The organism is Oceanimonas pelagia, assembly GCF_030849025.1.
Lineage (GTDB): Bacteria > Pseudomonadota > Gammaproteobacteria > Enterobacterales > Aeromonadaceae > Oceanimonas > Oceanimonas pelagia.
This window is the reverse complement of record NZ_CP118224.1, coordinates 2,503,895-2,590,000: the sequence shown is the minus strand read 5'-3', so window position 1 is coordinate 2,590,000 and position 86,106 is coordinate 2,503,895. Positions and strand designations below refer to the sequence as shown.

The 86,106-nt window shown below is 58.6% G+C and carries 68 protein-coding genes, 5 tRNA genes, 2 rRNA genes and 2 pseudogenes (2 of these 77 only partly in view); 44 read left to right on the top strand and 33 right to left on the bottom strand.

Translation table 11 applies throughout. The features are described from left to right. The 3 genes from PU634_RS12345 to PU634_RS12335 all read left to right on the top strand — a co-directional run. Window positions 1-1,414 (top strand): 23S ribosomal RNA (locus PU634_RS12345); it begins 1,476 nt to the left of the window's first position. An 88-nt stretch (window positions 1,415-1,502) separates the two neighbouring features. Next, a 5S ribosomal RNA gene (gene rrf / locus PU634_RS12340) occupies window positions 1,503-1,617 on the top strand. Between the two features lie 35 nt (window positions 1,618-1,652). Then, window positions 1,653-1,729: transfer RNA gene (locus PU634_RS12335), tRNA-Asp, on the top strand. 216 nt (window positions 1,730-1,945) lie between these two features. Here the strand turns inward: PU634_RS12335 and gcvA are convergent. The 4 genes from gcvA to PU634_RS12315 all read right to left on the bottom strand — a co-directional run bounded on the left by gcvA (window position 1,946) and on the right by PU634_RS12315 (window position 7,326). Continuing rightward, complete coding sequence (gene gcvA / locus PU634_RS12330) at window positions 1,946-2,869, bottom strand: transcriptional regulator GcvA (protein ID WP_306761109.1); 924 nt, start codon at window positions 2,867-2,869, stop codon at window positions 1,946-1,948. A 192-nt stretch (window positions 2,870-3,061) separates the two neighbouring features. Next, window positions 3,062-4,558 (bottom strand): CoA-acylating methylmalonate-semialdehyde dehydrogenase, encoded by a 1,497-nt coding sequence (locus PU634_RS12325; protein WP_306761108.1) that lies wholly within the window; start codon window positions 4,556-4,558, stop codon window positions 3,062-3,064. Window positions 4,559-4,625: 67 nt separating this feature from the next. Continuing rightward, complete coding sequence (locus tag PU634_RS12320; protein ID WP_306761107.1) at window positions 4,626-5,783, bottom strand: iron-containing alcohol dehydrogenase; 1,158 nt, start codon at window positions 5,781-5,783, stop codon at window positions 4,626-4,628. A 25-nt stretch (window positions 5,784-5,808) separates the two neighbouring features. Continuing rightward, entirely contained in the window at window positions 5,809-7,326 is a 1,518-nt protein-coding gene (locus PU634_RS12315; RefSeq protein ID WP_306761106.1) for a BCCT family transporter, read from the bottom strand. A 520-nt stretch (window positions 7,327-7,846) separates the two neighbouring features. Here PU634_RS12315 and PU634_RS12310 point away from each other — a divergent pair. From PU634_RS12310 to PU634_RS12300, 3 genes are all read left to right on the top strand, one after another. Beyond that, window positions 7,847-10,360 carry a CoA transferase gene (locus PU634_RS12310; RefSeq protein WP_306761105.1) on the top strand — a complete coding sequence of 838 codons (2,514 nt, stop codon included), beginning with the start codon at window positions 7,847-7,849 and terminating at the stop codon, window positions 10,358-10,360. 349 nt (window positions 10,361-10,709) lie between these two features. Further along, entirely contained in the window at window positions 10,710-12,059 is a 1,350-nt protein-coding gene (locus PU634_RS12305) for a lyase family protein (RefSeq protein ID WP_306761104.1), read from the top strand. Between the two features lie 150 nt (window positions 12,060-12,209). Next, window positions 12,210-13,715, top strand: a complete 1,506-nt coding sequence (locus PU634_RS12300; protein WP_306761103.1) for an aldehyde dehydrogenase family protein — start codon at window positions 12,210-12,212, stop codon at window positions 13,713-13,715. 118 nt (window positions 13,716-13,833) lie between these two features. Here the strand turns inward: PU634_RS12300 and PU634_RS12295 are convergent, their stop codons facing one another. After that, a complete protein-coding gene (locus PU634_RS12295) occupies window positions 13,834-14,598 on the bottom strand; it encodes an IclR family transcriptional regulator (protein WP_306761102.1) in 765 nt (254 codons plus the stop codon). A 353-nt stretch (window positions 14,599-14,951) separates the two neighbouring features. Here PU634_RS12295 and aldA point away from each other — a divergent pair, with 353 nt between their 5' ends. The 6 genes from aldA to PU634_RS12265 all read left to right on the top strand — a co-directional run bounded on the left by aldA (window position 14,952) and on the right by PU634_RS12265 (window position 23,824). Next, the gene (gene aldA, locus PU634_RS12290; RefSeq protein WP_306761101.1) at window positions 14,952-16,376 is read left to right on the top strand and encodes an aldehyde dehydrogenase; all 1,425 of its coding nucleotides are present in this window, start codon (window positions 14,952-14,954) and stop codon (window positions 16,374-16,376) included. Between the two features lie 125 nt (window positions 16,377-16,501). Then, window positions 16,502-17,680: a mandelate racemase/muconate lactonizing enzyme family protein gene (locus tag PU634_RS12285; protein WP_306761100.1), complete on the top strand. Its 1,179-nt coding sequence runs from the start codon at window positions 16,502-16,504 to the stop codon at window positions 17,678-17,680. 5 nt (window positions 17,681-17,685) lie between these two features. Then, entirely contained in the window at window positions 17,686-19,305 is a 1,620-nt protein-coding gene (locus tag PU634_RS12280; RefSeq protein ID WP_306761099.1) for a GMC family oxidoreductase, read from the top strand. Window positions 19,306-19,326: 21 nt separating this feature from the next. Next, a complete protein-coding gene (locus tag PU634_RS12275) occupies window positions 19,327-20,898 on the top strand; it encodes a BCCT family transporter (RefSeq protein WP_306761098.1) in 1,572 nt (523 codons plus the stop codon). A 237-nt stretch (window positions 20,899-21,135) separates the two neighbouring features. After that, window positions 21,136-22,737, top strand: a complete 1,602-nt coding sequence (locus tag PU634_RS12270) for a BCCT family transporter (RefSeq protein WP_306761097.1) — start codon at window positions 21,136-21,138, stop codon at window positions 22,735-22,737. A 67-nt stretch (window positions 22,738-22,804) separates the two neighbouring features. Beyond that, complete coding sequence (locus tag PU634_RS12265) at window positions 22,805-23,824, top strand: aldo/keto reductase (protein WP_306761096.1); 1,020 nt, start codon at window positions 22,805-22,807, stop codon at window positions 23,822-23,824. A 117-nt stretch (window positions 23,825-23,941) separates the two neighbouring features. Here PU634_RS12265 and PU634_RS12260 read toward each other — a convergent pair whose 3' ends face one another. Further along, entirely contained in the window at window positions 23,942-24,814 is an 873-nt protein-coding gene (locus tag PU634_RS12260; RefSeq protein ID WP_306761095.1) for a LysR substrate-binding domain-containing protein, read from the bottom strand. A 206-nt stretch (window positions 24,815-25,020) separates the two neighbouring features. Then, window positions 25,021-25,429 (bottom strand): annotated as a pseudogene (locus tag PU634_RS12255) (transposase); the annotation flags it as partial. A gap of 20 nt (window positions 25,430-25,449) precedes the next feature. Here PU634_RS12255 and PU634_RS12250 point away from each other — a divergent pair. Beyond that, window positions 25,450-25,884, top strand: coding sequence for a LysR substrate-binding domain-containing protein (locus PU634_RS12250; RefSeq protein WP_306761094.1), 435 nt, complete (start codon window positions 25,450-25,452; stop codon window positions 25,882-25,884). Here PU634_RS12250 and PU634_RS12245 read toward each other — a convergent pair. The 4 genes from PU634_RS12245 to PU634_RS12230 form a co-directional block, all read right to left on the bottom strand. After that, window positions 25,881-26,453 carry a LysR substrate-binding domain-containing protein gene (locus tag PU634_RS12245; protein WP_306763687.1) on the bottom strand — a complete coding sequence of 191 codons (573 nt, stop codon included), beginning with the start codon at window positions 26,451-26,453 and terminating at the stop codon, window positions 25,881-25,883. The two genes, PU634_RS12250 and PU634_RS12245, sit on opposite strands and share 4 nt — an antisense overlap. Window positions 26,454-26,465: 12 nt before the next feature. Then, entirely contained in the window at window positions 26,466-26,720 is a 255-nt protein-coding gene (locus PU634_RS12240; protein WP_306761093.1) for a LysR family transcriptional regulator, read from the bottom strand. Between the two features lie 126 nt (window positions 26,721-26,846). Beyond that, complete coding sequence (locus tag PU634_RS12235) at window positions 26,847-27,575, bottom strand: spermidine synthase (protein ID WP_306761092.1); 729 nt, start codon at window positions 27,573-27,575, stop codon at window positions 26,847-26,849. An 83-nt stretch (window positions 27,576-27,658) separates the two neighbouring features. Continuing rightward, on the bottom strand, window positions 27,659-27,946 hold the full coding sequence (locus PU634_RS12230) for a hypothetical protein (protein WP_306761091.1): 288 nt from the start codon (window positions 27,944-27,946) through the stop codon (window positions 27,659-27,661). Window positions 27,947-28,077: 131 nt separating this feature from the next. On the opposite strand from PU634_RS12230, the gene cobU reads away from it, so the two are divergent. Further along, window positions 28,078-28,629, top strand: a complete 552-nt coding sequence (gene cobU / locus PU634_RS12225) for a bifunctional adenosylcobinamide kinase/adenosylcobinamide-phosphate guanylyltransferase (RefSeq protein WP_306761090.1) — start codon at window positions 28,078-28,080, stop codon at window positions 28,627-28,629. 3 nt (window positions 28,630-28,632) lie between these two features. Here cobU and PU634_RS12220 read toward each other — a convergent pair whose 3' ends face one another. After that, the gene (locus PU634_RS12220) at window positions 28,633-29,181 is read right to left on the bottom strand and encodes a LysM-like peptidoglycan-binding domain-containing protein (RefSeq protein WP_306761089.1); all 549 of its coding nucleotides are present in this window, start codon (window positions 29,179-29,181) and stop codon (window positions 28,633-28,635) included. A gap of 188 nt (window positions 29,182-29,369) precedes the next feature. Between PU634_RS12220 and gltX the strand changes: the two genes are divergently transcribed. From gltX to PU634_RS12190, 6 genes are all read left to right on the top strand, one after another. Continuing rightward, window positions 29,370-30,782 (top strand): glutamate--tRNA ligase, encoded by a 1,413-nt coding sequence (gene gltX / locus PU634_RS12215; RefSeq protein ID WP_306761088.1) that lies wholly within the window; start codon window positions 29,370-29,372, stop codon window positions 30,780-30,782. 219 nt (window positions 30,783-31,001) lie between these two features. Beyond that, window positions 31,002-31,077: transfer RNA gene (locus PU634_RS12210), tRNA-Ala, on the top strand. A 28-nt stretch (window positions 31,078-31,105) separates the two neighbouring features. Continuing rightward, window positions 31,106-31,181: transfer RNA gene (locus tag PU634_RS12205), tRNA-Ala, on the top strand. 38 nt (window positions 31,182-31,219) lie between these two features. Then, a tRNA-Ala gene (locus PU634_RS12200) sits at window positions 31,220-31,295 on the top strand. Between the two features lie 19 nt (window positions 31,296-31,314). After that, a tRNA-Ala gene (locus PU634_RS12195) sits at window positions 31,315-31,390 on the top strand. 100 nt (window positions 31,391-31,490) lie between these two features. Next, window positions 31,491-32,162 carry a DNA-3-methyladenine glycosylase I gene (locus PU634_RS12190; protein ID WP_306761087.1) on the top strand — a complete coding sequence of 224 codons (672 nt, stop codon included), beginning with the start codon at window positions 31,491-31,493 and terminating at the stop codon, window positions 32,160-32,162. Here the strand turns inward: PU634_RS12190 and PU634_RS12185 are convergent. Beyond that, complete coding sequence (locus tag PU634_RS12185) at window positions 32,159-32,755, bottom strand: arylesterase (protein ID WP_306761086.1); 597 nt, start codon at window positions 32,753-32,755, stop codon at window positions 32,159-32,161. The two genes, PU634_RS12190 and PU634_RS12185, sit on opposite strands and share 4 nt — an antisense overlap. Here PU634_RS12185 and PU634_RS12180 point away from each other — a divergent pair. Next, window positions 32,754-33,437, top strand: coding sequence for an ABC transporter ATP-binding protein (locus PU634_RS12180; protein WP_306761085.1), 684 nt, complete (start codon window positions 32,754-32,756; stop codon window positions 33,435-33,437). The two genes, PU634_RS12185 and PU634_RS12180, sit on opposite strands and share 2 nt — an antisense overlap. Further along, on the top strand, window positions 33,430-35,853 hold the full coding sequence (locus tag PU634_RS12175; RefSeq protein ID WP_306761084.1) for an ABC transporter permease: 2,424 nt from the start codon (window positions 33,430-33,432) through the stop codon (window positions 35,851-35,853). Before PU634_RS12180 ends, PU634_RS12175 begins: the two co-directional genes overlap by 8 nt. On the opposite strand, the gene PU634_RS12170 is transcribed toward PU634_RS12175, so the two are convergent. The 3 genes from PU634_RS12170 to yfbV all read right to left on the bottom strand — a co-directional run bounded on the left by PU634_RS12170 (window position 35,850) and on the right by yfbV (window position 38,149). After that, window positions 35,850-36,758: a TIGR01777 family oxidoreductase gene (locus PU634_RS12170; RefSeq protein WP_306761083.1), complete on the bottom strand. Its 909-nt coding sequence runs from the start codon at window positions 36,756-36,758 to the stop codon at window positions 35,850-35,852. The two genes, PU634_RS12175 and PU634_RS12170, sit on opposite strands and share 4 nt — an antisense overlap. Before the next feature lie 152 nt (window positions 36,759-36,910). Then, on the bottom strand, window positions 36,911-37,411 hold the full coding sequence (gene tpx / locus PU634_RS12165; protein ID WP_306761082.1) for a thiol peroxidase: 501 nt from the start codon (window positions 37,409-37,411) through the stop codon (window positions 36,911-36,913). 297 nt (window positions 37,412-37,708) lie between these two features. Beyond that, window positions 37,709-38,149, bottom strand: a complete 441-nt coding sequence (yfbV, locus tag PU634_RS12160) for a terminus macrodomain insulation protein YfbV (RefSeq protein ID WP_306761081.1) — start codon at window positions 38,147-38,149, stop codon at window positions 37,709-37,711. A gap of 276 nt (window positions 38,150-38,425) precedes the next feature. Between yfbV and PU634_RS12155 the strand changes: the two genes are divergently transcribed. Both PU634_RS12155 and pta read left to right on the top strand, forming a co-directional pair. Further along, window positions 38,426-39,640, top strand: a complete 1,215-nt coding sequence (locus PU634_RS12155; RefSeq protein ID WP_306761080.1) for an acetate kinase — start codon at window positions 38,426-38,428, stop codon at window positions 39,638-39,640. After that, window positions 39,637-41,796 carry a phosphate acetyltransferase gene (gene pta / locus PU634_RS12150; protein ID WP_306761079.1) on the top strand — a complete coding sequence of 720 codons (2,160 nt, stop codon included), beginning with the start codon at window positions 39,637-39,639 and terminating at the stop codon, window positions 41,794-41,796. The genes PU634_RS12155 and pta overlap by 4 nt, the downstream gene beginning before the upstream one ends. A gap of 61 nt (window positions 41,797-41,857) precedes the next feature. Here pta and PU634_RS12145 read toward each other — a convergent pair whose 3' ends face one another. Beyond that, window positions 41,858-42,043: a YgaP family membrane protein gene (locus PU634_RS12145; protein WP_306761078.1), complete on the bottom strand. Its 186-nt coding sequence runs from the start codon at window positions 42,041-42,043 to the stop codon at window positions 41,858-41,860. 160 nt (window positions 42,044-42,203) lie between these two features. Between PU634_RS12145 and PU634_RS12140 the strand changes: the two genes are divergently transcribed. The 3 genes from PU634_RS12140 to PU634_RS12130 all read left to right on the top strand — a co-directional run bounded on the left by PU634_RS12140 (window position 42,204) and on the right by PU634_RS12130 (window position 46,563). Next, window positions 42,204-42,965 (top strand): M15 family metallopeptidase, encoded by a 762-nt coding sequence (locus PU634_RS12140; protein ID WP_306761077.1) that lies wholly within the window; start codon window positions 42,204-42,206, stop codon window positions 42,963-42,965. A gap of 493 nt (window positions 42,966-43,458) precedes the next feature. After that, window positions 43,459-44,952 (top strand): alanine/glycine:cation symporter family protein, encoded by a 1,494-nt coding sequence (locus PU634_RS12135; RefSeq protein WP_306761076.1) that lies wholly within the window; start codon window positions 43,459-43,461, stop codon window positions 44,950-44,952. 165 nt (window positions 44,953-45,117) lie between these two features. Beyond that, window positions 45,118-46,563, top strand: coding sequence for an NAD-dependent succinate-semialdehyde dehydrogenase (locus PU634_RS12130; protein WP_306761075.1), 1,446 nt, complete (start codon window positions 45,118-45,120; stop codon window positions 46,561-46,563). Window positions 46,564-46,747: 184 nt separating this feature from the next. Here PU634_RS12130 and PU634_RS17235 read toward each other — a convergent pair whose 3' ends face one another. After that, window positions 46,748-47,449: an Ivy family c-type lysozyme inhibitor gene (locus PU634_RS17235; RefSeq protein ID WP_371319599.1), complete on the bottom strand. Its 702-nt coding sequence runs from the start codon at window positions 47,447-47,449 to the stop codon at window positions 46,748-46,750. 213 nt (window positions 47,450-47,662) lie between these two features. Here PU634_RS17235 and PU634_RS12120 point away from each other — a divergent pair, with 213 nt between their 5' ends. After that, complete coding sequence (locus PU634_RS12120) at window positions 47,663-48,484, top strand: glycine betaine ABC transporter substrate-binding protein (protein WP_306761074.1); 822 nt, start codon at window positions 47,663-47,665, stop codon at window positions 48,482-48,484. Window positions 48,485-48,494: 10 nt separating this feature from the next. Here the strand turns inward: PU634_RS12120 and PU634_RS12115 are convergent, their stop codons facing one another. Then, the gene (locus tag PU634_RS12115; protein ID WP_306761073.1) at window positions 48,495-49,199 is read right to left on the bottom strand and encodes an SDR family oxidoreductase; all 705 of its coding nucleotides are present in this window, start codon (window positions 49,197-49,199) and stop codon (window positions 48,495-48,497) included. 309 nt (window positions 49,200-49,508) lie between these two features. On the opposite strand from PU634_RS12115, the gene PU634_RS12110 reads away from it, so the two are divergent. From PU634_RS12110 to PU634_RS12075, 8 genes are all read left to right on the top strand, one after another. After that, window positions 49,509-50,420, top strand: coding sequence for a LysR family transcriptional regulator (locus PU634_RS12110; RefSeq protein ID WP_306761072.1), 912 nt, complete (start codon window positions 49,509-49,511; stop codon window positions 50,418-50,420). 183 nt (window positions 50,421-50,603) lie between these two features. After that, window positions 50,604-51,482 carry a dihydrodipicolinate synthase family protein gene (locus PU634_RS12105; protein WP_306761071.1) on the top strand — a complete coding sequence of 293 codons (879 nt, stop codon included), beginning with the start codon at window positions 50,604-50,606 and terminating at the stop codon, window positions 51,480-51,482. Between the two features lie 77 nt (window positions 51,483-51,559). After that, window positions 51,560-52,822, top strand: a complete 1,263-nt coding sequence (locus PU634_RS12100) for an NAD(P)/FAD-dependent oxidoreductase (protein WP_306761070.1) — start codon at window positions 51,560-51,562, stop codon at window positions 52,820-52,822. Window positions 52,823-52,838: 16 nt separating this feature from the next. After that, window positions 52,839-54,320 carry an aldehyde dehydrogenase family protein gene (locus PU634_RS12095; protein WP_306761069.1) on the top strand — a complete coding sequence of 494 codons (1,482 nt, stop codon included), beginning with the start codon at window positions 52,839-52,841 and terminating at the stop codon, window positions 54,318-54,320. A 10-nt stretch (window positions 54,321-54,330) separates the two neighbouring features. Further along, complete coding sequence (locus PU634_RS12090; protein ID WP_306761068.1) at window positions 54,331-55,359, top strand: proline racemase family protein; 1,029 nt, start codon at window positions 54,331-54,333, stop codon at window positions 55,357-55,359. Window positions 55,360-55,414: 55 nt separating this feature from the next. Beyond that, window positions 55,415-56,143, top strand: coding sequence for a GntR family transcriptional regulator (locus PU634_RS12085; RefSeq protein WP_306761067.1), 729 nt, complete (start codon window positions 55,415-55,417; stop codon window positions 56,141-56,143). Between the two features lie 553 nt (window positions 56,144-56,696). After that, window positions 56,697-57,914: an NAD(P)/FAD-dependent oxidoreductase gene (locus tag PU634_RS12080; RefSeq protein ID WP_306761066.1), complete on the top strand. Its 1,218-nt coding sequence runs from the start codon at window positions 56,697-56,699 to the stop codon at window positions 57,912-57,914. Window positions 57,915-58,034: 120 nt separating this feature from the next. Beyond that, entirely contained in the window at window positions 58,035-58,805 is a 771-nt protein-coding gene (locus PU634_RS12075; protein ID WP_306761065.1) for an NAD(P)-binding domain-containing protein, read from the top strand. 55 nt (window positions 58,806-58,860) lie between these two features. Here PU634_RS12075 and pdxH read toward each other — a convergent pair whose 3' ends face one another. Both pdxH and PU634_RS12065 read right to left on the bottom strand, forming a co-directional pair. After that, window positions 58,861-59,499 carry a pyridoxamine 5'-phosphate oxidase gene (gene pdxH, locus PU634_RS12070; protein WP_306761064.1) on the bottom strand — a complete coding sequence of 213 codons (639 nt, stop codon included), beginning with the start codon at window positions 59,497-59,499 and terminating at the stop codon, window positions 58,861-58,863. Between the two features lie 115 nt (window positions 59,500-59,614). Next, window positions 59,615-60,217 carry a short chain dehydrogenase gene (locus tag PU634_RS12065; protein WP_306761063.1) on the bottom strand — a complete coding sequence of 201 codons (603 nt, stop codon included), beginning with the start codon at window positions 60,215-60,217 and terminating at the stop codon, window positions 59,615-59,617. A 104-nt stretch (window positions 60,218-60,321) separates the two neighbouring features. On the opposite strand from PU634_RS12065, the gene PU634_RS12060 reads away from it, so the two are divergent. After that, window positions 60,322-61,227: a LysR family transcriptional regulator gene (locus PU634_RS12060; protein WP_306761062.1), complete on the top strand. Its 906-nt coding sequence runs from the start codon at window positions 60,322-60,324 to the stop codon at window positions 61,225-61,227. 13 nt (window positions 61,228-61,240) lie between these two features. On the opposite strand, the gene PU634_RS12055 is transcribed toward PU634_RS12060, so the two are convergent. Continuing rightward, on the bottom strand, window positions 61,241-62,200 hold the full coding sequence (locus PU634_RS12055) for a LysR substrate-binding domain-containing protein (protein WP_306761061.1): 960 nt from the start codon (window positions 62,198-62,200) through the stop codon (window positions 61,241-61,243). 773 nt (window positions 62,201-62,973) lie between these two features. Here PU634_RS12055 and nhaC point away from each other — a divergent pair. Next, window positions 62,974-64,533, top strand: a complete 1,560-nt coding sequence (nhaC, locus tag PU634_RS12050) for a Na+/H+ antiporter NhaC (RefSeq protein ID WP_306761060.1) — start codon at window positions 62,974-62,976, stop codon at window positions 64,531-64,533. A gap of 266 nt (window positions 64,534-64,799) precedes the next feature. Continuing rightward, window positions 64,800-65,456, top strand: coding sequence for a LysE family translocator (locus PU634_RS12045; RefSeq protein WP_306761059.1), 657 nt, complete (start codon window positions 64,800-64,802; stop codon window positions 65,454-65,456). Window positions 65,457-65,613: 157 nt separating this feature from the next. Here PU634_RS12045 and PU634_RS12040 read toward each other — a convergent pair. Then, a pseudogene (locus PU634_RS12040) lies at window positions 65,614-66,377 on the bottom strand (IS5 family transposase); the annotation flags it as partial. A gap of 61 nt (window positions 66,378-66,438) precedes the next feature. Here PU634_RS12040 and PU634_RS12035 point away from each other — a divergent pair. From PU634_RS12035 to PU634_RS12015, 5 genes are all read left to right on the top strand, one after another. Then, complete coding sequence (locus PU634_RS12035) at window positions 66,439-67,407, top strand: IS1595 family transposase (protein ID WP_306761056.1); 969 nt, start codon at window positions 66,439-66,441, stop codon at window positions 67,405-67,407. Window positions 67,408-67,941: 534 nt separating this feature from the next. After that, a complete protein-coding gene (gene aptA, locus PU634_RS12030) occupies window positions 67,942-69,285 on the top strand; it encodes an omega-aminotransferase AptA (protein ID WP_306761058.1) in 1,344 nt (447 codons plus the stop codon). 84 nt (window positions 69,286-69,369) lie between these two features. Further along, on the top strand, window positions 69,370-70,860 hold the full coding sequence (locus PU634_RS12025) for a CoA-acylating methylmalonate-semialdehyde dehydrogenase (RefSeq protein ID WP_306761057.1): 1,491 nt from the start codon (window positions 69,370-69,372) through the stop codon (window positions 70,858-70,860). A gap of 123 nt (window positions 70,861-70,983) precedes the next feature. Then, complete coding sequence (locus tag PU634_RS12020) at window positions 70,984-71,952, top strand: IS1595 family transposase (protein ID WP_306761056.1); 969 nt, start codon at window positions 70,984-70,986, stop codon at window positions 71,950-71,952. Next, a complete protein-coding gene (locus tag PU634_RS12015; protein ID WP_306761055.1) occupies window positions 71,904-72,380 on the top strand; it encodes a TRAP transporter large permease subunit in 477 nt (158 codons plus the stop codon). Before PU634_RS12020 ends, PU634_RS12015 begins: the two co-directional genes overlap by 49 nt. A 154-nt stretch (window positions 72,381-72,534) precedes the next feature. Here the strand turns inward: PU634_RS12015 and PU634_RS12010 are convergent, their stop codons facing one another. The 10 genes from PU634_RS12010 to PU634_RS11965 form a co-directional block, all read right to left on the bottom strand. Beyond that, window positions 72,535-73,827 (bottom strand): lipopolysaccharide biosynthesis protein, encoded by a 1,293-nt coding sequence (locus tag PU634_RS12010; protein ID WP_306761054.1) that lies wholly within the window; start codon window positions 73,825-73,827, stop codon window positions 72,535-72,537. Continuing rightward, entirely contained in the window at window positions 73,820-75,226 is a 1,407-nt protein-coding gene (locus PU634_RS12005; RefSeq protein WP_306761053.1) for a nucleotidyltransferase family protein, read from the bottom strand. The genes PU634_RS12010 and PU634_RS12005 overlap by 8 nt, the downstream gene beginning before the upstream one ends. Before the next feature lie 16 nt (window positions 75,227-75,242). Continuing rightward, window positions 75,243-76,724, bottom strand: a complete 1,482-nt coding sequence (locus PU634_RS12000; RefSeq protein ID WP_306761052.1) for a WecB/TagA/CpsF family glycosyltransferase — start codon at window positions 76,722-76,724, stop codon at window positions 75,243-75,245. A gap of 178 nt (window positions 76,725-76,902) precedes the next feature. Continuing rightward, window positions 76,903-77,934 carry a glycosyltransferase family 2 protein gene (locus PU634_RS11995; RefSeq protein ID WP_306761051.1) on the bottom strand — a complete coding sequence of 344 codons (1,032 nt, stop codon included), beginning with the start codon at window positions 77,932-77,934 and terminating at the stop codon, window positions 76,903-76,905. Window positions 77,935-77,944: 10 nt separating this feature from the next. Further along, window positions 77,945-79,228 carry a hypothetical protein gene (locus PU634_RS11990; RefSeq protein ID WP_306761050.1) on the bottom strand — a complete coding sequence of 428 codons (1,284 nt, stop codon included), beginning with the start codon at window positions 79,226-79,228 and terminating at the stop codon, window positions 77,945-77,947. Beyond that, window positions 79,183-80,598 carry a GumC domain-containing protein gene (locus PU634_RS11985; RefSeq protein WP_306761049.1) on the bottom strand — a complete coding sequence of 472 codons (1,416 nt, stop codon included), beginning with the start codon at window positions 80,596-80,598 and terminating at the stop codon, window positions 79,183-79,185. Before PU634_RS11985 ends, PU634_RS11990 begins: the two co-directional genes overlap by 46 nt. 11 nt (window positions 80,599-80,609) lie before the next feature. Then, window positions 80,610-81,764, bottom strand: a complete 1,155-nt coding sequence (locus PU634_RS11980) for a polysaccharide biosynthesis/export family protein (RefSeq protein ID WP_306761048.1) — start codon at window positions 81,762-81,764, stop codon at window positions 80,610-80,612. A gap of 12 nt (window positions 81,765-81,776) precedes the next feature. Beyond that, entirely contained in the window at window positions 81,777-82,112 is a 336-nt protein-coding gene (locus PU634_RS11975; RefSeq protein WP_306761047.1) for an STAS domain-containing protein, read from the bottom strand. A 165-nt stretch (window positions 82,113-82,277) separates the two neighbouring features. Next, window positions 82,278-83,759 (bottom strand): sigma-54-dependent transcriptional regulator, encoded by a 1,482-nt coding sequence (locus PU634_RS11970; protein WP_306761046.1) that lies wholly within the window; start codon window positions 83,757-83,759, stop codon window positions 82,278-82,280. Then, window positions 83,704-86,106, bottom strand: partial view of a hybrid sensor histidine kinase/response regulator gene (locus PU634_RS11965; RefSeq protein WP_306761045.1) — the 3' portion only. The gene runs 624 nt beyond the window's last position; only the last 2,403 of its 3,027 coding nucleotides appear in the window; its start codon lies beyond the right edge, outside the window — the gene reads right to left on this strand; it ends in the stop codon at window positions 83,704-83,706. The genes PU634_RS11970 and PU634_RS11965 overlap by 56 nt, the downstream gene beginning before the upstream one ends.

Genomic DNA, 86,106 nt, shown 5'->3' with positions numbered 1-86,106 from the left:
GCAAATCCGGAGTCACAACGCTGAGACCCGAGACGAAGGTACTACGGTACCGAAGTCATTGATGCCCTGCTTCCAGGAAAAGCCTCTAAGCTTCAGATGTGTGTGAACCGTACCCCAAACCGACACAGGTGGTCGGGTAGAGAATACCAAGGCGCTTGAGAGAACTCGGGTGAAGGAACTAGGCAAAATAGTACCGTAACTTCGGGAGAAGGTACGCTGGAGCGGGTGAAGTCCTTTACGGATGGAGCCTGAGCCAGTCGCAGTGACCAGGTGGCTGGGACTGTTTATCAAAAACACAGCACTGTGCTAACTCGCAAAGAGGACGTATACGGTGTGACACCTGCCCGGTGCCGGAAGGTTAATTGATGGGGTTAGCCGCAAGGTGAAGCTCTTGATCGAAGCCCCGGTAAACGGCGGCCGTAACTATAACGGTCCTAAGGTAGCGAAATTCCTTGTCGGGTAAGTTCCGACCTGCACGAATGGTGTAACCATGGCCACGCTGTCTCCACCCGAGACTCAGTGAAATTGAAATCGCCGTGAAGATGCGGTGTACCCGCGGCTAGACGGAAAGACCCCGTGAACCTTTACTATAGCTTGGCACTGAACATTGACCCTACATGTGTAGGATAGGTGGGAGGCTGTGAAGCGGTGACGCCAGTTGCCGTGGAGCCGACCTTGAAATACCACCCTTGTATGTTTGATGTTCTAACTTGGTCCCCTAATCGGGGATGAGGACAGTGCCTGGTGGGTAGTTTGACTGGGGCGGTCTCCTCCCAAAGCGTAACGGAGGAGCACGAAGGTTGGCTAAGTACGGTCGGACATCGTACGGTTAGTGCAATGGCATAAGCCAGCTTAACTGCGAGACAGACACGTCGAGCAGGTGCGAAAGCAGGTCATAGTGATCCGGTGGTTCTGAATGGAAGGGCCATCGCTCAACGGATAAAAGGTACTCCGGGGATAACAGGCTGATACCGCCCAAGAGTTCATATCGACGGCGGTGTTTGGCACCTCGATGTCGGCTCATCACATCCTGGGGCTGAAGTCGGTCCCAAGGGTATGGCTGTTCGCCATTTAAAGTGGTACGCGAGCTGGGTTCAGAACGTCGTGAGACAGTTCGGTCCCTATCTGCCGTGGGCGTTGGATGATTGAGAGGGGCTGCTCCTAGTACGAGAGGACCGGAGTGGACGAACCTCTGGTGTTCGGGTTGTCACGCCAGTGGCACTGCCCGGTAGCTAAGTTCGGAATCGATAACCGCTGAAAGCATCTAAGCGGGAAGCGAGCCTCGAGATGAGTCATCCCCAGAGCTTCGAGCTCTCTAAAGGGCCGTCCGAGACCAGGACGTTGATAGGCAGGGTGTGGAAGCGCTGTGAGGCGTGCAGCTAACCTGTACTAATGACCCGTGCGGCTTAACCATACAACACCCAAGAAGTGTGAGAGACTTGCGGTCTCGAGACTACAAACAGCATTCATCAAACAAAGTTTTTTCCGAATTAAGTTTTATGCCTGGCGGCCATAGCGTTGTGGAACCACCTGACTCCATGCCGAACTCAGCAGTGAAACGCAACCGCGCCGATGATAGTGTGGCAGCTGCCATGTGAAAGTAGGTCACTGCCAGGCACCCAATATAGTACTCCTGACTATACAGCTTTTGCGGAGCGGTAGTTCAGTTGGTTAGAATACCGGCCTGTCACGCCGGGGGTCGCGGGTTCGAGTCCCGTCCGCTCCGCCACATTTAAGAAGCCCTTAGCTAGTTGATAGCCAAGGGCTTTTTGCTTTCCTATCCTCAGTAAAACCACACACCCGTATTCTGTCAAATCACCCCTCGTGACCAGAGCGTGACCATTTCGTGACCGCAACCCCATTTTGGCCGGAGGTCAAAGTGGTTTCTCTGTGAAGTTGCTTTTCCGCCTGTTTATACCAATCGGATTGGCTATGACATCTGAACTCAAACTGGGGAGGCTGTAGGGAGAACGCGTTGTTTTCCATTCTCTGCCGCTTCCTCCAGTAACCAGGAGCGAAACGTTTCTGCATGGGGGTGTATATACTGGTTCATGGGGTAAACCAGATGAAAGGCTTCTGATGTTTTCACTTTTTGCTTGAATGGCGCAATCAGGCGGCCGCTGGCCAGCATGCCTTCCACCAGTGAACTTCTTCCCAAAGCAAAACCCAGCCCTTGGGCGGCCATTTCCATGGCCGAGATCAGGGTGTCAAACTGCAATCCGTTGGGGGTGTCGAAGTGACTGTAACCGGTTTTGTTGAGCCAGTAGCCCCAGCCTTCCTCATAACCGATAACATGTAAAAGCGGATAGCGACCCAGTGCCTCAAGAGAGTCAAAGGAGGTTGTTCCTTCAATCAAGGTTGGGCTGCATACCGGAAACAACTCGTCCTGGGTCAATCGATCAGACTTCAGGCCAGGCCAGGTACCTTGTCCATGACGGATCTCCATATCAGCTTCTTTATCTGTTTCTCCCACCCAGATATTACTGGTGAAGCGCAATCCTATTTCGGGATGCCGAACCCTGAAGCGGGCGAGGCGGGGAGCCAGCCAGGAAGTCAGAAAAACTAGGTTAACCCTGAGTGTTAACTGATGCGTGCGGCCCTGGCCAAAAATTTCATCGGTGGCCACTGAGAGTCGCTGAATGGCTTCATGAATGGCCGGTAAATAGGCAAGCCCGGCATCCGTCAGTTCCAGGCCCCGGGGCAGGCGTTTAAAGAGAGGGGCTCCCAGTTGGGACTCCAGTCCCTTGACCTGCTGGCTGACTGCAGCCTGGGTCAGGTTCAGCTCACTGGCTGCATGGGTAAAACTCAGGTGGCGAGCGGCGGCTTCAAAGGAGCGAAGCCAGTTGAGTGGCGGAAGCTGTTTCTTCATGATGTCTTTCCCTGACCACACTTCATTCCGAAGCAATCATGGTTTGCAAAATGTCCTTTCTTTGCGGCGGCGCTGTGCATGCACCTGCAGCGCCAGTCCTCCTATCCTCAGGGTTATAACCATAAAAATAAAGAGCCGCATTTCCCAAAGGAGATGCGGCTCAAATTGTTCAGTAAAACGCTTTTCGAAACGTTACTTCATGGTTGGCATTGAAAACTCGGCTCCTTCACGCACTCCGGCAGAGGGCCAGCGCTGAGTCACCGTTTTGCGCTTGGTATAGAAACGCACGGCATCCGGACCATAGGCGTGCAGATCACCGAACAGGGAGCGCTTCCAGCCGCCAAAGCTGTGATAGGCCACCGGGACCGGCAGGGGGATATTGATGCCTACCATGCCGACTTGGATGTTATCGGAGAAGTAGCGCGCGGCCTCGCCGTCACGAGTGAAAATACAGGTGCCATTGCCGTATTCGTGGGCATCGATAAGATCCATGGCCTCCTGCATGGTACCGACTCTGATCACTTGCAGCACAGGCCCGAAAATTTCTTCTTGGTAGCTGGTCATCTCGGGAGTGACATGATCGATCAGGGTGCCGCCGACAAAAAAGCCGTTTTCATGACCGGGCACATTGGGATGACGTCCGTCCACCACTATGGTGGCTCCCTGCTGCTCGGCGCTGTTGATGTAGCCAACCACCTTTTCCTGGTGCTGGCGGGTAATCACCGGGCCGAAATCATTACCGCTGTCGGTGCAGGGGCCCACCTTCAGTTTCTGCATGGCTTCCTTCATCTTGCCAACCAGCACATCCCCGGCGGCATCGCCCACGGCCACGGCCACCGACAGTGCCATACAGCGCTCCCCGGATGAGCCAAAGGCTGCCCCCAGCAACTGGTTGACCGCATTGTCCATGTCTGCATCCGGCATCACGATAGCGTGGTTCTTGGCACCGCCCAGGGCCTGGCAACGCTTGCCGTTGGCGCTGGCGGTGCGGTAGATATATTCGGCGATGGGGGTGGAGCCGACAAAGCTGACTGCCTTGACCCTGTCGTCGTGCAGCAGGGCATCAACCGCTTCCTTGTCGCCATTAACCACATTCATCACGCCGTCGGGCAGCCCGGCTTCCTGCAGCAGCTGGGCAATATAGAGAGTGGATGACGGATCCCGCTCGGAAGGCTTGAGCACGAAGCAGTTGCCACACACGATGGCCATGGGAAACATCCACAGGGGTACCATTACCGGAAAGTTGAACGGGGTGATCCCCGCTACCACGCCCAGAGGCTGGAACTCACTCCAGGAATCGATATTGGGCCCCACATTCTTGCTGTGCTCTCCTTTGAGCAATTCAGGAGCACCACAGGCATACTCCACGTTCTCTATGCCCCGCTGCAATTCTCCCATGGCATCGTGGGAAATTTTGCCGTGCTCTTCGCCGATCAGCTGGCAAATTTTGTCGGCATGTTGCTCCAGCAATTCCTTGAAGCGGAACATGATACGCGCCCGCTTGAGGGGAGGAGTATTTCGCCAGGCGGGAAAGGCATTTTGCGCTGCGGCTATGGCCTGTTCTACGGTTTTCGCCGAGGCGAGATCAAGCTGTTTACTGATCTCCCCGGTGGCAGGGTTAAACACGTTCTGGCTGCGGGTCTGTTCGGTTACCAGCTGGCCGTTGATCAGATGTCCGATGGTGGTCATATTGTTTTCCTCGTATCCATACATGGCTGTTTTCAATGGTGTTTGAGTGGTTGGTAGTGAATACCGGTTACCAGAGCTGGCGGTAGATCTCGACGATCTCATCAATGCTTGGCACCCTGGGATTATTGTTGGGAGAGCCGGACGCCAGGGCCTGCTCGGCCATGGTGGGCATCAATCCGAAAAAGGCTTCCCGGTCAATGCCGAACCGGGCCGGGGTCGGCACCTGCAGTTCCTGGTTGAGTAATTGCAGTTCCTGCAGCAGTTTGTCATTGGCCTGCTCGTCACTGTCGTGGGCGTTGGCCACGCCCATGGCCCGGGCACAGTCAGCATAACGGGCCGGGGCCGCCGGAATGGAGTAACGGGTAACGCTGGGCAACAGCATGGCATTGGACAGCCCGTGAGGCACATGAAAGGCGGCACCAATGGGCCGGCTCATGCCATGAACCAGTGCCACCGAAGCATTGGAAAATGCCACGCCGGCCAGAGTGGAACCCAGCATCATCGCCTCGCGGGCCTCCTTGTCACTGCCATTGTGGTAGGCCCGGCGCAGGTTGGGGGCCAGCAGGCGCATGGCCGACAGCGCCTGGCTGTCACTGTAGGGATTGGCCTTCTTGCTGACGTAGGCTTCGATGGCGTGAGTCAGGGCATCAATGCCGGTGTCGGCAGTGATTCGCGGTGGCAGACTCAGGGTCAGTTCAAAATCCACCAGGGCCGCCACCGGCATAAAACCGATACCCACACAGAGCATTTTTTCATCGGTTTCTTCATCGGTGATAATGGTAAAGCGGGTCACTTCCGAACCGGTGCCGGCGGTGGTGGGCACCGCGATGATCGGCAGTCCGGCTTCAATGACCATGCGGGGGAACTTATAGTCCCGCATGCTGCCCCCCTGCTTGCCCAGGATGGAAATGGCCTTGGCGCTGTCGATGGGGCTGCCGCCGCCTAGGGCAATGATGCTGTCGTAATCACCGTTACGGATGCTTTCAAGTCCGGCCTGTATCGAAGCGACGGTAGGCTCGGGCACTGTATCGGCAAACACCTGCGAGACGATCTGATGATGGGCCAGGCAGTCCTGTATACGGCCGGCGTACCCCAGCTCCACCATCATGCTGTCGGTGATGATAAGAGGCCGCTTGCAGCCAAGGCTGGCCAGCACAGCAGGAATCTCTTTGCTGGCGCCTGCACCAACCTGCAGAATGCGTGGAAGTATGACCTGTGTTGACATATGGAACTCCAGTGTGACGGAACAATTATTTGGCGGTGAACGCGGTTTCTGCCGGCGCTTTTTCCGTGGCAAACTCTGCACGGAGTGCCTGGCACAGGCCGTAGATGGCCATAATGATCACCACCGAAAAGGGCAGGGCGGCGATAATGGAGGCGGTCTGCAGGGCCTTTAGCCCGCCGGCAAACAGCAACACTGCCGATACCCCGCCAACGGCTGTGCCCCAGAACACCCGGTAGCGCGCCGGAGGGTGTTCGTGTCCCATGGAAATCAGGGTACAGATAACCAGGGTGGCCGAGTCGGCCGAGGTGACGAAATAGGTCACCAGCATGACGGTGCAGATGGCAGCCAGCAGCAGGGTCAGTACCCGGCCCAAATCCAGCAGCTCAATGGTTTTGAACAAGGCCATGGTGATGTCTTCATTGACCGCCGCCGTTACTCCGCCATTGCCGAACAGCTCCATAAACAGGGCCGTATTACCAAACATGGTGATCCAGAAGGCGCCGAGCAGGGTGGGTGCAATCAGTACCCCCAGCACAAATTCCCGAATGGTGCGCCCTCTTGAGATACGGGCGATAAACATGCCGACAAAGGGCGCCCAGGCGATCCACCACCCCCAGTAAAAAATGGTCCACCACCCCTGCCAGGGGTCGGCAGGATCCGGGTTGACCCAGAATCCCAGCTCCACCGCGTGCACCAGGTAGTCGCCCATGTTGGTAAAAAAGGCGCCCAACAGGTAGGCTGTTGGGCCGAAGACAATAAACAGCACCAGGATCAGCACGGTCAGGTGCATGTTCAGTTCACTGAGAATGCGAATGCCCTTGTTGACACCGGTCAACGCCGAAACGGTGGCAATGATTGAAATAATGGCGATCAAAATGGCCTGATTGGTGCTCGATACATCTATGCCGGTCAAGTACTGCAGTCCGGCATTAATCTGCTGTGCTCCCAGTCCCAGAGAGGTAGCGATGCCGAAGACGGTGCCGAACACCGCCAGCAGATCTGCACAATGACCAATGGGGCCATAGATACGCTCGCCGAACAGCGGATAGAGGCTGGAGCGAATGGACAGAGGCAGCCCCCGGCGGTAGGAGAAATAGGCCAGTACCAACCCAATCACCGCAAACAGCCCCCAGCCATGCAACCCCCAGTGAAAAATGGATATGCGCATGGCCACCTGAGCCGCGGCCACCGTCATGTTATCGCTTTCTGCAATAAACGGGTTGCCTTGAAAGTGATAAATGGGTTCGGCAATGCTCCAGAATAAAATCCCTATGCCAATGCCGGCGCCGAATAACATGGAAAACCAGGAGAAATTGCTGAATTCGGGTCTTTCATTTTCCCCACCCAGCCGAATGCTGCCATAACGACTGCATATCAACCAAACGGAAAAAAACAGAGTAAAACTCATCAGGCCAATGTAATACCAGGAGAGCTCAGCCGCTATGAAATCCTTGGCTGACTTATAAATGCTATCTGCATATTCCGGGTTAAGCACAGTGAATAATACAAAGATAATGCTCATCAGGGCAGAACCATACACCATGATTGGATGCCCCGCTGACAGTGATAGACGTCCCTTATCTTTTTTCAAAATGAAGTCCTCTCATTGACTCATCATGGCCAGGCCACCGGCTGTCACGGGTGACAGGCTATGTTACTGAACCCCTTGTTGTACCGTGTAGCCCGTACCTTGCCGGGTTGAAGCGGATTGATTGTTGTAAAAATGTGAAGAGATGGAAAGCAATAAAAAAACAGCCTGAGACCATAAAATATTTATGGGTAGGGGGAGTGTCTGGTGCTGTCTGTTTTTCCGGAATATGGAAGAGCTGCATACCGCGGGCATTGGCATATACATGAAAGAAATGAAGGGCCATGAACCAATAAATAAAATGATGCCTCAGGGTTGCTTTTTATTGCTGGTCTCCGCCTTTTTTCAATCCTAGTATCCCCTTGCCAGTCAGGCACAGAGTATATACGCCATCCCCAATGCCGGCCTCGATATATGGGCTGTATCAAGGCGCCGCTGGGTTTTCGGAAAGCTACATTCAGAAGGATAAATGGTCATGGACAATACAACTCAATTACCTTTATCAGGTGTCCGTGTCGTTGATTTTGGTCAGCAGATTGCCGGTCCGGCGGTTGCCATGATACTGGCCGATCTCGGGGCCACCGTTGTGCATATCGACCCGCCGGCCGGCCCACAATGGGATCACCCGGCCAATGCCATTCTCAACCGTAATAAAAGTTGCCTTCGCCTGGATCTGAAAACACCTTCCGGGCTGGAGCAGGCACTGGCATTGATTGAACAGGCTGATGTGGTTATTGAAAGCTTCCGGCCCGGCGTGATGAAGCGGCTGGGAGTCGACCTTGAGCAATTACGTGCCGAGCGCCCGGAACTGGTGACTCTGTCGCTGCCGGGATTTGCCAGCAATGATCAGCTGCGCCGCGAATGGAAGGCCACCGAAGCCGTGGTGGCTGCCACCTCCGGCGTCTTTACCGATATGGGGTTCAACCGGATTCTCATGGGGCTTAACCCCAGTTTCTCGCCGCTGCCCTTGGGCTCGGCTTACGCCACCAGTCTGGCCGCCAGCTCGGTGGTGATGGCGTTGCTGGCCCGAGAAAAATCCGGTCGTGGGGATGCCATCGAGGTTCCCATCGCCGCCGCGTTGATGGAAGGCCTTTCCTATAACTCCATTGTGATCGAAGGCATGCCGGAACGCTACAAGACCATGCGCGAAGAGGAGATTGAGCGCAGAAGGGCCGCCAACCAGCCCATGGATGTCAGCTACGAGGAGCTGCAGGAATACCTGGATCCTTTCTACCGCACTTACGAATGTGCCGATGGCCGTATGTTTTATGTGGTGTGCCCGTCACACCGTAACCATGCCAGGCGCTGCCTGAAGGTGCTGGGACTGTATGATCAGCTGGTTGCCGATGGTCTGCCGGATGTGGAAGATTTGTACCTGCCTGTCTCCGAATGGAATGGTGAAACCTCCATCGGTGTCTATCCTCTGCCGAGGAAATGGGCCGATCTGATTTCCGCCCGTATGAAGAAAGTATTTCTGACCAAAACCTCAACCGAGTGGGGGCGTATTTTCGGAGAAGGGCAGATCCCCGGCGCGCCCCACAGAACCACACAGGAATGGGTGAACGACGAGCATACCAATGCCGCCGGCCTGATTGTGGAGGTGGACGATCCCGAGTTCGGGCCGATGAAACAGCCCGGACCCGTTGCCTGGCTGGAGGAGTCGGCCGAGCAGGTGTTGTCTCCGCGTCCGAGAAGAAACGTCAGCTTTGAGCAGGCGCTGGCAGAACTGTCTGCGGTCGCTCAGCGGGAGGTCATTACCCGGCCTCAGGGCAAGGAAATCGGTCCCGTCCAGCCAAAAGGCTGGCTGGACGGGTTGAAAGTACTGGATCTGACCAATGTTATCGCTGGCCCACATTCTACTGCGTTTCTGGGACGTTTTGGTGCCGAGGTCATCAAGCTGGATCCGGTGACCCCGCTTTATGATCCGCTGATCGGCACCCTGTTCAGTTTTCAGACCGGCATGGGCAAGAAAAGTGCCCTGGTGGACATCACCACCCCTGAAGGGCGGGAAGTATTTCACCGGTTGGTGCGCTCGGTCGATATGGTGGTGATCAACGCCCCAGAGCGGCAAATGAAACCCCTCGGCCTGGATCATGACAGTTTGCAGGCAATCAACCCTGGTGTGCTGTTTTGCCGTCTGGATTGCCTGGGTGGCCCTCGTCGTGGTCCCAAGACCGACTATATCGGTTACGACGACATCATTCAGGCCAACAGCGGCATCATGAGTCGCTTCGGCGGCCCGGAAACACCGGAAGAGCATGCTCATCTGGGCACCCTGGATGTGAACTGCGGTTTTGCCGGTGGTCTGATCATGGCAGTTGCTTTGTACCACAAGCTAAGAACGGGGGCGATTTCCCGGGCCAGAACTTCGCTGTCGGCCATAACCAACCTGACTCAGATATCTTTTGCCTTTGATTATCAAGGCCGTGCTCCCTTTAATGAGCCATCGGGCCGGGAGGCACTGGGGAATCACGCTCTGTCACATTTTTATCAGGCCGCTGACGGCTGGCTATTCCTCGATGCCACTCCAGCCGAGCTTGATAAATTGGCGAAAATAGAGGGCCTGTCTGGTATCAAAGAAGCGGACAACATGGCAGCCTTTCTGACCGCGGCCTTCAGGACGGCCAGCGCCGATTACTGGGTGGGTGAACTGCACGCGGCCGGCATTGCCGCCGCCAGGCCTCTCAGCATTGAGGAGCTGCGGGAAGCATACAGTCGTACGGCCGACGGCCGAGCAGGTACAGACCTGGGTAGCTATGCCTTTTCGGTCTATGACCATCATCCCAGTGGCCATCGGGTCACCCAGATCGATCATTACTCGATTCGCCCGGCCGAAGCGTCAATCACTGCCCTGAGTCCTACCGAGCAGTTTGGTCATTCCACTCGCACCATATTGACCGAGCTGGGTTACAGTGACGAGCAGATAGATGACATGCTGGCGGCCCGCATTGTCGGTGAAGCCTGGGGGAGGGAATACCTGCCCAGCTAAGGCTTTCTCTGTCATTGAGGCCATTTCCAGAAGGTGGCCTCTTTGAGACCTGCCAGCCGATGGGCATCTGGCTGGCAGGTTTTTATGGTAATTGGCTGATAATCTCGTCAATAACCTGTTGTGGTACAAATTACAGATTAAGGCGTTCATCTGGGGTCTCTTGTCGATCAAAGAACAACAAGCTCAGGATTAGCAAATGCCAAAACCCCTTTACTTCGGTCGCCTGCCTCCCTTGAAGCTGCGGCTTCCATGAGTTTTTCGTATTCCTCTGTGTGAAAGTATCACTGGTGATTGCTCAGGTATTTGGTTCTGATAACTCCCAGCGTTTAGTACAGGGAGAGAGGAATCCATGGCCACAACACAGCGGCAATACCGTATAGAAGAAGATCTGATAGGGGAGCTGAAAGTGCCGGCACAGGCACTGTTCGGGGGGCAAACGCAAAGGGCAATCGACTTGTATCCGCTCAATGGCGAGAAACCCCTGTCGGCCTACCCGGAGCTGCTGCGCGGCTTGCTGCTGGTCAAAAAGCTGGCGGCCCAGACCAACCTCAATACCGGGGAAATCGAGCCTGATATCGGTCAGGCCATCGTTTCGGCGGTGGACCTGCTGCTTGAGGATATACCCACCGACGCGTTTCCGGTGCATGCCTTTCATGGCGGTGGAGGGATCTCCAGCAACATGAACGTAAACGAGGTGGTGGCCAACTTGGCCAACCGCCATGCCTTCGATCGCCCCCTGGGAAGTTACCAGCCGGTGCATCCCAATGATCACGTTAACCTGAACAACTCGACCAGTGATGCCTTGAATACCGCCTGCCACCTGGCGGTGATCGACAAGATGAAGCGACTGGATGGCGAGCTGGCAGCCTTGATCGGTACCTTCGATGAGCAGGGGCAGCAGTGGCAACATGTGCTGAAGATTTCCCGCACCTGCCTGCAGGACGCGGTCGAAATCAGTTTTGCCGATCTCTTTGGCGGCTATTCATCTCAGCTTACACGGCACCGTCAACGACTGGAGACGGATACGTCCGAGCTGTACCGGGTCAACCTGGGGGGAAATATTATCGGGCGCAAGGGGGATTGTTCCGAGGCCTTCTTCAACCGGGTTATCGATGGACTGAACCGCATGACGGGGGAGACACGGTTTGTGCACAGCGACAACCTGTTTGATGCGTCACAGAGTCATGACGATCTTGCCCGGGTGGCGGCCGGACTGGATCAGCTGGCGAGGGCCCTGCTGCGCATTGCCAAGGACTTTCGCCTGATGGCCTCGGGGCCTGAAACCGGGCTTGGTGAAATTCGCCTGCCCGCGGTTCAACCCGGCTCCTCGGCCATGCCGGGCAAGGTCAACCCGACCATTCCGGAATACCTGATCCAGTGCTGCATGCAGGCCTGCGGGCGCTGTTACTCGGTGCAGATGACCCAGGATCATGGTGAGCTCGATTATACCCCCTGGCAGTCGGTGGTGATCAGCAATCTGCTCGACGCTATCTCGGTGCTGACCAGCGGCATGGAGGCCTTTCGGCAGCATTGCCTTGCCGGTATGGAGCCGGATCTGGCGCGTAACGCCCATAACGTTAATACCCTGATTCCCACACTGATTCGGCTTAAGCAGCAACGCGGCTATTCGTTCGCTGCCCGTGTTTACAAGGAAAGCGGCGGTGACCTGGAGCAAATCCGGCGTTACCTGAAGGAATAAGCATCCGGGAAGAAGGATGAGTTTTTTGCACGGCGCCATACCCTAATGTCAATTGTGCTCGAAAAGCCATCCTTCTACTCTCGTCGGCAATCGTTACAGCAAACGTCCTCACAGGATGTAACCATCGTCGCAACAGAAATGGAGTATCAAATGGATTCTGTAAAAAACATTCCCCTGTCCTGGGCCCACGACTGGCTTCAGCAACCCAAGCGGCAGTATATCGATGGCCAGTGGGTAGACGGCGCCGGCCAGGACAAGTGGGTAGTGACCAACCCGGCCAACCGCGAAGCGCTGTGCGAATTCGTGATGGCCGATGCGGAGCAGGTGGAATACGCCGCTCACATTGCCAACCAGCGGCACGAGTCCGGCGCCTGGTCCAAGGTCAGCCGCACCCAGCGGGCGGACATGCTGCGCCAGATTGCCCGGCTGATCCGCGAGCACACCGAAGAGCTGGCGGTGCTTGAGTCTCTGCCCAATGGCAAGCTGTTCGCCGAGTCCATGGCCGACGACATTCCCACCTGCGCCGATATTTTTGAATACTATGCCGGCTGGACCGACAAGTTCTATGGTGAAACCTCGCCGGTAGAAGACGGCTTTCTGAACTACACGCTCAAGGAGCCGATTGGCGTTTGCGCGCTGATCGCTCCCTGGAACTTCCCTCTGTACCAGACCAGCCTCAAGGTGGCGGCGGCACTGGCCATGGGTAATACCGTGATCATCAAGCCGTCGGAATACACGCCGCTGACCACCATCTACCTGATGGAGCTGATCGACAGTGAGCTCGAGTTTCCGGCGGGCGTGATCAACATGCTGCTGACTAACGGCGAGATGGCCAACCAGCTGACCCTGAGCAGCAATGTGCACAAGGTGTCCTTTACCGGCAGCACCGGGGTAGGGCGCAAGATAGTGCAAAACTCCGGCCTGTCCAACCTCAAGGCGGCCACCCTGGAGCTGGGCGGCAAGTCCCCTTGTATCTTCTTTGAAGACACGCCGGATCTGGACGGCGCCATCGATCGGGCCTTTACCGTCATGTTCTCTCACAAGGGTGAAAAGTGCTCGGAGCCGACCCGCTTCCTGATCCACGACAGCATCTATGATCAGGTGCTTGAAAAGCTGATTGCCAAGGCCAATGCGGTGAAGTGCGGCAATCCGTTCGATGAAAATGTCGACCAGGGACCCCAGTGCAACGAGGCCCAGTTCAACAAGATCCTGGAGTACATTGAAATCGGTAAGGGCGAGGCCAAACTGGTGGCCGGCGGCTGTGCCGATACCGAGGGTGACAATGCCAACGGTTACTTCATTCGCCCCACCATCTTCTCCGAGGTGGATCAGAATGCCCGCATCGCTCAGGAAGAGATTTTTGGCCCCGTGCTGTGCTGCACCCGTTTCCACACCACGGAAGAAGCTGTGCAAATGGCCAATGCCACCGCCTACGGCCTGGCGGCCGGCATTTATACCGCAGATGTGTCCCGTGCCCATCGGGTAGCGGAACAAATCGACGCCGGCATGCTGTTTATCAACCGCTACGGCTGCTACGGCCTGGCTGCCCCCTTTGGTGGTTTCCGCCAGAGTGGCTGGGGCAAGGAGATGGCTATTCACTCCCTGTCTTCCTACACCAAGACCAAGGGGGTCTGGGTGTATTACGGCGACGCCTGATAACCGCTTCTGTCTAGCTAACTGGGTTAGCTCGTTTACTCACAGCCGCCGGCCTTCGGGCCGGCGGCTGCCTGTGTCTGTCCGCTGTTCTCCCATCCTGCCGTTTGCTGCTACTGTGTCAGACAAACCGGGATGACAGCTGCCTTGCCGCCTGGATCAGGAACTTGGAATAGTTTCGTGAGTCCTGTGCGCTGAGTGTCGCACCGTCGATGCAGGCGCTGATGGCGGCAACCGGTTCGTTTCTCAGGTTCAGTACCGGCGCGGCAATACAGCTGAGATGGTGCTCTATCTCGCCCTGGCTGACCGCATAGCCGAGTCGGTGGGCCCGGGACAATTCCTCTTCCAGCTCTGCCACTCGATTGTCCGCCAACGGCGCCACGCTTTTCTCGCCTTCCATGTAACTTTTCCTGAAGTTGGCCGACTGCATCGACAAAATGGCCTTGCCGGCGGCCGAGCGGTGCATTGGCATGGTCTGACCGATAAAGAGGTTGAGTGACGCATTAAGCGACGGTTCCACCTTGGACACCACCACCACCTTGTTACCTACCGGTACGGCGAGAAAAATCAGCTTGTGGATCTCGTTCTTGAGGATTTCGGCAATCGGAAAGAAATAGGGGATCAGGCTTTGTTTGTTGTACACGGTCGAGGCGATCTGAAAGATGCGTGAGCCGATGCAGTATGCCTTTTTACGGCTTGGATCCATGGCAATCAACTGATGTCTGAGCAGGGTCTGGGCGATACGGTGGCCGCTGGCCACCGGAATTCCCGTCTGCTCACAGATCTCCGTCAGGGTCAGCGGATAGGAGGCGGCGGCCAGCAGATCCAGGATCAGTACGGAGGCATCGACGGCCGGTGCCTTTGATTTTTCGACGTGTTCGTTCACTTTCTCACTCTCTTTTATATATGGAAAAAACGTTGGGTTTCACGCCGGGGTTGCCACCTTGCTTATCCGCTTCCTTCTGTTAACCCAGCAGAAAGAAAAAATATCAAATACGTAACCTTTTGAAAAAGCGGGTAGTACCAAGCCTTGCGGCCTGACTGCCAGGCTTTCGGTGCGCTTTGCTTGTTCCTCGGCATCACGGATGTCCCTGTTATAACAGGACTTTTATTGCGAGCGGCAGAAACACATCAGTATATTTTCATATTTGGAAATAAAATTCTATATAAGAATTAGATTTGACAGCAGAAAGGCCTGTCCATAGGATTGTTACCAAATTTAACAATGGGCCTTTTTCAATGAGAACCTATAACAACTTCATCTATAACGACTTTGTCGAAAAGGCAGAAGCCACGAAGATCCCGGTTTACAACCCGGCAACAGAAGAAGTCATTGGGCAGGTCAGTGCCGCCAGTGCGGAAGACGCCAAGGAAGCGGTCGAGATTGCGGCGGCAGCCCAGAAAGGCTGGCGCAAGCTGACCAGCATTCAGCGGGGGGATTATCTGCGCAGACTGGCCGATGCCCTGGTAGCGCGCAAGGATGATATCGGCCGTGCACTGGCGCTGGAGTCGGGCAAGGCGCTGGATGAAGCCACCAGCGAGGCCGTGTATGCGGCGGATATTACCCGCTATCACGCCGAGTGGGCGCGCCGGATCGAAGGGGAGATTATTCCCAGCGACAGTCCGTCCGAAAACCTGTTACTGCAGCGCGAGCCCATCGGTGTGGTGGCCTGCCTGATCCCGTTCAATTACCCGGTCTATACCCTGATGCGCAAGATTGCCCCGGCCTTGATCACCGGCAATACCGTGGTGGTGCGCCCGAGTAACAACACGCCCTGTTCGGCGTTTGAAATTGCCCGTGCGGTTCAGGAGGCCGGCCTGCCTCCCGGTGTGGTCAATGTGCTGGCGATGGATCACAGCACTGCCGAAATTGTCTGCACGCACCCCAGGGTTGGCATGATCACCCTGACCGGCAGCGTGGGAGCGGGGCGCAAGGTGCTGGAATACTCCCAGGTCAATATCGCCAAGTCGTCACTGGAGCTGGGCGGCAAGACCCCGGCCATCGTCGAGGCCGATGCCGATCTGGAAAAGGCGGCCAGCCAGATTGTTGCCTCCAAGACCACCCACTGCGGGCAGCTTTGTACCGCGGTCGAGCGGGTCTATGTGCATGAGGCCGTCTATGACCGCTTCGTCGGCTTGCTGCGTGATCTGTTCAAACAACGTGCATTTGGTGATCGTGCGAAAAACCCCGCTTTCATGGGGCCGCTTATCAACGAGAACACGCGCCTCGGTATCCATCAGATGGTACAGCGGGCCATCGATGATGGCGCCACGCTGGAAGTTGGCGGCTATATCCCCGAAGGACAGGGTCATTTCTACCCGCCGACCCTGCTGACCAACTGCCGCCAGGATATGGAAATTGTTCAGGAGGAAATCTTTGGTCCTGTCTTGCCGGTGCTCAAATACCGTGATGCCGAAGAAGCGTTAATGCTGGCCAACGATCATCAGTTCGGTCTGGCCTCGGTGATTTACACCGAGAATTACCGTACGGCCATGATGGTGGCCAACGAGATCGAGGCTGGCGAGATCTATATCAATCGCACGCCGGCTGATCCCTATCAAGGCTATCACGCCGGCTGGAAGCGCTCGGGACTGGGGGGGGACGACGGCAAGCACGGCATGCTCGAGTTTACCCAGACACGACTGGTCGTGCTCAGTTACTAAGTCCCTGCAATGGGCTCCGCAAACCCTGTTGCCCACGAGCCCCAGATAATTTACGAGGTATCCAGATGAAAGTAGCTTCCTGTCAGACTCACGTTGTTGCCGTACCGCCACCCCATGTTGGTGGCATGTACTGGATTTTTGTCACCCTGCGAACCGAGTGCGGCATCGAAGGGGTGGGTGAGGTCTATGCGTCTACCTTTCACCCCAGGGTGATGGTTCCGGCCATCGAGGATGTGTTTGACCGGTATCTGAAGGGTGAAGATCCCCATCATATCGAGCGTTTCTTCCGGCAGGCCTACTCTAGCGGTTTTACCCAACGGCCCGATCTGACCATGATGGGCATTATCAGCGGCCTGGAGATGGCATGCTGGGACATCATCGGCAAGGCGGCAGGCAAGCCGGTATATGAGCTGATCGGAGGGCGGGTACACGACAAGTTGCGCTCCTATACCTACCTGTACCCGGTCAACCGGGCCGGTGACTACGACTACGACAGCGTTGAGCTGGCCGTCGAGTGCGCCCTGGAAAACATGGAGAAGGGCTTTACCGCGCTGAAGTTCGATCCTGCCGGCCCCTATACCGCTTATTCCGGGCATCAGCTCTCGCTGGAAGATATCGACAAGAGCGCAACCTTCTGCCGTCGTATTCGCGAGGCGGTGGGCAACAAATGCGATCTGCTGTTTGGTACTCATGGCCAGATGGTGCCCTCGGCCGCCATTCGACTGGCCAAGCGGCTCGAGCCCTATGATCCGCTCTGGTTCGAGGAGCCGGTACCGCCGGGACAGGCCGAGGCCATGGGAAGGGTGGCGGCCAATACCTCGATTCCGGTGGCGGCAGGTGAACGGTTGACCACCAAGTACGAGTTCCATGATCTGCTGACCCACAAGGCAGCCTCGATCCTGCAGATGAACCTGGGCCGTGTTGGCGGCATTCTGGAAGCGAAGAAGATCGCCGGCATGGCCGAGGCCTTCTATGCCCAGATAGCTCCTCACCTGTACAACGGTCCGGTGGGTGCCGCCGCCAGTATTCAGCTGGCAACCGCGACACCCAACTTCCTGATCCAGGAAAGCATTCGTACCTGGGACGGATTCCATGCCGAGGTGCTGCAGGAGAAGATCGAGTGGCGTGATGGCTACATTATTCCCTCGACCAAACCGGGTCTGGGTGTAGAGCTGAACATGGAGGTGGTCAAGGCTCACTCTCCCTACACCGGCAAGCGCCTGCACCTGCTGATGGATCCCAAGCCCTATGATTACAAGGCGCGCGGCGATGACTGGAAGCGCCAGCCGGATGCCGTGGAGTGATGAGCATGGAGTTCGATTTCATCATTGTCGGGGCCGGTTCGGCCGGCTGTATTCTGGCCAGCCGCCTGAGTGAGTCAGGACAGCATTCGGTGTTGCTGCTGGAAGCCGGAGAAAAGGACGGCTCGCCCTGGTTCAAACTGCCGGTCGGGTTTGCCAAGACCTATTACAACCCACGTTACAACTACATGTATTACAGTGAGGAAGACGCAGGCATGGCGGGGCGAAAGGTGTACGCTCCCCGGGGCAAGGTGCAGGGCGGCTCCGGCTCCATCAATGCGATGATCTATGTGCGCGGTCAGGCCTCGGACTTCGACGACTGGGCGGCGGCCGGCAACGAGGGCTGGAGCTACCGGGAGGTGTTGCCCTACTTCAAGAAGCTGGAGCAACATCCGGCCGGCGACACCGAGTTTCACTCTTCCAGTGGGCCTATCGGCATCACGCCGATGAAAGGACGAACTCACCCGGTCTGCGATTATTATCTGCGGGCAGCCGAGCAGCTGGGCTGGCCGCTGAATGATGATTTCAACGGTGCCGGGGTGGAGGGTGCCGGCATCTATGAAACAAATATTCGCAATGGTCAGCGTGACTCCAGCAATACCGCCTATCTGAAGCCGGCGTTGAGCCGGCCTAATCTCAGCTTGCAGCGGGTAAGCATGGTGCAGCGGGTACTGGTTGACGAACAGCAAAGGGCGACGGGCGTTGAGGTGCTGCACCAGGGACGTGTGCAGCAAATCCGGGCCCGGCGGGAGGTGATCCTGTCGGCCGGCGCAGTGGATTCTCCCAAGCTGCTGCAGTTGTCCGGTATCGGTGATCAGGCAATGCTCACCCGGCATGGTATCGAGGTGCGCAGCCACCTGCCGGCGGTGGGGGAGAACCTGCAGGATCACCTCTGCGTCAGCTATTACTACCGAGCCAATATGAAAACCCTGAACGATACCTTCCGCTCGTTCTGGGGTAAGGCCTGGTCCGGACTCGAATATCTGATCAACCGTTCGGGACCACTGTCGATGAGTGTCAATCAGGCTGGGGGGTTTTTCCGGGGCAGTGATGCCGAGCCGGCGCCCAATATCCAGCTCTACTTCAATCCCATGTCCTACCGGATACCTAAGGATCCCAATGCAAAACTGGAGCCGGAGCCTTATTCCGGTTTCCTGGTGGCGTTCAATGCCTGCCGCCCGACCAGCCGAGGCCGCATTGAACTGGCATCGAGCAACCCGCAGGACGCCGCCTTGATCAGGCCCAATTACCTGTCGACCGACAAGGACGTTAACGAGGTCATCCAGGGCAGTCGCCTGATCCGGACCCTGATGCAGGCGCCCGCGCTGCGGGAGATTACCGCCGAAGAAGTGCTGCCCGGACCGGCGGTCGAGAGTGAGGAGGACATGCTGGCGTACTTTCGCGAGAACGGAGGCTCCATCTATCACCTGTGCGGTTCCTGCGCCATGGGGCCGGATCCCCGAACCGCGGTGGTTGACAGCCGCTTGCGGGTGCACGGGCTCAACGGGCTCAGGGTGATCGATGCCTCGGTTTTCCCCAATATCACCTCGGGCAATACCAACGCTGCCACCATGATGGTGGCGGAAAAGGGCGCCGACATGGTGCTTGCCGATCATGCCGCCTGCTAATCACAAGATGGATGAAGGATTATGACAAACGCGAAAAGAATCAAACCCTTGGTGTTCTGGCCTCCGTTCTTGCTACTGATGGCGGCGGTCGCCATGAGCTTTGCCGATCTGGAGACCTTCCTCGGAGTGACCTCGGCCATCAACGGCTGGATCCTGAACCACTTCTCCTGGTTGTTCAGCCTGGGAACCCTGCTTATGGTCGTGACCTGTGCCTGGGTGTTTTTTTCACCCCTTGGCAAGGTGCGCATTGGCGGTGAAAATGCCACGCCACTGATCAGCCGGTGGCGCTGGTTCTCCATTGCACTCTGTACTACGGTGGCGATCGGTATTCTGTTCTGGGCGACGGCCGAGCCCATGTACCATCTGCACAGTCCGCCCGCGTCGCTCGGCCTGGAGCCCGGATCGGCCGATGCGGCCCAGTTCGCTATTTCGACCATGTTTCTGCATTGGTCCTTTACCCCCTATGCCATCTATACGGTACCGGCATTGATGTTTGCGCTGGCCCACTATAACCTCGGCAAGCCGTTTTCACTGGGCTCCGCGCTCAGCCCGCTGTTCGGTGATCGCATGCTGGGCAAACCGGGTCACCTGATCGATGCGCTGGCGCTCTATGCGCTGGTGGCTGGCATGTCGGCGTCACTCGGTACCGGCGTGCTGACCCTGGCCGGCGGCCTGGACAACATGTTGTCGATCGGCACCGGACCTGTGGTGCTGGGGGCTATCACCCTGTTGATAGTGGTCAGCTTTATCCTGTCGGCGGCCAGTGGCCTGAAGAAGGGGATAGCCATGCTGTCGAGCCTCAATACCCGTATCTTTTTCCTGATCTGCGGTTTCGTGTTCGTGTGTGGCCCGACCACCTGGATACTGTCGATGGGGGTCGAGGGACTGGGAGTGTATTTCGGTAACTTCATCGAAAAGAGTCTGTTTACCGGTGCGGCTTCGGGTGATCAGTGGCCGCAGTGGTGGACCATCTTCTACTGGGCCAACTGGCTGGCCTGGGCGCCCATCACGGCCCTGTTCCTGGGCAAGATTTCCCGGGGATATACGGTCCGCGAGTTCCTGGTGATCAACATGATGTTGCCGGCCCTGTTTGCCTGCGTCTGGATGTCGATTTTCAGTGGTACCGCTCTGAGCATGGACATGAATGGCGATGGCCTGCTCAACAAGGCCCTGCAGGCTACCGGTGCCGAGTCTGTGGTCTATACCATGTTGGATAACCTGCCACTGGCGGGCATTACCGCGGCAGTGTTCATTTTTGTCTCCTTTCTGTCCTATGTGACGGCGGCGGACTCCAACACCGAAGCCATGAGCAACCTGTGTAGCGAAGACAGTGAAGCCAGCCTGTCCGGTGACACCCAGGCCCATGGCGCCAGTTTGAAGCTGAAGCTGATCTGGGGGGGCACCATCGGCTTTGTGGCCTGGGTCATGACCAGTTTTGCCGGGATCGACGGTATCAAGATGATGTCGAATCTGGGGGGCTTGCCGGCACTGCTGATTGTGCTGGGGTGCAACGCCGCCCTGATCCACTGCCTGCTGTCCGGACGCTTCCATAGCCGAGAGCCTGTTCGTCTGGATAATGCCCAGGCAGCCTGATCGCTGAACCTGCCTTATTGCCCGCACCGTGCTGATGCCGGTGCGGGCTTTTTTATTTGTCTCTTCAGCCGGTGATACCCCCATGAACACCATGTTGATTTTGTGTTATGACTTTTCGTCATGGTTGATCGCATTTATGTCATTTTGAAAATTTTCTCTGCTGAAGCATGCTTTCCGGCGATTGGAATCGTTGAAGGAATATTCGCCATATCGGTGAATAACGTTGCAGGGATTTATATGAAAAACATCAGACCCATTACCTTCTGGCCGGCATTTGCCTGCCTTGCCCTGACGGTTATCTACACCATCATCGACAAGCAGAACTTCATTGCCGGTACCTCAACGCTGAATAGCGTGATCATGGCCAACCTCTCCTGGCTGTTTAATCTCAGTGCCTTGTTGATGGTGTTTATCGCCGCCTATGCGTTTTGCTCGCCCATCGGCCGAGTGCGCATTGGCGGCGAAAAGGCCGCTCCCATGCTGACCCCGTTCCGCTGGTTTGCGGTTTCCTTAACCACCGTCATTGCCATGGGTATCCTGTTCTGGTCGGTGGCCGAGCCGGTGCTGCATTACCATGAACCGCCCAAGTATCTGGGAATCACTCCCGAAAGCGCCGAGTCGATGCGGTTTTCCATGTCCACCATCTTCGTGCACTGGACCATTACCCCATACAGCATCTATACCGTGGCTGGCCTGGCCTTTGCGCTGGCGTTTCACAACCTCAAGCTGCCCTTTTCCATCGGCTCCATGCTGCGTCCGCTGCTGGGCCACCGGGTGGATGGCATCGGTGGCCAGGTGATCGATGGGCTGGCGCTGTTCTCCGTGGTGCTGGGCATGTCCGCCACCCTGACTTCCGGCCTGCTGGTGATCGGCGATGGCATGGAGTCGGTACTGGGCATCGAGAAAAGCGTGACCGGATACGCGATCATCGCCATTGTTATTATCGGATCTGCCATCATGTCGGCTGCATCCGGCCTGTATCGCGGCATTCAGACCCTGGCGCGTATCAACACCTGGCTCTACTTCATCGGTGCTTTGTTCATCTTCATTGTGGGCCCGACCGTGTTCATCCTGTCGCTGGGGGTTGAGTCACTCGGGGTTTATCTGTCGGATTTCTTTGCCCGCAATCTGGTGACCGGCGCCTCCGGTAACGACCAGTGGCCGGGTTGGTGGACCGTGGCCTTCTTCGCCAGCTGGTTTGCCTGGGCCCCGCTCAGCTGCCTGTTCCTCGGCAAGATTGCCCGTGGCTACACGGTGCGTCAGTTCATCATCGTCAACCTGTTGCTGCCGTCCCTGTTCGGTTTCCTGTGGTTCAGCATCTTCAGTGGCTCTTCGTTGTATTTCGATACCACCCTGGGCGGCATCATGTATCAGGCCTACCAGGACCATGGCTTTGCCTCGGTGATTTATGTGCTGTTCGATCAGCTGCCCGGCAGCACCCTGCTCAGCGCGCTGTTTATCTTTGCCTGTTTCATCACCTTTATTACCGCGGCCGACTCCAATACCGATGCCATCGGTGGCCTTTGTATCAAGGGCGTGAATGCCGAAAACCTGAAATCGCCCTTGTGGGTCAAGGTCACCTGGGGCTGTGCCATCGCCTTTGTTGCCTGGATCAGTGCGAGTTATATCGGGGTCGATGCCATCAAGATGCTGTTCAACCTGTCGGGCGTACCGGGCATGTTGATTGTGCTGGGAGCGGGCTTTGCCTTTCTGAAACTGGCGCAACGGGTCCAGGTTAACGGCCAGACCGTGGAGCTGAAGCCGAGCGTGCTGGACGAGATGGAAGCCGGTGCCGAAGCCGGGCGTGCAGTACCGCTGGCGGGACTGGGACAGAAATAAACCATTCAACTTTGTAACACATGGAGTCGGGCTGACTCGGCTCCACCATTACCTTTGAGGATTTAACATGCAATACGTAAGACTCGGTCAGTCCGGCCTGAAAGTATCCCGTCTCTGCCTCGGCACCATGAACATGGGCTCCAAGCAGTGGAAACCCTGGATCTTTGACGAAAAGGAAAGTGAGCCCATTATCGCGCACGCCCTGGATATGGGCGTCAACTTCATCGATCTGGCAGACTTTTATTCCACCGGTGCCGGTGAGGAAGTGGTGTGCAACGTGCTGCGCCGCATTGCCCGGCGCGACGAGCTGGTTATCACCACCAAGGTGGGCTACGCCATGAGCGATGACATCAATGCCCGGGGGCACTCGCGCAAGCATATCTTCGATGCCATCGATGCTTCGCTCAAGCGCATGGGCATGGATTATGTCGACATCTACATGCTGCATTATTTCGATACCGAAACCCCGGTGGAAGAAACCATGGGTGCCCTCAACGACATCGTGCTGGCCGGCAAGGCCCGCTATATCGGGGTGTCTACCATGTACACCTGGCAGCTGGCGAAGATCCTGCAGGTGTGTGACAAGAATGGCTGGGCCCGCCCGATCAACATGCAGCTGCAGCTGAACTGTGCCTACCGTGAAGAAGAGCGGGAGATGATTCCCTTCTGCATGGATCAGGGCATTGGCGTGTCGGTCTTCAGTCCGCTGGCCCGGGGCATTCTGACCAGCGATCTGCAGTCCACCCGTAACCAGACCGACTTCTTTACCGCCGAGATGTACAACGATCAGGCCTCCAGGGATATCGCCCACTCCGTGGCCAAGGTGGCCGACGCCCGCGGTTGCTTGCCGGCACAGGTGGCCCAGGCCTGGGTACTGCAGAAGCCGGAAGTGTCCTCCATGCTGGTGGGCGCCGACAGTCCGGCCCAGTTCGACAGTGCCCTGGCGGCCCTTGAAATGACCCTGACGGCAGACGAGCTTTACGAAATCGAGCGTAACTACACGCCCTGCGATCTGATCAACGACTACACCGCCGGCAAGCGCATTGCGCGCAGCCCGCGTCCGGCCCGGGCGCCCTTTATTGACTGAACATCCTCGAGTGTTTCTGTAGTACGTAGTTTTGCTTCAGGTCCCTTTTGCCCCGCTTGCCGGGGCTTTTTTATGGTACCTTGTTGTTGGTGCATGTGTCAGTTGGTCGTGAGGGAGTTAATCCGGGCTGATCTCACGCAGCCACTCGGTAAAGCGAATGACCTTGGCCAGTCCCTGGCGTTCGGCGTTGATATCCAGCCAGTATCCATAGGGGCCACTGACCTCTATGCTGCTGAAGGGCACCAGGGCACCTGATTGCAGCTCTCGGCTGATCATGTGTTTGTCGATAATGGCAAAACCAGCGCCGTTAACGGCGGCATTGGTCACCTGATCCAGGGTGCTGAATTCCATGCCGCGATTGGCATCAACCTGCTCGGTGAGGCCGGCGGCCTGCAGCCAGTTTTGCCACACCGGCAGCCGTTCGCCCTTGTGCAGTATGTGAAGCAGGCTGCCATCGGCTTTTTCCAGGTGTTGTGCCTGCTCGAGCAGTTCCGGCGCACAAACGGCGACGTGCTGCTCCAGCATGATCAGCTCACTGTAATGGCTGGGTCTGGCGGTGCGGCCAAAGCGAATACAGCAGTCAAACAGCTTGCTATCGACGTCACTATTATGAATGGACAGCTCCAACTCGGGGGAGTGCCGGTGCAAGCCGGCCAGGCGGGGAGCCAGCCAGCGGGTGGCAAAAGTGGGAGGCACCAGCAGCGCCAGCTTTTGCCGTTGTTTGGGATCCCGCAGCTCCTGCACTGCGCTTTCCATCAGGTTGAAAGACTGCTCCAGCTTGGCAAGCAGTTGCTTGCCAGACTCGGTCAGTTCCAGGTGGTGATGACGGCGAATGAACAGTGCCACTCCAAGGTAATCTTCCAGTTGCTTGATCTGCCGGCTGACCGCGCTCTGAGTGACATGCAACTGAGTTGCCGCCTGCGTGAAACTCAGGCACTTGCCAGTGGTTTCGAAAACGCGTAATGAGGTCAGTGCCGGTAATGAACGCATAAGGTTGCCCTTGGATAAAGCCACTTGGGAGCGGGAGTATATCTGAGCATACGCGACAGATCGTTTTTCCAGTGTTGATAATTTGCTGCATATCATGCTCCGTAACCAATTGAATAGTCGAACAAGGTGATTGTGTCAGCTGCACTCCTGGGCGTTGTTGATCAAATCAGAGCCGAGAAAGCCTGTTCCTATTGGGCTTGATGCCCTTAACTGACTGGCTGGCGAACGGGCATACCAAGTCCTATGACTCTGTTCATGACCTTAACCCCGGCCAGGATTTCACCGACCTGGCCGTTGTATTTGCGTAGGCTGAGCTTGGGGCTCACCAGCTGTTTGTAACGGGACATCGCCGTTTCTGCGGTAGCCAGAGGCACGTTTCCACTCAGCAAGGTTGCCTGATTTCGGTGCCGTCACGGCGTCGTTTCTCGGATGTCCTTCTTCCCAGTAGCCCGTATTTTTGCGCGGTGGGATGGTCGCTTTGCTGCCTTTTTTGAGCAGGAGTTGATGGCATTCCCGAGTATCATAAGCGCCGTCGCCCGACACCTGATGTAACTGCCGCCGCAACGGGTTGAGTAAGGGCGGCAAGACCTCGTTATCGGCCACATTCTCCAGGCTACCTCGGCGGCGATGACTTAGTGAGTACGGGCATCAACAGCCTTCATTATCTGGTGTTGTTTGAAGAGCAGCATATCTGCATTACGGCCCGCCACTCCAAACGCCTGGAAAAAACATGGACCCTGGAGGAAGTGGCGCGGCTGTCGCAGCTTATCGTGTCACCGTCCCGGGCCAATCTGCGTGGCTCTCATGATGAATGGTTTGCCCTGCAAGGCCTGAAACGCAATATCGTGATGTCGGTACCGAGCTTTTCGGCTGCCCCCGATATCATTGGGGCTACCGACATGATTTCATTTTATCCCTCCAGGTTGTTGCCCAACCCCAAGGTGGCTTCGCTGAAGCTGGATACCCTGACTCCCAAATTTGAAGTGATTGTGGCATGGCACAGCCGAACACGGCACAGCCCTCTGCATATATGGATGATTGAGCGACTAAAGGCGTTGTTCGTCCGTTAACTTTCCTTACAGTCGACCCCTTCGGACTTCAGCTCTTTTTCCAGCCACTCCACAAAGGTGGCTACACGTGCCCACCGCTCCTTATGGGGCGGAATGCTGAGATAGTAACGGGGCAGGGGAGGCAGCTGGGAGTCATCAATGTCGAACGGAATACAGAGCTCGCCGGCGGCCAGCATGCCTTGGGCATTGACCCGGTTGCCCAAGGCCACGCCAAGCCCCTGTGCCGCCGCTTCAAAGGCATGCAGGGAGTAACCCATCGATAAAAACGGCTGATCCTTCACCCAGGGAAAGTCCGCCAGAATGGACTTCCACGAGTTCAGGCGGCGCTCGGTTTCAATCAGTGTCAGCCCGCGCAGGCCTTCTATGTTGTGCAGCTGGTGTTTTTCAACATACTCGGGGCTGGCAAGGGCGACGATCTCGTCGTCAAGCAGCTGGCGTGTCGTGAAATGAGGGTCTGCTTCAAAGCGATACTCGATGGCGATATCGATGCCCTTTTCCTCCGGCTCCAGAATCATGCGATCCAGCAGGTGAACATCGTATTGAGGGCAGGCGGCAAAGAAGCTGGCCAGCCGTGGAATCAGTCACTTGGTGGTTAATGAAGGGGGCGCGGCTATGGTCAGGGTTTCACGGTTTTTCTTCTGCGAGGCAATGGCCGTGGCGCGGCCGATGGCCTGCAGGCTGGGACGAATCTCGGTCAGGTAATCGCGGGCCACCTCGGTCAACAGCAGATTGCGGCCTTTGCGTATAAAAAGGGGGGACTCTAGGGTCGCGGGTTCGAGTCCCGTCCGCTCCGCCATCATTAAAAGCCCTGAGTTAACGCTCAGGGCTTTTTTCATTTCTGCCTTCTCAAATCCGCACGCAGGCACCCTGCCTTCATTACCTTCGAAACCATATCGTGACCTGATATATTCCTGCAGAAAGATACCGGGGCAAGCCCGGCATGACGTTGTGTTAGGCCGGTATCAGTGGCTGGCCAGGCGGCTCAGGTAGGGCTGAAGGGAAAAACCAAGCTGTTTGCTGAGGGACCATTCCTGATCTTTCAGGGCCTTGGCGTTGGTCGTGGCGGCGACGGTGCCGGCGAACACCACCCAGTTACCGCTGCTGGTCAGGCAGGAGCGCACATCAGAAAAGTGCGTGTGCAACAGCCGCATAAAGTCATCGGTCTGGTGGCAATCCCAGCAGTTCAGCACCAGCCAACCACCGGCTTTGAGCTGGCGACGGCAGTTATTGAGAAACCCGACCGAGAACTGCTCACCTTCCGCATCGTCGGCGTTATACAGATCGCTGAAAATCACATCCAGCTTTTTGCCCTGATAATCCCGCATAAAGGCAAAGGCATCGGCTCTATGCAGCTGCATCCTTTTACCCTGAGGCAGCTGAAAGTAACGCTGTGCCGCTTCCATCACCGCGGGGCGCAGCTCCACCACCTGCTGTCTGAGGCCGGCCACACCGGCATGCAGACAGCTGTTCAGGGTGCCAGCACCCAGCCCCAGAGTCAGGGTGTGCTTGGGCGTGTTGAACAACAGCACCAGCAACATGGCTCTCACATATTCCAGCTGGGGCACATGGGGCTCACTCTTGTGCCAGCTGCTCTGGGCATCGGGGCCGCCAAAACTCAGGGTGCGCCTGCCTTCCGACTCCCACACGAGAATCGGGCCGTATTCATCCTGCGCGCTGAAAATTTCCTGCATAGAAAACCATTACCGCCAAACCGGCATTATTTGAAAGAAACAAGCCCCGGCCAAATGACCGGGGCTTGGGTTGTTCGGACCACTCAGTCCAGCAGCGCCTGGGCGATTTGCTGCCACTCTTCTTTGGTAGCACACTTGGGGCGTTTCTTGCCGGCGCGGCCATACCAGTAGTCGGCGTTCCACAGTACCCCTTCCACATGGTGCAGATAGGCGTGCACCCAGGCAGAGGGCTGGTCGCCGTTGTCACGAATGCATTCATGCGCTTCCTCCCACTGACCATTGGCATCCAGCCACAACGCGGTGAGGGCATCGGACAGGCCGGCTGGCGGCTGAGGCTGATTGAGTGAGGCGTGAAAAGCTTTGAAGTTCATGAAATGGCTCCCTGCGAATGCATTGAAAATTTGATGAGGGTCACAGTTTACCACAGCTGCATTTCGATCAGGATGTCGCCAGGATGATGGGTATAATGCGCGGCAAGGCAGACCTATAAAGGGAAACACCGATGAAGGGTATTTCAGTGGCCGAGCCGGGCTTTCACGAACTCGTTCTCGGCGGTGCCCGCTCGGGCAAGAGTCGTCTGGCTGAGCGGCTGGTGACAGCCGACGGTGGGTTGGTCACCTATATTGCCACCGCCACGGCGCAAGACGAGGAAATGACCGAGCGGATACGTCATCATCAAGGCCGGCGTCCACCTTATTGGACCCTGGTGGAAGAGCCTCTGGCACTGGCCAGAGTGCTGCAGGCTCATGCTGCCCCCGGGCATTGTGTGCTGGTGGACTGCCTGACTTTGTGGCTGACCAATCTGCTGTTATGCGAAGACACTCGCCGGCTGGAACGGGAAAAAACAGCGCTGCTGGAGACCCTGCCGTTATTGCCGGGGCGTATTGTTCTGGTCAGCAATGAGGTGGGGCAGGGCATAGTGCCGCTGGGGGAGCTGTCGCGGCGTTTTGTTGATGAGGCCGGCTGGTTGCACCAGGCCCTGGCCGAGGTGTGCGACAGAGTGATCTTTACCATTGCGGGCCTGCCCCAAATTCTGAAAGGCCCGTCATTGTAATTTTTACTGGGTATTCACCATGGTGAATTCCTGGCCCAACCGGCGAAAGGCGTTCAGCACCAGGCCATTATCTCGAATTTCCAGATAATGCAGCCGGCCGTCGGCATTCAGCACCAGGGTCAGTTGCTGGCCGGCCTGCAATCGGCTGAGGGGTTTGTAGGACGGCTCGGCACGCACCAGGGCGATCAGCTCCTGGCCGGGCAACTGCCAGTTGCGGAACAGGGAGGACAGGGTCTCTCCGGGCGCCAGAGTGTGATCGATACGCCGGCCACCGGCAGGCACATCAATCACGCGCTTGTCGGCATCGCTCAGGGGCACCGTCAGGCTGCCGGTCACCGGCGTTTGCGGGGCTGGCGGAGCGGGCTGCCAGCCCAGCAGCAGCAACCAGAGTGGAACTAATACCAGCAGCCCCAACCGGTGCAGGCGGGGCAGTCGTCCGAGCGTGGACAGCGCCTGCCCGAGCCCCCGGCGGGCCGGAAGGGTAAGCTGGTTGATTCGAGTGCCGAGCGACACTCCTTGATGGCCTCTGGCCGCACTTTTTCTTCTGGTCATGGTCCCTCCCTCGCGGCCACAAGTGTATCCAGCCCCCGAGAACTCCACAAGCCGCTGACCCCGCCTTTTTACGGCCGGTTCAGGGGAAGCGACAAGGCGTTTCGTCCGTGCGTCCCGGGTGCTAAAATAGCCACCACTTCACGTCCATGAGGCCTGTTTGGCCCCTTCACTCAACCAAGGCAGACAGAATGACAGTTAAAACACGGTTCGCTCCCAGTCCTACCGGCTTTCTTCATGTTGGCGGTGCCCGCACGGCCCTGTATTCCTGGCTTTACGCCCGCCACCATCAGGGCGAGTTCGTGCTGCGCATTGAAGACACGGATCTGGAGCGTTCCACCCAGGAAGCCATCGACGCCATTCTGGAAGGCATGAACTGGCTGGGCCTGACCTGGGACGAGGGTCCTTACTATCAGACCAAACGCTTTGATCGCTACAACCAGCTTATCGATCAGCTGCTGGCAGAGGGCAAGGCCTATAAATGCTATTGCTCCAGGGAGCGTCTCGACGCCCTGCGTGAAGCGCAGATGGCCGCCGGTGACAAGCCCCGTTACGATGGCATCTGTCGTGACCCCGATAATCATGGCGATGCCGATGCCCCCTATGTGATCCGCTTTAAAAACCCGGACGAGGGCTCTGTGGTGTTCGACGACCACGTGCGCGGCCGCATCGAAATCGCCAACGACCAGCTGGACGACCTGATCATTCGCCGCACCGACGGCGCCCCTACCTACAACTTCTGTGTGGTGGTGGACGACTGGGACATGGGCATTACCCACGTGGTGCGAGGGGAAGATCACATCAACAATACTCCCCGCCAGATCAACATTTACAAGGCCTTGGGGGCGCCGGTGCCGGAGTTTGCCCATGTTTCCATGATCCTGGGCGACGACGGCGCCAAGCTGTCCAAGCGCCACGGTGCGGTCAGCGTGATGCAGTACCGGGACGACGGTTACCTGCCCCAGGCTCTGCTCAACTACCTGGTGCGCCTGGGCTGGTCTCATGGCGATCAGGAGATCTTCAGCCTGGAGGAGATGATCTCCCGGTTTTCCCTGGATGCCATCAGCAAGTCGGCATCGGCCTTTAATACCGACAAACTGCTGTGGCTGAACCAGCACTATATGAAAACCCTGCCCGCCGAGGAAGTGGCCGGTCATCTGGAATGGCACATGCGGGATCAGGGTATCGACTTTGCTCAGGGGCCGGCGCTGGCCGAGGTGATAACCCTCTATGCCGAGCGCTGCAACACCCTGAAGGAGCTGGCGGCCCAGAGTCGTTACCTCTATGAAGACTTCAGCGAGTTCGAGGCCGGTGCCGCCAAAAAGCATCTGCGCCCGGTGGCCGCCGAGCCGCTGGCGCTGGCCCGCACTCGCCTGGCCGAACTGGCCGACTGGCAAGCCGCCGCCATTCACGAGGTGATCAACGCCGTGGCTGCCGAGCTGGAGCTGGGCATGGGCAAGGTGGGCATGCCGCTGCGGGTGGCGGTCACCGGCATTGGTCAGTCACCGGCCATCGACGGCGTCATGGCGCTGCTGGGCAAGGACAAGGTGCTGGCCCGCATCGACATGGCCCTGGCGTTTGTGGCCGAGCGTGCTCAAGGGTAAAACACAGCCGACAGCCATAGGCGGAAAGAAGAGCGGCGTTGCCTTTGGGGGCGCCGTTTTTTTTAATCCCCAATCTTTGGCGGAATGCACACTTTCTAATCCCATTGTTCAAAATTCGTCTGGTTGAACGGTTTTTTTTATTTGGTGGTTGACTCTGCACGGCCCTGTGCCTATTATGCGCCTCGCTCGCAGGGACAAGCTTCCTGCAACGACTTGAGCGGGGCTATAGCTCAGCTGGGAGAGCGCTTGCATGGCATGCAAGAGGTCGGCGGTTCGATCCCGCCTAGCTCCACCAATCAAGTCGAGAGCAGTTTCTGCCAAATGGGGTTATAGCTCAGCTGGGAGAGCGCTTGCATGGCATGCAAGAGGTCCGCGGTTCGATCCCGCGTAGCTCCACCAGGCGGCAGAAACAAACACCAGTAAAACAGCATTGTTTTGGGGCTATAGCTCAGCTGGGAGAGCGCTTGCATGGCATGCAAGAGGTCGGCGGTTCGATCCCGCCTAGCTCCACCAAAACAATCTGACCGAATTTGGGGCTATAGCTCAGCTGGGAGAGCGCTTGCATGGCATGCAAGAGGTCGGCGGTTCGATCCCGCCTAGCTCCACCAAATTTCAGAAAGCCGCAGTCAAGCACTGCGGCTTTTTTCGTTCTGGCCTTTTCCTGTTCCCCTGCGCACAATAAAAACAAACTCGAACGAGACTGTTTTTATGGAGCATTTTGATCATATCTTTGCGCGCGCCTGTGCCCGGCATGGCGGCGAGGCTGCGCTGCGCCGGCTGATCGCCACCCCGCTACTGAGCGCCGGCGAGCTGGCCGCCATTCCCGACGATCGCTGGTTGTCTTCCTTTACCATGAGCCTGTTTCAGTCCGGTTTTGTGTGGAAGGTCATTCGCGACAAATGGCCTAACTTTGAACGGGCCTTCTTCGGCTTTGATCCTCACAAAATGCTGTTGCTGGACGAGCAGCACCTGGAACGGCTCAATCAGGATCCCAGCATAGTGCGCCATGGGAAGAAGATTGCCGCCGTGCCGGTGAATGCTCAAATGGTGCTGGAGCTGGGCCAGCCCCATGGTGGCTTTGGTGCCTTTGTGGCAAGCTGGCCATCGACCGAGGTGGTGGGCCTGTGGCAGCAAATCCGCCAGCACGGAAAATTGCTGGGTGGCAATATTGCGCCTTATGCCCTGCGCCGGCTGGGGGTGGATACCTTTCTCTTTACCGGGGACGTCAGCGCCTACCTTCAGCACCACGGGGTGGTGGATGCGGCACTGGGCAGCCGGAAAGGCATGAGTCAGGCTCAGGCCGCCTTCAATACCTGGCGGGAGCAAAGCGGCCTGAGCCTGAGTGAAATCAGCAAGACCATCGCCTTTTCCATCGGTTAAAGGTAAGGCCTAAGAAACTCGCTTACCTGCTTGGCGATCAGCGGCTGGGCGGCGGCGGTGGGGTGAATGCCGTCGTCCATCATCATGCCCTGCCGGCCAATCAGCGGTGCCACGAAAAACGGCAGCAGCGGCACGTCGTGCTGGGCCGCGAGCCGGCTGAAGACCCCCTCGAACTGCTGCAGGTAGCGCCGGCCGTAGTTGGGTGGCAATTGTATGTCGGTGAGAATGACCCGGGCACCGGCGCTGTTGGCCAGCTCGATCAGCCGCTCGAGGTTGCGTTCAATGTGCCCGGGGGGCAGGCCGCGCAGACCGTCGTTGCCGCCCAGCTCCAGCAGCACCAGGCTGGGACGGTGCCGTTGCAGCAGGGGCGGCAGCCGTTGCAGCCCGCCCTGAGTGGTATCGCCGCTGACGCTGGCGTTGACCACGGTCACCTGCCGGCCTTCCTGCCGCCACTGCTCGGCCAGCAGATGAGGCCAGGCCTCATCTGCGCGCATGCGATAGCCGGCACTCAGGCTGTCGCCCAGAATAAGCAGGGTGTCGGCGAGGGTGACGGGCGACACCAGACAGAGCAGCAACACAAGGATCCGCAGCATGACAACCTCTTCCATTATTCGCGTGGTGGAACTCGCCCACAGGGTCAGCCTGGGCGACGAGCGAATCACCATCCTTCAGGGTGTCAACCTGGAAGTCAAGGCCGGGCAGCGGCTGGCACTGGTCGGGGCCTCGGGATCGGGCAAGTCCACCCTGCTGGGGCTGCTGGCCGGGCTCGATACTGCCAGCCAGGGCGAAATTTATATCGCCGGTCAACCCCTGCATGCTCTGAACGAAGAGCAGCGGGCGGCGCTCAGGGCCCGGCATATCGGCTTTGTGTTCCAGTCCTTTTTGCTGTTGCCCACCCTGACCGCCCTGGAAAACGTCATGCTGCCCGCCGAGCTGAAAGGGGAAACCGGTAACCGGGAGCGGGCCATGCACCTGCTGGAACAGGTGGGGCTGGCCGACAGAGTACGGCATTTTCCCGCCCAGCTTTCCGGCGGCGAGCAGCAGCGGGTGGCCATTGCCCGGGCCTTTATGACAAATCCCGGCATTCTGCTGGCGGACGAGCCCACCGGTAACCTGGATCACCGCACCGGCGGGCGCATTATCGAGCTGCTGTTCGAGCTTAACCGCCAGCACGGCACTACCCTGGTGATCGTGACCCACGATGAATCCCTGGCCGGGCGCTGTGAACGCCGCCTGCTGATGACCGCCGGTCGTCTGGAGGAGCAGCATGGCTAGCCTGGGCTGGGGGCTGATCGGACGGGAAGTGGCCAGCGGGCCGCTCAGGCTGTTTGTGCTGGCGCTGGCACTGTGTGTGGCCAGTATTCTCAGCGTGACCCTGGTGGCGGACCGGCTTAACGCCGCGCTCACGGTGTCGGGACGGGATTACATTGCCGCCGACCGGGTGCTGGCGGGCAGCCGGCCCGCCGAGCCTGGCTGGCTGGCCGAGGCGCAGCGCCGTGGTCTGGCGGTGTCGGTGGGCCAGTCCTTTAACAGCGTGCTGTTTGCCAGCGAGCAATTGCAGCTGGCCAGTATTCGTGCCGTGGACGATGCCTTTCCCTTTTACGGCGAACTGGTGCTGGCGCCGGCGGGAAAAGTGCGGCCGGGCCATATCTGGCTGTCGGCCCGGTTGCTGGCACTGCTGAAGGTGACGCCAGGGGAGGTGGTGGAGCTGGGCAACCTTCGGCTGACCGTGGCCGGCGAACTGGTGAGCGAGCCGGATCAGGGCTTCTCTCCCTTTTTGCTGGCCCCACGGGCGCTCATGCACCTGGATGACGTGGCCGCCACCGGCATTTTTATGGCAGGCAGCCGCAGCCGCTACCGCTATCTGTTCAAGGGCGACGACAAGGCCCTGACGGACTACGCCCGCTGGCTGCAGCCCCGGTTGCAGCAGGGGCAGCGCTGGCGCGGCCCCGATAACGCCGACACCCCGGTGGCCCGCTCCATCACCCGGGCCGAGCAGTTCTTTCGGCTGGCCTCGCTCACCGGCGTGCTGCTGGGCATTCTGGCCATGGCCATTGCCCTGGGCTATTTCTCCCGCCGGGAGCAGGATCGCATCGCCCTGCTCAAGACCCTGGGAGCAGGGCGGCGGCAGTTGCTGGCCTGGTTGGGACGGCTGCTTACCGGGCTGATGCTGCTGGGTGCCCTGCTCGGCGCGGTGGCGGGTTATGGCGTGCATCAGCTGATTTTGCTGGCCCTGGGCGACGCCATGGCGGTACCGCTGCCGCCGCCTTCGCTCAGGCCCTTTGTGGTGGCCGCCGGCCTGGCGCTGCTCACCACCGTGATGCTGTCGGTGGTACCCCTGCTGCGGCTGCTGGAGGTCCCTCCACTCAGGGTGTTGCGCAATGAGGCCGAGGCGCGTATTTCCCCCTGGCTCAGCGCCGGCATTCTGCTGGCGGGCACCGTGGCACTGAGCTGGCTGTTTGCCGGCAGCATGGGACTGGCCGCGGGCCTGTTGCTCGGACTGGTGGCCCTGGTCTTGTTGCTGGGTACCCTGTGCCGGGGCCTGCTGGCGCTGGCCCGCTTGCCCAGAGGCTCGGTGGCGCTCCGGCTGGCCCTGAGCCGGCTGGAGCGGACAAGGCTGGCCACCCTGCTGCAGTTTGGCGGGGTAGCGCTGGCGCTGTTTCTGGCCAGTCTGTTGTGGGTGGTGCGGGGCGAGCTGACCGACGGTTTTCTGGCCCGGTTGCCGGACGATACCCATAACCGGTTTCTGATCAATATCGCCGAGCATGAGCTGACGCCGGTGCGGCAGGTGCTGGCCGATAACGGCCTCGACTCGTCCCGTTTTTACCCCATCGTGCGCGGGCGCCTGGTGCAGGTAAATGAGGTGCCGGTGGCAGAGATCAGCAGCGAGCGGGGAGGCGGCCTGGGCCGTGAGCTCAACCTTACCTGGAGCGCTGAGGCCCCCGAGGGCAACCGCATTATTGATGGCGCATGGTCGGCGGCCGCCGGCGGCGTGTCGGTGGAAAGCGGACTGGCGGAGCGGCTGGGCCTGGTACTCGGAGACAGTCTCACCCTGGATCTGGCCGGGCAAACGGTATCGGCCGAGGTGCGCAGCATTCGCGAGGTGGACTGGGACAGCATGAAACCCAACTTCTATCTGGTGCTGAGCCCGGACGTGCTGGCCGATTATCCGGCGGCCTGGATGGCGAGCTTCTATCTGCCCGAGCAGAAAAGGGCGGTGGAAGTCGAGCTGATCCGCGCCTTTCCCACCATTACCGTGTTTGATGTGGATGCCCTGTTGCAGCAGTTGCGCACCATACTGGCCCAGGTCAGCCAGGCATTGCTGGTGATCATGGCGTTGGTCACCGGTGCCAGCCTGCTGGTACTGCTGGCTCAGGTGGAAGCCACCCTGGAAAGCCGGCGGCGCGAGCTGGTGCTGCTGCGCACCCTGGGGGCGGGCAGCCGGCTGATCCGGGCCTCGCTACGCTGGGAATGGCTGGGAGCGGGCCTGGTGGCCGGCCTGGCGGCGGCGCTGGCGGTGGAGCTGTGTGTGGCGGTGTTGCTGCCCGGGTGGCTGGATCTGCCCTGGCAGCCGCATCCGGGTTTGTGGCTGGCGTTGCCGGCGCTGGGGGCCGGCCTGTTGCTGCTTACCGGCCGTGCCGGCGGCCTGCTCCGTGGCGTCCTGATGAACCGGTTACGGCGGTGGGGTTAACGCCGCCGTGGCGCGCTCAACGTTTCCTTTAACGCCTTGTCGAGGGTGGGGTAGCGAAAGTGAAAGCCGGCCTGCTGCAGCCGCACCGGCATGACCCGCTGGCCGGTAAGCAGCAGATCGGCCATTTCGCCAAACAGCAGCCTCATGGCCCAGGCCGGCACCCGGGCGAAATGGGGCTTGCCCAGGTTGCCCGCCAGGCATTTGCTGAACTGGGCATTGGTGATCGGCTCCGGGGCGGTGGCGTTAAAGGGGCCGCTGCATTCCTCGTGCTCCAGCAAAAACAGGATCAGGTTGACCACGTCTTCAATGTGGATCCACGACATATACTGCCTGCCCGAACCGATGGGGCCGCCGAGGCCAAAGCGGTAGCTCGGCAGCATCTTCACCAGGGCGCCGCCCTCGGCGCCCAGCACCACGCCCAGGCGGATCAGACAGACCCGGGTGCGTTCGGTTTCCGCCCGTTGTGCCAGCTCTTCCCAGCGGGCGCATACCTCGTGGCTGAATTCCGGATGGGGGTGGGTATCTTCGTCCACCAGGGTATCGCCCTGACGGCCATAAAAACCCACCGCCGAGCCGCTGATCATGACCGCCGGCGGGTTGCTGCCGGCACGCAGCTTTTCCACCAGTTGCTCGGTAAGGTGCCAGCGGCTGTGGCAGATACGCTCTTTCTGGGCCGGGCTCCAGCGCTTGTCGGCAATGGGCTCGCCGGCCAGGTTGATCACGGCGTCGAAACGGTCGAGATCGGCCAGTTCGTCGAGGGAGGTGAGGGCTTCAATATCGTGCCCCAGACGTTGATACACCTTATTGGGTGAACGGCTCAGTACCGACACCTGATGGTGCGGACGCAGGTGGCTCATCAGCCGGCTGCCGATAAAGCCGGTTCCTCCGGTAAGCAGTATCTTCATCGCGGGCTCCTTGAATGGCGGGGCCTGAGGGCCCCGCACCAGGCGCAGGTTATCCACATTATCTGTGAGTAAGTCTGTAGATTACCCCACCTTGTCAGGATAGTTGATTGATCTTAATAAAAAAATCAAAGGCGCGCAGGGATCCGGCAGGATCACTTCAGCGCGGCCAGGGCGGCCTCGTAGTTGGGCTCGTTGGTCAGCTCGGCCACCCGCTCAACATGGGTTACCTTGCCGTTTTCGTCGATGCATACCACGGCACGGGCAGACAGGCCGCGCAGGGCACCGTCGCTCAGGGCCACGCCGTAGTCGGCCAGGAACTCGGTGTGACGGAAGGCAGACGCCACCTGCACGTTTTCCAGGCCTTCGGCGGCGCAGAAGCGGCTGCCGGCAAAGGGCAGATCCATGGACACACACAGTACCTGAGTGTTGTCGAGGCCGGCGGCCTTTTCGTTAAAGGTGCGCACGCTGGTGGCGCACACGCCGGTGTCAATGCTGGGGAAGATGTTCAGCAGCACCTTCTTGCCCTTGAAATCGGCCAGCTTGATGTCGCTCAGATCGGCACCGGTCAGGGTGAAATCGGGGGCGGTCTGGCCTGCGGTGGGCAGCTGACCGGAAACGGCGACGGAATTACCCTGAAAAGTTACGGAAGACATTGAGACTCTCCTGATGATTGCGGGTTGTTGGTGATTGTTATCAGTATGAGTGACTAAGGTAGCAGTTTTCCTTTTGGGGAACAGCTTTTATCGTGCCACCAACCGCTTCGTTTGCGTCTTTTTATGCCCCCGGGAAGACGGCGGCAGCATGGACCGCGGTGAATCGGGTGGTCGAGCGGCAAGCCCGCTGCCGGTGCTGCCACCGCAGTGATGGCCGTCGGGCAAAGATCATTGCTCCATACCGAATCCGGTTCAGCGAAACGGATTCCGGCTCAGGGCCGCAATGACGGAGCAGCATCAAAGCTCTCTGATAAAGGACTTGTCCAGTTGCCTGAATGCCGAGTTCAGGGTCTCGCCCAGCTCAAAGTAGCGGGGGCGGGACACCGGTGCCTTGATTTCGCCGCCGGCGGCGGCCACCTTTTCGTGTATCTGTAAATACCATTCCCTCAGCGAGGGCGGCAGCCGCGTGTCGGCGCGCTTGCCCAGCCAGTAGTAGCCCTGCAGCGGCAGGCTGGCCAGAAACAGCACCGACGCCACCACGCTGGGCCAGTAGTGGGGAGCGCCGAACTGAAACTGCAGCAGCAGGCTCAGGGTGATCAGCGCCGGCATGGTTTTGATGCCGAAGCGGGTGGCGGCCATGATGCGGCATTCCGGGAACAGGGAAGCCAGCTGGCGTTCCTGGGGCCAGATGGTCAGGTATTCCTGGCCGCGATGCAGGGTGTGAGTGAAGGGACTCATATGTCCTCCAGGCAATACAGTCTGCCGTAGCTAACTTACAAAATAACGATGCAGGTCAAAAAAATGACCCAAGCTGACTGTTATTTTACCACAGACAAAAGGTTAATATTTCCCACCCTGCTGACCGGCGAACATGACGGTCGCATCATGGACGGTTTCTGGCCAGACTGCCCGTTGGTAAAGTGCCTTTCTCAAGGATAGAGTGAAAGTAGTATTGATTGCCCGCCGGCCTTGGCGGGCAAGCGATTTTTGCAACACCGAAAGAAAGGGTTCCTAATGAGTAATGATCTGGTCCTGGTGCTGAACTGCGGCAGTTCCTCGCTGAAGTTCGCCATTCTGGACGCCGAAAGCGGCAGCGAGAAATTGTCCGGCCTGGCCGAGTGCTTTTATCTTGCCGATGCCCGTATCAAATGGAAACTTAACGGCGAAAAGGATGAAGCCGCACTGGGAGCCGGAGCCGCCCACCAGCAGGCGCTGGACTTTATTGTGGAGCGGCTGCTCAAGCCACACCCCGAGCTGATGCAGGGGCTGGTGGCGGTGGGCCACCGGGTGGTGCACGGCGGCGAGAAGTTTACCCGCTCTGTGCTGATCGATGACGAGGTGATTGCGGGCATTGAAGCCTGTGCCAGCCTGGCACCGCTGCATAACCCGGCGCACCTGGTGGGCATCGCCTCGGCGCAGGCATCGTTTCCGGCCCTGCCGCAGGTGGCGGTGTTCGACACCGCCTTTCACCAGACCATGCCCGAGCAGGCCTACCTGTACGCCATTCCCCATTCCCTGTACCGGGAGCACGGCATTCGCCGTTACGGCATGCACGGCACCAGTCATTATTTCATTACCCAGGAAGCGGCCCGGGTGCTGAACAGGCCGGTTGGCGAGCTCAACATCATCAGTTGCCATCTGGGCAACGGCGCCTCCGTGTGTGCGGTGAAAAATGGCCAGTCGGTAGACACCTCCATGGGCCTGACCCCGCTGGAAGGCCTGGTGATGGGCACCCGTTGTGGTGACATCGATCCCGCCATCGTCTTTCACCTGCACGATGCCCTGGGTTACAGCGTGGAGCGCATCAACACCCTGCTCACCAAGGAGTCGGGCCTGCTGGGTCTGACCGAAACCTCCAGCGACTGCCGCTTTGCCGAAGACAATTACGAAACGCTGCCCGAAGCCAAACGGGCGCTGGATATTTTTGCCTATCGCCTGGCCAAATACATAGCCGGTTATGCCTGCGCCCTGGATGGCCGGCTGGATGCCATCGTGTTCACCGGCGGCATCGGTGAAAACTCCGCCAGGGTACGTGAGCTGACTTTGTCGAAGCTGGCCCTGCTGGGGGTTAAGCTGGATGATGAAGCCAACCTGAGCGCCCGCTTTGGCCAGGCCGGCTGTATCAGCGCGGCCGGCAGTCTGCCGGTGTGGGTACTGCCCACCAACGAAGAGTGGGTGATCGCTCAGGATGCGCTGGCGCTGGCCCAACCACAGGGGGAAAAGCAATGACCAGAACCATTATGCTGATCCCGGTCAGCAGCGGGGTGGGGGCCACTTCGGTGAGCCTGGGCATGGTGCGCGCCATGGAGCGCAACGGCGTGAATGTCAGCTTTTTCAAGCCGGTGTCCCAGCCGCGCACCCGCCGCAAGGTGCAGGATCACTCCACCGCCGTGGTGGCCAACGGCACCAGCCTGACGCCGCCGGAGCCCTTTGCCCTGAGTTATGCCGAGAGCATGATCTCGGCGGGCAACCTGGATGTGCTGCTGGAGGAGATCGTCGCCCGCTTTGAAAAGCACGTTTCCGACAGCGGCGCCGAGGTGGTGGTGGTGGAAGGCCTGATCCCCACCGACAAGCAGCCCTTTGCCACCCGCATCAACTACGACATCGCCAAGGCGCTGGACGCCGACATGGTGTTTATCGCCCAGCCCGGCAGCGACAGCAGCCAATATTTAAAAGAGCGCCTCGAGCTGGCCTGCGCCAATTTCGGCGGTGTGCTCAACAAACGCATTGTGGGCTGCATCATCAACAAGGTGGGGGCGCCGGTGGACGAGCAGGGCAATACCCGTCCCGATCTCACCGAAATGTTCAATCCCGGTTACAAGGGCGAGCACGTCACCGCCAACCTGGAAGTGCTGCAGGTGTTTGGCAAAACCCCGTTGCGCATTCTGGGCTGCATTCCCTGGAACACCCAGCTGGTGGCGCCCCGGGCGGTGGATCTGGCCCGCCATCTCAACGCCACCATCATCAACGAGGGTGCGCTCAACACCCGCCGGCTGCAAAGCGTGACCTTCTGTGCCCGGGCGCTGCATAACATGGTGCAGCACTTCAAGCCCGGCAGCCTGCTGGTGGCCTCGGGCGATCGCTCCGATGTGATTGTCTCGGTGTGCCTGGCGGCGATGAACGGCGTCAAGATCGGCGCCCTGCTGCTCACCGGCAGCTATCATCCCGAGCCCCAGATCATGGACTTGTGCCAGCGCGCCACCGAAACCGGCCTGCCCATTCTGATGGTCAACACCAACACCTGGCAGACTGCGGTCAGCCTGCAGCACTTCAACCTGGAGATCCCGGTGGACGACGCCGGCCGCATCGAGGCGGTGCAGGACTACGTGGCCGGCCATATCGACAAGCACTGGATCGAGTCGCTGTCGGCCAAGTCGGCCCGCAGCCGCCGGCTCAGCCCGCCGGCCTTCCGTTACCAGCTCACCGAGCTGGCCCGCCGCGCCGCCAAGCGCATTGTGCTGCCGGAAGGGGAAGAGCCGCGCACCATCAAGGCCGCCGCCATCTGTGCCGAGCGGGGCATTGCCCGGCCGGTACTGCTGGGCAGCCACGACGAGATCATGCGCATTGCCGCCCAGCAAGGGGTGGTGCTGGATGAAAAGGTCGATATCGTGGATCCGGCCGAGGTGCGCGAAAACTACGTCGAGCGGCTGGTGGAGCTGCGCAAGAGCAAGGGCATTACCGAGGTGGTGGCCCGGGAGCAGTTGCAGGACAACGTGGTGCTGGGCACCATGATGCTGGAGCGGGACGAGGTGGACGGCCTGGTGTCGGGCGCGGTCAACACCACTGCCAATACCATTCGCCCGCCGCTGCAGATCATCAAGACCGCGCCGGGCTGCTCGCTGGTGTCGTCGGTGTTCTTTATGCTGCTGCCGGATCAGGTGCTGGTATACGGCGACTGCGCCATCAACCCGGATCCCACCGCCGAACAGCTGGCGGAGATCGCCATTCAGTCGGCGGAGTCGGCCCGGGCCTTTGGCATTGAGCCCCGCGTTGCGATGATTTCCTATTCCACCGGCACTTCCGGCTCCGGCGCCGACGTGGAGAAGGTGCGCGAGGCCACCCGTCTGGCCCAGGAGAAGCGCCCGGATCTGGTGATCGACGGCCCGCTGCAGTACGACGCCGCCATCATGGAGAACGTGGCCAAGTCCAAGGCACCCAACTCGCCGGTGGCGGGCAAGGCCACCGTGTTCATCTTTCCGGATCTGAACACCGGCAATACCACCTACAAGGCGGTGCAGCGTTCGGCCCAGCTGGTGTCCATCGGCCCCATGCTGCAGGGCATGCGCAAGCCGGTGAATGATCTGTCCCGGGGCGCCCTGGTGGACGACATTGTCTATACCATAGCGCTTACCGCCATTCAGGCCGGCCAGCACGGCAAGGGCTGATCAACAAGGCTCCCGGCACCAGGCCGGGAGCTTTTTCACCTCACTCTTCACCCCTTACTCCTTACCAGCCCAACTCGCTTTTAATCCCCGGCAGCTTGTATCGCGGGCAAAGGCTGACCAAACCGGTGGCCAGGGGAGCACCCAAGCCAGCCCCGGGGAGTTTGCGGCCCCACAAACACAGGGTGAGCAGCACCGGGCCCAGCACAATGCGGCTCAGCCGATCCACGCTGCCAACATTATTTTTCATCCTGGACTCCTTTAATTCAGATAGTGCCAATTAATGGTGTGCCATTGACCGGAAAACCGGCCAGTGAGCGGGAATAATTAAAGGGCTTCGGGTGCGCGGGCTTGCAAAGCGTCCCGCGATTGGCGAGGCTGGAGGCTCCTTTTTGTTCGAGAAAACCGCCATGAACTTTCTTTCCCAGCCTCTGCAAAGCCAGCCCGAGCCTGACTGGGCGCGGTTGCAGGCCCTGCCCATTGCGGATAACGGCGAGCCCCTGGTACCTCTGGGGCTGGTGCCGTCGCCGCTCAGGGTCTATCCCGCCTATTTTCACCTGGGCGTGCCCGGAGCGTTGACCGAGTGCTATGTGCGCCGTTCGGTGCTGAATCGATTGCAGCAGGCGGCGACCCTGCTGCCCGCCGGCATCGAGCTGGTGGTGCTGGACGGCTGGCGCCCGTTTCGGGTGCAGCAATACCTGTTTGAGGCGTTGGTGGATGCCCTCAGGCGCCGGTTTCCCGACGAAGACGACAGCACCCTGCTGACCCGGGCCCGGCGTTTCGTGGCGCCACCCAGTACCGATGAAACCGCCCCCAGCCCACACCTGACCGGTGGTGCCGTGGATGTGTGCCTGTGTGACGGCCGCGGGCAGCTGCTCAACATGGGCACCGCTTTTGACGACATCAGCCCCTGGTCCTATACCGCCGCCTTTGAGGCGGTGGCCAGGCCCGGCGCCGAAGAAGCCGAGATCATCGAAAACCGCCGGCTGCTGCACAGCTGCATGACCCGGGCCGGTTTTACCAACCTGCCCAGTGAATGGTGGCATTACGACTACGGCAACCAGAGCTGGGCCTGGTACAGCCAGCAGCCTCAGGCACTGTTTGGCGTGGCCCAGCAACACGGCCTGGCCGAACGCTGGCGCGCCCAGGTGACCGTATTTGCCGGAGCCTGAGCGCTCCGCATATTTCACTGTGCCGGGCCGCCTTCGGTTGAATAATCACCGGGCGGTTTCGGCATGGAGACAGTTATCTCTCTTTATCCCGCCGTTTTTTCCGCCAAAGAAAATGTGATTCTTGCAGCAAATTTGCACATTGGCCCGGTCATCTGGCCATGACAGTGGCCCGGTTTCGGCAGCCGGGTTGCGCCAGCGCACCTTTGCGGTCTTTGCCAGTGAAAGCGATTAAGTTCTTTAAAAACAATGCCTTCACTGCATTTAACAAGCCGGCGCGGGCCGTTTGGGTATCGTCTGTCATTCATGGGGCAAATGAGTTTGGTTGGTGTGATTAATATTACTGATGGTGTTACCTACTTGTTATAAAGCCAATAGCAGAGTAATTTTCTCGCACTTGCCGCACTCCACACCGAATTGGCGTGTTGGCAGTGAGTGATTTAGGACGATGTGCTGCTTTCAGGTGGCCGTCACCCGTTCAACAAAGGATGTGACCATGAACGAACTGGTTAATGCCATTAACGGCTATATCTGGAGCCTGCCCCTGATCTATCTGTGTCTGGGCGTGGGTCTGTATTTCTCCCTTCGCACCCGCTTTCTGCAAGTCCGCCATATCAAGGAAATGGTACGGCTGATGTTCCAGGGCAACTCGTCCGCCGCCGGGATCAGCTCCTTTCAGGCACTGGCCCTGTCCCTGTCGGGCCGGGTAGGTACCGGTAACATCGCCGGGGTGGCCACCGCCATTACCTTTGGTGGTCCGGGCGCCGTGTTCTGGATGTGGGTAGTGGCCTTCCTGGGGGCGGGTACCGCCTTTGTGGAGTCTGCCCTGGCGCAGATCTACAAGGAAAAGGACGACAACGGCCTGTACCGGGGTGGCCCGGCCTTTTATATCGAGAAGGGCCTGGGCATGAAGTGGTATGCCTGGATCTTCGCCATCTCCACCGTGCTGGCCTGCGGCATGCTGCTGCCCGGCGTACAGGCCAACAGCATTGCCTCCGGCATTGAGAACGCCTTTGGCATTCCCACTACCGTCTCTGCCGCCGGTGTGGTCATTCTGCTCGGTATGATCATTTTTGGGGGCGTCAAGCGTATCGCCCACTTCACCCAGATAGTGGTGCCCTTCATGGCCCTGGGCTACATTCTGGTGGCCTTCGTGATCATCGTGCTCAATATCGGCCAGATCCCTGAGGTGGTCAGCCTGATCGTGGGCAGCGCCTTTGGCATGAAGGCGGGCTTTGGTGCCATTCTCGGCCTGGCCATCGAGTGGGGCGTGAAGCGCGGCATCTATTCCAACGAAGCCGGTCAGGGCACAGGCCCGCACGCCGCTGCCGCCGCCGAGGTATCTCACCCGGCCAAGCAGGGTCTGGTACAGAGCTTCTCGGTTTACATCGACACCCTGTTCGTGTGCTCCGCCACCGCCTTTATGATCATCATTACCGGTGCCTACAACGTGATGGGCAAGGCCGGTGAAGCCATCGTTGAGAAACTGCCCGGCGTGGAAGCCGGCCCCGGTTACACCCAGGCGGCGGTTGAATCCGTGATGCCCGGCTTTGGTGGCGTTTTCGTGGCGGTGGCGCTGTTCTTCTTCGCCTTTACCACCATACTGGCCTACTACTATATCGCCGAAACCAACGTGGCCTACATCAACCGCAAGGTGCACCGTCCCTGGCTGATGTTCGTGCTCAAGCTGGTGCTGATGGCGTCCGTGGTATACGGCTCGGTGAAGACCGCCGGCCTGGCCTGGGGCCTGGGTGATATCGGTGTGGGCCTGATGGCCTGGCTCAATATCGTTGCCATTCTGCTGCTGCAAAAGCCGGCGTTGATTGCCCTGAAAGACTATGAAGCGCAAAAGGCCGAGGGGCTGGACCCCACCTTTGACCCGGTCAAGCTCGGCATCAAAAACGCCGATCACTGGGTAAAGGGCAAGCCGTCCCGGGTGGCGGATGAAGACGGAGCGATAAACTCCGGTGTTCAGGCCGAACGTTCCTGATGTAAGCTGCCGACATTCACAAGGCCGGACTCTGTTCCGGCCTTTTTTCGTTCTGGCTGCAGCCAAAAGCCGACACTGGTCCCAGAGTGGGACGGTGGCTTGGGCCTATACTCGGGCACAGGACCCACACAAGGCGGGCGTACCCGCCACGCAAGGAGAACGAGAATGGACAGCAGCAACGCACTGTGGCAGACCGGCTGGTATTGCAACGGCCAGTGGCAGAACACCGAAGCGCGCTATGAGGTGCTGAACCCGGCCAGTGGCGAGGTGCTGGCGCGAGTGGCCCGCTGTGGCGGCGCCGAAACCGAGCGGGCCATTGCCGCCGCTGCCACCGCCTTTGAACACTGGCGCCACACCACTCCCAAGGAACGCACCGCCGTGCTGCGCCGCTGGAGCGAGCTGATGCTGGCGCACCAGGACGAGCTGGCCGAGCTGATGGTGCTGGAGCAGGGCAAGCCCCTGGCCGAGGCCAAAGGCGAGGTGGCCTACGCCGCCAGCTTTCTGGAATGGTTCGGGGAAGAAGCCAAGCGCGCCTGCGGCGATACCATTCCCAGCCCCAAACGGGAAAACCGGCTGTGGGTGATCAAGCAGCCGGTGGGGGTGGTGGCCGCCATCACCCCCTGGAACTTTCCCATGGCCATGATCACCCGCAAGGTGGGCCCGGCCATTGCCGCCGGCTGCACCGCCGTGGTCAAGGCTTCCAGCGTCACCCCGCTGTGCGCCAACGCCCTGGCGGTGCTGGCGGAGCGGGCCGGGGTGCCGGCGGGGGTGCTCAACCTGGTATCGGGCGACTCCGGCCCTATCGGCGAGGCGCTGATGCAAAACTCAGCCGTGCGCAAGCTGTCGTTCACCGGCTCCACCGGTATCGGCAAGAAGCTCATGGCCCAGGCCGCCGGCACGGTGAAAAAGCTGTCGCTGGAGCTGGGCGGCAACGCGCCCTTTATCGTGTTTGACGATGCCGATCTCGACGCCGCCGTGGCCGGCGCGATGGCGTCCAAGTTCCGCAACACCGGCCAGACCTGCGTGTGCGTCAATCGCTTCTATGTGCAGGACGGCATTTACGATGCGTTTGTGTCCCGGCTGGCCGAGGCCGCCGAAGCGCTCAAGGTGGCGGAAGGCCGGGTGGACGGCGCCCAGCAGGGCCCGTTGATCACCCAGGCGGCGCTCGACAAGGTGGAAGAGCACGTGGCCGATGCCCTGGCCAAAGGTGGCCGGCTGGTGTGCGGCGGAGCCCGTCACGCCCTGGGCGGCACCTTCTACCAGCCCACGGTGATTGCCGATGCCAGTGAAAACATGCTGCTGGCACAGGAGGAAACCTTTGGCCCGGTGGCGGCCTGTTTCCGCTTCAGTGACGAAGGGGAGGCCATTCGGCGGGCCAACGACACTCCCTTTGGCCTGGCCGCCTATTTTTACACGCGGGATCTGAACCGGGTATTCCGGGTCTCGGAAGCCCTGGAGTCGGGCATGGTGGGCGTGAACGAGGGCATTATCTCCAACGAGGTGGCCCCCTTTGGCGGTGTCAAGGAGTCGGGGCTGGGCCGCGAAGGCAGCCAGATTGGCCTGGATGAATTCCTGGAGACCAAGTATGTCAACCTGGGTAATGTAACCTGAATCCTCTGTCCTTGTGTTCGTCGCTCCCGCGAAATATCCCCGCGAAGGCGGGCACGGGAGCCCAGGGCATGCTGCACGACAGAAGACGGGGTTTGCCGTTGTCTGCAGAAAGACTCCGGCTCGCAGGCTGAAGAGGTATCGGGGTAATCCCCGGCAAAAAGGGCCGCATTTGCGGCCCTTTTCGTTACTCGTTCAACATGGCCTCCATGGCCGCTTCCTTTTGCTCCGGTGACAGCGCCTTGGGTTGTTCCGGTTCCTTTTTCGGTTTCGGTGCACTGGCCTGCTGGCTTTCAAGGGCTTTCAGTCTGGCCTGTGCCTGCTGCAACTGGGCACGGGTGGCATTCAGTTCGCTTTGCAGCGGGCTGGCAACCGCCGGTGCCATGTCGGCAGCCGCCGGAGGTGCCAGCAGGGCGCCACCCAGAGGCTGCGCCGGCTGGCGGGCGGATTCGGTCAGCCAGCCCTGCATCGCCTCGGGCCACACTGCCGCCTTGCCGGTGTGTGACTCGGTGAACACCCTGGTCTGATCATCGGCGCTCAGCAGCACCGACATCTGATTGCTGTCGGCGTTCCATACCAAACCGGCCTTGTCGGCGCCGGGTTGCTGGGCCGCGCGGGACACCAGATAAAACAGCGGCCCTTCCTGTTGCAGCTCGCCGGCGGTGCGCAGCAGCGAGACCGTGGTGTCGTAGTGGGGGCCGAGCAGGCTGGTCATGCGGGTTTTGATCACCGGCTGTTCAAACAGGTTGGTGGTATTGGGATCCAGCCCCACCATGGGCTTGAGCAGGGCCCACATCAGCTGACCCGGCCCCATGGCAAGCAGAGGCGCCACACAGGCACTGAGGGTCAGAGAAAGCAGAGCGGCCTTGAACAGAGCAGACAGACGCATTCGAATATTAAATCCAGGCTATTGATAATAATGTTTTTTTACCTGTTCGAGTCCGGCGCCGGGGCGGCAGCAAAGAGCAGGCTGGCGCAAATTAGCACAGCTTGCGGAAAAAAAGATCAACCCCGGTGAAAAATAGTCGAAGGGTTCTGGATGGCATGATTACCGCGCCATTTTTTGGCATGCTGGGCGCCTTGCTCATGAGGGAATTTTCAAATGAAACACAGGCTTTTGTTGATGCTGGCCCTGTTGCTGAGCGCCTGCTCGCCCGCCGAACAGCAGCATATTCGTCTGCTCAGCGGCGACTGGGACAGCGCCCGGATCACCACCGAGCTGGCCCGGCTGGAGCTGGAGCAAGCGGGTTTTGCGGTCACGGTGGAGCAGGTGGCGCCGGGGAAAATCTGGTCAGCCCTGGCCGCCGGTGAGGCCGATGCCAGTCTGGCCGCCTGGCTGCCCGATAGCAGCCGCCACCATGCCGAGCGCTTCTTCGACAAGCTGCACGATCTCGGCCCCAACGGCCCGGTGCTGAAACTGGGGCTGGCGGTACCGGCCTCGGCAGCACTCGGCCGCATCAGCGAGCTGGCCGGCAGTGACTATGGCGGCCATAAAGTGGTGGGCATGATGCCCGGCCACGGCAGCCTGGTGCTCACCGAACAGGCACTGGCTCGCTATCACCTCGATGAATACCAGTTGCTGTCCGGCTCGGGCGAAGCCTACCGTCACCTGGTGAACACCGCCATTGAGCAGCAGTTACCGGTAGTCATCGCCGCTTGGTCGCCCAGCCGAGTGATGCTGCACCCGCAGCTGAAATGGTTGAAGGACGACCAGGGCCACTTTGCCGCCGGCGAGCGGGCCCATACCCTGGTGCGCCGGGGCCTGGAAGACAGCGCCCCCAGGGCCATGGAAGTACTGGGCAGCATTCGCCTTACAGAAGACGAGTTGACCGCCCTGCTGCGACAGGTGGCCGCCGAGCCCGATCTCACCCTGGCGGTCAACCGGTGGCGGGCGGAGCAGACTGAAGCCGAGCCCGTGCAGTAACTTCCGGCACCTAGATCGAGCGGGTCAGTCCGCCGTCAATGCGTATGTTCTGGCCGGTGATATACCCTGCCTTGTTTGAGCAGAGGTAGGCGATCATGGAGGCAAACTCTTCAACCCGGCCGTAACGGCCCATGGGGATTCGGCTGCGCCGCGCGTCGGTTTCCGGCAGGCTGTCGATAAAGCCCGGCAATACATTGTTCATGCGAATGTTGGCACTGGCATAGCGGTCGGCAAACAGTTTGGTAAAGCTGGCCAGACCGGCGCGAAACACGCTTGACGTCGGGAACAGCGGGTCGGGTTCGAACACCGCAAAGGTCGAAATGTTCACGATGCTGCCGCTGCCCTGCTGCTCCATGATGGGGGTCACCAGGCGGGCAGGGCGAATAACATTGAGCAGATAATAATCCACGGCCGCATGCCAGTCTTCATCACTGATGCTCAGTATGTCTCCCTTGGGTCCGTGACCGCCGCTGTTGACCAGTGCATCAACGCGACCCCATTGTTCCATGGTGCGCTCGACCAGGCGCTGCAGATCGTTTACCGACTGGTTGGAACCGGTCATGCCAATGCCCCCCAGCTCCCGGGCCAGGGCTTCTCCCTTGCCGGAAGACGACAATATCGCCACCTTGTAGCCCTCCTGCGCCAGTGCTCGTGCGGCGCCGGCACCCAGCCCGCTGCCGCCTGCGGTAATAATGGCAACTCTGGAATTCGTCATAGGTGATTACCTCCGTGGTGAGCGCTGTGAATGGGCAGTAAAAAAGTCGCGGGCCATGATCGTGGCCCACGGGTTGGCAAAAGGCGTGACTGGCCAGCCAACACTGCTAACGCCCTGTGTACCTGTGGAATGAGATATTCCGCTGTGGTGATTGATTCTGTGCTTGTTATCGGTGGCTCTGTTCAAGCCCGTTTCGTGTTTGCTGTTTCCGTTTCTTGCTGCCTGTATCGCAACGAGTACAGCTTGCGGCAAAACCATTGGTGAGTTAAATCTATATTTACTCAATATTGGTTTAAGAGAAAAGAAACAATGAGCTCAAAAAAACAACTTTCACAGGTGACGGATTTTGATCTTCGCCTGTTGCGTCTGTTCAAGGTGGTGGCCGAGAGTGGCAGTTTTTCCGCGGCTGAAAGCGCCCTGGGCATTACCCGCTCGGCGGTCAGTCTGCAAATGAGTGATCTGGAAAAGCGTCTGGGCATGCGTTTGTGCCAGCGCGGCCGGGCCGGCTTTGCCCTGACCGATGAGGGGCGGGAGGTGTTGCGGGCCGGCGAGGTACTGCTGACCGCGGTCGAAAATTTTCGAGGGGAGGTGAACCAGATCAATAATCAGCTGCGGGGTGAACTCAATATCGGCATCGTCAACAACCTGGTGACCCAGCCACACATGAGCATTACCCGGGCCCTGAAGACGCTGCGTGAGCGCAGTGATGAAATCAGAATCAACATCAGCATGAGTACGCCAGGGGAAATTGAGCGCGGCCTGTTTGACGGGCGCCTGCATGTGGGCGTGGTGCCGCTCAATACGCCACTGTCGGGTCTGGATTACAGCCAGCTCTATGAGGAGCGTTCCAGCCTGTACTGCAGCCACGAACACCCTTTTTTTCATGCCGACAGCGAGCCCGACAATGAGCAGCTCGGGGCCGTGGATGCGGTGGTGCCCAGCTACCGCATGACGGCGGAAGCCATTGGCCTGCACCAGTTGCTCAACTGTACCGCCTCTGCTTCCGACCGGGAGGGAATCGCCTTTTTAATCCTTACCGGCAGCTATATCGGCTGCCTGCCGGATCACTACGCTGCCAACTGGGTGGCCAAGGGGCAGATGAAGGCCCTGTGCCCGCAGCGACTGTTCTTTGACTCCCGACTGGCCATTGTGACCCGCAAGGGGCGGCGTCCCAACCTGCTGCTGGAAGCCTTTCTGAGTACCCTGCAACCGGCCAGCTGAATGCGGACCTGATCACAATCCGGCAACACCCGTCCAGTTGTTTGTTTAAAAAAAGTAACGCACTGGTTGACAACTGCCTTGGCTCAAAATTACGCTGCATGCAGCATTGTATGCAAGTGATTGGGCCGATGGCTCCGTCACCGAAACGACTTACTGAACCTGGTTACAACTGGAGATACTGATATGGAACTCAAAGGAATCCTCCCTGCACTGGTCACCCCTTATGACAAGCACGGTGCCGTCAACCTCGAAGTCCTGGCCGATATTCTGGAGCACCAGCTCAAGGCTGGCGTCAGCGGTTTCGTGCCCATGGGCACTACCGGTGAATACTACGCCCTGACCAACGAGGAGCGTCGTCTGGTAATGAACACGGTACGGGAAGTGGTGGGCGATCGCGGCACCCTGATCACCGGTGCCAACGGCTCCTGCACGCGGGAGGTGATCGAGCAGATCAAGCAGGCCCAGGACTGCGGCTACAGCAACATTCTGCTGGCGCCGCCCTACTATGCTCTGCCCACTCAGGAAGAACTTATTGGTCATTACCAGGCCATTCTGGACACGATTCCCGATATCAATGTGGTGCTATACAACTACCCGGTTCGCACCAATGTGGAAGTGGGCTACAGCGTGCTGGAGGCCTTCAGGGATCATCCGCGGGTGGTGGCAATCAAGGAAAGCAGCGGGGATCTGCTGCGCGCCATCGAAATTGGTGAGAACTACAAGGGCCAGATCCAGCTGTCCTGCGGCTCGGATGATCAGGCGCTGGACTTCTTCCTGTGGGGGGCCACCAGCTGGATCTCCGCACCGGCAAACTGCTTTACCGACAAGGTGTGTGACTTCTACAACAAGGTAAGCACGGGTGACGTCACCGGAGCCCAGGACGTGATGCGAGCCCTGTTCCCGGTAATGGCGCTGATGGAGTCCGGAAAATTCATTCAGAAAGTGAAATACGGCTGCGAGCTGGCCGGTTTTGACGTGGGCCCGGGCCGCATGCCGCTGCAGCCGCTGACCCAGGAAGAAAAGACCGAGTTCCGCAAGGTCTTCGAGGCCTCCATGGGCTGATGGGATGCCCGCGTCACCGGCGCGGGCTCCCGTTTCAGTTCACCTTTCCATTTTGTTTGACCTTGTGAGATCCAGTTATGCAGCCTGAACACACTACCAGGCCGGAAGAGGCCGTTGTTATTGGTGGGGGCATCGTCGGTGTTTGTTGCGCCCTTTATCTGCAGCGGGAAGGCCACCGGGTGACCCTGATCGATCCGGCGGCGCCGGGCGACAGCACGGCCAAGTGGAGTTGCGGGCAGATGGCGGTAAGCGAGGTCATTCCCCTGTCCAAGCCGGGCATACTGAAAAAGATTCCCGGCTGGTTGCTGGATCAGAAGGGGCCGCTGGCCCTGCGGCCTGCCGCCTTGCCCGGCATACTGCCGTGGTTTTTGCGCTTTCTGGCCTGCGCGCGCCACACCAGCATTGTGCAGATAGCCGAGGCGCTTTCTACCCTGACTCACGAGGTTTATGAAGACTATGCGCCCCTGCTGGCCGATTGCGACAACAAGGCGCTGCTGGGGCAAAAACCCATCATCGAAGTATTCGACTCTTCCGCCGGCCTGGCGCAGGAGCGGCCGCACCTGGAGCAGCGCCAGGCCCTCGGCTTTAAACACGAAGAGCTGGATGCCCATGCCATCTCCGATCTGGAGCCGGCCTTGGCTGGCAAATTTAAGCATGGCCTGCTGTTTCCGGACTGGCGTGCAGTCAGCGATACCGAAGGCTTTATTGCGGCACTGACCCAGAGTTTTATCGACAAGGGCGGCGTGCGTATTCGGGATGAAGTTCACCACTTAATCGAGTCGGGCGGTCGCGCGGCCGGGGTCGAGCTGGCCAATGGTAATTGTCTTCCCGCCCATCATGTGGTGGTGGCCGCCGGTAATGGCTCGCGCCGATTCTTTGGCCAGTTGGGAGTAGACATTCCGCTCTTGGGTATCGCCGGCTACCAGGTGGTGTTGCCCGAGCCGGGCGTGGAGATTCGGCATTCGGTGATCTATGCCGACGGTGGTTTCTGCTTTGCCCCCATGACCCGGGGTCTGCAAATCGGCGGCACCATAGAGTTTACCGGTAAAAACGCGGCGCCCAACTTCAAACGGGCCGAGATCATTCGGGACAAGGCCAAGCGCATTCTGCCCCAGCTGAACCTGGAAGGCGCCGAGTTCGGCATTGGTCGCCGGCCTTTCCTGCCCGATACCAAGCCGGTCATTGATCGTTCATCGCGGCTACCCAACGTGATGATGGCCTTTGGTCATGGCCAGCTGGGGCTGACTTTGGGAGCCACCACGGGCCGGCTGATTAGCGATCTGGTGGCGGGTCGGCAGCCGGCCCAGTCGCTGGCGCCCTTCAGTGCCAACCGTTTTTAAACTTCAGGAGCAGCAAATGAAATCGTATCAGCAACTTTATATCAATGGCCAGTGGCAGTCCCCGGTGCAGGGCAGGTTATTCGAGACCGTCGATCCTAGCGATGAGTCGGTGATCGCGCAGGTGGCGGCAGCCACCGCCGAGGACGTGGATGTCGCCGTGCGCGCCGCCCGTCACGCCTTTGACCAAGGCCCCTGGCCCCAGCTCAGTGGCCGTGAACGCGGCGCCGTGTTGCGCCGTATTGCCGACGGTATTCGCGAACGCCAGCAGGCTCTGGCCGAGCTGGAAGTGCGCGATAACGGCAAACCCCTGCCGGAGGCCTTGTGGGACATTGAAGACACCGCCGGCTGCTTTGATTTTTACGCGGATCTGGCCGAGCGCCTCGACGAGCAGCGCGAGCAGCCGGTGGCTCTGGCCGACGAGCGTTTCAGTTCGGTGGCCCGCAAGGAGCCGGTGGGCGTGGCCGGGGCCATCATACCCTGGAACTTTCCCATGCTGATGGCGTCATGGAAAGTGGCGCCGGCCCTGGCGGCGGGATGCTGCATGGTGCTCAAGCCTTCCGAGGTGACGCCGCTCACCGCTCTGGAGCTGGCCGACATCGCCCACCAGGCGGGGCTGCCCGCGGGGGTGCTGAATGTGGTGACCGGCCTTGGCCCTGATGCCGGTGCTCCGCTCAGTGAACACCCCGGCATCGACAAGCTGGCCTTTACCGGCAGCGTGCCCACCGGCAGCCGCATCATGCAGGCGGCGGCCCGGGATATTCGCAATGTCAGTCTGGAGCTCGGCGGCAAATCACCCTTTATCGTGTTTGACGATGCCGATATCGAGGCGGCGGTCGAGTGGATCATGTTCGGTATTTTCTGGAACAAGGGCGAAGTGTGTTCGGCCACCTCGCGGGTGCTGGTGCAGCAGGGGCTGTACGACACCCTGATGAGCCGGCTGCTGGAAGAAACCCGCAAAATCACCATCGGCAACGGCATGCAGGATGGCGTGCTGATGGGGCCGCTGGTCAATCAGGCCCAGTACCAAAAGGTGACCGCGGCCATCGCCAGGGGCACAGAGGAAGGCGCCCGCCTGATTACCGGTGGTCGTCGTCCCGAGCACTGTGATCGCGGCTACTACCTGGAGCCCACCATCTTCGTGGACGTGCCGGTCGAGAGCTCGGTATGGCAGGAAGAAATTTTCGGCCCCGTGGTCTGTATTCGTACCTTCGGTGACGAGGCGGAAGCGGTACAATTGGCAAACGCCTCTCGCTTCGGGCTGGCCGGTGCGGTCATGTCCCGGGATCTGGAACGCTGCGACCGGGTGGCCCGCCAGCTTAGGGCCGGCATTGTCTGGATCAACTGTTCCCAGCCAACCTTTACCGAGGCGCCCTGGGGAGGCTACAAACAGAGTGGCATCGGCCGTGAGCTGGGTGAATGGGGTCTGAACAACTACCTGGAAACCAAGCAGATCACCCGCTTCGACAGTGCCGAGCCCTGGGGCTGGTATATCAAATGAGGTAACGGCCATGCGCTGGAGCAAAACACTGCAGTTGGCAGAAGTGCACTGTGAAGGGGAAATCGGCAAGGTTATCACCGGGGGCGTGATTGGCGTGCCCGGTGCCACCATGCTCGACAAGATGAACTACATCAATGAGGTGGACGACAGCCTGCGCCGGCTGGTGGTGCTGGAGCCTCGCGGCTGCCTGCAGATGTCGGTCAACCTGCTGCTGCCGCCCACCCGCCCCGAGGCGGACGCCGGCTTTATCGTGCTGCAGGCAGACAAGGCCCATCCCATGTCCGGCAGCAACTGCATCTGCGTGGTCACGGCGTTGCTGGAATTGGGCATGATGCCCATGCAGGAGCCGCTGACCACTGTGGTGCTGGACACGCCGGCGGGCCTTGTGACCGCCCGGGCGTCGTGTGAAAATGGCCGCTGCGTCGGCGTCAGCCTGGACATGGTGCCGTCCTTTGTGGAACGACTCGAGGTCAGCATTGATACCGCCGAGTTCGGCACCATCAAGGCGGATATCGCCTTTGGCGGTGTCTATTATGCCCTGATCGATGTGGCACAGACCGGGCTTAGCATCGCGCCGGAGCATGCCCGAGAGCTGGCCACCGCCGGTGTCGCCCTGCGCGAACAGATCAACCGCCAGGTTCGCGTGCAGCATCCTGAGCTGAAGGCCGTGAACGAGGTGGCGTATGTGATGTTTCGTCATCGCCTTGACCAACACACCTGGCAGACCTGCACCACACTGCCGCCTGGCCGGGTGGATCGTTCTCCCTGTGGTACCGGCAGCTCTGCCAATCTGGCCACCTTGAGCGCGCGCGGTCTGGTGAGCACCGGTGATCAACTGGTCTCCCGTTCCACCATTGGCGGCGAATTTCGGGTGGAACTGCTGGGGAACACCGAGGTAGCCGGCAGGCCGGCGGTGTTGCCCAGGGTCACCGGTCGCGCCTGGCTTTATGGCCTGCAGCAGCTGGGCGTCGATCCCGACGATCCCCTGTCGGCGGGCTTTATGCTCAGTGATACCTGGGGACCGGCATTTCCGGGCTGATGTCAAAATACTGAATCTGGGGAGCCTGTGGCTCCCCATTTGATGAGAATGCCGAATGAAGAAAGAAAGCGCGAAGAGTGAGGCTGGCAAAAGCCGCCGTCACGGTGGCCGTTATATCTATGAAACCCTGCGCAAGCAGATACTGACGCTGCAGCTCAAGCCCGGTGCCCCCCTGGACGAAGTTTCTCTTGCCGGTCAGTTTGAGCTTTCCCGCTCCCCGGTGCGTGATGCCCTGGCGCGGCTGGTGACCGAGGGGCTGGTCACCATTCTTCCCAACCGGACTACCATCGTCACGCCGTTCGAGATTGAAGAGTTTCCCAACTATGTGGCGGCATTGGATCTGGTGCAGCGGGCGGTTACCCGGCTGGCGGCGCAGCGGCGCAGTGATGAAGATCTGGCGCGCATTCGCGCGGCCGACGCCGACTACCTGAATGCCATTACCCAGGGAGATTTCCAGGCCATGTCCGAGCTGAACAAGGTCTTTCACATGGAGATCGCCAGGGCGGGTGGCAATCGTTATCTTACCGATTATTACGAGCGGCTGCTGGGCGAAGGCCAGCGCCTGATCCACCTGCATTTTGATCATCTGGTGCAGTCGGCCAGCACCCACAAACTGGGGCGGGATCATGACGACATCATCAATGCCATTGCCGCCCGCGATGCCGAAGCCGCCGATCTGGCGGCCCATGAGCACACCATGCTGTTCCAGCGCCGTTTTCTCGATTACATGCAGCAGAACCTGACTGCGGGTATGTCATTGACCCCTTCTTTTTCCGATGCCTAGTGAGTGGGGCCATAATTTTGCAGTGGCCCTATGTCTCGCTCCAGTAGGTACCGATCAACCAACATACCCATTGTGGTCGCCTCCTTTCATAGCTCGACTATGGTTGCCAGCCAGTGAGCTGTGGGGGGCGATATTACTTGTTAGTGCTGGTTTCCTTAAAATTAAGCACTGAGAAAAACGCGGTCGACTAGGGCTGGAGTAGCCTGCTGACTTGGATCCCGCTATAGCATTATGGGTTAGGTGGCCCAAGAGGCACTCAATTACCATCTCAGGGTCACACACCTTAAATTCAGTGACGATAGATATTCTACTGTCTATAGCAAAAATACTGGTTAGTCATTAGGGCTCATATCAGTTCATATACTCTTAACACCAAAACGGTGTCAGCTTACCGGTTGAGCACTTTGATACGTAGGTATCACGTTGATTTGGTTGTACTAGTCAATTTTTCAGTTTGTACATTAAGCTGGGTGCAGATCAAACCATCGCGGTAATGTCAGACACGAACAAAGCGCCAAACCCGTAATTGAGATTCATTGGATGAGGTTCAATAATGAAGATTTATGATATAGAGACAGTTCCCTCCCGCAAAAAATATGATGTAGCCATCATTGGCGGTGCCAACATGGGGTCTGCCGTTGCCAGCTTTCTGGCTCTCAATAAAGACTTCAGCGGCAGCGTGCTGGTCATCGAGAAGGACATGACGTTCCAGTTTGCCTCTACTGGTGCTAGCAATGATTGCATGCGTCAGCAGTTTGCTAACGATATCAATATATTGATTGCTCAGTTCGGAGCTAAATACGTTAAGAACTTCCGTGAGTTCATGGGTGGCGACCCTGAAGTACCTAACCTGACGATCAGAAACTTCGGATATCTTTATTTGTCCGATAACGATGACTTTACCGAGGTCCTCAAGCGCGATCAGCAGACTCAATCTCGCCTGGGAGCAGGCACTCAGATGGTGACACCAGAGCAAATCGCCGAGGCTTACCCGTTCTACAAGCTGGACGACATTGTTGCCGGTAGCCTCAACGTTGTAGATGAAGGTTACTGGGATGCGCCGACCATGCTCAAATGGCAGATCCGCAAAGCCAAAGAGCACGGGGTCGAGTACGTACAAAACGAAGTCATTGGTCTGGATATGGCCGAGAACAAGGTTGTTGGTGTACGTCTGAAGTCTGGCGAAAGCATTACTGTGGGTAAACTGGTAAACGCTGCTGGTCCACGTGCTCGCGTTATATCCAACATGGCCGGTATTGAAGTTCCGATCGAGCCGCGCCGCCGCTACACCTTTACCTTCAAGGCCAAAAAGCCGCTGGACCGTGACCTGCCGCTGACCATAGATCCAACTGGGGTACATTTTCGTCAGGAAGGCGACAACTATCTAGTGGGCTGCCCTCCAATGATCGGCGATCCCGCTGTTGACTTCGATGACTTTGGCTTTGAAGACGGCATTTGGGAGAAAAAGCTGGCTCCAATCTTGGCTAATCGTATTCCGGCTTTTGCCGATATCGAAATTATTGATGCCTGGGTTGGTCACTACGAGTTCAACACTTGGGATTGCAACGCAATTGTTGGTGCGCACTCCAAAATTAAGAACTTCTATTTTGTAAACGGATTCTCAGGTCATGGTACTCAACAGGCTCCGTCCATGGGGTTAGGGCTGAGCGAACTGATCACCTACGGGGAGTACCGTACACTGGATCTGTCACCATTCTCCTATTCCCGTTTAGAGCGTGGGGAGCGGCTGATCGAACGCGCTGTCATCTAAGGCTTGCACTTTTGTGCATCCCCTTTTTATTGCGGTTTTTGCACCTTTATTTATCAATCGGGCACTCCTTACGAGTGCCCGCTCTTTATTACGTTAAACAAGTCTAAGGAGCCACAGTTAATGAAAATAGGCTTTATCGGTACGGGAGCGCTCTCCGAGGCAATGATAAGAGGGATCTGCGCCAGTGAGTTACCTGCTAGGCAGATCTGGATAACACCAAGAAATCGTCTGCGCTCTGCAAGCTTAGAAAAAGAGTTCGAGCAGGTCATAGTTGGCGACCATAATCAAACTGTGGTAGACAATAGCGATTTGCTATTCATCACAATCACACCTGACCAGGCTGAGTCGGTGTTAAGAGCATTACACTTCCGCGATGGTCAGATAGTGGTAAACTGCGTTTCCACACTAACATTTACCTCTGCCCTCGATCTGATCGATGCTAATGTCCAGTTATATAAAGCGATTCCGCTTCCTCCCATCGCATACCATCTGGGACCAATAGCGTTTGCACCACGCAATGAGGACCTGCGCCGATTCTTTAATGAGATGGGAACAGCCGTCGAGCTTCGGGATGAGCATCAATTACGAATAGTGGCACCGGTTACCGCACAGATTGCTTCTTTTTACGCTATTCAGGCCACTGCCGAGCAGTGGTTGCAAAACAAAGGTATTGACCCTGAGCAAGCTCGAAGGTATGTCAACACAATGTACCACGCACTGGCAACCCTGGCGATACAGTCCGGGGTGGACTCCCTGTCATCACTGTCAAATGCGGCCGCAACGGCGGGTGGTCTGAACGAGCAGGTGCTAACACAGCTGACTGAGTGTGGCTGGCTTGAAGACTACAGCACATCGCTTGATATGATCTGGACGCGTCTGAACCAGAAATAATAGGGCCTCATGATTTTGAGTTAAACCGAGATGAGACCCGTATGAGAGCCTTATGTTATGGATTGAAGCGGCCAAGCTGCCAGCCGTCTTCGCTTTGGCGATAGATAAAACGTTCGTTAATATGATCCGTACCGGTTTGCCAGAATTCAAAACTTTCCGGCAGTAAACGATAACCACCCCAGAAAGGCGGCAAAGAAACCTCTCCCCTGCCAAAATTTGCTCTCAGCTCACTCATTTTCGCCTCCAAAACGCCTCGTTTGCTGACCGGAGAAGGTTGATCTGATAACCAGGCGGCGAGCTGGTTCTGTTTTGTTCTGGAAGCAAAATACTTGATGATTTCCAGTTTCCCAAGTGGCTGTACGATACCAACGACATGAACCTGGCGTTCCAGCATATGCCAGGGCAGCAATATACTGGCATTCTGGTTAGTGGCAAGATGCTCAGCCTTACGACTGCCAAGACTGGTGAAAAAAACCAGCCCCTGTTCGTCAAATTGTCGCATCATGACCATGCGCTGATAAGGAATACCACGACTGTCTACCGTTGATAAGCTAATGGCATTAGGGTAGCGGATACCCGAATCCTTTGCCTGCTGCAGCCAATGGGCAAGCTGTTGAAAAGGGTTTGGATGCAGATCACTCAGGGTGAGGCCTCCCTGAAGTATCCGCTGTCGGTGAAGTTCCAACTCTGACATTATGGTATCCGTCAAAGATAAGAAGGCGGGCAGTCAAGTACCGCCTGAACGGGATTGATGATTGACGCTCCCGGCCAGTTAATGCAGATACCCGGGAGCATTAGCAAATCAGGTATTACAATACGATGCGAAATGTCTGGCCATTCTGCAGCCCTTCAACGCTCTTGGCATAACCCAGAGCCGCACGAGCAGCTGGCACTGGACAATGTCCACGGAAAAATGCTCCATAGGTCCCCATTGCTTCTTCGATAACACCTGGGCTGACTACATTGATTCGCTGACCACGCGGCATTTCGATTGCTGCTGCCATTACAAAACCGCTGATTGCGTTGGCGACCATGGAAGCTGAACTACCCATTGGGATCGGATCGTGGTCGGTAACCCCCGTGCTCAGGGTAAAAGAGCCGTTGTCATTGATATATTCCCGACCGATCAATACTAGATTCACTTGACCCATCAACTTATCTTTCAAACCGAACTCGTAATCTTCGTAGGTCATTTCCACAAACGGCTTCCATGTAGTATGACCGGCACAGCAAATAACAGCGTCGAAGTTGCCAGCTTGCTCAAATGCCGAACGGATGGACTTGGGGTCGGTGATGTCCATTATCAGATCACCGGAGCTTCGCCCAGCGGTGATCACCTCGTGCCTCTGTTTCAACTCTGCTGCTACTGCTTTACCTATATGGCCGGTGGCTCCAATTAGAATGATACGCATTGTTATAGCTCCTGTTACTCATTTGATATGGTTATAATGCTAATATATACATCGCCATGTGATTAGTGCCTTTTTTATGAACGCATTGTTAGGGATATAAAACAATGAGACATCTGGTAGAGGAAATGACAACGTTTGCAGTGGTCGTACAGGCAGGTAGCATTACCGGAGCCGCAAAGGTGCTTAAACGCTCCAAAGCCTATGTCAGTTTGCAGGTCTCCAGGCTGGAGGACTCAATAGGACTACAGCTCCTTTACAGAACAACTAGGCGTATCGAACTGACCGAAGCGGGCCGTGCATACGTCGATTTTTGTACCCAGCTGCTTGATATCACTACAGAAGCATCCAAAGCAGTCGATGTACTCAAAGGAGAAATGAGTGGAATAATCCGACTGTCAGTTCCTGTCTCTTTCGGTCATGTTTTTCTTAGTGAAATCATCTCAGCTTTTCAAGCTAAGTATTCAAGTATTCAGGTACAGTTAGAGTTGCACAACGGTATTCGTGACCTTAAAGTCGAGGGACTGGATATGGCAATACGAATTTCCAGTCAGTTAGATGACGACCTAGTGGCAATCAGGATCGGCGAGTTGAGTACTCCCATTTTTGGATCGCCGAGCTACTTTGCTCAGTATGGCCGCCCAGGTAAGATAGACGACTTAGTTAACCATATAGCTATTTTGCATAGCCGGGTGGATGCTACAGGGAGCTGGCCTTTCTCGGTTAATTCAGGTTTGAAACGGTTCCATGTGCCATGGAGAATGTCGATTGATCATTACCCGCTTATCAGAGAGGCAGCACTTTCTGGAAAAGGCCTAGCGCGATTACCTACCTATTTAGTGGAAAAAGACGTGTGTGAAGGGCGTTTGGACTCGGTGCTGAATGAATTTATCTCCCCTGCTCAACCGATATATCTAGTATACAATTACCAAGGAATGCTCCCACTCAAGAATCGTCGCTTCATCGAGTTTGTAAAGGCTTGGTTCTCTGAAAGAGCTACTGCGAATGGTTAACGCTACCGGATTGTCATACTTGGAGGCTTTCTGGATGAAGAGGATGTTTTTCTTCTGATGAAAATGAGCTTGCCTCTGCGAGTAGCCAGTCAATCAATATATCACAGGGTGATTCCGGCAACACAGGGGCAGCTGTAATAATGTAGAAGCCAATGTCAGAATTAAGACCATATTGATTACCGAGCAAATTAACTAGTACACCAGATCTCAATGCCACTTCGACAAATACCAAAGGTACAAGCGCTACGCCCATCCCTTGAATGGCGGCTTCAATTGCATGACTGGTCTGTGAAAATACTGGTCCGGAAGGCTTCACACCGGAAATACCATATATTTCAAGCCATTTTTTCCAACGATTATGGCTGTCAGAAATCAAAGGCAGCCGTGCCAACTCTTCTGGTCTAGATACAGCCTTATACTCCACCAACCCGGGGGAACATACTGGTATTAAATTTCCGGGTAACAGGAACTGAGCCACTCCTTCTGCAAAAGGAGGGGCTCCCCAACGAATAGTCATATCGACACTGCCTTTCCCTCGCAGTGGCCGGATGGCTTCCGACGCGTCGATCATGACGGAAGTAGAAGGATTAGATCCTGCAAATCCAGGCAAACGAGGTATCAGCCAATGACTGGCAAAGGTTGGCGTCGTACTGACGGTTAAACGGTCTGCATCTTCGGTCGAACCCTGCTCAAGCAATGCCCGGGTCGCTTCGTCGATGATGTCTAAGGCAAAACGCAAGCGGTTGATGTATTCACGAGCTTCTCGAGTAGGAGTTACCCCCCGCGGTAAGCGCTCAAAGAGCGAACACCCCAACTCTTCTTCTAACATTCGCACCTGCTGTGCAACAGCCCCCTGGGTTAACGACATCTCATCGGCTGCCGCTCGAAAACTCCCCAGCCTTGCTATCGCCTCAAGAGCTATGAGGTTATTAAGTGTTGGCAATAGCCCACCACGTGTCCCCCAACGTTTCATTACAACCTCACAACCCCTACTATTTCAAGTTCCAAGCTTCTCCTAGGCTGGATATTAATCTGCATCACAGCTTAGCACACAACACACAATGAATGCATTAATGTGCACATCTTAATTTTTGATCATATCAATTGTCAACATGATTTTTACAATCATCGGGGACGCCTGAAGAGCTGAAACTATAGATTAGACCTGTACGACCAGGGGACTAAAGGCGCTCCGAGGAGCCAAGGAAGGGACTCAATCAAACAATCAAAAGGAAACAATAAAAACCTTAACTATTAATAACTTAAACATAAAAGTGTTTGTTGCGTTGGTGTGGGCTCAATTTTTTCTCATAGTACATACCATAGTCCAGGATGGATGAGGGGATTAAAGCGATAGCCCCCACTCAACAACTGGTATGGACAACCCTAGCAAGCAAAGAGCGAAGTCTCTGGATCTACATAGCACATTATCCACATAATTTGTTTTGCATTTTACAAACTAAACATAAGTAAATTCATATTTAACTCACCTATTAATCTGCTGCAATATCGGACAAATCTTGAGTGTCATAGCTGATTACCCTCTTATGATTCAGAGGTCATGGTAATGGTTTCTGTTTTTAGTCAGAGATGTACTTAAAGATAAAACTCTATGACTAGTGCAGGAGTAGTTCTGGCTGCAGCATGAGGGAGTAGAGTGAAAGTTGGTGCCACCCATGCACTACCCTAGAGACTATTTGTATCGTTTTAAATGACATCACTTACCCAAGGTGTAACCGAAGGTTCATGGGAAAGAAAATTCAGGATGAAGATAAAATGAAGGAAACAACCATGACTGAAGAGCTTGATAAAAAAACCTCTTACCCAGATAAAATAGAGAAACCATCACTTTTTTTCGCCTTAGCCCCTATAGTACTGACAATTATTTTAGTTGCAATGCAGGTTTTCTATTACGATGATGTGTCACCACATATTCCATTAGCAATAGGTGTAGTTATAACAGCACTTTTTGGATGGTATAGGGGGTATAAATGGAAAGATATGCAGGAAGGCATGTTTAATGTTATACATGTTGGTCTTCCTGCAATTTTCATTATCTATATAATTGGCATGATCATTGGTGTTTGGATTCAGTCAGGCACAGTGCCACTCATGATTTATTATGGACTTCAGGTACTAGATCCAAGTTTGTTTTTGTTCAGTGCATGCTTACTATGTTCTGTTGTATCAGTAACAACAGGCACCTCATGGGGGACAACTGGTACAATGGGGTTAGCGCTAATTGGAATTGGGGAGGGCCTAGGTGTTCCTTCATATATGACTGCGGGTGCCGTAGTTTCTGGAGCATTCTTTGGAGATAAAATATCTCCCTTGTCCGACACTACTAACCTATCACCAGCAGTTGTTGGAAGTGATTTATTTACTCATATAAAAAATATGATTCCAGTTACTTTGCCAGCAATGGTTATTGCACTTGGAGTCTATCTTTATGTAGGAATGTCATTCGGTGACGGAGTTATTGAGCAGACAAAACTCGATATCACCATGCAATCACTTGAGTCTCAATTCTCTTTATCACCTCTACTATTAATACCTGCGATTATAGTTACCATACTGGCTGTAATGAAAATGCCTGCAATACCAGGACTTTTTACCGGGGTAATAATTGGTGCGGCCTGTGCTATGATTTTTCAAGGTGTTACCGTTCACGAAGTTTTTAACGCAATGCTGAATGGTTACAAAAGTAACACTGGTGTGGCCGAGGTAGACTCACTGCTCTCAAAGGGTGGGGTCATGTCGATGAACTGGACTATCACCTTGATATTAATTGCATTCTCTTTCGGCGGAATTCTTGAATCAACCCGTTGTTTAGAGACTATTCTTGACAGAATTATGCAGTTTGCTAAAACACAAGCCAAGACAATGCTGTCTGGACTGGCATCCGTGTTTGGCGTTCATGTAGTTACAGGTGATGTATTTATTGCCATGGCTCTACCCGGTCGTATGTTAGCTCCAGCCTTTCGAGGTAAAGGCATTCATGTGACAGCCCTTTCTCGCTCAATGGAAGATGCTGGAACATTAACTGCCCCTTTGATACCTTGGAGCTCTGGTGCTGTCTTTGTCACTGGCGCTCTTGGTGTGGCAACACTTGACTACTTGCCATGGGCTATCGCTTGCTGGTGCTCACTGTTTATCGATGTTATTTATTCGGTAACCGGAATGTTTATTCCTAAAGCAACCGAAGAGGATTATCTTCAATGGCAGGAACGTGATGAGGCTATCCTGATTGATGGTGTTTTAACTTCAGGCTCACAAATTAACAAAAGTGTATTGCCACAAGCTTAACCATGAAAAAGTACCGATGAGTGCCCTGTCTCATCGGTACAATACGCAACCTTTTATTAAAGGTGAGGGTGTTACCTTTAGTGTTGTTTGCTGAGAGTGACATGTATACACAACGATCATATCGAAGCGAATTTACTAAAAAACATCTTTTGTGCACTATATACAAAAAAATCTACAAGCCTTACCTCTGCTCTATCCATAAACCGGTAATGGTAATATTGAAAATTTCTCGATTTCACGCTTTAAGAATATAAGAGGAACTGCAGTTGACATTAATAGATGCTTTTCTTTTTTTACCCATAGCTCAGCTAATATCTTTAACGCCTGGTCCCAATAACTTTTTATCTATGCGTATTGGTGTTCAGTCAGGGATGATGGCTGCTGTAGTATCTGCGACAGGGAGAGTGGTAGGCTTTGGTTTTCTTATCCTGCTCACAGCTATGGGGCTAGGCGCAATGCTTGCTTCGTCCTACATTGCCTTCACTATAATTAAGTGGCTAGGTGCTGCTTACCTTGTTTACCTGGGTTTTAAAGCCTGGAATTCTCGTACTGTCGGTCAAAGTGAAAGCCCTGTCTATGATAATGCAAAAACAAATTGTAAGCGATCACTAACTCTATCTGAATATGCAGCCCTAGCGAAACAAGATTTTCTCATTGCCATCAGTAATCCCAAAGCTATTCTGCTTTTTTCTTCTGTTTTTCCTCAGTTCATAGATCCAACCACGCTGGTGAATAATCAATTCATGGTGCTTGGTACTCTTTATCTCATGACAGAGTATAGTGCCGCAGCTATGTATGCATTGTTTGGGATGAGCATAGTCCGGTTTGTTAAGACATCAAGAGGAGTTATGCATATCAATAGAGCAACAGGTGGGATGTTTATCTGTGCTGGTGTACTGTTAGCCAGCTCGAGTAATAGTTGAACAAGGCTTTCGAGCTTTCTGTCGAGCTCGAGTGCTCTCACTGGTATAGTACTCGGCTTTTAATGTCTTGTTCAGCTTGGTAGTTGAGTCTGTTCGGTAACGGCGCTGTTGATCAAATCAGAGCTGGGACAGCCTGTCCCTTCTGGGCTTGATACTCTTAACTGACCGGCTGGCGAACAGGCATACCGAGCCCGATGACTTTGTTCATAACCTTCACGCTGGCTAAAATTTCGTCGACTTGACTGTTGTATTTACGCAGGCTGAGCTGGGAGCTCACCAGCTGTTTGTAACGGGACATCGCCGTATCTGCCAGCGGCCACTAATGGTCGCCAGATGTGATTTTCCATTCGTGCTGATACTCTGATTTCAGTACTGTGATGACGTCGTTTCTCGGATGGCCTTCTCCCCAATAGCCCGCATTCTTGCGGGGCGGGATGGTCGCTTTACTGCCTTTCCTGATCAACAGTTGCTGGCATTCCCTAGTATCGTAAGCGCCATCGCCCGAGACCTGATGTAACCGGCACCGAAGCGGGTTGAGCAAGGTGGGTAAGACCTCGCTATCCGCCACGTTTTCCAGGCTGACCTCAGCGGCGATGACCTCATGGCTATGGGCATCTACAGCAAGGTGCAACTTGCGCCAGACCCGCCGTTTATCCTTGCCATGTTTGCGCTGTTTCCACTTGCCTCACCAAACGCCTTCAGCCCGGTGGCATCAATAACCAGGTGAGTGACAGCCTCTTTGCTGGGCAATCGGTATTTCACGTTTACCGTTTGTGCGCGCTTGCTGATGTTGCTGTATCCCGGTGAGGTCAGCAGGACGTCAATCAGCTGAAAAACGGAATTGATAAATCCTTCCAGTGCCCGTAACGGCAAGCCGAAGAAGGCCTTGAGCATGAGTGCCGTTTCAATAGCGCTATCGGCTATGTTTGAGTTAATCGTTGAAAGCTATACTTGAATTAGTCACCTCCAAGGAGGCTGAACGATGAAAAGTACAGATTTCGCCCAACTCAAATGCCACCTGACTGAACTCCAGCCCCGGCAGCGCCATGAGCTGCTGATGTTGCTTCAGCAACCAGACTCCTTTCCAGAGCTCATTGCCTGGCTAGAAGAGCTGACCGCTTCGCATCCAACGTGTCCGCATTGCCATGATGATACTCCCTATAAGTGGGGAAGCATGAACAGCAGGCAGCGTTATCGTTGCCGGGCTTGCAAGAAGACGTTCACTTCTTTGACCGGGACACCACTTTCCCGGCTCAGAATGGCTGAGCGCTGGTTGGCGTACGCAGAGCGAATGATGGCCTCGATGACCCTTCGCAACGCTGCCAAACAGTGCCAGATAAATCTGGGAACCTCATTCCGGTGGCGACACCGCTTCCTGCAACTGGTTGATTATCTTAAATCTTCTGAGCTCGGTGGCATCATCGAAGCCGACGAAACCATGATACGTGAGTCCTTCAAAGGTAAACGGAAACTCAGCCAGAGAAAGCCTCACCGCCGTGGTAACGATAAGAAAAACGTCAAATGGGTCAAAGTGATGGTGCTGCGCGACCGCAACCACAACGAAGCTGATTTTGTCATGAAACGCTTTACGCTCCGAAAGCTGGAGCGTTGTTTGCTCCCGCGATTACAACCTGGCGCTGTGCTCTGTAGCGATGGACACCTGAACTACGAAGCGTTGGCAGCCAAACATTATTTGCTTCACAAACCGGTTAACAGCAGTGCCGGCCAGCGGGTACGGGAAGAGATATTCCATATCCAGGGTGTGAATGCTTATCACAGCCGACTAAAGCAATGGATGATGCGTTTTCACGGTGTCGCCACCAAGTACCTTCACCGTTATCTTGGTTGGTTCAGGTGGTTTGAGCAGACCAGGAAGTCTGATGCTCAACCCATTGATTTTATATGGCAGTGCGCGATCCAGCCGCGTTTTCAACAATTAAAGCGAACATAGCCCCCAACAGCTTGAATCCGGTGGCATCGATGTCCAGTGAGTGATGCAACCTTTGCTGGGCAAGCGGTTTTGACGCTTACAGCCAGATCTCAGTGGCAGATGCTGGTTTATCCGGGCGTACTTAGCAGTACATGTATCAGCTGAAAAGTGGAATTGATAAACCTTTTTTTTCTCGTAGCGACAAGCCAAGGAAGGCCTTAAGCATCAGTGCCGTTAATGGCGTTATCCCTGTATTGGAAAACGCGCCCCGGCGCTGATGAAAATGTTATTGTTCGATGGTTTGTTCATAGTTCAGCAGGTCGGTGAATCGTGATTAACCAAAGCCATGTTGAACTGTCGACAGTAGATGATGTTGTACTGTGCTTCATCCATCTGTCTACTCTTTTTGGGATACGGATAGAATTCTAGCCTGAAGAGGTTTAAGTTGAGTTTTCATTTACCTTTTGTTGATTAAGTTTGTATTTAACTTTATTAACACCAGCGACACAATCATTCCATCAGCGGTTACCCCTCAACAGCAGGATGGGATGGAATATGTCTAAACAGGATTACTTGCAGCGCGCCGGTCTGAGCTCCGAACAGCTCGATGCCTACTGGATGCCTTACACCGGCAATCGTCAGTTCAAACAGGATCCGCGCATCATCGTGGGTGCCGAGGGCAGTTACTACCGGGACGTGGACGGCCGTCGTATTTTTGATGGCCTCTCCGGCCTGTGGACCTGTGGCGCGGGTCATAACCGCCCCGAAATTGCCGAGGCGGTGTCCCGTCAACTGCGTGAGCTGGACTATGCCCCGGCCTTTCAATACGGCCACCCCAAGGCCTTTGAACTGGCCCACCGCCTGCGTGAGTTGACCCCTGACGGCCTGGATCACGCGTTTTTCACCGGCTCCGGCTCCGAGAGCGCCGACACCGCCCTGAAAATAGCCCGGGCTTACTGGCGCAAGAAGGGCAAGGCCAGCAAGACCCGCTTGATCGGCCGCGCCAAGGGCTATCACGGTGTGAACTTCGGCGGCATTAGCCTGGGTGGTATTGGCGCCAACCGGGTGCTGTTTGGCCAGGGCATCGACGCCGATCACCTGCCTCATACCCTGCTGACGGAAAACGCCTTTACTCGGGGCATGCCCCAGACTGGTGCCGACAAGGCCGACGAGCTGCTGGAGCTGATTGCCCTGCACGATGCCTCCAACATTGCCGCCGTGATCGTCGAGCCGCTGGCCGGCTCCGCTGGCGTGATTCCGCCGCCGGTGGGTTACCTGAAACGGCTGCGCGAGATCTGCGATCAGCACGACATCCTGCTGATCTTCGACGAGGTGATCACCGGCTTTGGCCGCATGGGATCTATGACCGGTGCCGAGGAATTCGGCGTGGTGCCCGACATCATGAACGTGGCCAAGCAGCTGACCAACGGTGCCGTGCCCATGGGGGCGGTGATCTGCAAGGGCGAGATTTACCACACCTTTATGGAGCAGGGCGGTCCCGACTACATGCTGGAGCTGCCCCACGGCTACACCTATTCCGGCCACCCGGTGGCCTGCGCGGCGGCGCTGGCGTCACTCGACATTTTGCAGCAGGACCGGCTGATCGATCGGGTCAAGGAGATGGCTCCGGTATTTGAACAGGCCCTACACGGCCTTAAGGGCACCCGCTATGTCAGCGATATTCGCAACTACGGCCTGGCCGGTGCCCTGCAGATAGAAAGCCACCCCGGCGAGCCGGCCCGTCGCCCTTACGAGATTGCCATGAAGTGCTGGCAGAAGGGCTTCTACGTGCGCTATGGCGGCGACACCATTCAGCTCGGCCTGCCCTTTATCGTGGAGCGGGAAGAGATAGACCGTTTGGTCAATGCCCTGGGCGAGGCCATTGGCGAGCTGGACTGAATCAGTGGCCGGCGGCCGGGCAAAGCGCTCAGGTCCGGCCGCCGGCGTTAACCACAGTATTTGAAACTCAAAGAGGTATATTGAATGAACACCATAGGTCATTTGATCAACGGCACCATTGTTAACGACAGCGGCCGCACCCAGGACGTTTACAACCCCTCTACCGGCGAGGTGTCCAAACAGGTGGCACTGGCCAGCAAGGCCACCGTAGAAGAAGCCATTGCCGCCGCCCAGGCCGCCTTTCCGGCCTGGCGCAATACGCCGCCGCTCAAGCGTGCCCGGGTCATGTTCCGGTTCAAGGAACTGCTGGAGCAGAATGCCGAGAAAATCTGCCAAATGATCGGCGAAGAGCACGGCAAGATAGTGCACGACGCCATGGGGGAGCTGTCCCGGGGCATTGAGAACGTGGAATACGCCTGCGGCGTGCCCGAGCTGCTCAAGGGAGAGCACAGCAAGAACGTGGGGCCGGCCATCGACTCTTGGAGCGAGTTTCAGCCCCTGGGGGTGGTCGCCGGCATTACTCCCTTCAACTTTCCGGCCATGGTGCCGCTGTGGATGTTTCCCATGGCCATCGCCTGCGGCAACACCTTTGTGCTCAAGCCGTCGGAGCGGGATCCGGGCTCAACCCTGTTTATCGCCCAGCTGCTGATGGAAGCGGGTTTGCCCGCCGGCGTCATCAACGTGGTGAACGGCGACAAGGAAGCGGTCGATACCCTGCTGGACGACGCGCGCGTGCAGGCGGTGAGCTTTGTGGGATCCACCCCCATTGCCGAATACATCTACAGCCGCGCCAGTGCCAACGGCAAGCGTTGCCAGGCCCTGGGTGGCGCCAAGAACCACGCCATTGTGATGCCCGATGCCGATATGGACAACGCCGTCAGCGCCCTGACTGGCGCCGCCTTTGGCTCTTCCGGTGAACGCTGTATGGCACTGTCGGTGGCGGTGGCGGTGGGCGATGCGGCCGCCGATGCCCTAATAGAGAAAATGCAGGCACAGATGCAGAGCCTTAAGGTGGGTGCCTTTCACGACAAGCAGAACGACTTTGGTCCGGTGATCACCCAGGCACACATGGAAAAAGTGGTGGGCTATATCAACAGTGCCGAGAAGCAGGGCGCCGAGATCGTGGTCGATGGCCGCAACCCGTCCGTGCCTGGCTACGAGCAGGGCTTCTTCGTGGGCGGCACCCTGATCGACCGGGTCACTCCCGAGATGCTGTGCTACCGGGAAGAGATCTTCGGTCCTGTGTTGCTGGTGGTGCGTGTGGAAACCATGCAGGAAGCCATGGATTTGATTGATGCCCATGAATACGGCAATGGCACCTGCATCTTTACTCGAGACGGCGAAGCGGCCCGTTACTTCAGCGACAACATTCAGGTAGGCATGGTCGGTATCAACGTACCGCTGCCGGTGCCCGTGGCCTATCACTCCTTTGGTGGCTGGAAGCGCTCACTGTTCGGTGATCTCTATGCCTACGGTCCCGATGCGGTGCGTTTTTACACCCGCCGCAAAACCGTCACCCAGCGCTGGCCCTCGGCCGGTGTGCGTGAAGGCGCCCAGTTCGCCTTTCCAAGCTAATTACTCAGAAGGGCCACTCCGGGTGGCCCTTCCCATCAGGCACGATCAGTGATGGACACGGCTATGTTTGAGTTAATCGTTGAAAGCTATACTTGAATTAGTCACCTCCAAGGAGGCTGAACGATGAAAAGTACAGATTTCGCCCAACTCAAATGCCACCTGACTGAACTCCAGCCCCGGCAGCGCCATGAGCTGCTGATGTTGCTTCAGCAACCAGACTCCTTTCCAGAGCTCATTGCCTGGCTAGAAGAGCTGACCGCTTCGCATCCAACGTGTCCGCATTGCCATGATGATACTCCCTATAAGTGGGGAAGCATGAACAGCAGGCAGCGTTATCGTTGCCGGGCTTGCAAGAAGACGTTCACTTCTTTGACCGGGACACCACTTTCCCGGCTCAGAATGGCTGAGCGCTGGTTGGCGTACGCAGAGCGAATGATGGCCTCGATGACCCTTCGCAACGCTGCCAAACAGTGCCAGATAAATCTGGGAACCTCATTCCGGTGGCGACACCGCTTCCTGCAACTGGTTGATTATCTTAAATCTTCTGAGCTCGGTGGCATCATCGAAGCCGACGAAACCATGATACGTGAGTCCTTCAAAGGTAAACGGAAACTCAGCCAGAGAAAGCCTCACCGCCGTGGTAACGATAAGAAAAACGTCAAATGGGTCAAAGTGATGGTGCTGCGCGACCGCAACCACAACGAAGCTGATTTTGTCATGAAACGCTTTACGCTCCGAAAGCTGGAGCGTTGTTTGCTCCCGCGATTACAACCTGGCGCTGTGCTCTGTAGCGATGGACACCTGAACTACGAAGCGTTGGCAGCCAAACATTATTTGCTTCACAAACCGGTTAACAGCAGTGCCGGCCAGCGGGTACGGGAAGAGATATTCCATATCCAGGGTGTGAATGCTTATCACAGCCGACTAAAGCAATGGATGATGCGTTTTCACGGTGTCGCCACCAAGTACCTTCACCGTTATCTTGGTTGGTTCAGGTGGTTTGAGCAGACCAGGAAGTCTGATGCTCAACCCATTGATTTTATATGGCAGTGCGCGATCCAGCCGCGTTTTCAACAATTAAAGCGAACATAGCCAGTCGGGCAATGATTATGGAGCAGATTCCGAAACAGCTCGCCGACTTTCTGCTGCAAGTGTCCGACAACAAATATATCATTCTGTTACTCATCAACTTTCTTTTGTTGCTTATTGGGATGATTGTGGATGACATATCAGGTAGCGTGTTGGCCGCGGTTATTTTTCTGCCGGTCATTAATCAGTTGGGTATTCACCCGATCCACTTTGCGGCTATTGTTGGCGTGAATCTTGGGTTGGGTAATGTTTCACCGCCTTGTGCGCCAATGCTTTATATGGCAGGAGGGGTAAGTAAGCTCTCACTAGATAAATATATTGCGCCCACGTTAAAATTTCTTGTGTTCGGGCATCTTCCCATGGTGTTTCTGGTGACCTTTATACCGGAATTGTCATTATTCCTGCCTCAGCAGTTGATGGGGGTTGAATAGGTGGCTTTACTGATATGGCTCTCATATATTAATGACATAGTTTTTAAATTTTAATAGTATGATTTGCTTGAATTTTGAGCAGCTGAGGCACGGTGAAACCGACTTAAGCCCTCAGCGCCTTTACGGGGGGACGAGGCTTCTCGGAGGTGTCATCTCACCGGGACCATAACAGCCAGCCGGGCAGTGGCAGCCGGCGTCGCACCAGCCGGGCGCAGAGCAGAGCGTTGCCGAGGCGGGTCAGGGTAACCACCCAGGCCGCGCCCCAGGCCCCGAATGCCGGCAGCAGCCACAGGCACAGCGGCAGGCTCAGCAGGGTGGTGATCAGGGTCAGGTTGCGCAGCTGTTTTTCATGGCCGCTCATGGCCAGCAGATAGCCTGCCGGGCCCAGTGCCAGCAGCCCCAGCTGACCCAGCGCCAGCACCGCCAGCGGTCCGGCTCCGGCCACAAATTCCTCACCAAACAGCCCCAGCAACGGATCGGGCAGGCCTAGCATCAGCAGCACCGGCGGCAGCGCCAGCAACGTCATCAGCCGGGTGCTGTGTCCCGCCAGCCGGCTCAGGGCCGTGGTGTCTCCCTGTTGCCAGTAACGGGCAAAGCGTACCGAGGTGATGGCGGCGCACACCGGCATCAGCAGGCCGGGCAGGGCCGCCAGCCGGTGACTGACGTTGTAGACGCCCGCTTCGGCGGCATTGGCCAGCAGCGGCAGCAGCAGAAAGGGCAGCCACAGCAGGGCGAAGTTCATCAGATCCACTCCCGCCAGCGGCAGGGCGCGCTGCCAGAGGGTGCGCCAGGGCAGGGCGGTCACCTGCCGGGTGGCCGGCAGCCGGCGCGCCACCAGCCGGGCACTGATGGCGGCGGCCAGGGTAACTGCCAGCAGATACAAGCTGGCCAGGCCGGTCAGTTCACCGGCGACCGGCAGCACCAGCAACAACAGCAGGGTCAGGGCGGGCCAGGCGGTCACCTCCAGCGCCGTGCCCAGCGCCGGATATTCCAGCGCCTTGAGCAGGGCGGCATGCACACTCAGCAGGGCCAGCGGCAGTATCATCAGCCCCTGCAGCCGCACCAGCCCGGCAAGATCTGCATTTTGCAGCAGCGCGCCGGCGATCAGCGGGGCCGTCAGCCAGCACAGGCCGGTCAGGGGCAGCGCCAGCAGCAGCACCGTTTGCCAGGCCCGCCGGCCAATGCCCGCCAGCCGGTGCGGGCAGCTTCCGGCCTGACCCACCAGCCGTTGCAGGGCGGTATCCAGGCCGCAGCGGGCCACCATGGCCAGGGCGGTGATCAGGGTCATGCCCGAAAAAAAACGCCCGGTGTTCTCGGCCCCCAGCTGGCGCGCCAGCAGCAGGGTCAGGGCAAAGGCGCTGGCCGGCCCCAGGGCGCGCAGCAGCAGGCTGGTGCCGGCGCTCAACAGCAGGCTCATGACCGGCCGTGAAAGAGTGGCATCAGTCATGGGCCGGCTCCTGCGGGGCACGCCATGCCCTGGCCGAGCACAGCAGCCGGGCGGCCCGGGCCAGCCGGCGCAGCAGCAGGCCGGGGCTGCATTCGGTGGTGAACGCCAGCTCCGCCAGCGCCACTTCTTCCGGCGGGGCACCGGCGTCCAGCTCCACCAGCTGCGGGCTGAGCAGGCCGGGAGCGGCGGCGGGCAGGGGCAGCACAGCGGTGGCCGGGGTCAGGGCCGCGCCAAACAGCCGCAGCCGCCCGGTCACCACCAGCCCCAGCAGCGGCAGGTGGCGCAACAGCGGCATCGGAGTGGCAAACAAGCGGGCGCACACAAAGCTTTCTGCCGGGGCCCGCAGCGATGGCAGCCAGCGCTCCAGGCGGGGCTGGCGCGGTGCCCGCAGCAACGACAGCGCCAGCGCCAGCGGCCACAACGGCAGCGACAGCAGCAGCAGCACCAGCGCCAGCAGCCGCTCGGGCCAGGAGCTGGCCCCGGCGGTGGGCGCCAGGCTGGCCTGCACCGCGGTGTCGGTAATGCGCTCGGGCCTGAGGGTGGCCAGGGGAATGCGCCAGTGACCGCTGACAATGCAGTCGGCCAGTCGCTGGCCGGGGCCGATATGGGTATTTGGCAGCACCAGCACCCGCTGCAGCCGGCAGTCCCGATCCAGCAGGCAACGCTCGCCGATCACACAGCCTCCCAGCAGGCGAGCGCCGGCCTCGGTGCGGCTCTGCGCTCCCAGCAGCGTCGGCCCTTCGGCCTTGCCGGCCAGCTGGCACTGACGACCGGCCTTGACGCCGGGCCTAACCAGCCAGCCCGGCGCGTTGTCATCGGCCAGTACCCGCGCCATGGCGGTCATATTGGCCTCGAACAACTGGCGCAGACTGGCTACGGCATTCACTTCGGTATCGGGCAGATCCAGCCAGTGTGCACCGGGGGTGGCCAGCGGCCAGCTCAGTCCGGCCAGAGACGCGCTCCGGTCGCGCACCAGGCACAGGCCGGCGTTGGCCCGGCCGGCCCGGGCGTGGATCAGTGTTTCATGGGGAGAGCCGGCACAGGCCTGCAAAAAGGCGGCGCAGCAGGGCGAGCGCAGCATGTCGCCGCGCAGGGCCACAAAGGGCGGCTGCAGCCGGCCTGCCAGCCGCGCCAGCAGGGCATCGGCCGCTTCCTCCCCCCGGGACAGGGCATAATCCAGCTGCACGCCCATGCGCTCGCCGTTACCAAAGTGTGCCTCCAGTTGCGGCAGTTCATCGGCGGCCACCACCAGTATGTGGCTGATGCCCGCCGCCGCCAGATCCTCAATGGCGTATTGCAGCAGTGGCTGGTTGGCTACCGGCAGCAGCGCCGGGCCCTGAGTTTCATTGAGGGGGAACAGCTCGTCGCCCCGCCGGTCGGCAAAAATAATGGCTTGCATGATGTTCTCCTTGCGCTCAGTAGGCGCCCCGTCCGCTCAGCACGGCGGGCACGGTTTTCAGCAGCAGCCGCAGATCCGTGGTAAGGGAGCCGTTAAACACATATTCCCGGTCCATGGTTACCTGTTGGGCAAAGGGAATGTCGGAGCGGCCCGACACCTGCCAGGTGCAGGTAATGCCCGGCGTGGCCAGCAGCCGCTGGCGCTCGGTGGCACCGTAGGCCGCCACCTCCCGGGGCAGAGCCGGGCGGGGGCCCACCAGCGACATGTCACCGCGCAGCACGTTCCACAGCTGGGGCAGCTCGTCGATGGACAACTTGCGGATCACCCGGCCCACCCGCGTGATGCGTGGATCCTGCTTCATCTTGAAGCGCACCTCGCCGCTCAGGGTGCCGGCCTGCTGCAGCGCCTGCAGTCGTTGCTCCGCATCCCGATACATGGAGCGCAGCTTCCAGCAGCGAAAGGGCCGGCCGTTCAGCCCGATGCGGGTCTGGCCAAACAGCACGGCACCGGGGGACTCCAGCCGAATGGCCAGCGCCGTGACCAGCAGCAGCGGGCTGAGCAGCGCCAGCGCCGTGGCTGCCACCGAGGCGTCCAGGCTGCGCTTGGCCAGGGCCGGCAGGGTCAGCCCCAGTTTCCAGCCCAGCCGGTGCCAGCCGGCGGCCAGCCGGGCGAACACAGACGGACTTTGTTGAGGCTTGTTACGGCGGGCATCGCGCCAGGCCCGCCATACAAACAGTGGGTTGCCCAGCAGATAGCGACGCCACATGCGGCCCGGCTCCTGCAACAGCCGCCAGATCCACTCACTGCCCAGCCGGCGCAGCCACAGCGGCGAGCGGCTGACCTTGTCGGCATAAAAATCAAACAGGCCGCCGACTCCCATATTGAGCCGGGTATTAAGGGCCGGCAGATGGCGGGCCAGCCACAGCTCCTGACGGGGTACGCCCATGGCCACCAGCAAAATGGCGGCGCCGGAGTCGTTGATGTCCCGAATCACCGCCGGCTCCTGTTCGGCGGTAAAAAAGCCGTCCCGGGTGCCGGCAATCCTGAGTCCGGGATGCTCCCGTTGCAGCCGACGCGCGGCGCTGGCGGCAATGCCCGGCTCGCCCCCCAGCAGGTAGAGGGAATGGCCGTTGGCGGCGGCGGCCCGGCACAGGTGAGGCAGCAGATCGGTGCCGTTGAGGTTTTCTCTCAGCCCCAGGCCGTTCAGTTTCAGCGCCAGGCGTACGCCACTGCCGTCGGGCAGCAGGCGATCACTGTGTTGCAGCACCCGGTAATAGTCGGCGTCGGTCACCGTCAGGTTGCAGCAGTGGGCGTTTACAAAGTTCACCAGCGACGGCCGGGGGCCTTGCGCCCGGCGCATCAGGTCGGCCATGGCCTCGTTCAGGCCGACGTTGTTAATCGTCAGGCCAAACAGGCGCACCTCGGCGGGCATGGGCAGGGGGGCGGTTTCTTCGGCGCGTGAGCGCAGCAAACGGGGCATCAGGTGTGAAAACATCATGGCACCTCCTGGCGTGCTCGGTTGATGTAACCTGACTAATGCGAATGCCGTGCCAACTTGTTGTTTTTTGTTAACTTGCTGATTTGTATGGCTTTGGTGGGGGTGTGGAGAGGTTTTTGAGGCCGCAGCCCCCTGCCGGCAGGGGGCTGTGCAATTTGCACACGAGTCTGCCTGTGGCTCAGGACTGAGGCGATTGCATATCGCGATCAATACGCCGGGCCTGCAGTCTGCCCACCCAGTGCTGGGCCAGCCGAGTCAGGGGCGGTGCCAGCAGATTGGGCGACAGGCTGAGCAGGGTGGCGGCGGCCAGGGTCAGCAGGGTGCGGCCCGGCTCCTGCCACAGAATGCGCGCATCCGTGGCCAGGGCCCGGCGGCACAGACGCCAGGCCATGGGGCCGTCGTGCAGGCGAATGGCCTGACGCGACAGATAGCGCAGCTGGTAGGCCCGGGCGGTGTTTTCCCATCGGGCCACAAACTCGGGGGCATAGCGGCGGGTCTTCTGAATCACCTGCTCCCAGGATGCCAGCTGCTCCAGCAGGCTGGCGGACAGCCCGCCGGCGTTAAGCCGGTACAGGGTCAGCGGCTCGGGAATGCCCTCTATGTTCCAGCCGGTGGTGAGGGCGATACGAATCCAGCATTCAATGTCTTCCGAGCGGCGCAGGGCTTCGTCGAAATAACCGTACTCGTCGCTTTCACTGGGCAGGGGGTAACGGATCTGTTCAAATACCTCGGTGCGGATCACCGGCGCCGAGCCGTTGCCAATGGGGTTGCGGCACAGGTAATAGCCGGGCTCTATGTCGGTCAGCCGCGGCATCTGGTAGCAATGGGTGGCGCTGCCGTCTTCATTGATAAAGGCCGAGCGGCTGAACGACACGCCCACCTCGGGGCGCCCGGCCAGATGAGCGGCGTGGCGTTCCAGCTTTTCCGGCCGCCAGAGATCGTCCGAGTCGAGAAAGGCCAGCAGCCGTCCTTTGGCATGGCGAATGCCGGTGTTGCGGGCGCCGGCCAGGCCCCGGTTGGCGCTGTGGCGAATAATGCGAATGCGCGGATCATCAAATTGCTCGCACAGGGCGATGCTGTTGTCGGGCGAGCAGTCGTCGATAATCAGCAGCTCAAAGTCGGTAAAGGTCTGGGCCAGCACCGAGCGCACGGCGTCGGCGACAAATTGCTCAACCTGGTAAACGGGCATAATCACACTGATGGCAGTCATAATGGCTTCCTTATGAGGGGTGAAGTAATGAAGATTTTGCATAAACAATGCCGTGATGCGCCCTGCCGATGATCAGCAGGGCCGGCCAGATCAGATAGGCGAGAATTTCCAGGTTCTCGCCAAAGGTGTACATCAACAGCAGCAGGCCCATGGCCAGGCCCACCCGGGCCAGGGGCAGCACACCGCTCCACCAGGCCAGCTGCAGCAGGCTCAGCAGCAGCGGGCCGGCCAGCGCCAGGGCACCCACCAGCCCCTTGACGAACAGCAGGCCATACCAGCTGTGGTGGGAGCCGATGGGCATAAATTCCACCAGATGCGGGCCCCGCTCCACCACGCCGTGGCCCCAGGTAAAGGCTTCCGCCTGCCAGCGGTCGAGGGCGATGCGGGCCAGGGTTTCCCGTACCCGGGTGGAGCCGGCGCGGGCGCTGCGAAACGACTGCCAGAACTGCTCGGCGGCGGTCAGCAGCGGGTGCCCCAGCAGGCCCAATACCGTGCAGCCGGCGGCGGCCACAAAGGGCGTGAGCGGCGAACGCAGCCGGCTTATTACGCCGCTGATGATCCAGATGCTGAGCATCGCCACCAGCGCCAGCCGTGACGCCGACATCAGCGCCATCAGCACACTGGCGCTGATGCCAATGGCCTGCCAGCGCCGGCTTTGCTCCTGCAGCGCAAACACAAAAAAGATATTGGCCATAAAGCCCAGCGCCGGCGCCCAGGGGGTAAACAGCCGCCAGCGGGGCAGGCCGCTGCCCGGGTCGATTTCATACAGGCTGACCGCAAAAAACTCCGGCCCCGGGCCGCCTACCGCCTGCAGCGGCGACACATACAGGGTTTGCGGCAGCCCCACCAGCCAGGCGCCCACAAACACCGGCAGCAGCAGCAGGGTATGCAGGCACACATGCATGCAGGCCCGGTACACAATGGCCGGGCGAATGTTCAGGCAGCCCAGCAGCGGAAACACCGCCAGCAGCGCCCAGCCCTTGGCCCAGCCGATGGTCGACTTGATAAGCTGGGTCATGCCCAGCTGTTGTTGCAGATGGCCCACTACCAGCGCCACCAGCATCAGCAGCATGCCGCCCAGCCACCAGCGAATGGCCACCGGCAAAGCACTCAGGCCTGGCAGGGGCTGGGGCCGGCGCAGCAGCTTCCAGCACTGGGCCAGCAGCAGCGACCAGGCCAGCACCGGTGCCACCAGGTAGACGGCACCCAGCACATAGAAGCCGTAGGTCAGCCGTATGCTGTGCCAGATCAGGCGTTCTTCAGATGTTTCTGGAGATAGGGTTTGCGTATCCATAGCAACACCAGACCAAGAAAAATGAACAGTGAAGCGGCTCCGCAGCCCAGCAGGGCCAGGTTGCGCCCAAGGGTATCGGGCCGGTCCGGCCGCGAGGGCGGCGACAGCAACTGGGTCATGGGATAGGCGCTGAACTTGTCGCCCTTGCCGATATCCAGCTTGGCCAGACCCGTGCCAAACACGGCGGTGGCCACCTGATGCTTGCGCTTGAGATCTTCCAGCAGGCTGGCCTCCTGGGTGCTTTGCTCCAGCAGTTGCTGCTGCTCGTCAATGCTGTGGCCGAGGGCGGCAATCTGGGCGTTCAGGCCCTGGCTTTCCACCATCAGCTCCACCAGCTGGCTATAAAGAGCAATGTTGTCGGTCACCCGGGACAGCAAGCGGTCTTCGTCCTGGGGCAGGCTGGGGGCCAGTTGCTTTACCCGCCGGTGCATGGCCCGGCGCAGCTGGCGCTCTTCGTCCCGGGCCGCCACCACCTTGCGGTGGCGCTCGCCCCAGTGAGTGAGGTTGCGTTTGAGCTCGGTGGCGGCCGCGGCCCAGGCGGTGGCCAGCTCCCGGAACAGCACGTCCTGCTGCAGGGTAAGCAGCTCGGCGGCCTGGCGGGCGTCGATGGCCAGCGCCTGCTGCAGCGCCCGGCGGCGACCGTCCACCCCGGCGGCACTGGCCTTGAGTTCACGCAACTGACCGCGCATGCGCTCCAAAGACAGAGTCAGCTCGTTGAACTGCTCCAGCGACACAATGCGCGCCCCGGACTGGTATTCCAGAATGCGCTGGCGGGCCTGGCCCAGCTTGCTGCTGAAGTCGTTGAGCATGGTATCCAGGCTGTGCTCGCGCTGGCTGAACTCATCCCGGCGCAGCCGCTCCAGCTCTTGCTGCAGGGCGCGGTCCAGCGCCTCGGCCTTGCGCAGTGCCAGTCCGGCGCTGGGAGCCGACAGCCGGAACTTCATCAGCGCGGTCTGATCCACCAGCCTGATGTCGGGCTTGCCAAACTGAGCCCGGCTCAGGCCGACGTCGGCGGCGGCGGCATCCAGCACAGGGGCGCTGGTGGCAATGGCCTTGTAGTTGACGCGTGGATCGACCGAATGGCTGTTGTAGGGCGAGGTGGCCGAGGCCGAGGCCTGGCCCACGCTGTCGAGGGACACCGCATAGCCGGCACCGGTACCGGGCAGAATCAGGATCCAGTTGCTGGTGAACGACACCGGCTTGACCCACATAAACAGGGTAAAGGGCAGCCAGATCATGGCCAGAGCCACCGCCGCCACCAGGGCATAGAGCCGCAGCCGGGCCGCGGTGGGCAGGCTGGTGCCGTGGGTCAGCATGCGCAACAGGCGCTGACCGGCGGTAGGGGTGAAAGCGGCGGTATCGTGGCTCATGGCGGCTCCGGTTACAGCAGCGACAGCGGCAGCAGCAGCTCGGTCAGGGTACGGGCCAGATCCCGCAGGTTGGTCACTCCCGAGTCGTAGCAGCTGACGGCATCGTTGGGCATCAGGTAAGGGTTGAGATCATCCCGCTGAGGGGCCGCCAGCAGCTCCTGCACCGAGCGTTCCAGGGTCTGGGGCTGACCGGTGAGCGGATCGGTGCGCACCAGCACCAGATAGCGATCCGCGTTGGTCAGGCGGGTACCGCCCAGACAGTTGGCGGAGGTGCCGGCGGTAAGCAGGCGGGCGCCGTAGGGCAGGCTGCTGGCGTCCCGGCCCACCGCCGAAATGGCGTTGCCGGTGGCGGGCACGGTGAGGTTGGAGAGAAACACGCGAATGCCCGGCGGCGTGATCGGCGACAATGTCATCAGGTCCCGCTGAAAGCGGCCGCTTTCCGGCACCTCAATCACATCGCCGCTCATCAGCGCTACCTGGCGTACCGCCCGGCCCTGCAGCAGGGGGCGGTAGTCGAGCACCAGGGTCTGCTCGCCGCGGGTAAGCCGAATGCGGCTCAGGTCCGCATCGGGGCGCACACCGCCGGCGGCGCGCAGGGCGGTGGCCAGCAGCCGCTCCGAGGCAAAGTCGCCGGTGCTCAGCCTGTCCTTCAGGGCCCGCTCTTCCACGCCCCGGGCGTTCACCGTGACCATACCCGGGTTAAATACGGCACCGCTCACATGCACCTGGGCATGGCCCCACTCGTGCAGGCGCAGGCTCACTTCCACCCGCTGCGGGCGAAAAAAGCGCTCCGCCACCAGGGCCTCGGCAATTTGCTTTTCGGCGTCCTGCAGGCTGCCTCCGGCCACCGCCAGCGGCGGCAAAAAGGGCAGGGTCAGGGTGCCGTTGGTGTTCACTTCAAAACGGCCGCTGAAGTCCTCGCCGTCGACCACTTCAATCTGCAGCCGGTCGCCCGGCGACAGCGGCGGCGCGGCGGCCCAGCGGGGCAGTGGCGTGAGTGGCAGTGATTGAGCCGCAGCTATCGGCGTACTCCGGCCCGGGCCCAGTGGGTGCTCCCGGCCGGCCTCAATGGCCGCCGGCGGCTGCTGATTGATATGCACCTGATGCAGCGGGGTGCAGGCTCCCAGCAGCGTCAGCAGGGGCAGAAAATCAAGGGGCTTTAGCATAAGGTTCTCCTGTCAGTCCTGAGCGGCAAGGGCGGATTCGGCACTGTCATACACCGCAAACAGCCGGTGTAGCCGGGCGGTAACCAGATGAGTGCGCATCAGGGGCGAGGGGCTCAGCAAGACCAGCCGGCCGCCGTGAGGCTGCAGGGCAAAATAGGCGCTGAGCAGCACCGACAGGCCACTGGCATCCACAAACTGCACCTGATGCAGATCCAGCACCAGATGGCGCTGCCCCTGTTCGATAAACTGCTGAAGCTGCCGGCGCAGGGCGGGTGCCCGGGCCCGGTCCATGCGGGCGGGCAGGGTGATCAGGCTGCGGCATCCTTGCTGCTGATGGGCTACTAACATGGCGTCTTCTCCTTGATGACCTGACAAGAAGAATGCAGAAACGGTGCCAGTTATTAATTTTCTTTTATATCAATGGTTTGATGTGATTTCGTGAAAGCGGTGTGCATTTTGCAGCCCGCCTGAGCGGGCTGTGAAGGGGCCTGTGCAATATGCAAAGTGTCCGGTTTATTGCTCCTGCATTTTCTCCCAGCCCATGCGCTTGCGGTAAATGGTGGAAGGGCTGATCTCCAGCAGGGCGGCGGCGCGGGGAATGTTGCCGTCGCACAGCCGTATGCTGCGCTCGATGATCTCCTTTTCCTGCAGCCACAGCGGGCGAATGCCGGCCATGGCCTGGTCTTCCGGCTGTATGGTCAGGGCGGCAGGCGGCTCACCGGTCACCGCCGGCGCGTAAGGGACGACGGGAGCGGCGGGCAGAGCCGGTGGCACCGCACTGACTGTCGCACCGACCGATGTCTGCAGGTGCGCGGGCAGCATGGGGGTGTCGAGCAGGGTGCCCTCGTTCAGCACCACCATGTTGCGCAGCACGTTTTCCAGCTCGCGCACATTGCCGGGCCAGTCGTAGCCAAGCAGGGCATCGGCGGCGGCCTCGCTGAAACCGCGAAAGCTTTTTTGCTCTTCTTCCACCATGGTTTCCAGCAGGTGCTCGGCAATCAGCAGAATGTCGTCGCCGCGCTCCCGCAGGGGCGGCAGCGGCAGGGGAATGACGTTCAGCCGGTAGTAGAGATCTTCCCGAAAGCGGCCGGCGCGCACTTCTTCCAGCGGATCCCGGTTGGTGGCACACACAATGCGAATGTCTGCCTGTTGCTCCTTGTTGTCGCCCACCCGGGTATAGCGCCGGCTCTGAATAAAGCGCAGCAGCTTGCTTTGCAGATCCAGGTCCATTTCGCACACTTCATCCAGAAACAGGGTACCACCGTCGGCCCGGCTGGCGGCGCCTTCCCGCTGGCTCACGGCACCGGTAAAGGCCCCTTTGACATGGCCGAAGATCTCGCTTTCCATCAAATCGGCGGGAATGGCGGCGCAGTTCAGCGCCACCAGCGGGCCCTTGCGGCGGGGGCTTTCCTGATGAATGGCCTCGGCGCACAGCTCCTTGCCGGTGCCGCTTTCACCGGTAATAAACACAGTGGCCTTGCTGGGAGCGGCGCTTTCAATAATGCGGAACACCGCCTGCATGGCCAGAGATGAGCCGATAAAGCCGTGAAAGCGGTTGCGGGTGAAGGTGCGCCGGTACTGGTTCACCACCCGGCTGAGGTGGCGTTTTTCCAGGGTGTTGGCCACGGTCAGGTTGAGGCGGGCGGCGTCAAAGGGCTTGCTGACAAAATCGCTGGCGCCCAGGCGCATGGCTTCGCTGGCAATATCGAGGGAGCCATGGGCGGTGATGATCACCACGGCGCAATGAAGGGCGTGGTCGTGAATGTGCTGCAAAATGGCCATGCCCGGCATGTCCGGCAGGTGCAGGTCGAGCAGCACCAGATCCGGCAGGGCCTCGTTCAGCTCGGACAGCGCCGCGGCGCCGGTGCCGGCCACGCGCACACTGTGCTGCTCCGCCTCCAGATAGCTCTGATACACGGCGGCCATGGCCGGACTGTCTTCAACCAGCAGAATGCGCGCCTGCCGGGGGCGTTCCTTGAGTGCTCTCTGAGTCATGCTGCTCTCCTGTCAGCGACGTGATTTGATGCTGAAACCGGGTTTCGGTCTGGCGGCCGAGGGCGTCAATGTGCGCCGCCAGCCGATGGATGCTTGTGTCATCCTGGCTGCGGCAGGCGGCTTCCATTTGCCTGGCCCAGTCCTGCAGTTGCGGCGCACCAAAGGTGCCGGCACAGCCCTTGATGGTATGGGCTTCAAGGGTGGCCGATTCCATGTCCTGCCGGGCAATGGCCTGCTCCAGCCGTGCCAGCCGCTCGCGGTTTTCATCAAGAAACAGTCCCATGGTGCCGGCAAAACGATCGGCGCCCATGGCCTCGAACAGGCTGTGTACCGCCGCCTCGTCCAGCAGCGGCAGTGGCCGGGGGGGCTCCACCGGTGCGGGGGAGGTGCCTGCCCCGGCCTGCCGAGTGCCGGGTGACAGATGCCGGACCAGGGTTGCCAGCAACCGTTCGCTGTTGATGGGTTTGGGAATAAAGTCATCCATGCCGGCGGCCAGGCAGCGCTCTATGTCCTGCTGGCTGACATTGGCGGTCAGCGCCACTATGGGCACCTGAGCCATGCTGCTTTGCGTGCGCAGGCGCCGGGTGGCTTCCAGCCCGTCCATTTGCGGCATGCGCAGGTCCATCAGGATCAGGTCAAAGGGCTGGCGGGCACAGGCCTCGAGGGCTTCCAGGCCGTTGTTGGCAATGGTCACCCGATAACCGGCCCGCTCCAGCATGGCCCGGGCCACCAGCTGATTGGCCGGGCTGTCTTCCGCCAGCAGTAACCGGCCGCCTTGCTGTGGAGCAGATGCCGACGGGAAGGTGTCTGCCGGCACGGCCTGCGCCGGCCTGCTGCGCTCCCGCCCCAGCCGGCGCAGCAGGGGGCCGGCCAGCAGGGGCAGGGGCAGCCGGTCGGTTATGGCCGGTTCAAGGGGCGAGGCGTCTTCCCGGCCCAGTTCAATAATGTGTTCAAGGCCCTGCTGAGCGGCCTGGGTCAGCAGAGAGCTCCGTGCCGGTGCCGGCAGATCATGGTGCAGCAGCAGCGCCATGGCCTGTTCTCCCGCTGCGGGCAGGGGTTCGTCGGGGCGCCATTCGGCCACGCTCATACCCCTGGGCTGGCAGGCGAGGCGCACGGCATTGAGCAGCAGCGGGTGCAGCCCGGCACACAGCACTATGCCGCCGTGCTGGGGCACCGCAGGTACCGGCCCGGCGTACTCAAGTGGCAGGGTGGCCACAAACACGGAGCCGGCCTGGCTGGCGTGGGCAAACACCAGCTCGCCGCCCATGGCCCGGCACAGCCCCCGGCTGATGGACAGCCCCAGGCCGCTGCCGCCGTGGCGGGTGGAGTCGGAGCTGTCCACCTGCTGAAACTCCTCAAACAGGGCGGATTGCTCCTCGGCAGGTATGCCGATGCCGCTGTCCTGCACGGTAAAGGCGAGCTCCACGCCATTGTTGGTTTTGGCTTCCAGGGTGATCAGCAGGCTGACCGCGCCGGTGTCGGTAAACTTGAGGGCGTTGTCGAGCAGGTTGATCAGAATTTGCCGCAGCCGGGTGGCATCGCCAGTCAGTTGCACGGGCAGCCCGGGCTCGGCGATCAGCGCGGTTTGCAGCTGTTTTTCCCGGGCGCAAAGGGCGATATGGGCGGCGATGTCCGACAGCAGCTCGTCCAGCCGAAACTGTTGTTTGTCGGGCTGCAGCTGGCCGGCCTCGATGCGGGAAAAGTCGAGAATATTGTTGATCAGCCCCAGCAGTGCCTTGCCCGACGATTCGGCGGTCTGGGCATAGAGCCGCTGCTCCCGGGTGAGTTTGTCTTCCAGCAGCAGGCTGACCGAGCCCAGCACGGCGTTGAGGGGTGATCGTATTTCATGGCTCATGTGGGCCAGAAAACGGGACTTGGCCCGGGACGCGGCCTCGGCGCGCACCCGGGCATCCTTCAGTGCCTGCTCGGCGGCCTTGCGCTCGCTGATGTCGCGCATAAAGCCGGCAAACAGCACCGAGCCCTCAAGCTGAATGGTCTGTACCGTCAGCTCCGCCGGAAACAGCTCGCCCCCGGCACGCATGGCGTCCAGCTCGATGTGCTTGCCCAGAATGGGGCCGTGGCCGGTATCGCGATAATGCTGCATGCCCCGGCGGTGATGATCCCGCACTTCGGGCGGGATCAGCAGCTCGGCCATGGAGCGGCCAATGGCCTCGGCGCGGGTGTAGCCAAACAGCTTTTCCGCCATGCTGCTGAACTCCACTATGGTGTCGTCCAGATCGATGATCACTACCGCATCCATGTTGGCCTCAACCAGGGCGGCGCTGATGGCGGCATGGCGGCGGGACTCCTGTCTTATCTGCAGCCGTTCCTCCATGTCCCGGCGGGA

Coding starts and splice junctions, on each gene's coding strand:
- gcvA (WP_306761109.1), bottom strand. CDS start 2,869: ATGAAGAAACAGCTTCCGCCACTCAACTGGCTTCGCTCCTTTGAAGCC.
- PU634_RS12325 (WP_306761108.1), bottom strand. CDS start 4,558: ATGACCACCATCGGACATCTGATCAACGGCCAGCTGGTAACCGAACAG.
- PU634_RS12320 (WP_306761107.1), bottom strand. CDS start 5,783: ATGTCAACACAGGTCATACTTCCACGCATTCTGCAGGTTGGTGCAGGC.
- PU634_RS12315 (WP_306761106.1), bottom strand. CDS start 7,326: ATGGTGTATGGTTCTGCCCTGATGAGCATTATCTTTGTATTATTCACT.
- PU634_RS12310 (WP_306761105.1), top strand. CDS start 7,847: ATGGACAATACAACTCAATTACCTTTATCAGGTGTCCGTGTCGTTGAT.
- PU634_RS12305 (WP_306761104.1), top strand. CDS start 10,710: ATGGCCACAACACAGCGGCAATACCGTATAGAAGAAGATCTGATAGGG.
- PU634_RS12300 (WP_306761103.1), top strand. CDS start 12,210: ATGGATTCTGTAAAAAACATTCCCCTGTCCTGGGCCCACGACTGGCTT.
- aldA (WP_306761101.1), top strand. CDS start 14,952: ATGAGAACCTATAACAACTTCATCTATAACGACTTTGTCGAAAAGGCA.
- PU634_RS12285 (WP_306761100.1), top strand. CDS start 16,502: ATGTACTGGATTTTTGTCACCCTGCGAACCGAGTGCGGCATCGAAGGG.
- PU634_RS12280 (WP_306761099.1), top strand. CDS start 17,686: ATGGAGTTCGATTTCATCATTGTCGGGGCCGGTTCGGCCGGCTGTATT.
- PU634_RS12275 (WP_306761098.1), top strand. CDS start 19,327: ATGACAAACGCGAAAAGAATCAAACCCTTGGTGTTCTGGCCTCCGTTC.
- PU634_RS12270 (WP_306761097.1), top strand. CDS start 21,136: ATGAAAAACATCAGACCCATTACCTTCTGGCCGGCATTTGCCTGCCTT.
- PU634_RS12265 (WP_306761096.1), top strand. CDS start 22,805: ATGCAATACGTAAGACTCGGTCAGTCCGGCCTGAAAGTATCCCGTCTC.
- PU634_RS12260 (WP_306761095.1), bottom strand. CDS start 24,814: ATGCGTTCATTACCGGCACTGACCTCATTACGCGTTTTCGAAACCACT.
- PU634_RS12240 (WP_306761093.1), bottom strand. CDS start 26,720: ATGAAAAAAGCCCTGAGCGTTAACTCAGGGCTTTTAATGATGGCGGAG.
- PU634_RS12235 (WP_306761092.1), bottom strand. CDS start 27,575: ATGCAGGAAATTTTCAGCGCGCAGGATGAATACGGCCCGATTCTCGTG.
- PU634_RS12230 (WP_306761091.1), bottom strand. CDS start 27,946: ATGAACTTCAAAGCTTTTCACGCCTCACTCAATCAGCCTCAGCCGCCA.
- cobU (WP_306761090.1), top strand. CDS start 28,078: ATGAAGGGTATTTCAGTGGCCGAGCCGGGCTTTCACGAACTCGTTCTC.
- PU634_RS12220 (WP_306761089.1), bottom strand. CDS start 29,181: ATGACCAGAAGAAAAAGTGCGGCCAGAGGCCATCAAGGAGTGTCGCTC.
- gltX (WP_306761088.1), top strand. CDS start 29,370: ATGACAGTTAAAACACGGTTCGCTCCCAGTCCTACCGGCTTTCTTCAT.
- PU634_RS12190 (WP_306761087.1), top strand. CDS start 31,491: ATGGAGCATTTTGATCATATCTTTGCGCGCGCCTGTGCCCGGCATGGC.
- PU634_RS12180 (WP_306761085.1), top strand. CDS start 32,754: ATGACAACCTCTTCCATTATTCGCGTGGTGGAACTCGCCCACAGGGTC.
- PU634_RS12185 (WP_306761086.1), bottom strand. CDS start 32,755: ATGCTGCGGATCCTTGTGTTGCTGCTCTGTCTGGTGTCGCCCGTCACC.
- PU634_RS12175 (WP_306761084.1), top strand. CDS start 33,430: ATGGCTAGCCTGGGCTGGGGGCTGATCGGACGGGAAGTGGCCAGCGGG.
- PU634_RS12170 (WP_306761083.1), bottom strand. CDS start 36,758: ATGAAGATACTGCTTACCGGAGGAACCGGCTTTATCGGCAGCCGGCTG.
- tpx (WP_306761082.1), bottom strand. CDS start 37,411: ATGTCTTCCGTAACTTTTCAGGGTAATTCCGTCGCCGTTTCCGGTCAG.
- yfbV (WP_306761081.1), bottom strand. CDS start 38,149: ATGAGTCCCTTCACTCACACCCTGCATCGCGGCCAGGAATACCTGACC.
- PU634_RS12155 (WP_306761080.1), top strand. CDS start 38,426: ATGAGTAATGATCTGGTCCTGGTGCTGAACTGCGGCAGTTCCTCGCTG.
- pta (WP_306761079.1), top strand. CDS start 39,637: ATGACCAGAACCATTATGCTGATCCCGGTCAGCAGCGGGGTGGGGGCC.
- PU634_RS12145 (WP_306761078.1), bottom strand. CDS start 42,043: ATGAAAAATAATGTTGGCAGCGTGGATCGGCTGAGCCGCATTGTGCTG.
- PU634_RS12140 (WP_306761077.1), top strand. CDS start 42,204: ATGAACTTTCTTTCCCAGCCTCTGCAAAGCCAGCCCGAGCCTGACTGG.
- PU634_RS12135 (WP_306761076.1), top strand. CDS start 43,459: ATGAACGAACTGGTTAATGCCATTAACGGCTATATCTGGAGCCTGCCC.
- PU634_RS12130 (WP_306761075.1), top strand. CDS start 45,118: ATGGACAGCAGCAACGCACTGTGGCAGACCGGCTGGTATTGCAACGGC.
- PU634_RS17235 (WP_371319599.1), bottom strand. CDS start 47,449: ATGCGTCTGTCTGCTCTGTTCAAGGCCGCTCTGCTTTCTCTGACCCTC.
- PU634_RS12120 (WP_306761074.1), top strand. CDS start 47,663: ATGAAACACAGGCTTTTGTTGATGCTGGCCCTGTTGCTGAGCGCCTGC.
- PU634_RS12115 (WP_306761073.1), bottom strand. CDS start 49,199: ATGACGAATTCCAGAGTTGCCATTATTACCGCAGGCGGCAGCGGGCTG.
- PU634_RS12110 (WP_306761072.1), top strand. CDS start 49,509: ATGAGCTCAAAAAAACAACTTTCACAGGTGACGGATTTTGATCTTCGC.
- PU634_RS12105 (WP_306761071.1), top strand. CDS start 50,604: ATGGAACTCAAAGGAATCCTCCCTGCACTGGTCACCCCTTATGACAAG.
- PU634_RS12100 (WP_306761070.1), top strand. CDS start 51,560: ATGCAGCCTGAACACACTACCAGGCCGGAAGAGGCCGTTGTTATTGGT.
- PU634_RS12095 (WP_306761069.1), top strand. CDS start 52,839: ATGAAATCGTATCAGCAACTTTATATCAATGGCCAGTGGCAGTCCCCG.
- PU634_RS12090 (WP_306761068.1), top strand. CDS start 54,331: ATGCGCTGGAGCAAAACACTGCAGTTGGCAGAAGTGCACTGTGAAGGG.
- PU634_RS12085 (WP_306761067.1), top strand. CDS start 55,415: ATGAAGAAAGAAAGCGCGAAGAGTGAGGCTGGCAAAAGCCGCCGTCAC.
- PU634_RS12080 (WP_306761066.1), top strand. CDS start 56,697: ATGAAGATTTATGATATAGAGACAGTTCCCTCCCGCAAAAAATATGAT.
- PU634_RS12075 (WP_306761065.1), top strand. CDS start 58,035: ATGAAAATAGGCTTTATCGGTACGGGAGCGCTCTCCGAGGCAATGATA.
- pdxH (WP_306761064.1), bottom strand. CDS start 59,499: ATGTCAGAGTTGGAACTTCACCGACAGCGGATACTTCAGGGAGGCCTC.
- PU634_RS12065 (WP_306761063.1), bottom strand. CDS start 60,217: ATGCGTATCATTCTAATTGGAGCCACCGGCCATATAGGTAAAGCAGTA.
- PU634_RS12060 (WP_306761062.1), top strand. CDS start 60,322: ATGAGACATCTGGTAGAGGAAATGACAACGTTTGCAGTGGTCGTACAG.
- PU634_RS12055 (WP_306761061.1), bottom strand. CDS start 62,200: ATGAAACGTTGGGGGACACGTGGTGGGCTATTGCCAACACTTAATAAC.
- nhaC (WP_306761060.1), top strand. CDS start 62,974: ATGGGAAAGAAAATTCAGGATGAAGATAAAATGAAGGAAACAACCATG.
- PU634_RS12035 (WP_306761056.1), top strand. CDS start 66,439: ATGAAAAGTACAGATTTCGCCCAACTCAAATGCCACCTGACTGAACTC.
- aptA (WP_306761058.1), top strand. CDS start 67,942: ATGTCTAAACAGGATTACTTGCAGCGCGCCGGTCTGAGCTCCGAACAG.
- PU634_RS12025 (WP_306761057.1), top strand. CDS start 69,370: ATGAACACCATAGGTCATTTGATCAACGGCACCATTGTTAACGACAGC.
- PU634_RS12020 (WP_306761056.1), top strand. CDS start 70,984: ATGAAAAGTACAGATTTCGCCCAACTCAAATGCCACCTGACTGAACTC.
- PU634_RS12015 (WP_306761055.1), top strand. CDS start 71,904: ATGGCAGTGCGCGATCCAGCCGCGTTTTCAACAATTAAAGCGAACATA.
- PU634_RS12010 (WP_306761054.1), bottom strand. CDS start 73,827: ATGACTGATGCCACTCTTTCACGGCCGGTCATGAGCCTGCTGTTGAGC.
- PU634_RS12005 (WP_306761053.1), bottom strand. CDS start 75,226: ATGCAAGCCATTATTTTTGCCGACCGGCGGGGCGACGAGCTGTTCCCC.
- PU634_RS12000 (WP_306761052.1), bottom strand. CDS start 76,724: ATGATGTTTTCACACCTGATGCCCCGTTTGCTGCGCTCACGCGCCGAA.
- PU634_RS11995 (WP_306761051.1), bottom strand. CDS start 77,934: ATGACTGCCATCAGTGTGATTATGCCCGTTTACCAGGTTGAGCAATTT.
- PU634_RS11990 (WP_306761050.1), bottom strand. CDS start 79,228: ATGGATACGCAAACCCTATCTCCAGAAACATCTGAAGAACGCCTGATC.
- PU634_RS11985 (WP_306761049.1), bottom strand. CDS start 80,598: ATGAGCCACGATACCGCCGCTTTCACCCCTACCGCCGGTCAGCGCCTG.
- PU634_RS11980 (WP_306761048.1), bottom strand. CDS start 81,764: ATGCTAAAGCCCCTTGATTTTCTGCCCCTGCTGACGCTGCTGGGAGCC.
- PU634_RS11975 (WP_306761047.1), bottom strand. CDS start 82,112: ATGTTAGTAGCCCATCAGCAGCAAGGATGCCGCAGCCTGATCACCCTG.
- PU634_RS11970 (WP_306761046.1), bottom strand. CDS start 83,759: ATGACTCAGAGAGCACTCAAGGAACGCCCCCGGCAGGCGCGCATTCTG.